Annotated in this window: 112 protein-coding genes and 2 pseudogenes (1 of these 114 running past the window's edge); 55 read left to right on the forward strand and 59 right to left on the reverse strand. The window is 61.5% G+C overall.

Going from position 1 to position 112,418, the window contains the following annotated elements:
* Positions 1-250 precede the first annotated feature (250 nt).
* Complete coding sequence (locus NKJ35_RS03720; RefSeq protein ID WP_352645058.1) at positions 251-853, forward strand: cupin domain-containing protein; 603 nt, start codon at positions 251-253, stop codon at positions 851-853.
* Positions 854-919: 66 nt separating this feature from the next.
* Here NKJ35_RS03720 and NKJ35_RS03725 read toward each other — a convergent pair whose 3' ends face one another.
* Entirely contained in the window at positions 920-1,828 is a 909-nt protein-coding gene (locus NKJ35_RS03725; protein WP_352645060.1) for a hydrogen peroxide-inducible genes activator, read from the reverse strand.
* 148 nt (positions 1,829-1,976) lie between these two features.
* On the opposite strand from NKJ35_RS03725, the gene katG reads away from it, so the two are divergent.
* Positions 1,977-4,175, forward strand: a complete 2,199-nt coding sequence (gene katG / locus NKJ35_RS03730) for a catalase/peroxidase HPI (protein ID WP_352645062.1) — start codon at positions 1,977-1,979, stop codon at positions 4,173-4,175.
* A gap of 80 nt (positions 4,176-4,255) precedes the next feature.
* Here the strand turns inward: katG and NKJ35_RS03735 are convergent, their stop codons facing one another.
* The gene (locus tag NKJ35_RS03735) at positions 4,256-4,933 is read right to left on the reverse strand and encodes an MIP/aquaporin family protein (protein ID WP_254819333.1); all 678 of its coding nucleotides are present in this window, start codon (positions 4,931-4,933) and stop codon (positions 4,256-4,258) included.
* Positions 4,934-5,277: 344 nt separating this feature from the next.
* Here NKJ35_RS03735 and NKJ35_RS03740 point away from each other — a divergent pair, with 344 nt between their 5' ends.
* From NKJ35_RS03740 to NKJ35_RS03770, 7 genes are all read left to right on the forward strand, one after another.
* A complete protein-coding gene (locus NKJ35_RS03740; protein WP_352645064.1) occupies positions 5,278-6,567 on the forward strand; it encodes an RsmB/NOP family class I SAM-dependent RNA methyltransferase in 1,290 nt (429 codons plus the stop codon).
* A 126-nt stretch (positions 6,568-6,693) separates the two neighbouring features.
* Complete coding sequence (locus tag NKJ35_RS03745) at positions 6,694-7,152, forward strand: PaaI family thioesterase (RefSeq protein ID WP_352645066.1); 459 nt, start codon at positions 6,694-6,696, stop codon at positions 7,150-7,152.
* 152 nt (positions 7,153-7,304) lie between these two features.
* A complete protein-coding gene (locus NKJ35_RS03750; protein ID WP_352645068.1) occupies positions 7,305-7,973 on the forward strand; it encodes a 5'-methylthioadenosine/S-adenosylhomocysteine nucleosidase in 669 nt (222 codons plus the stop codon).
* A gap of 55 nt (positions 7,974-8,028) precedes the next feature.
* Entirely contained in the window at positions 8,029-9,591 is a 1,563-nt protein-coding gene (gene guaA, locus NKJ35_RS03755) for a glutamine-hydrolyzing GMP synthase (protein WP_352645070.1), read from the forward strand.
* A gap of 333 nt (positions 9,592-9,924) precedes the next feature.
* Positions 9,925-10,857, forward strand: a complete 933-nt coding sequence (locus NKJ35_RS03760) for an alpha/beta hydrolase (RefSeq protein WP_352645071.1) — start codon at positions 9,925-9,927, stop codon at positions 10,855-10,857.
* 19 nt (positions 10,858-10,876) lie between these two features.
* Positions 10,877-11,824, forward strand: a complete 948-nt coding sequence (locus NKJ35_RS03765; RefSeq protein WP_352645073.1) for a sigma-70 family RNA polymerase sigma factor — start codon at positions 10,877-10,879, stop codon at positions 11,822-11,824.
* 37 nt (positions 11,825-11,861) lie between these two features.
* Positions 11,862-12,599, forward strand: coding sequence for an SGNH/GDSL hydrolase family protein (locus tag NKJ35_RS03770; protein ID WP_352645075.1), 738 nt, complete (start codon positions 11,862-11,864; stop codon positions 12,597-12,599).
* Positions 12,600-13,166: 567 nt separating this feature from the next.
* On the opposite strand, the pseudogene NKJ35_RS03775 reads toward NKJ35_RS03770, so the two are convergent.
* The 3 genes and pseudogenes from NKJ35_RS03775 to NKJ35_RS03785 form a co-directional block, all read right to left on the reverse strand.
* Positions 13,167-13,392: pseudogene (locus tag NKJ35_RS03775) on the reverse strand (hypothetical protein); the annotation flags it as partial.
* On the reverse strand, positions 13,391-14,038 hold the full coding sequence (locus NKJ35_RS03780) for a TetR/AcrR family transcriptional regulator (RefSeq protein ID WP_352645077.1): 648 nt from the start codon (positions 14,036-14,038) through the stop codon (positions 13,391-13,393). The pseudogene NKJ35_RS03775 and the gene NKJ35_RS03780, both read right to left, overlap by 2 nt.
* 101 nt (positions 14,039-14,139) lie before the next feature.
* Positions 14,140-14,328, reverse strand: a complete 189-nt coding sequence (locus NKJ35_RS03785) for a hypothetical protein (RefSeq protein ID WP_352645079.1) — start codon at positions 14,326-14,328, stop codon at positions 14,140-14,142.
* Between NKJ35_RS03785 and NKJ35_RS03790 the strand changes: the two genes are divergently transcribed.
* The gene (locus tag NKJ35_RS03790; protein WP_352645081.1) at positions 14,327-15,220 is read left to right on the forward strand and encodes an NAD(P)/FAD-dependent oxidoreductase; all 894 of its coding nucleotides are present in this window, start codon (positions 14,327-14,329) and stop codon (positions 15,218-15,220) included. The genes NKJ35_RS03785 and NKJ35_RS03790 overlap by 2 nt on opposite strands.
* An 817-nt stretch (positions 15,221-16,037) precedes the next feature.
* Here NKJ35_RS03790 and NKJ35_RS03795 read toward each other — a convergent pair.
* Positions 16,038-17,009, reverse strand: a complete 972-nt coding sequence (locus tag NKJ35_RS03795; protein WP_352645083.1) for a LysR family transcriptional regulator — start codon at positions 17,007-17,009, stop codon at positions 16,038-16,040.
* A gap of 82 nt (positions 17,010-17,091) precedes the next feature.
* Here NKJ35_RS03795 and NKJ35_RS03800 point away from each other — a divergent pair, with 82 nt between their 5' ends.
* The 3 genes from NKJ35_RS03800 to NKJ35_RS03810 all read left to right on the forward strand — a co-directional run bounded on the left by NKJ35_RS03800 (position 17,092) and on the right by NKJ35_RS03810 (position 18,415).
* On the forward strand, positions 17,092-17,472 hold the full coding sequence (locus NKJ35_RS03800; RefSeq protein WP_352645085.1) for a hypothetical protein: 381 nt from the start codon (positions 17,092-17,094) through the stop codon (positions 17,470-17,472).
* 163 nt (positions 17,473-17,635) lie between these two features.
* A complete protein-coding gene (locus NKJ35_RS03805) occupies positions 17,636-17,785 on the forward strand; it encodes a hypothetical protein (protein ID WP_352645087.1) in 150 nt (49 codons plus the stop codon).
* Between the two features lie 33 nt (positions 17,786-17,818).
* On the forward strand, positions 17,819-18,415 hold the full coding sequence (locus NKJ35_RS03810; RefSeq protein ID WP_352645089.1) for a DUF8737 domain-containing protein: 597 nt from the start codon (positions 17,819-17,821) through the stop codon (positions 18,413-18,415).
* 437 nt (positions 18,416-18,852) lie between these two features.
* Here NKJ35_RS03810 and NKJ35_RS03815 read toward each other — a convergent pair whose 3' ends face one another.
* Both NKJ35_RS03815 and NKJ35_RS03820 read right to left on the reverse strand, forming a co-directional pair.
* Positions 18,853-19,332: an SRPBCC family protein gene (locus NKJ35_RS03815; RefSeq protein ID WP_352645091.1), complete on the reverse strand. Its 480-nt coding sequence runs from the start codon at positions 19,330-19,332 to the stop codon at positions 18,853-18,855.
* Positions 19,333-19,348: 16 nt separating this feature from the next.
* On the reverse strand, positions 19,349-19,708 hold the full coding sequence (locus NKJ35_RS03820) for an ArsR/SmtB family transcription factor (protein WP_352645093.1): 360 nt from the start codon (positions 19,706-19,708) through the stop codon (positions 19,349-19,351).
* 571 nt (positions 19,709-20,279) lie between these two features.
* Between NKJ35_RS03820 and NKJ35_RS03825 the strand changes: the two genes are divergently transcribed.
* Positions 20,280-21,491, forward strand: a complete 1,212-nt coding sequence (locus NKJ35_RS03825; protein WP_352645094.1) for a carboxymuconolactone decarboxylase family protein — start codon at positions 20,280-20,282, stop codon at positions 21,489-21,491.
* A gap of 196 nt (positions 21,492-21,687) precedes the next feature.
* On the opposite strand, the gene NKJ35_RS03830 is transcribed toward NKJ35_RS03825, so the two are convergent.
* Positions 21,688-22,284 (reverse strand): NADPH-dependent F420 reductase, encoded by a 597-nt coding sequence (locus NKJ35_RS03830; protein WP_352645096.1) that lies wholly within the window; start codon positions 22,282-22,284, stop codon positions 21,688-21,690.
* Between the two features lie 61 nt (positions 22,285-22,345).
* Complete coding sequence (locus tag NKJ35_RS03835) at positions 22,346-23,080, reverse strand: SDR family NAD(P)-dependent oxidoreductase (protein ID WP_352473458.1); 735 nt, start codon at positions 23,078-23,080, stop codon at positions 22,346-22,348.
* A gap of 269 nt (positions 23,081-23,349) precedes the next feature.
* On the opposite strand from NKJ35_RS03835, the gene NKJ35_RS03840 reads away from it, so the two are divergent.
* Positions 23,350-24,246: a LysR family transcriptional regulator gene (locus tag NKJ35_RS03840; RefSeq protein ID WP_352645098.1), complete on the forward strand. Its 897-nt coding sequence runs from the start codon at positions 23,350-23,352 to the stop codon at positions 24,244-24,246.
* 265 nt (positions 24,247-24,511) lie between these two features.
* Here the strand turns inward: NKJ35_RS03840 and NKJ35_RS03845 are convergent, their stop codons facing one another.
* The 5 genes from NKJ35_RS03845 to NKJ35_RS03865 form a co-directional block, all read right to left on the reverse strand.
* The gene (locus NKJ35_RS03845; RefSeq protein ID WP_352645100.1) at positions 24,512-26,737 is read right to left on the reverse strand and encodes a mechanosensitive ion channel family protein; all 2,226 of its coding nucleotides are present in this window, start codon (positions 26,735-26,737) and stop codon (positions 24,512-24,514) included.
* Positions 26,738-27,173: 436 nt separating this feature from the next.
* On the reverse strand, positions 27,174-28,244 hold the full coding sequence (locus NKJ35_RS03850) for an adenylate/guanylate cyclase domain-containing protein (protein ID WP_352645102.1): 1,071 nt from the start codon (positions 28,242-28,244) through the stop codon (positions 27,174-27,176).
* A 3-nt stretch (positions 28,245-28,247) separates the two neighbouring features.
* Positions 28,248-28,739: a Rab family GTPase gene (locus tag NKJ35_RS03855; protein WP_352645104.1), complete on the reverse strand. Its 492-nt coding sequence runs from the start codon at positions 28,737-28,739 to the stop codon at positions 28,248-28,250.
* A gap of 16 nt (positions 28,740-28,755) precedes the next feature.
* Entirely contained in the window at positions 28,756-31,413 is a 2,658-nt protein-coding gene (locus NKJ35_RS03860) for an OmpA family protein (protein WP_352645106.1), read from the reverse strand.
* Between the two features lie 7 nt (positions 31,414-31,420).
* Positions 31,421-32,086: a DUF3450 domain-containing protein gene (locus NKJ35_RS03865; RefSeq protein WP_352506856.1), complete on the reverse strand. Its 666-nt coding sequence runs from the start codon at positions 32,084-32,086 to the stop codon at positions 31,421-31,423.
* A gap of 536 nt (positions 32,087-32,622) precedes the next feature.
* Here NKJ35_RS03865 and NKJ35_RS03870 point away from each other — a divergent pair.
* Complete coding sequence (locus NKJ35_RS03870; protein ID WP_352645108.1) at positions 32,623-35,478, forward strand: trifunctional glycosyltransferase/class I SAM-dependent methyltransferase/polysaccharide deacetylase; 2,856 nt, start codon at positions 32,623-32,625, stop codon at positions 35,476-35,478.
* An 86-nt stretch (positions 35,479-35,564) separates the two neighbouring features.
* Here the strand turns inward: NKJ35_RS03870 and NKJ35_RS03875 are convergent, their stop codons facing one another.
* From NKJ35_RS03875 to NKJ35_RS03895, 5 genes are all read right to left on the reverse strand, one after another.
* On the reverse strand, positions 35,565-36,245 hold the full coding sequence (locus NKJ35_RS03875) for a redoxin domain-containing protein (RefSeq protein WP_352645110.1): 681 nt from the start codon (positions 36,243-36,245) through the stop codon (positions 35,565-35,567).
* A gap of 19 nt (positions 36,246-36,264) precedes the next feature.
* Positions 36,265-39,564, reverse strand: coding sequence for an ATP-binding protein (locus tag NKJ35_RS03880; RefSeq protein ID WP_352645112.1), 3,300 nt, complete (start codon positions 39,562-39,564; stop codon positions 36,265-36,267).
* A 210-nt stretch (positions 39,565-39,774) separates the two neighbouring features.
* Positions 39,775-41,160, reverse strand: a complete 1,386-nt coding sequence (locus NKJ35_RS03885; RefSeq protein ID WP_352645114.1) for a hypothetical protein — start codon at positions 41,158-41,160, stop codon at positions 39,775-39,777.
* 123 nt (positions 41,161-41,283) lie between these two features.
* Positions 41,284-41,808, reverse strand: coding sequence for a GNAT family N-acetyltransferase (locus tag NKJ35_RS03890; RefSeq protein WP_352645116.1), 525 nt, complete (start codon positions 41,806-41,808; stop codon positions 41,284-41,286).
* A 73-nt stretch (positions 41,809-41,881) separates the two neighbouring features.
* The gene (locus NKJ35_RS03895; protein ID WP_352645118.1) at positions 41,882-42,742 is read right to left on the reverse strand and encodes a hypothetical protein; all 861 of its coding nucleotides are present in this window, start codon (positions 42,740-42,742) and stop codon (positions 41,882-41,884) included.
* 161 nt (positions 42,743-42,903) lie between these two features.
* Between NKJ35_RS03895 and NKJ35_RS03900 the strand changes: the two genes are divergently transcribed.
* A complete protein-coding gene (locus tag NKJ35_RS03900; protein WP_352645120.1) occupies positions 42,904-44,319 on the forward strand; it encodes an adenylate/guanylate cyclase domain-containing protein in 1,416 nt (471 codons plus the stop codon).
* 66 nt (positions 44,320-44,385) lie between these two features.
* On the opposite strand, the gene NKJ35_RS03905 is transcribed toward NKJ35_RS03900, so the two are convergent.
* The 8 genes from NKJ35_RS03905 to NKJ35_RS03940 form a co-directional block, all read right to left on the reverse strand.
* On the reverse strand, positions 44,386-44,865 hold the full coding sequence (locus tag NKJ35_RS03905) for a class I SAM-dependent methyltransferase (RefSeq protein ID WP_352645122.1): 480 nt from the start codon (positions 44,863-44,865) through the stop codon (positions 44,386-44,388).
* Positions 44,866-45,072: 207 nt separating this feature from the next.
* Entirely contained in the window at positions 45,073-46,254 is a 1,182-nt protein-coding gene (locus NKJ35_RS03910) for an ABC transporter permease (RefSeq protein ID WP_352645124.1), read from the reverse strand.
* Entirely contained in the window at positions 46,251-47,249 is a 999-nt protein-coding gene (locus NKJ35_RS03915) for an ABC transporter permease (protein ID WP_254818875.1), read from the reverse strand. The genes NKJ35_RS03910 and NKJ35_RS03915 overlap by 4 nt, the downstream gene beginning before the upstream one ends.
* Positions 47,250-47,251: 2 nt before the next feature.
* Positions 47,252-49,150, reverse strand: a complete 1,899-nt coding sequence (locus NKJ35_RS03920; protein ID WP_352645126.1) for an ABC transporter substrate-binding protein — start codon at positions 49,148-49,150, stop codon at positions 47,252-47,254.
* Positions 49,147-51,042, reverse strand: a complete 1,896-nt coding sequence (locus NKJ35_RS03925) for an ABC transporter ATP-binding protein (RefSeq protein WP_254818873.1) — start codon at positions 51,040-51,042, stop codon at positions 49,147-49,149. The genes NKJ35_RS03920 and NKJ35_RS03925 overlap by 4 nt, the downstream gene beginning before the upstream one ends.
* A gap of 149 nt (positions 51,043-51,191) precedes the next feature.
* Positions 51,192-52,532, reverse strand: a complete 1,341-nt coding sequence (locus tag NKJ35_RS03930) for an adenylate/guanylate cyclase domain-containing protein (protein ID WP_352506847.1) — start codon at positions 52,530-52,532, stop codon at positions 51,192-51,194.
* A gap of 51 nt (positions 52,533-52,583) precedes the next feature.
* Entirely contained in the window at positions 52,584-53,927 is a 1,344-nt protein-coding gene (locus NKJ35_RS03935) for a nucleotide sugar dehydrogenase (protein ID WP_352645129.1), read from the reverse strand.
* A 105-nt stretch (positions 53,928-54,032) separates the two neighbouring features.
* Positions 54,033-55,193: a DUF3095 domain-containing protein gene (locus tag NKJ35_RS03940; RefSeq protein WP_352645490.1), complete on the reverse strand. Its 1,161-nt coding sequence runs from the start codon at positions 55,191-55,193 to the stop codon at positions 54,033-54,035.
* 92 nt (positions 55,194-55,285) lie between these two features.
* Here NKJ35_RS03940 and NKJ35_RS03945 point away from each other — a divergent pair, with 92 nt between their 5' ends.
* The gene (locus NKJ35_RS03945) at positions 55,286-56,374 is read left to right on the forward strand and encodes a glycosyltransferase family 4 protein (RefSeq protein WP_352645131.1); all 1,089 of its coding nucleotides are present in this window, start codon (positions 55,286-55,288) and stop codon (positions 56,372-56,374) included.
* On the forward strand, positions 56,371-57,147 hold the full coding sequence (locus NKJ35_RS03950; protein ID WP_352645133.1) for a polysaccharide deacetylase family protein: 777 nt from the start codon (positions 56,371-56,373) through the stop codon (positions 57,145-57,147). The genes NKJ35_RS03945 and NKJ35_RS03950 overlap by 4 nt, the downstream gene beginning before the upstream one ends.
* Before the next feature lie 51 nt (positions 57,148-57,198).
* Here the strand turns inward: NKJ35_RS03950 and NKJ35_RS03955 are convergent, their stop codons facing one another.
* The 4 genes from NKJ35_RS03955 to NKJ35_RS03970 all read right to left on the reverse strand — a co-directional run bounded on the left by NKJ35_RS03955 (position 57,199) and on the right by NKJ35_RS03970 (position 61,879).
* Positions 57,199-58,053 (reverse strand): MBL fold metallo-hydrolase, encoded by an 855-nt coding sequence (locus tag NKJ35_RS03955; protein WP_352645135.1) that lies wholly within the window; start codon positions 58,051-58,053, stop codon positions 57,199-57,201.
* Between the two features lie 122 nt (positions 58,054-58,175).
* A complete protein-coding gene (locus tag NKJ35_RS03960; RefSeq protein WP_023675957.1) occupies positions 58,176-58,625 on the reverse strand; it encodes a cyclic nucleotide-binding domain-containing protein in 450 nt (149 codons plus the stop codon).
* Between the two features lie 156 nt (positions 58,626-58,781).
* Positions 58,782-61,496: an ABC transporter transmembrane domain-containing protein gene (locus tag NKJ35_RS03965; RefSeq protein WP_352645137.1), complete on the reverse strand. Its 2,715-nt coding sequence runs from the start codon at positions 61,494-61,496 to the stop codon at positions 58,782-58,784.
* 17 nt (positions 61,497-61,513) lie between these two features.
* Positions 61,514-61,879: a hypothetical protein gene (locus NKJ35_RS03970; RefSeq protein WP_352645139.1), complete on the reverse strand. Its 366-nt coding sequence runs from the start codon at positions 61,877-61,879 to the stop codon at positions 61,514-61,516.
* Between the two features lie 85 nt (positions 61,880-61,964).
* Here NKJ35_RS03970 and NKJ35_RS03975 point away from each other — a divergent pair, with 85 nt between their 5' ends.
* A complete protein-coding gene (locus NKJ35_RS03975) occupies positions 61,965-62,633 on the forward strand; it encodes a class I SAM-dependent methyltransferase (RefSeq protein WP_352645492.1) in 669 nt (222 codons plus the stop codon).
* 98 nt (positions 62,634-62,731) lie between these two features.
* Here NKJ35_RS03975 and NKJ35_RS03980 read toward each other — a convergent pair whose 3' ends face one another.
* From NKJ35_RS03980 to NKJ35_RS04000, 5 genes are all read right to left on the reverse strand, one after another.
* Positions 62,732-63,928, reverse strand: a complete 1,197-nt coding sequence (locus NKJ35_RS03980; RefSeq protein ID WP_352645141.1) for a glycosyltransferase family protein — start codon at positions 63,926-63,928, stop codon at positions 62,732-62,734.
* Positions 63,925-65,169, reverse strand: coding sequence for a glycosyltransferase (locus NKJ35_RS03985; protein ID WP_352645143.1), 1,245 nt, complete (start codon positions 65,167-65,169; stop codon positions 63,925-63,927). The genes NKJ35_RS03980 and NKJ35_RS03985 overlap by 4 nt, the downstream gene beginning before the upstream one ends.
* Before the next feature lies 1 nt (position 65,170).
* Positions 65,171-66,385: a glycosyltransferase family protein gene (locus tag NKJ35_RS03990; protein WP_352645145.1), complete on the reverse strand. Its 1,215-nt coding sequence runs from the start codon at positions 66,383-66,385 to the stop codon at positions 65,171-65,173.
* A gap of 780 nt (positions 66,386-67,165) precedes the next feature.
* Positions 67,166-67,387: a hypothetical protein gene (locus NKJ35_RS03995; RefSeq protein WP_352645520.1), complete on the reverse strand. Its 222-nt coding sequence runs from the start codon at positions 67,385-67,387 to the stop codon at positions 67,166-67,168.
* Positions 67,388-67,514: 127 nt separating this feature from the next.
* Positions 67,515-69,575, reverse strand: a complete 2,061-nt coding sequence (locus NKJ35_RS04000; protein ID WP_352645147.1) for a N,N-dimethylformamidase beta subunit family domain-containing protein — start codon at positions 69,573-69,575, stop codon at positions 67,515-67,517.
* A 198-nt stretch (positions 69,576-69,773) separates the two neighbouring features.
* On the opposite strand from NKJ35_RS04000, the gene NKJ35_RS04005 reads away from it, so the two are divergent.
* The 9 genes from NKJ35_RS04005 (at position 69,774) to NKJ35_RS04045 (ending at position 78,672) form a co-directional block, all read left to right on the forward strand.
* Positions 69,774-70,547, forward strand: coding sequence for an SDR family NAD(P)-dependent oxidoreductase (locus NKJ35_RS04005; RefSeq protein WP_352645149.1), 774 nt, complete (start codon positions 69,774-69,776; stop codon positions 70,545-70,547).
* A gap of 80 nt (positions 70,548-70,627) precedes the next feature.
* Positions 70,628-71,950, forward strand: a complete 1,323-nt coding sequence (hisD, locus tag NKJ35_RS04010; RefSeq protein WP_352645151.1) for a histidinol dehydrogenase — start codon at positions 70,628-70,630, stop codon at positions 71,948-71,950.
* Between the two features lie 15 nt (positions 71,951-71,965).
* Positions 71,966-72,988: a zinc-dependent alcohol dehydrogenase gene (locus tag NKJ35_RS04015; protein ID WP_352645153.1), complete on the forward strand. Its 1,023-nt coding sequence runs from the start codon at positions 71,966-71,968 to the stop codon at positions 72,986-72,988.
* Between the two features lie 30 nt (positions 72,989-73,018).
* Entirely contained in the window at positions 73,019-73,750 is a 732-nt protein-coding gene (gene hutC / locus NKJ35_RS04020) for a histidine utilization transcriptional repressor HutC (RefSeq protein WP_352645155.1), read from the forward strand.
* A 224-nt stretch (positions 73,751-73,974) separates the two neighbouring features.
* Complete coding sequence (locus NKJ35_RS04025) at positions 73,975-74,976, forward strand: ABC transporter substrate-binding protein (protein WP_352645494.1); 1,002 nt, start codon at positions 73,975-73,977, stop codon at positions 74,974-74,976.
* Between the two features lie 97 nt (positions 74,977-75,073).
* Positions 75,074-75,871: an ABC transporter permease gene (locus NKJ35_RS04030; RefSeq protein WP_352645496.1), complete on the forward strand. Its 798-nt coding sequence runs from the start codon at positions 75,074-75,076 to the stop codon at positions 75,869-75,871.
* A gap of 10 nt (positions 75,872-75,881) precedes the next feature.
* Positions 75,882-76,664 carry an ABC transporter ATP-binding protein gene (locus NKJ35_RS04035; RefSeq protein WP_352645158.1) on the forward strand — a complete coding sequence of 261 codons (783 nt, stop codon included), beginning with the start codon at positions 75,882-75,884 and terminating at the stop codon, positions 76,662-76,664.
* 264 nt (positions 76,665-76,928) lie between these two features.
* Complete coding sequence (locus NKJ35_RS04040) at positions 76,929-77,330, forward strand: YciI family protein (RefSeq protein WP_352475767.1); 402 nt, start codon at positions 76,929-76,931, stop codon at positions 77,328-77,330.
* 85 nt (positions 77,331-77,415) lie between these two features.
* Positions 77,416-78,672: an RNA polymerase sigma factor gene (locus tag NKJ35_RS04045; protein WP_352645160.1), complete on the forward strand. Its 1,257-nt coding sequence runs from the start codon at positions 77,416-77,418 to the stop codon at positions 78,670-78,672.
* 137 nt (positions 78,673-78,809) lie between these two features.
* Here the strand turns inward: NKJ35_RS04045 and NKJ35_RS04050 are convergent, their stop codons facing one another.
* On the reverse strand, positions 78,810-79,235 hold the full coding sequence (locus NKJ35_RS04050) for a type II toxin-antitoxin system VapC family toxin (RefSeq protein WP_352645162.1): 426 nt from the start codon (positions 79,233-79,235) through the stop codon (positions 78,810-78,812).
* On the reverse strand, positions 79,235-79,477 hold the full coding sequence (locus NKJ35_RS04055) for a type II toxin-antitoxin system Phd/YefM family antitoxin (protein WP_352645164.1): 243 nt from the start codon (positions 79,475-79,477) through the stop codon (positions 79,235-79,237). Before NKJ35_RS04055 ends, NKJ35_RS04050 begins: the two co-directional genes overlap by 1 nt.
* A gap of 193 nt (positions 79,478-79,670) precedes the next feature.
* Between NKJ35_RS04055 and NKJ35_RS04060 the strand changes: the two genes are divergently transcribed.
* The 6 genes from NKJ35_RS04060 to NKJ35_RS04085 all read left to right on the forward strand — a co-directional run bounded on the left by NKJ35_RS04060 (position 79,671) and on the right by NKJ35_RS04085 (position 82,149).
* On the forward strand, positions 79,671-79,994 hold the full coding sequence (locus NKJ35_RS04060) for an ArsR/SmtB family transcription factor (RefSeq protein WP_254818851.1): 324 nt from the start codon (positions 79,671-79,673) through the stop codon (positions 79,992-79,994).
* The gene (locus NKJ35_RS04065; protein WP_352506828.1) at positions 79,991-80,401 is read left to right on the forward strand and encodes an SRPBCC family protein; all 411 of its coding nucleotides are present in this window, start codon (positions 79,991-79,993) and stop codon (positions 80,399-80,401) included. The genes NKJ35_RS04060 and NKJ35_RS04065 overlap by 4 nt, the downstream gene beginning before the upstream one ends.
* A gap of 74 nt (positions 80,402-80,475) precedes the next feature.
* Entirely contained in the window at positions 80,476-80,868 is a 393-nt protein-coding gene (locus tag NKJ35_RS04070; RefSeq protein WP_352645166.1) for a VOC family protein, read from the forward strand.
* Between the two features lie 86 nt (positions 80,869-80,954).
* Positions 80,955-81,185, forward strand: coding sequence for a hypothetical protein (locus NKJ35_RS04075; protein WP_352645168.1), 231 nt, complete (start codon positions 80,955-80,957; stop codon positions 81,183-81,185).
* 4 nt (positions 81,186-81,189) lie between these two features.
* Entirely contained in the window at positions 81,190-81,660 is a 471-nt protein-coding gene (locus NKJ35_RS04080) for a DUF1801 domain-containing protein (protein ID WP_352645170.1), read from the forward strand.
* 108 nt (positions 81,661-81,768) lie between these two features.
* A complete protein-coding gene (locus NKJ35_RS04085; RefSeq protein WP_352645172.1) occupies positions 81,769-82,149 on the forward strand; it encodes a DUF1801 domain-containing protein in 381 nt (126 codons plus the stop codon).
* Here the strand turns inward: NKJ35_RS04085 and NKJ35_RS04090 are convergent, their stop codons facing one another.
* A complete protein-coding gene (locus NKJ35_RS04090; RefSeq protein ID WP_352645174.1) occupies positions 82,150-83,058 on the reverse strand; it encodes a dihydrodipicolinate synthase family protein in 909 nt (302 codons plus the stop codon).
* Between the two features lie 264 nt (positions 83,059-83,322).
* Between NKJ35_RS04090 and NKJ35_RS04095 the strand changes: the two genes are divergently transcribed.
* From NKJ35_RS04095 to NKJ35_RS04120, 6 genes are all read left to right on the forward strand, one after another.
* Complete coding sequence (locus NKJ35_RS04095; RefSeq protein WP_352645176.1) at positions 83,323-84,420, forward strand: Gfo/Idh/MocA family protein; 1,098 nt, start codon at positions 83,323-83,325, stop codon at positions 84,418-84,420.
* A gap of 11 nt (positions 84,421-84,431) precedes the next feature.
* Positions 84,432-85,091, forward strand: coding sequence for a ThuA domain-containing protein (locus NKJ35_RS04100; RefSeq protein ID WP_352645178.1), 660 nt, complete (start codon positions 84,432-84,434; stop codon positions 85,089-85,091).
* Between the two features lie 150 nt (positions 85,092-85,241).
* Positions 85,242-86,438: a mannonate dehydratase gene (uxuA, locus tag NKJ35_RS04105; protein ID WP_352645180.1), complete on the forward strand. Its 1,197-nt coding sequence runs from the start codon at positions 85,242-85,244 to the stop codon at positions 86,436-86,438.
* Entirely contained in the window at positions 86,435-87,349 is a 915-nt protein-coding gene (locus NKJ35_RS04110; protein WP_352645182.1) for a PfkB family carbohydrate kinase, read from the forward strand. The genes uxuA and NKJ35_RS04110 overlap by 4 nt, the downstream gene beginning before the upstream one ends.
* Before the next feature lie 97 nt (positions 87,350-87,446).
* On the forward strand, positions 87,447-88,229 hold the full coding sequence (locus NKJ35_RS04115; RefSeq protein ID WP_352506819.1) for an SDR family NAD(P)-dependent oxidoreductase: 783 nt from the start codon (positions 87,447-87,449) through the stop codon (positions 88,227-88,229).
* A gap of 71 nt (positions 88,230-88,300) precedes the next feature.
* Entirely contained in the window at positions 88,301-89,071 is a 771-nt protein-coding gene (locus NKJ35_RS04120) for a GntR family transcriptional regulator (protein ID WP_352645184.1), read from the forward strand.
* A 59-nt stretch (positions 89,072-89,130) separates the two neighbouring features.
* On the opposite strand, the gene NKJ35_RS04125 is transcribed toward NKJ35_RS04120, so the two are convergent.
* Both NKJ35_RS04125 and NKJ35_RS04130 read right to left on the reverse strand, forming a co-directional pair.
* Positions 89,131-89,319 (reverse strand): hypothetical protein, encoded by a 189-nt coding sequence (locus NKJ35_RS04125; protein WP_352645186.1) that lies wholly within the window; start codon positions 89,317-89,319, stop codon positions 89,131-89,133.
* Between the two features lie 149 nt (positions 89,320-89,468).
* Complete coding sequence (locus NKJ35_RS04130) at positions 89,469-89,681, reverse strand: DUF2934 domain-containing protein (RefSeq protein ID WP_254818839.1); 213 nt, start codon at positions 89,679-89,681, stop codon at positions 89,469-89,471.
* A 148-nt stretch (positions 89,682-89,829) separates the two neighbouring features.
* Between NKJ35_RS04130 and NKJ35_RS04135 the strand changes: the two genes are divergently transcribed.
* The 9 genes from NKJ35_RS04135 (at position 89,830) to NKJ35_RS04175 (ending at position 96,327) form a co-directional block, all read left to right on the forward strand.
* The gene (locus NKJ35_RS04135; RefSeq protein WP_352475751.1) at positions 89,830-90,300 is read left to right on the forward strand and encodes a hypothetical protein; all 471 of its coding nucleotides are present in this window, start codon (positions 89,830-89,832) and stop codon (positions 90,298-90,300) included.
* Complete coding sequence (locus NKJ35_RS04140) at positions 90,297-91,517, forward strand: NRAMP family divalent metal transporter (protein WP_352506815.1); 1,221 nt, start codon at positions 90,297-90,299, stop codon at positions 91,515-91,517. The genes NKJ35_RS04135 and NKJ35_RS04140 overlap by 4 nt, the downstream gene beginning before the upstream one ends.
* A complete protein-coding gene (locus tag NKJ35_RS04145) occupies positions 91,517-91,879 on the forward strand; it encodes a hypothetical protein (RefSeq protein WP_352475750.1) in 363 nt (120 codons plus the stop codon). The genes NKJ35_RS04140 and NKJ35_RS04145 overlap by 1 nt, the downstream gene beginning before the upstream one ends.
* Positions 91,879-92,217: a hypothetical protein gene (locus NKJ35_RS04150; RefSeq protein WP_254818835.1), complete on the forward strand. Its 339-nt coding sequence runs from the start codon at positions 91,879-91,881 to the stop codon at positions 92,215-92,217. Before NKJ35_RS04145 ends, NKJ35_RS04150 begins: the two co-directional genes overlap by 1 nt.
* Positions 92,218-92,251: 34 nt before the next feature.
* Positions 92,252-93,538 (forward strand): SDR family oxidoreductase, encoded by a 1,287-nt coding sequence (locus NKJ35_RS04155; RefSeq protein ID WP_352645189.1) that lies wholly within the window; start codon positions 92,252-92,254, stop codon positions 93,536-93,538.
* Positions 93,538-94,011 (forward strand): DUF2269 family protein, encoded by a 474-nt coding sequence (locus NKJ35_RS04160; RefSeq protein ID WP_352645191.1) that lies wholly within the window; start codon positions 93,538-93,540, stop codon positions 94,009-94,011. Before NKJ35_RS04155 ends, NKJ35_RS04160 begins: the two co-directional genes overlap by 1 nt.
* 269 nt (positions 94,012-94,280) lie before the next feature.
* On the forward strand, positions 94,281-95,009 hold the full coding sequence (locus tag NKJ35_RS04165; RefSeq protein ID WP_352645193.1) for a WXG100 family type VII secretion target: 729 nt from the start codon (positions 94,281-94,283) through the stop codon (positions 95,007-95,009).
* The gene (locus tag NKJ35_RS04170) at positions 95,006-95,401 is read left to right on the forward strand and encodes a phage holin family protein (RefSeq protein ID WP_352645195.1); all 396 of its coding nucleotides are present in this window, start codon (positions 95,006-95,008) and stop codon (positions 95,399-95,401) included. The genes NKJ35_RS04165 and NKJ35_RS04170 overlap by 4 nt, the downstream gene beginning before the upstream one ends.
* Positions 95,398-96,327, forward strand: a complete 930-nt coding sequence (locus NKJ35_RS04175; protein WP_352645197.1) for a hypothetical protein — start codon at positions 95,398-95,400, stop codon at positions 96,325-96,327. Before NKJ35_RS04170 ends, NKJ35_RS04175 begins: the two co-directional genes overlap by 4 nt.
* 537 nt (positions 96,328-96,864) lie before the next feature.
* Here the strand turns inward: NKJ35_RS04175 and NKJ35_RS04180 are convergent.
* The 10 genes from NKJ35_RS04180 to NKJ35_RS04225 all read right to left on the reverse strand — a co-directional run bounded on the left by NKJ35_RS04180 (position 96,865) and on the right by NKJ35_RS04225 (position 106,248).
* Positions 96,865-97,434 (reverse strand): c-type cytochrome, encoded by a 570-nt coding sequence (locus NKJ35_RS04180; RefSeq protein ID WP_352645199.1) that lies wholly within the window; start codon positions 97,432-97,434, stop codon positions 96,865-96,867.
* Complete coding sequence (locus NKJ35_RS04185; protein WP_352645201.1) at positions 97,415-98,299, reverse strand: cytochrome c oxidase assembly protein; 885 nt, start codon at positions 98,297-98,299, stop codon at positions 97,415-97,417. Before NKJ35_RS04185 ends, NKJ35_RS04180 begins: the two co-directional genes overlap by 20 nt.
* A complete protein-coding gene (locus tag NKJ35_RS04190) occupies positions 98,296-98,637 on the reverse strand; it encodes a hypothetical protein (protein ID WP_352612694.1) in 342 nt (113 codons plus the stop codon). Before NKJ35_RS04190 ends, NKJ35_RS04185 begins: the two co-directional genes overlap by 4 nt.
* 1 nt (position 98,638) lies before the next feature.
* Positions 98,639-99,244: a cytochrome c oxidase subunit 3 gene (locus NKJ35_RS04195; RefSeq protein WP_352612087.1), complete on the reverse strand. Its 606-nt coding sequence runs from the start codon at positions 99,242-99,244 to the stop codon at positions 98,639-98,641.
* The gene (gene ctaD / locus NKJ35_RS04200; RefSeq protein WP_352645203.1) at positions 99,241-101,217 is read right to left on the reverse strand and encodes a cytochrome c oxidase subunit I; all 1,977 of its coding nucleotides are present in this window, start codon (positions 101,215-101,217) and stop codon (positions 99,241-99,243) included. The genes NKJ35_RS04195 and ctaD overlap by 4 nt, the downstream gene beginning before the upstream one ends.
* Entirely contained in the window at positions 101,214-102,188 is a 975-nt protein-coding gene (gene coxB, locus NKJ35_RS04205; RefSeq protein ID WP_352645205.1) for a cytochrome c oxidase subunit II, read from the reverse strand. The genes ctaD and coxB overlap by 4 nt, the downstream gene beginning before the upstream one ends.
* A 38-nt stretch (positions 102,189-102,226) precedes the next feature.
* A complete protein-coding gene (locus NKJ35_RS04210; protein WP_352476448.1) occupies positions 102,227-102,760 on the reverse strand; it encodes a c-type cytochrome in 534 nt (177 codons plus the stop codon).
* Positions 102,757-103,626, reverse strand: a complete 870-nt coding sequence (locus NKJ35_RS04215) for a substrate-binding domain-containing protein (RefSeq protein ID WP_352645207.1) — start codon at positions 103,624-103,626, stop codon at positions 102,757-102,759. Before NKJ35_RS04215 ends, NKJ35_RS04210 begins: the two co-directional genes overlap by 4 nt.
* Positions 103,607-105,364 carry a methanol/ethanol family PQQ-dependent dehydrogenase gene (locus NKJ35_RS04220; RefSeq protein WP_502904611.1) on the reverse strand — a complete coding sequence of 586 codons (1,758 nt, stop codon included), beginning with the start codon at positions 105,362-105,364 and terminating at the stop codon, positions 103,607-103,609. Before NKJ35_RS04220 ends, NKJ35_RS04215 begins: the two co-directional genes overlap by 20 nt.
* Positions 105,365-105,468: 104 nt before the next feature.
* Entirely contained in the window at positions 105,469-106,248 is a 780-nt protein-coding gene (locus NKJ35_RS04225; RefSeq protein ID WP_352645211.1) for a heme-binding protein, read from the reverse strand.
* A gap of 214 nt (positions 106,249-106,462) precedes the next feature.
* On the opposite strand from NKJ35_RS04225, the gene NKJ35_RS04230 reads away from it, so the two are divergent.
* From NKJ35_RS04230 to NKJ35_RS04245, 4 genes are all read left to right on the forward strand, one after another.
* On the forward strand, positions 106,463-107,293 hold the full coding sequence (locus tag NKJ35_RS04230; RefSeq protein WP_502894251.1) for an SIR2 family NAD-dependent protein deacylase: 831 nt from the start codon (positions 106,463-106,465) through the stop codon (positions 107,291-107,293).
* A 118-nt stretch (positions 107,294-107,411) separates the two neighbouring features.
* Positions 107,412-107,570 carry a hypothetical protein gene (locus tag NKJ35_RS04235; RefSeq protein ID WP_352645213.1) on the forward strand — a complete coding sequence of 53 codons (159 nt, stop codon included), beginning with the start codon at positions 107,412-107,414 and terminating at the stop codon, positions 107,568-107,570.
* 4 nt (positions 107,571-107,574) lie between these two features.
* Positions 107,575-108,210, forward strand: a complete 636-nt coding sequence (locus NKJ35_RS04240; protein WP_352645215.1) for a LysE family translocator — start codon at positions 107,575-107,577, stop codon at positions 108,208-108,210.
* Between the two features lie 10 nt (positions 108,211-108,220).
* On the forward strand, positions 108,221-108,790 hold the full coding sequence (locus NKJ35_RS04245) for a hypothetical protein (RefSeq protein ID WP_352645217.1): 570 nt from the start codon (positions 108,221-108,223) through the stop codon (positions 108,788-108,790).
* 41 nt (positions 108,791-108,831) lie between these two features.
* Here the strand turns inward: NKJ35_RS04245 and NKJ35_RS04250 are convergent, their stop codons facing one another.
* From NKJ35_RS04250 to NKJ35_RS04260, 3 genes are all read right to left on the reverse strand, one after another.
* Positions 108,832-109,131 carry a DUF982 domain-containing protein gene (locus NKJ35_RS04250; RefSeq protein ID WP_352645219.1) on the reverse strand — a complete coding sequence of 100 codons (300 nt, stop codon included), beginning with the start codon at positions 109,129-109,131 and terminating at the stop codon, positions 108,832-108,834.
* A gap of 32 nt (positions 109,132-109,163) precedes the next feature.
* Positions 109,164-109,511, reverse strand: coding sequence for a DUF982 domain-containing protein (locus NKJ35_RS04255; protein ID WP_352645221.1), 348 nt, complete (start codon positions 109,509-109,511; stop codon positions 109,164-109,166).
* 118 nt (positions 109,512-109,629) lie between these two features.
* Positions 109,630-109,833: a hypothetical protein gene (locus NKJ35_RS04260; RefSeq protein WP_254818814.1), complete on the reverse strand. Its 204-nt coding sequence runs from the start codon at positions 109,831-109,833 to the stop codon at positions 109,630-109,632.
* Positions 109,834-110,129: 296 nt separating this feature from the next.
* Between NKJ35_RS04260 and NKJ35_RS04265 the strand changes: the two genes are divergently transcribed.
* Positions 110,130-110,714, forward strand: coding sequence for a sigma-70 family RNA polymerase sigma factor (locus NKJ35_RS04265; RefSeq protein WP_254818908.1), 585 nt, complete (start codon positions 110,130-110,132; stop codon positions 110,712-110,714).
* Positions 110,715-110,725: 11 nt separating this feature from the next.
* Here NKJ35_RS04265 and NKJ35_RS04270 read toward each other — a convergent pair whose 3' ends face one another.
* The 4 genes and pseudogenes from NKJ35_RS04270 to NKJ35_RS04285 all read right to left on the reverse strand — a co-directional run.
* Complete coding sequence (locus NKJ35_RS04270; protein ID WP_254818813.1) at positions 110,726-110,902, reverse strand: hypothetical protein; 177 nt, start codon at positions 110,900-110,902, stop codon at positions 110,726-110,728.
* A gap of 179 nt (positions 110,903-111,081) precedes the next feature.
* The gene (locus NKJ35_RS04275; protein WP_352645498.1) at positions 111,082-111,300 is read right to left on the reverse strand and encodes a hypothetical protein; all 219 of its coding nucleotides are present in this window, start codon (positions 111,298-111,300) and stop codon (positions 111,082-111,084) included.
* Between the two features lie 222 nt (positions 111,301-111,522).
* A pseudogene (locus tag NKJ35_RS04280) lies at positions 111,523-112,290 on the reverse strand (class I SAM-dependent methyltransferase); the annotation flags it as partial.
* Positions 112,287-112,418, reverse strand: the final stretch of a protein-coding gene (locus tag NKJ35_RS04285; RefSeq protein ID WP_352645223.1) for a GNAT family N-acetyltransferase. 858 nt of this gene lie beyond the right edge of the window; the window shows 132 of its 990 coding nt (coding positions 859-990); its start codon lies beyond the right edge, outside the window; it ends in the stop codon at positions 112,287-112,289. The pseudogene NKJ35_RS04280 and the gene NKJ35_RS04285, both read right to left, overlap by 4 nt.

Consider the following 112,418-nt stretch of genomic DNA (forward strand, 5'->3'; position numbering starts at 1 on the left):
TAACTACGCTCGTAAGGACGACCTTAAGAGCGCAGCCTCGCTACCATGCCATGCTCCCGCAAGGCGGCCTTCGCCGGAGGCGTACGGATGATCTTCGCCGGCTTGATACATTCGTCGTGCGGGACCTTGTCGCGGCACGACGCCCGCCATGACCGCCGCACCGTTCGCAGATCTCTGCCGCCAGCGGAACCGACCTGCCACGCAGCCGGTTAACCCGGCATGAAGCTTCCACCAACCCCAAGGGCGCACCATGAGCATTCTGCAAACCACGAAGAAAGCCGTCGAGCAAGTCACTGGTATCGCTAGACCGGACAGGCGAGAGGTTGCCGACCTGCTGAGGCCGCGCAAACCAAACGCGTTTCGGTTCAGCGATGACGGCCTGGTGCCCAACCATCCGTTCTGGCCGCTTGTCGTCTATCGCGGCGCTGTGAAGCTGCCCGAAGACTTCGATCCGGCGGCCGTCATGGAGGCGCTTTTCGAAGCAAATGGCTGGGGCGATAGCTGGCGCAACGGCATCTACGGTTACGTCCACTACCATTCGCGGATACACGAGGTGCTGGGCGTTGCGCGCGGCACGGCCAAGGTCCGGTTTGGCGGCAGCAAGGGACGAACGCTGTCGCTGAAGGCCGGCGACGTCGCGGTGCTGCCGGCCGGCACCGGGCACCAGCGTCTTTCCGCATCCGACGATTTTCTGGTCGTCGGCGCCTATCCTCCATCCGGCACCTATGACCTGTGTACGACCGCTGCCGATCATGACAGGGCGGTCGTCACGATCCCCAGGGTCGGCTGGCCGCGCAAGGACCCTGTCTACGGAAGCAAAGGCCCGTTGCTCGCAGCCTGGGAAAAAGGTTGAAGTCGTTCCTTTCGAAGGGGACTTGCGGGTCCGCTTCGGAGCTAACCGGACCCAACATGCGCCGCTCTACGCCGCCAGCACCGCCGCATCCAGCCCGCGGATGACCTTGGCCAGTTCGACGCATTCGTCGTGGCGCACCTTATTGCGCCGCCAAGCGAGGCAGATCGTGCGCTGCGGCATCGGCTCCTGGAACGGCACGATCTTCAGGTCGGGGATAGTGCTGGCCGGCCCTGCCGCCATTTCCGGGATGAGCGTGACGCCGAGCCCGTGCGCCACCATCTGCAAGAGCGTCGTCAGGCTGGTCGCGCCGTAGCTTGCCATCGCCACCGGCCGCACGCTGCCGCAGACGGCGAGCGCCTGTTCGCGCAGGCAATGGCCTTCCTCCAGCAGCATCAGCCTTTCCAGCGCGGGGCTTTCCGGCGGCACCGGCGGTGAGGCGAAGGCGGGGTCGCCGGCCGGCACGGCCAGGAAGAACCGGTCCGAGAAAAGTTCTTCGGTGACCAGGCCCGGGTAATCGAGGGGCAGTGCCGCGACGAAGGCGTCGAGCTTTCCCGAGTTGGTGTCGTCGACCAGCGACGCGGTCACCGCCTCGCGCAATTCGAGCTGCAATGCCGGGAAATGCCGTTTCAGCTCCGGCAGCACATGCGGCAGCAGATAGGGCGCCACCGTCGGGATGATGCCGAGGCGGAAGCGGCCTTCCAGCGCCGGGCGGCCGCGCCGGGCCGTCGCCTCGACGTCGCGGACGTCGGCAAGGATGCGCTCGATGCGCGGCAGCAAGCCCTGCGCCTCGTCCGTCATCCGCACCGCCTTGCCGCCGCGCTCGAACAGACGGCAATTGAGCCTCAGCTCCATCTCGGCGATCTGCGCGGACAGCGCCGGCTGGCTGACGCCGGCGAGCTTGGCGGCGCGGCCGAAATGCAGCGTCTGCGCCAGCGCCTCGAAATAATGCATCTGCCGGACGGTCAAACCGATCATAAGGAAAACCTATCAGAATAAACAGCAAAGGCAATTTGTCTTTATCGGCCGAGCAGGCTAGTCTGGAACCGTTCCAGGATGGCGCGGCTCGCTGGCCCTGCCCGGAAAATCAACAAAATCCCGGAAAATCAACAAATCGGAGGCAAAGATGGACGCGAAAACCGACGACAACAGCGCCGGCAAATGCCCGGTCCCACATGGATCGGCTAGGAGGAGCAACCGTGATTGGTGGCCAAACCAGCTCGACCTTGGCGTCCTCCACCAGCAGTCCAGCCTCTCGGATCCGATGGACGAGGACTTCGATTACGCAAAGGAATTCAAGAGCCTCGATCTCGATGCGGTGATCAGGGATCTGCACCAGGTGATGACCGATTCGCAGGATTGGTGGCCGGCCGATTTCGGCCATTACGGCCCGCTCTTCATCCGCATGGCCTGGCACAGCGCCGGCACCTATCGCATCGGCGACGGCCGTGGCGGCGCCGGCGCCGGCCAGCAGCGTTTCGCGCCGCTCAACAGCTGGCCGGACAACGCCAATCTCGACAAGGCGCGCCGGCTGCTGTGGCCGGTCAAGCAGAAATACGGCAGGAAGATCTCCTGGGCCGACCTGTTGATCCTCACCGGCAACGTCGCGCTGGAATCGATGGGCTTCAAGACGTTCGGCTTCGCCGGCGGCCGCGCCGATGTCTGGGAGCCCGAGCAGGACGTGGACTGGGGATCGGAAACCAAGTGGCTCGCCGACGAGCGCTATTCCGGCGACCGCGAACTTCACGGCCATCTCGGCGCCGTGCAGATGGGGCTGATCTACGTCAACCCGGAAGGGCCGAACGGCACGCCCGATCCATTGGCCGCGGCGCGCGACATCCGCGAAACCTTCGCTCGCATGGCCATGAACGACGAGGAAACCGTGGCGCTCATCGCCGGCGGTCACACCTTCGGCAAGACCCACGGCGCCGGTGATGCATCGCTGGTCGGCCCGGAGCCGGAAGGCGCCGGCATCGAGGCGCAGGGCCTCGGCTGGTCGAGCAAGCACGCCACCGGCATTGCCGGCGACGCCATCACCTCGGGCCTCGAGGTGACCTGGACCACGACGCCGACCAAATGGAGCAACAACTTCTTCGACAATCTGTTCAACTACGAATGGGAGCTGACCAAGAGCCCGGCCGGCGCCCATCAGTGGACCCCGAAGGGCGGCGCCGGTGCAGGCACCGTGCCGGACGCGCACGATCCGTCGAAGCGTCGCGCCCCGGCGATGCTGACCACCGACCTCGCTTTGCGCGTCGACCCGGCCTATGAGAAGATCTCGCGGCGCTTCCATCAGAATCCTGATCAGTTCGCCGATGCCTTCGCCCGCGCCTGGTTCAAGCTGACCCATCGCGACATGGGTCCGGCCGTCCGCTATCTCGGCCCGCTCGTGCCGAAGGAAGAGCTGATCTGGCAGGATCCGATACCGGCAGTCGACCACGAACTGGTCACCGAGCAGGATATCGCCTCGCTGAAGGCGAAGATCCTGGCCTCCGGCCTGTCCGTCTCAGAACTGGTCTCGACCGCCTGGGCCTCGGCCTCGACTTTCCGCGGCTCCGACAAGCGTGGCGGCGCCAACGGCGCCCGCATCCGCCTGGCGCCGCAGAAGGATTGGGAGGTCAACCAGCCGGCGCAACTGGCCAAGGTGCTCGAAAAGCTCGAAAGCATCCAGAGCGAGTTCAACGCAGCGCAGTTCGGCGGCAAGAAGATTTCGCTTGCCGACCTCATCGTTCTCGGCGGCGTAGCCGCGGTCGAGAAGGCGGCGAAAGACGGCGGCCATGACGTGGGGGTGCCGTTCACGCCAGGCCGCATGGACGCCTCGCAGGAACAGACGGATGTCCAGTCCTTCGCCGCGCTCGAGCCGAAAGTCGATGGCTTCCGCAATTATGTCAGGGGCAAGCCGCCGATGTCGGTCGAAGCGATGCTGGTCGATCGGGCGCAGCTGCTGACCTTGACGGCGCCGGAGATGACGGTGCTCGTTGGCGGGTTGCGGGTGCTCGGCGCCAACACCGGTCAGTCGAAGCACGGGGTGTTCACCGACAGGCCGGGCACGTTGACCAACGATTTCTTCGTCAACCTGCTCTCCATGAACACTGTCTGGGATCCGGCGGCCGGCTCCGATGAAGTCTACGAAGCGCGCGACCGCAAGACCAGGGCGGTCAAGTGGACCGGCACCCGCGCGGACCTGATCTTCGGCTCGCATGCGCAGCTGCGGGCGCTGGCCGAGGTCTACGGGTCGGCGGACGCCGGGCAGAAGTTCGTCAGGGATTTCGTCGCGGCGTGGACCAAGGTGATGAACGCCGACCGTTTTGACCTCGCGGCCTGATCCGGGCATACGAATTTCTCGACGCAACAAAAAAAGGCGCGGGCCTCGACCCGCGCCTTTTTCGTTGGGCTTCCGAAAAGTCAGTCCTTCTCGAAGATGCCGGCCTTGGCAACCACGCCGGCAATGGCGCCGCCGATCAGCGGCGCTACGATGAACAGCCACAGCTGGCCGATTGCCGCAGTTCCCGAAAACAGCGCCGGTCCGATCGAACGGGCCGGGTTGAGCGATGTGCCGGTCACCGGGATGATGGCGAAGTGCAGGCCGGCCAGCGTCAGGCCGATTACGAGGCCGGCGAAGGCCGTGGTGTGCTTGGCGTTGGTAACGCCGAGGATCACCGTGACAAAGGTGAAGGTGCCGATCAGCTCCCACAGCAAGGCCGAGCTGACGCCCCATTTCGTCACATCCCAGCCATTGGCGCCGAAGCCGCCGGTGTGGCCGCCCACCTGTCCGGAGACGATGATCCACAGTGCCAGCGACGCGATGATGGCGCCGATGACCTGCGCGATCCAATAGGGAATGACATCCCTGGCCGGCATCCGCCCGGCGAGGAACACACCGAGCGTCACCGCCGGATTGAGGTGCGCGCCCGAAATAGGGCCGATCGCATAGGCCGCCGCGATCAGGCCGATGCCGAACGCCAGACCGATACCTTCCTGGCCAAGCGGCAGCGCGCCGCCGAAGCCGCCCGTCACCACCGAAGCCGTGCCGATGAACACCAATAGAAACGTGCCTAGAACTTCCGCCAGATAAGTCTTCATTGCCCTCTCCTCGTATCGACCCGCGGCTCCGCCTTTTCTGCGACGCGAATCACCGCGCAAAGAGTATTCGCAACCGGAAAACTTGGAAAGCAGAGCAGTTTCGCAAGCCGCTATGCTTGCGAGCGCCAGACATGCACATTAGAGACTTGTAATGTATTAATGAATTGTTTGGTTACGCATGCCGGCGCCCGCTTGGTGGCGGCGGCTCGCGATGCACCAACCCACCCTCGTCACCCCTTGCATGGATTGTCTCGCCGTCGGGGAAACAGAACTGTTTCAATCAGGACACGAAAAGCTCTAAGAGCAGGGCCGGATTTTGTTTTGCTGAGTAATGGAAGACGACAATGAGACTGGGCGGGCGGCTGGCGGCAGCCATTGAAGTGCTTGACGACATTGGCCGGCGCCACCGGCCGGTGGCTGATGCGCTGAAGGACTGGGGCCTGTCGCACCGCTTCGCCGGTGGCGGCGACCGCGCCGCGATCGGCAACATCGTCTATGACGCGCTGCGCCGCAAGCGCTCGGCCGGCTGGCTGCTCGGCGAGGACACGCCGCGCGCCATCGGCTTCGGCGCGCTGCTGCTCGAATGGGGCCAGACGGCGCAGTCGCTGAACGAGGTGCTCGAGGGCGACAAGTTCGCGCCGCCGCTGCTTACCGCCGACGAACTGACAACGCTCGGCGGTCGCCGGCTCGCCGATGCGCCGCCGGCTGTCAGAGCAGATATCCCCGACTGGTGCATGCCGCTGTTCGAACGGGCGTTCAGCACGGCCTGGGTGGAAGAGGGTGCCGCGCTGGCGACACGCCCGCCGCTCGACCTCAGGGTCAATACGCTCAAGGCCGATCGCGGCAAGGTGCTGGCCGAGTTGGCGGAGACCGGCGCCAAGCCTGCGCGGATCGCGCCGCACGGCATCCGCATCCCGCCGATAGAAGGCGATGGCAGGCATCCGAACGTGCAGGCCGAACCGGCCTTCCAGAAAGGCTGGTTCGAGGTTCAGGACGAGGGTTCGCAGATTGCGGCCGAACTGGCCGGCGCCGAACCTGGAATGCAGGTGCTCGATTTTTGCGCCGGCGCCGGCGGCAAGACGCTGGCGCTGTCCGCGGCGATGGACAATCGCGGCCAGATCTTCGCCCACGACGCCGAGAAGGCCAGGCTGGCGCCGATCTTCGACCGCATCCGCCGCTCGGAAAACCGCAATGTGCAGATCGTCACCAGGCCGGCCGAACTCGCGCCGCTCGGCAGGCATATGGACATCGTCCTGATCGATGCGCCCTGCACCGGCAGCGGCACGTGGCGGCGCCGGCCGGATGCCAAATGGCGGCTGACACAGAGGCAACTCGACGCGCGCAAGGGCGAGCAGGAGACGATACTCGATGCCGCCAGCGACTTCGTCAAACCCGGCGGCCTGCTGGTCTACATCACCTGTTCGGTGTTCGACGAGGAAAATGGCGACCAGGTTTCGGCGTTCCGGGACCGCCATCCCGGTTTTGTCCCTGTCGATCACCGCCAGCTTTGGGACAGCCGTTTTGCGGGCCGCGAAGCGGCCATGCGGATAGGCGCTGCGGGCGGCATTTCGCTGTCACCGTTGCTGAGCGGCACCGACGGTTTCTATTTCTGTGCGCTGCGCCGCGCCGGCTGAGCCATTGCCATGGACACAGAGCCGGGGCCGAATGCTGCAGTGCAGCATTTGCGATTGCCTGCCGCCCACCCCTCTGCGATAAATGACTTTGCAATAAGATTTGCCGAGAAATGAAGGGCGACGGCCATGGCAGCAAAGATCGTTCCTGCTCCCGATTATGAGGACCGCGTCAGGACGTCCTTTGCGCGCCAGAACGCGATGATGACGATTGGCGCCGAGCTGACGCTGGTGACGCCCGGCATCATCGAGATCGAAATGCCCTATTCGGCGGCTCTGACGCAGCAGCACGGCTTTCTCCATGCTGGCGTCATTTCGACGGCTCTCGACTCGGCCTGCGGCTATGCGGCATTCTCGCTGATGCCGGAAAATTCCGGCGTGCTGACCATCGAGTTCAAGGTCAATCTGCTGGCGCCGGGCCGGGGCGAGCGTTTCCTGTTCCGCGGCTCGGTGACCAAGCCCGGCCGCACCATTATCGTCGCCGATGGCCAGGCCTATGCGTTCGCCGTCGATGGCGAGGCCAAGCTGGTTGCCACAATGACCGGAACGATGATGACAGTGCTCGGCCGCGACGGCATCGAGGGGTGAGGAGCGGTCCGCGCAGCGGACGAAATGCCCCTAAATGGGCTTTTCGAGCGACGAACGCCCGGAGCCATAGCGAAGGGCCGGGGGTCGGTGAGGGCACGTCGCCCTTCTTACCTTCCGGCTCCGATGGTAGGGCCAGAAAGGAGTAGATCGTCGTGACCGGTAAAGTGTCTCGCCTGTCCGGCAAGTCCGTTCTCTTCGTCATGGCGGCCGAGGCCGAATACGGTCCACACCTGCAGCGGCTGTTCACGCCGCTGATGACAGGCGTCGGACCGGTCGAGGCCGGCGTCGGACTTACCGCCGAACTGTCCCGGCTGAAGACCGAAAAGGCGCTGCCCGATCTCGTCGTATCGCTCGGGTCGGCGGGCAGCCGGACGCTGGAGCAGACCGAAATCTACCAGGCCGTTTCAGTCGCCTACCGCGACATGGACGCCTCGCCCCTGGGGTTCGAGAAGGGCGCCACGCCGTTCCTCGATCTGCCTGTCAGCGTGCCGCTGCCGTTCAGAGTTCCTGGCATCAGGCAAGCGACGCTGTCGACCGGTGCGGCAATCGTCACCGGCTCCGCCTACGACGCGATCGCGGCCGACATGGTCGATATGGAGACCTTCGCCTGCCTGCGCGCCTGCCAACTGTTCGACGTGCCGCTTATCGGCCTGCGCGGCATTTCCGACGGGGCAGCCGATCTGAGGCATGTCGGCGACTGGACCGAATATCTGCACGTCATCGACGAGAAGCTGGCCGCGGCGGTGCAACTGCTGGAACAGGCGATCGCTTCCGGGGCGATCGAGTTTGATCTGTCGCGTGAAGATGCGGAATCGGAATGAGAGAGAGGCCTCGCAACCCATTGCGCCGACTCGTTTCTTTCTCTAAACGCTCGCCATGAAAACAGCCAATCATCCCGACACCGTCCTGATTGTCGATTTCGGCAGCCAGTTTACCCAGCTGATCGCCCGCCGCATCCGCGAGGCCGGCGTCTTTTCCGAGATCGTGCCCTTTCAGTCGGCCGAGGCGGCGTTCAAGCGCATCAATCCGAAGGCGGTGATCCTGTCCGGCGGCCCGGCCTCGACCGCCGACATCGGCAGTCCGCGCGCGCCGCAGATCGTCTTCGACGCCGGCGTGCCGGTGCTCGGCATCTGCTATGGCCAGATGGCGATGTGCGTGCAGATGGGCGGCGTCGCCGAAAGCTCCGATCACCGCGAATTCGGCCGCGCCTTCGTCGAGATCGCCAAGGACAGCCCGTTGTTCGAGGGCCTGTGGGCGCCCGGCCAGCGCCACCAGGTGTGGATGAGCCACGGCGACCGCGTCATCTCCCTGCCCAAGGGGTTCGAGGTCCTCGGAAAATCGGAGGGCTCGCCCTTCGCCATCTTCGGCAATGTCGAACGCAAGATGTACGGCCTCATGTTCCACCCCGAAGTGGTGCATACGCCGGACGGCGCCAGGCTGCTCCAAAACTTCGTCCACAACATCGCCGGTATTGAGGGCGACTGGACGATGCGCGCTTACCGCGAGCACGCGGTCGAGACGATCCGCAAGCAGGTCGGCAAGGGCAAGGTGATCTGCGCGCTTTCAGGCGGCGTCGATTCCTCTGTCGCAGCACTCCTGATCCACGAGGCGGTCGGCGACCAGCTTACCTGCATCCTCGTCGACCACGGGCTGATGCGCAAGGACGAGGCATCAGGCGTGGTGGAGATGTTTCGCCAGCATTACAATCTGCCGCTGATCCTGGTCGACGCTGCGGACCGTTTCATCGGCGCGCTCGAGGGCGAGTCGGACCCCGAGAAGAAGCGCAAGACCATCGGGCGGCTGTTCATCGAGGTGTTCGAGGAGGAGGCCGAGAAGCTCGGCGGCGCCGATTTCCTGGCGCAAGGCACCCTCTATCCCGACGTCATCGAAAGCGTCTCGTTCAGCGGCGGCCCGTCGGTGACGATCAAGTCGCACCATAATGTCGGCGGCTTGCCCGAACGCATGAACATGCAGCTGGTCGAGCCGCTGCGCGAATTGTTCAAGGACGAGGTGAGGGCGCTCGGCAAGGAGCTCGGCCTGCCCGACAGCTTCATCGGCCGGCATCCGTTCCCCGGTCCCGGTCTTGCCATCCGCTGCCCGGGCGGCATCACCCGCGAAAAGCTGGAGATCCTGCGCGAGGCCGACGCCATCTATCTCGACGAGATCCGCAAGGCCGGCCTCTACGACGCCATCTGGCAGGCTTTCGCCGTGCTGCTGCCGGTGCAGACCGTCGGCGTGATGGGCGACGGCCGCACCTACGAGTTCGTCTGCGCGCTGCGCGCCGTCACCTCGGTCGACGGCATGACAGCGGATTTCTACCACTACGACATGGCCTTCCTCGGTGCCGCCGCTACGCGCATCATCAACGAAGTGCGCGGCATCAACCGCGTCGTCTACGACGTGACGAGCAAGCCCCCAGGTACAATCGAGTGGGAGTGACGAGGAGTACTGCGGAGTAGAAGAGGATAGAGCAGCATGTTTAAAGCGATGTTGGCTCGGCGATAATAGTCAATAGTCCCAGCCCCCGGCCACCCGGCGACGGCATAGACGAAGCATCTGGCCGATCGGCGAATGTCTGGAACGAACGTCCCACAGAGAAGGGTGGAGCAGCCTAGCCTTGCTGGGTTTGACACCTGGGGTCCGCGGCAACTGCCACCGGCGAGGCGTTGCATCTGGAGGCCACGTATCCTTTCGCTGGGTTCATCCGTCTTAGCTGTTCATGGGCGCGGTCATCCTTGGCATCGCCCTCCTGGACGAATTGGAGCGTGACAAATGAACAGCAAGCAGAGCCTAGCGAACAAGATACACTACGAAACGCTCGCGGAGGCTTTCCGCAGCGGTCGAGAATCGCCACAGGAAGCATCCGAGTGGTCCGTTTTGACGGCAGAACCGGGCGGCGTCGATTACGTCGAGACGAACGTCGGCGACAAGACCGCGCTGTGGGTTCAGCCAAAAACGGCAGCCAAAGACCGGGTCATGCTTTACCTGCACGGCGGTGGCTATGTCGGCGGATCGATCTGGACCCATCGCAAGATGGTCGGACACCTTGCTAAGGCGATCGGCTGTTACGCTCTGCTCGCTACGTACGACTACGTTTTCCAGAGCAAGTTTCCGCGCCAAATCGAGCAGGCCGTGACCGCGTTCGAATGGCTCGCCGAGCAGGGTGTCGCGCCGAAGCACACCATAGCTGCAGGCGATTCCGCTGGTGCTGGCCTGATCGTTGCGGCGGCGATGAAACTCCGTGATGCGGGACGGCCGCTGCCGGCCGCGATCCTCAGCATCTCTGGCTGGTATGATCTGTCGGCGAGCGGGCACTCCTACGAAAGCAACCGCGAGAAGGACGCCTTCTTCCAGAAGGCGGTCGTGGATATGCTGGTATCGCAAGTCCTTGCAGGGACCGATCCCCGGCATCCACTCGCCAGCCCGATCTTTGCCGATCTGAAGGGCCTGCCGCCGATCTATCTGCAAGTGGGCGGAGACGAAACCCTGCTCGACGACAGCCGAGCGCTCGCCGACCGCGCGAAAGCCGCCGGCGTCGAGGTGCGCATAGACGTATTTCCGGGGATGCTGCACTCGTTCCAGATGATGGCCGGCCGCGCTCCCGAAGCCGACGACGCGATCGCGCGGTTGGCACAATGGGTTCGCCCCAAGCTTGGTCTGGCCGCAACCACGGAAACACGCGCGGAAGGTCAGGAGGTCGCATGACTGGCAAATTGAAGCCCAGATGTGGCAGCTGAAGGACATGCCCGAGCGACCGACCGGCCTGTTCGATGCGCGATATCGCGCCTTCCTCGAGACGGTGTCAGGCGTCCGCGCCCAACTGCATCGCTACTGCGCCCGCATGACGGCCTCACGCCTCGACGGTGAGGATCTCGTGCAGGAGACGCTGTTCGAGGCCTATACGAACATTGAGACCCTCGACGATGCCCGCCGGCTGAAGCCCTGGCTGTTTCGCATCGCTCACAATCGCTGCATCGACTTTCTGAGGCGACGCGATGTGCGCGAGCGCGCGGAGCACGCCTATTCGGACGACATCGGCGTTGTCTCTGCAGAGCCGGCAGCGACCGATGCACGCCGCGCCATAGAACGGCTGGTTGGCCGCTTGCCGCCCAAGGAGCGCGCCTGCATCCTCCTGAAGGACGTGTTCGATTATTCGCTGGAAGAGACCGCAGAACTCGTGGACTCGACGGTTGGGGGCGTCAAATCCGCGCTCTCCCGCGGACGGGCGAAGCTCGCCGACTTGCCCCCTGAACCTGCCGGTGAACCGAACCGTCCGCTTGATCCCGACACCGCGCGGCTCTTGCAGCGCTATGTTGACCTCTTCAACCGCCATGACTGGGATGGCGTGCGGAGCCTCACCAGCGCCGATGCTCGGTTGCGGGTCGCCGACTGCTTCGACGGCCTGCTTAGAAGTTCTGCTTATTTCGTCGAATACGAGCGAAACCCGGAGACGTGGACCATGGAGTTGGGGGCGATAGACGGAGAGCCTGTCCTGATCGTGCTCTTCCAGCGAGGCGACCGGTGGCAGGTCGCGTGGCCGGTTCGTGTCCATGTCGCCGGTCGCGTCATCGATCGCATCGAAGATTATTATGCCTGTCCATGGATGTTGGAAAACGCCGCGGAATCCGACCTGAAACTCATGACTGGGCCAGCCATTTTGGGAAGAGCATAAGGCGACGATTTCTCACTTCTGGCCTGGCGGAGTTACGATGGTGCGTCCTCAACGAAAAATCGTGGCGTGCCTCGGATCGAGCAGCACGGCGGGCAAGGGCCAGGCATTCGATTGGATGGCGGAGCTCCGCCGGCGGCCGGGCAACGGGCAATTTGAGTTCCGGAATTTTGGCGTCGGCGGCGACTTGGCCTACAACGCTCTGCAGCGGTTGCCGGATGTGCTCGCCTGTCGTCCCGACAAGGTCATCGTCTGGGTCGGCGGGAATGATGTTCTCACGCTCGTGTCACGCAAAGTGCGGCGGTTCTTTACGTTTTGGAAGCGTCTGCCCCGCACGCCTTCGCCCGATTGGTTCCACGAGGATCTGGCCGAGATAGCACGCAGGCTGAAGCGCGAGACGGCGGCGGACATCGGCCTTTGCTCGCTCCCTCCGATAGGAGAAGCGCCGGATTCGGACGACCCGTTCCAGAGCGAGCTCAACCGGCGGATCAAAGAATATTCTGCGATCGTGGCGGCCATCGCGCACGAGGAACGCTGCGGCTATGTCCCCCTCCATGAGGCACTCACCGAGGCGGTTCGCGCCTCGCCTGGCCGGGCCTACACGGCGTTCAACTTTCTTCCATTCTATCGCGATGCTTTTCGCGTACTGGTGCTGCGGCAGAGCCCGGACGATGTCGCACGCCGAAATGGCTGGCAGTTTCACACCGACGGCGTGCACTTGAACAGCCGCGCAGGGCGGATCGTGGCGGAACGCATGCAGAAGTTCATTGACGCCTGAACCTGTGCGGCCGTGTCCGATTGTGCAGCTGTCTGAATTGTCTTATCGCGCAGGCTGTCGGCATTTTTCACAGGTTCGGCCCAACTGATCTCGCGTAGTGACGGTACTTCTCTCGCTCACGCCAAACTACGCTATGGGCTCGATGAGACGAGAAATCGACCGATTCATGCCGGTAGTCGCTGGAACCGACTAGATTTCGACCATCGAAGTTCCCCTGCAAATTTTTGACGGATCGCGGAGTCGATCTTTTGGCGAAGGGCGAAAAGCTTTGTGCTTCTGAAACAGCACATTACAATACGTCGCGAGGATCGAGTGGGAGGGCCGCTCGGAGCTTTTGGCGGTGCTTTTCGTATCCGACAGAGCATTCTAAAAAGTACCGTCATTCGTTCTTAGGGTTTGACGGTACTTTCTGTGTGTCAACGCTTTGAAATATAACGGAAATTGCCCGTAGCATGACATTTTCCGCGCTGACGGTACTTTAGTTATCAAAATACATAGTTCAGCTGTGGCTGCAGTACCGATCGATGTTCCGGACCCGATCGCATATCGTCGGATGGCACGGTCGCATCACCTATCAAATGTTGTCCCGACTGCTGCCGGATCTGCGATGGAGAGAAGCGTCGACCGCATCCAGCCGGGAGCTTGGACCGCGGTAGATGCGAGCGTCTTTTAATCGTTTGAGAGAAAGATGAGGTGCCGCGATCTGTGCAAGGTCGGCTGCGCGCGCCGGCCCAATATGACGAAGCGCCTGGACGACGGTCCCGGCCAAGCTGCCCGGAGCAATCAAATGCTTATCCGGCCGCGTGGTCGTTGCCACCGTGCGCGGCGATGAACATGGCGACGGCCGACCGGCAATAGGATTCGATTTCGTTGTCGTCCTCTGCTCTCGCCTCATCGAAGCGTGCGACAATCAGGAGATCAGATCCTTTGAAAAGCGCGGCAAACAAGCGGGCGGACCGGAGAGGATCGGGCACGTTCAGAACCGCCTTCGCGTGCAACTGACGCAACAGGGCCTCGATTTGGGCGATGACATGGGCGGGGCCGGCTTCGTAATGGAGCTTGCTTAACGACTTTTGATTCGTCTTGTCGGCCATGATCATGGCTTCGACACTGCGGACGTCCGGGCTCAACAGCGTGCGAAGCAGGGATGATCCCACCGCCATGAGCTGATCTTCGGCCGAACCGTCGACGCCTTCAAAAAGGGCCTGTGGTGCAAACTGATGGCAGCGGGTCGCGATGGCCGCGCTGAACAGCGCCTCCTTGTTCTCGAAGTGCCGATAGATGCTGAGCTTGGATATCTTCGCCCGCTGGGCGACCTTGTCCAATGTCGTCGCTTGAAAACCCAATTCCACAAAGAGTTCGCACGCGGCGTCGGCTATCGTTTGGCCAAGCGCCTCGTTGGCGGGCCGGCCGCGCCGGCCCTGGCTGTTTTCGGTCACGACAATTCCAGTACTTGACAGTATCCTAATTCTTGCATTACGATACCATGTAGTATCTGAAATGTGCAAGCCAATGGGTAGGTTTCAACCTGTCCCCCAAATCAAGTTTCCCCGGGCCGCCCGGCGATATCGAATGCGGCATTGTCCGGCCGGTCAACACAGTGATGGGCGACTTGCTCGTCGATGCCGAAGCCCTGCTCGCTGCCCGTCTCGAGCGCGTATCGCTGGACGATATTTTGCGCCAGGCCCAGCCCAACCCCCTCCATCCACAACACGGAGTTTATCACCATGGATGACGTCATCATCATCGGCGGCAGCTTTGCCGGTCTCGCCGGCGCCCTGCAGCTCGGCCGTGCCCGCCGCAAGGCCACCGTTCTCGATACCGGCCTGCCGCGCAATCGCTTCGCCGGCCACTCGCATGGCCTGCTCGGTCACGATCACAAGCCACCGCTGGACATCCTGGCAGAGGCGCGACAGCAGCTGGCGCGTTATCCCACGATCAGGCTGGTCAGTGCCCGTGCCGACAGCGTCTCCGGCGCCATCGACGATTTCTCCGTCCTCACTGGCGATGGCGAAAGCCTTGCGGCGCGCCGCCTGATCCTGAGCTATGGCGTCGCCGACCAGATGCCTGATGTTCGGGGCTTTGCCGAAGGCTGGGGCACGTCCATCGTGCCCTGTCCCTATTGCGACGGCTTTGAAGTCGCCGGCCAGCATTGGGGCCTTGTCTGGTCCGGCCCGCAGTCGCACAATTATGTCAGGCTGTACCACGATTGGACCGACACGTTGACGCTCTTCGCCGATGGTCACGACATTCCACCCGATATCCGGGCCGATCTGGCGCGCCGCAACATACCTGTCGTCGACGGCCGGATCACCGAGATCGCCCATCACGGGGGCCATATCGCCACCGTCAATCTCGATACTGGCCGCAATGTCGCGGTCGACATCCTGTTCGCCCATCCGCGCAACAAGCCGTCCGCAAGCCTGCATGAATCACTGGGCCTCGCCACGGTCGATACGCCCCTCGGCATCGCCCTCAAGGTCGACGAGCGCCGCGAAACCAGCATTCCCGGCATCTACGCCGCCGGCGACCTCGCCAACCCCCTCATGGCCTCGGTCACCACGGCATCATCGCACGGCGCGATGGCGGGCATCTTCGCCCAGCAGTCGATGCTGGTTTGAGAGCACAGATTCCCTTCTCCGGTTGCCGCGGGCCATCACATTATGAAGGTTGCGGGCCGGTGTCACGGAACGCGGGGCCCCTCTCCCCTGAGGGGCGTCTTTGGCCGGTCAGCCGTCTCGAAGGGGCAGTTGAGCAAAACGATTCCTAGGCCCGGTCCGCAAACGGTCCCAAAAGACCCACAGGCTTTCCCCCAGGTTATTCAACCTCCCCCGGCCCCCTCCGGGAAGAAGTTCAGCAAGCGAGGGCGCGGCATTGAACCTTGAACCGTGCTGTCGCGCCCTCGGAGCGGGTGGGTCTTGAGGTGTCCAGTTTATGCTGCCGGGAGTGTCCAGTTTGCACTGCCAGCGGTATCCAGTTCACCTACAAAACGGAGAGGGGATGGCGCCTGGATGACGCTGCCGCGGCGGGTCGCGTTGTGGCGCGCTGTGCTATGAAAGTTAGTGACGGGTACTTTCTTCGTTCGCTGTGAAACCACCTGAGTTGCCCAAAGTGGGTCCGGAAAGGCGATCGACTTCGATAGATGCCGAAACCGCACAAAAAATTTTCGTGCTATTTTTCCCTCGGAAATCAAGACTGTAACGTTTTGACGGCCCATAGGTCGGCTTCTTGCGCGGCAACGAATAAAAATCTAGCTATATCAATGGCCTAACTAGATTTGGAACAATCGAGTGGGAGTGAGGAGAGAGTAGCGGGATACGATAGGTTAGCGTGTCGAATTCGATGCGACCTTGTCTCTGCCATAGCAGTCGATAGGTCTCGCATCATGGTTTGTAGCACATAGTGACTTCAATTCTATTCCGGTCCGCGCTTCCCACGTCAGCGCACTTTCACGTCGCGTGTTCGCTTGTTATCGATGTGAACTGGATTTTTGTTGGCAGCGTCCGATCCGCTCTTTACGTGATCGATAAAGGCTCGCAGTTTCGGCATCATTTGATGGCGGCTGGGATAGTAGAGAAACACGCCCGGCGCCATCGGCGCGAACCGCTCCAGAACGCGCACGAGTTTTCCGGCTTTCACTGGCCCAACTGAGATCGGCGCAGGCACTTGCGCGAGCCCCATGCCCTCCACTGCCGCGCCAAGTACGGTGGGAAAGTCGTGGGCGACGAGCGGTCCCGAGATGAGCGCCTCGACCGGCTTGTTGCCGTTGACAAAGGACCAAGGCGCGATCGACCCGTTCGAACGGCGCATGCGCAGGCAGGCATGCTCACGCAGATCTTCGATACGCTCCGGCCGCCCCTGCCGGCGTAGATACTCGGGGCTGCCCACGACGACGAGCGGAAACGGCGGCGTGAGCCGCACCGCGATCATGTCCGCTGCGATGAACTGACCGAGCCGGATGCCTGCGTCAAATCCTCCGGCCGCGATATCGACCAGTTCCTCACTCGCGGCGATCTCCACCTCGACCTCAGGATTGGCTTGGCAGAAGGATGCGATCAGCGGCTCCAGCAGGATCGGCACCACCGCGCGCGGTACCGAGAGACGCAATAGTCCAGCCGGCCGCTGCCCGAGGTCACGCGCGGCCTCGCTTGCAGCGACGAGCTCCTCGAAGGCGGGCTTTGCGCGCGACAAGAAACGTTCGCCGGCCTCGGTCAGACCGACGCTGCGTGTTGTGCGGATGAAGAGTGCTGCGCCGACGCGCGCCTCGAGCGCGCGTACCGCCTGGCTGATCGCCGATGGAGTCACCCCGAGTTCCGCGGCTGCTCTGCTAAAGCTGCGGTGCTGAGCAACGCTCAGGAAGGCCTCGACGCCGTCGAGCGCGCCTTGCCTCACGGTGAAGTTCTGCTTCATGGCCCATCAATATTATCGCGGATAGTCGCTTACCGGAAGCGATCCTAGATTTGATGGGCAAATCCTGAATGGAGATTTCCCGATGGCCGAGCCGTCACCCACCCAATCCCAGACCTCCACCGCAACGACCACTGGCGTGTTTGCCCTGTTGACGGCAAAGCCCGGCGTGAAGCGCGAGCAGGTTATGGCCGCTATACCCGCTGAGATACGCGCGACGGTCCAACTCTATCTTGAAGGCAAAATCCGCGAATGGCACTCGCGGGACGACGGCAGAGGCGCCGTCTTCCTTCTGAACGTCAAAGACGTGGCGGAAGCGAGTTCGATCATGGAGGCCCTGCCGCTCGCTCAAGAGAATCTGATGGATCACGAGTACATTCCCGTCGGTCCGCTGATGCCATTGCGCCTGCTATTGGGAGCCAGTCAGCCAAGCAATAACTCGGCAGACGGTGAACCCAGCGTTTAGTGCATGAATCTCGGCGCTGGGGCGAAGTCTCATGGAAGGCCAGCTCGGCATTCTGACTCCGGTGTTCGAGGCCGCGTCAATCAACATCTGATTTGAGAAAGCATATGGAAGGACCGCTGATGCCCGTCGCCGCTGTTCCCGCTGGTATCGTGTTCCGAATGTGGTGAACAGCGCAGGCGCCGGCGCTTATCCCGATGTGCTGACCCCGGCTTTCATGGTGCCATGCTCGATCCTGCTGCACACGCTGTCACTGCGCCAGTTGATCCGGCGCAGCCGGGCGGAAACGGCGCGGCATTCTGATAGCGGTGCTTGAGGCGGCATGAATCAAGGCGCGATAGGAGATTTCATGTCACCGGCAACGATCTTCGACATTCAACTTGTTCTGGGCTACGTGCCGTGGCTCATCTGCTTCGGTGTGTATTTCTGGCCCAGGCTCAAGCCGATGGACCGCGTTGAGGCGCAGCGCGCCATCGCGATCCTGCACGCTTTCCGCTTTTTTGGGCTGGTCTTTATCCTTCCGGGCGTTGTCGGCCCCGATCTGCCCGCTGGCTTTGCAGAGTTCGCCGCATATGGCGACTTCGCAACAGGACTGCTGGCCATCCTGGCGCTTCTCACGATCAGGGCGCGCTTCTTCTTCTGGCCACTCGTGCTTGCTTACAACATTGTGGGGATAGTCGATCTCTTCGTCGATTATTATCACGGCACCGTGTTCAATCTTGCGGCGCTTTCGGGACAGTTGGCCGCCACTTATGTAATCCCGATTGTCTATGTGCCCTTGCTCATGATCACACACTTCGCCGCGCTCTATCTGCTAGTGCGTCCGCAGTCCAATCCGGCTCCGGCCCACGGCAGCGATTCGGCCGTTGTTGACGGTATTCCGGCAGCTGAGCAAACGATGCTTCGCCAAGGCGCAAATCGAAATTCGATCGATCGATGCCGGTAGTCTCTGAAACCGAGCAAGTTTCGACTTGGCGAATTTTTCCTTTATATTCAAGATCGAAAATGTCTGACGAAGGGGCGAATGCATCGAATTTTTCGCCGCCTGCGCGATGCCAGCTTTGCAATCAGCATGGCGGTCAGGCTTCTGGCGCTACCACCGTTCCGACTGAGCGGCCGAACTATCCTCGACGAGGACATTTGATTGCGGCCCACCGCGCACGTCGGCCTCAGAATGCGTTTCCGAATGCGGTAGTGCTCCAGCGTAGAATGGCGCGCAAAAAGGTGGTTGAGGCGGACGCGCACGACGAGACCACCTCGGTTGGTCGTGTTGCCAATGAGGTTGATGATGGTCTCGTAGGTCCGCAGAGGGCGGCGACGACCTCGTCGGGGTTCTCTTCCGCGTAGTGAAGAGCCAAGCGGCCGACCGCGAGATCGACGACTTCATGACCGTCCCACGCGCGCGCCCAGGGTGATAAGAAGCTCGTCCAGTTGCTCGAACGTCTCGACCATTGCATCCGCCGCCCCGGTGCCGGCAGCCTCGAGAACTTCCTTCGAGGGATAGAGCTCGTGCAGGACCAGCAGCGTCTTGCCACCTTTTTCCTCGAAGGTCACCGTGGTCACGGGCCCACCCTCACCATCTTCCTCATTGGTCCAGACGAGGCGCGAGTGCGCTGTCACTTCGAGGTACGTGCCGAAGAACGCCATAGCATCGGGTTCGAACTCGAGACGGTACTTGCCCCCGACACGAACATCCATTTCGCAGGAACGCAGGAGCATGCCCATCGACTTCGGCACCCACCACTGCTGGAACAGCTCGGGCTTGGTCCACGCCTCGAACACGATGCGCGCCGGGGCGTCAAAGGTTCGCGTAACGACTAGCTCACGCTCGGACTTCCGTTCCACCGTCGTGCGGTTCTTCATGGGGGTAGGCTCACTCTCACTTCCTGCGTCCATCGACCTTCTCCTTCTGTTTCAGTTCCTCGATAACCTTATCCAACTCGTCGAAGCGTGCGTCCCAGAGCTGGTTGTACCTCTCGATCCATGCCGCCTCTTCCTCTAGTCGGCGCAGGCCGAGCTTGCAGGTCCGCACGCGTCCGACCTTCTCCGTGGTCACGAGCCCCGCCTGCTCCAAGACGCCGACATGCTTTTTCATGCCCGTGAGGGTCATGTGGAACTTCTCGGCAAGGTCCGTGATCGAAGCGTCTGCACGTCCGAGATGCTCCAGAACGCCGCGTCGGGTGGCGTCCGAGAGCGCGGCGAACGAGGCATCGAAGCGGATCCGAGCATACTGAACCATGTGGTTCAGTATGTAACACACGGATTAGCGGCATTCAAGGGGAGACCGAGCGCGCTCTGCGTTCGTTCTCCATTGAGTGTAGAAAAAATTGCGCCGTTAGATCAGTGCGTTGCCATACTCAAGAAACAATCGAGTGGGAGTGAGGGGCGTGCTGTGGAGTAAAGTAGGATAGGATATCGCGCTGTAGGCGATACCAGCACAGCAAAAGTAGCCGAGAGTTCTCAATTCGCGATGACTGGGATCAGCCGGCATTAGCGTCGGCTCCGATGATACAAACCCTCGACTGCAGAGGTCACGTTCCGAGGGTTTGTATCAAATCCGGCTGTGCCTGGTGTGGGGCGGTCGCGACCAGCATTCCTTGTCGAGCGCCTTCGACTATGGCTAGTTCCGCGATGCCTTCTTTGGTTTCGCGGCCAAGTCCGGGACGCTTCGTGAAAGAGATCGCCGATGTCGTGTCGCCCTAACGCAGCAATAACCGAGCACAGCGCACCGCACCCGGCCAGAGTTCTTTGGAGCTGCCCTTGTCGCCGTGGGCGGGACTCTCGCCACGGTCAATCAGAAGGCATATGCAATGACAACAACATCTCAAGCTAGTCGTTATTCGCGCGGTCTTGAAATCTTACGGCAGATTGGCGGAGAGAATTTCGACGCGCCGATTAATAGTCTTGCCGAGACATCCGTCGACCTTTCTCGTTTCACCGTAGAATACCCATACGGAGACGTTCTATCGCGGCCAGGTCTCGACCTCCCATTGCGTCAGCTGTGCACTATTTCAATGCTGCTTGCCGACGGAAGCGCCCAGCCGCAGTTGAAGTTTCATATGGCGGGCTTCCTCAACGCCGGCGGCGAGCCGAAGGCGCTCATCGAACTCATGTTTATATCTGTAGCGCTCCTCGGCTTCCCGCCAACGGTAAATGCGATCGGCTTTATTCGTGCGGTGTTCGCTGAGCGCAAGCTCGCTTTTGAACCCATCGAGCCCTTCGCGGGCGATGGATCGACACGCCGACAGGCCGGGTTGGAGGCGCTCGACCGGCTCTCTGGAGGCGATGTGCAGGCATATTTCGATGGCTTTGCTGCCGGTTCGTCTGACCTCGCGCAACTCTCCATCGAGTTCGCCTTTGGTGAAATGCTGGCGCGCGACGGCCTCGACCAAAAAGCCAAACTGTTAGCAATCATCTCGATGCTTGCTGCCAGCGGCAATCGTGCGGCGGCGCTCCGTCTTCATCTCGCCGGCGCGCTTGCCCATGGCGTGACGCGAGAGGAAATCATCGAGGTGCTGATCCAGCTCAGCGTCTATCGGGGTTTTCCGGCAGCGCTCAACGCCTTCGCCGTCGCCAAGGATATCTTCGCTGCCGGGTCGCCAACGATTGCGGCAAACGTGCCCCCACCCGCCGTGGTCGCGAGCCGCGCAGACCGGTTGGAACGCGGGCGTGCTACGCTTGCAAAAACGTCCGGTTCATCGGGCGATGCCGTGGTCCGCAGTTTCGATGATGTCGCACCTGATCTCGGTCGAATGATCGTCGAGCATTCTTATGGTGAGGTGTTTTCGCGGAGCGGAATCGACATGAAGTCTCGGGAACTCAGCGCCTGCGCTGCTCTGGCAGCCGTTGGTTCTGCCACGACAGAGATTCCGCTTCGCGTGCACATCAACGCCGCGTTGAACGTTGGCGCGACGCGGGAAGAAATCCTGGAAACGCTCGTAAACCTCACTCCTTACAGCGGCTATCCCGCGACACAGCAGGCGGTTCGTATCGCAGCCGAGGAATTCTCTAAGCGTGGTTAGTCCCAAAAGGGCAGATCACCTCAGGGGTTTTCAAAACGGCAGACGACGGCCGATAACGGTGGAGCGGACGTAGGAGAGGCCGTCGCGAAACGGTCTCTCTCGCCCATGCGCTTTACTGCTGACGGTCTTTTATCAGGCGCTATGCCGAATGTGCGCGTGCCTGCGAAGCGAAAAATCGACTAATTGATGTCGATAGTCACTCCTTCTTGAACAAATCCTGGAAGATAAGCTGGCCCCAAGTACGGCCGCGTGCGTGCACCAGCGCGCCACCCTCGTTGAGCTTTCCCAGCTTGACGGGTGCGAACCCGAGTTGTTTGGCCAAGGCCGCCACGGGAGCGGTCGCGTCCTCGTCGTCGCTCGACAGAAAGACGACCCGGTGGCCGCCCTCGACGATCGGATCGGCAGCCAGGGTGGCCGCAATCAGGTGATTGAACCCTTTCACGAACTTGGCGCCGGTGAACGCCTTCGCGACGAAAGCGGAGGACGGGAGACCGTCCAGCTCTTCAGGGACCGGAAAGAGGTTCATCGCGTCGATGACCGTCTTGCCTTCCCAGCTCGGCAGGGCTTTCGCAACCTCGCGGTGCTCCCCGAACGGGACCGCCAGGATGATCGTGTCGGCCTCGAGTGCATCCCGCAACGACTTGGTGACGATCGTGGGTCCAATCGCCCGAGCCTGCGGCGCCAACGCCTCGGGCGGACGGCGGCTCGCGACGGTCACGTCGATGTTTTTACGGGCAAAGGCGTGGGCGAGGGCCTGGCCTATCTTACCGAATCCTACAATTGCGTAGCTCATAATCTTCTCCGATTTGTGTTGGTATTGATTCCCCGGCCTTCAACGGCGCTGGGTTAGCGCGTCAGAGTTGCGCAAGACCGCCGTCAACGGCGACCTCGCTGGCAGTCATGAAGCTGCTGTCCGACGACGCGAGAAAGGCCGCCGCCGCCCCGATCTCCGCCGGATCGGCCATGCGCTGGAGCGGAGTCATCGAGGCGAAGACCTTCTGGCCCTCCTCGCCCAGCGCTTCCTTCGCTAGCTCGGTCGCAGTGGCCCCGGGCGACAGCACGTTTACCCGGATGCCGGTGCCCTTTAGGTCCTCCGCCCAGGTCCGCGCGAGGTTGCGCACTGCCGCCTTGCTCGCGCTGTAGGCGCTCATCCCCGGGGCGCCAGTGGTGCCAGCGCTCGATCCGGTCAGGATTATCGAACCGCCCTCGCTCATCAGCGGCAGCGCCTTCTGGATCGTGAAGATCGTACCCTTCACATTGGTGTCGAAGGTTTCGTCAATGTGCTCGGCGGTGATCTCGCCGAGCCGAAGTTGGCTTCCCGCCCCGGCATTGGCAAAGACGATGTCGAGGGTTCCACGCTCGGCCTTCACCGCAGCGTAAAGTCGGTCGAGGTCGGTCAGATCGGAGACCGAGCCCTTCACCGCGCGGGCATTGGGCCCGAGGTCGGCCACAGCGGCGTCGAGCGCTTCCTGCCGGCGGCCGAAGATGAAAACGAAGGCGCCCTCCTCGATGAAGCGCTTTGCTGCGGCGCGGCCGATGCCGGTAGCGCCGCCGGTGATGACTGCAACCTTCCCTTCAAGCTTTCCCATGACTTATCCTTCCAGGCCTTCGCCTTTGGTTGTGCGGGGACACCCCCGAGAACCTCGAAATGGGTCCGCCGGCGTCAGTTGTTGAGTGCGGAAGCGCGCACATCGGTGGTGCGAAATCGATCCGGCCGGACGACTGGCGCTATGACCGGTGTCCGCCGTTCGGAATTGGGCCGCGCTCGCCGACATAGGCTATGATCGCCGCCCGTATTGCTGTTCGATGTGTTAGATACGGGCTTTGGAAGGCGCACCCCGCGGTGCGGGATTGCACCATGATCGACTGGGACGACGTTCGCTACTTTCTTGCCGTCGCGCGGGGAGGCTCGGTCCGGGCTGCCGCCGAGCGCCTCGGGGTTAACCACACCACAGTGCTGCGGCGCCTTGCCCAACTGGAGGAGCGGCTGGGGACGCAGATGTTCGAGAAGCTGCCCTCGGGCTACCGCCTGACGGCTGCGGGCGAGGAGGTCCTCGAGTTCGCGGAGCAGATGGAGGCGTCGTCGAACCGGCTGGAGACGCGAATCTTCGGGCGCGACCAGGGCGTACGCGGACTCTTGCGGGTGACGCTGGCACCGCCCCTCGCGACACACCTGCTCATGCCGGACTTCGCCGATTTCGCGCGTCTGCATCCGGACATCGAGATGGAAATCTTGTCGTCCGGCGAGCTGGCAAATCTGACCAACCGAGAGGCCGATGTCGCGATCCGCGTCGTTTACGACCGCAAAACCCTGCCGCTCAATCTTCACGGCCTGAAGGGACCGGAGCTGTTCGGCGGCGTCTACATGTCTCGCGATCGACTAACCGCATGGCGTGCGGGTTCGTCTGATCCCATCCGGTGGATCGTCATAAGCATTCATGGCATCCCGGACTGGGCCCGCGAGGGTGAGGTTCGCACCACGGGGGTTCCGTTCAGGACCACGGACGGCGAGGCGCAGATCGTTGCAGTACGGCAAGGGCTGGGGATGACGACACTGCCGTGCTTCGTCGGGGATGCCGACCCCCTCCTGGTGAGGGTGCCGGGCGCCGACCTGCACATGCATGGAACGCTCTGGCTTCTCACACACGGCGAAACGCGTAAGACCAAGCGCGTGCGGCTCTTCACGGAGTTCGTATCCCGCAGGCTCGCCGCGTACGCGCCGCTTCTCGCGGGGCTGTCCATATCGCGCGACTGACGTCCGGCAGGTAGTCGATGGCGCGGTCTCAAGCGTACCGCAGCCCGATGTAAATCTCGCGACGGTCTTTTTGGGAACTGCCGGTACGGCTCGGTCGGCGGTCGTCAGAAAGAAATGGACCGATTACTACCGATAGTCGCTGAAACCGAGCAATCGTGGACCGTCGAAATTGGTGTTTGAAATCAAGAGCGCAAATTTCTGACGGATCGGCAAGACGTTCTTCGTCGTGAAAGCAGCGCTGTGACCGGCAGGTGTCACAGCTTCCCTATTCCGTTGTGCTAGCTTTTTTTCTGCGCCGATTGGTATGCGACTGCGCGACGGCCATTTTCAACTCGGGTGTGAGCTCCAACGGCGCATTCTCTGCCCCATGTGGGTTCTGTAGTCCCTGGACCTGGACGGTCGGAAATGGGAGTTCGATGCCCTGCTCCTTGAAGACCTGGCGGAGGCGTACATAGAACTTGCGTTTCATACCGAAGGCGCCTCCCGGTCTGGTTGTGGCCTTGACCCTCAACACGATGCCGTATTCGCCGAACTCCTGTACGCCCTGCATCTTGATCGGGTCGAGCACCCAGTTTTTGAACTCTGGATCTTCCGCCAGTTCGAGGCCGATCCGCTTGATCAGCTTGCGAGCGAAGTCGATATCGGTGTCATAACCAACGGTGATGTTGAATTTGTCGATAACCCAGTCACGGCTCTGGTTTTGGACTGCCCCGAGTTCACCGAAAGGTATCGTGAACAGCGGACCACGATGGTGACGCAGCTTCACCGAGCGCAGCGAAAAGCTTTCCACAGTACCCTTGTAATTGCCCGATGAAATGTATTCGCCAACACGAAACGCATCATCGAGCAGAAAAAACACGCCTGAAATGACGTCCTTGACGATGGTTTGTGCCCCAAAGCCCACGGCGACACCGACGACGCCGGCGCCGGCGATCAATGGGCCGATCTGGATTCCCAGCGAGGCGAGCATCATAAGCACCGCCATCACGATGATCGATGCGAGCAGAATGTTCTGGAGGATCGGCAAGAGCGTGTGCAGCCGCGCCTGCTGCGGATCGAGGACCGGAACGTCCTCGTCGCTGATCACAGGGTGCGGTGTTTCGATGCCGAGCTTTCGTTCAATCAAAGCTTTGATGATCGACCAGCCGAAGTCGGCGGCGAGGGCAATCACCACGACATTGATCAAGCCGCGCAATATGAACGTCGTCGTCGTATCGCTGTCCCGCATGGATTGCATGTCCAGACCCCAGACACGTGCGAGAAGGTAAGCCGCCGCCAGAATGAAAATCATTCGGATTCCGCGATCGATGACAGCGATCGTCACCGCCGGGATCGTGGGCCGGCCGACATCTTCCGAACCTGGCCGCAGAACGAAATTAACCCCGCGCTGCGTCACCACGATCGCCAAAGGCAGGAAGAATGCGGCGAAGGTGAACCAGAAGTATGTATTAAGGCCGGCGATACGCTGCAGGAACAGGACGACGAAATAAGCAGTCAATAGCCATGTCGCTTCCGTGTGACCGATGTGGCTCGCACCGTCTCGCTGCGTTCTTGGCCGACGCCAAATGGCAAGCAGCAGGAGCAACAGCAGCACGAAATCGGCGCCCAGTGACAGGACCATCATTCCGTCCTGATCGATGCCGAGACCTGGCAAGAGGATAAACGCGGCGCCGAAGAAGGCGAAGACGCCGACGATCCGGGGTAGCCAATAGGACCAATGGTCAGCCGCCTCGTTGGTGATCGGCAAAGCACGAACCTCGACGGCGTTCTCGACGTTCATGAAGGAAGGGACGAGCATGGCCATGACGTACATGCGCACACCCCATGTAACGACTGCCGCCATCAGAAATGTCAGTACAATCTCGCGGATAAGCATCGGCCAGTCGAACAACATGAATGCGCCGGCGCTGCCCAGTGCGAAAGAGGCTATCAGCATGCTGGAATAAAGCAGGCGGCCACCAATCTTCTTGGCTCGCCCAACGGGCGTATCCTTCGGTTGCGCGATAATCCAAAGACGAAATGGGCGGGTGAACTTGTACGTTGCCCAAGTGAGCGCCAGGCCGGCAGCGATGAACATTGCAATCAGCGCAAATACGCCGGCAGGCCCCTTGCTGGACATATCCTCCATTGTCTCTGCCCGAACGCGCGCGAACTGGCTTGGCAGCAAGGGCAAAGTTCGCACGATTCTTTCGATATGATGCCTGATCCCATCGAGCGTCGAGGATGCCATCGTATTCATCGGGCCTGGTGCGGCCACGGCGCTGGACGATGCGTCGGTCGGCGAAGCCCCTGGCTCGGCAGGCGCTCCCGTTGACCCGGCGTCCTGATTTCGCTGTTCGGCCACCCAGGCCTTCACTGACGGATCGTCGAGAAGCTCGAACAGCTGTTTGACCCTTTCAGGCGGGACCGTCGCCGGCGCCTGCGCCTGTGCCTGACCAGCCAACAAAAGGGCGATCCCAAAGACGAGCGGCCTGGCAATCAAGGCAAACATCGCAGTCAGGTCTCCGAGACGCCGTGCCGGACGCGCCAGATCCCTGGCCCCCAATCGTCGAGTGATGCGTGGCATCGTGCTGTAACCTTCCGGTCAAATCGGCAAGCAACGACATCTATGTCGGTTGTTGCCCTACCTTGAAGAAACCGATGTTGCGGTGCAAGACGTCATCGTTCCGAGCCGGACCTTGCGCCGGGTACTTGGCGGTGTTTATTTGGCCGCGGGGACAGGGCATTCCGACCTCGGCCCAGGTCTCCGGCCGTTCTATGAACTGGGCATCGATGTTAAACCTCAGGAACTGATTTCCTGAGCTGACCAGGACAGACCTTTGGCGGACGTTCGGTGGTCAACTGCTTCGCGCACCGCTGCGGACATTGGAAACCATGTGTTGCTAGAGATGCAATGCGCTTCCGAGTCGGCGCTGCCATGCCGCAAATCAGGCCGGGAGCCGCCACATTCGCACACGACCTGTACCACGCAATTCCGTTTCCTCGAGTGGGTCGCAAGCAAAATTTGGTCCAAGCAGTTGATGAGTTGCATCCGAAATACGGATTTCATCGGGCTCCGCGGACGTTTGGATACGTGCGGCGAGATTAACGGTGTCGCCCCATAGATCATAGGCAAACCGCCTTTTGCCTATGACGCCCGCCACGATTGGTCCTGAGTGAATTCCAATTCTGAGTCTTATCGGTTCTCCTGCGAAGCGTTCGCGCTTGACCTCATTCCGCAGTTCAAGTGCATAGTGCGCAAGGGCTTCCGCATGATCGGATCGCGCGGCGGGCAGGCCAGCGACCACCATTACACAATCGCCGATTGTCTTGATCTTTTCGCAGCCGTATTGCTCCGAGAGCAGATCCGCCGCCTTGAAGAAGTAATTTAAAATAGCGAGCGTCGTTACGGCTCCGACGCTCCGCGCTCTTTCCGTAAAACCGACGATGTCGGCAAAAAGCACACTCACGTCAGCATGGTTGTCTGCAATTTGTTCGTCCGCTTTTAAGCGCTCCGCGATCGACGCCGGAAGAATGTTGAGGAGTAGGGCTTCGGCGCGTTGGTATTCACGCGACAATCCCTCTTGGCTCGCCCTCAACGCCTCGTTCATCGATTGTAATTTCTCGTTGAGTTGACGCTCCCTCTCTTGCAGAAGCGTCATTTCATAAGCCTTCTGTTGAAGCCGCTGCCTATTGTCGCGTTCGGCAGCGGCGTCAAGAAAGAGCAGCCACACGCAGGCATTGTCAGCAAAAAGATGGAGGTCCGCGACACGCCCGCCGGCCAGTTCGACCATGGCCATATCAAATGGAAGCTCCGGGCAGGGCAACAAACCTTCCATGAATTCAAGCTGCTCGGCAACAGGCTTACCTATGCGAACTGACGAGAGTCCGTAATGTTTAACGTTACCGCCCTTCGCAGCTACGCAAAGTTGGGCGTCGATTTTCAGATATGCGACCGAGCGCTCGTTGTAGAAGAAATCGTAAATCCAGCTTCTAATTTCTCTTGGCAAGACACGCATGGTTTATTTGCTGACCATCGAAGCAAGTTGACGAAACGCATCATCAACATGTTCACCCGAAAGCGCACTTGTCAGATAGATTTGCCATCCAAGTTGCCTCAGTTCGTCAATTTCACTATCCGATATTTCCCACCGGTCGGCCAGATCTGATTTATTGAACAGCAATACAAACGGCATAGCGCCGAATTCAGCCTCGGCCCGTTCGCGCAATGTGAGCGCCACGGCAAGAGTAGCAGCGCGTGTTCCATCGACGACAAGCACGAGGCCGCTCGCACCTCGCACATAGCTGACGCGGAATGAGCCGATATCGTCTTCGCCGGCCAAATCCCACAAAATCAGATCCACGGTTTTGTCCGGGAATGCGACACTCTTCTTGTCGATTTTCACTCCCACCGTGGTCAAGTAGGTTTCTGAAAAAATGCTTTGCACAAACCTGCGAACCAGACTCGTCTTTCCGACAGCGAACCCGCCCAACATGCAGATCTTCTTTTGCAATATCCCGGGCTCCGCCCTAGTGGAAGTTTACCGTAACCGAAACTCTGCGGTTCGCGGAGCTCCCGGTTCGGCTATTTTCAGTCTCCGCTGGCTCAAAGGTGCCCGCGCCGCGAACCAAGAGCAATTCCGGATCGACGCCGCGCTTCTTGAGAAGCGCACGAACTGTTTCCGCGCGCGCGGCGCTGATCGACAACTTGGCCGTTTCACGGCCCGTCTCGTCCGAATGGCCGGTCAACATGAACTGTGCTGTTACCCCTGCCTTGCGGGCGTCCGTGGCCAATTCCTTCAACTGATTCGCCAATTTGTCGAGAACCGGCAGTTGCTCTGGTCCCGGTACAGCCTTGCCAGAATCGAAGAAAATGCTGACCGCTTGAATAGCCTCCCTCAAATGAGTCAGTTCCGGAGGGGTCAACTCACGCAGCTCGGAGAGTTCTAGAGAGAGTCCGTCCGCGGACAGCTGTTGGGCGGCGACCCGCGCCCGATCTATCCAGGCGGCAGGAGCCTCGCCCTGGGCAACGATGCGATCCTTGATGATCGAAAGCCGTACTGAATCCGGCGGAGTCAGCGACGCCATCAGCCGCTTCACCACGAACTTCGGATGAAGGCTTTGATAGAATTGCCACTGCGAATGAACGCGGGCAGGATCGACCCCTGTTCCGGACAGCAGAACCTGCGGGTCGGCGGCCTGCGGGTCTCTCAGGCCGGAAATATAGAAATGTCCGCCCTTCGCCGTTTGCTGGGCGACGATGATTCCCGCTTGGGCCTCCAGTCGTGACACATAAGTCTGCCAGTGCTCCGCCGCGCGTGCTTCGGGGCTCACATCACGAACTTTGGAGATGTCGAATTCCGGTCCGCCTGCCGAAAGCCGTCGGGCCGCTGCGCGCGCCCGATCTATCCAGGTGTCGGGAGCCTCACCCTCGGCAACGATGCGATCCTCGACGATCGAAAGCCGAACCGATTTCGGCGGGTTGAGCGACGCTGTCAGCCGCTTCAGCACGAACTCCGGCTCAAGGCTCTGATAGAATTGCCACTGCGAATGAACGCGGGCGGGATCGACCTGCGTTCCGGCCAACAGCGACTGCGGGTCGGCGGCAAGAGGGTCTCTCAGGCCGGCAATATAGAATTGGCCATCGCGCACCTTTTGTTCGGCAACGATAATACCCGGCTGGGCCTCCAGTCGCGACACATAAGTCTGCCAGCGCTCCGCCGCGCGTGCTTCGGGGCTCACATCACGAACCCTGGAGATATCGAATTCCGGTCCGCCTGCCGAAAGTTGCTGGGCTGCTGCGCGCGCCCGATCTATCCAGGTGTCGGGAGCCTCCCCCTCGGCAACGATGCGATCATTGACGATCGAAAGTCGTACTGAATCCGGCGGAACCAGCGACGCCGTCAGCCGCTTCAACACGAACTCCGGCTCAAGACTCAGATAGAATTGCCAGTGTGAATGAACGCGGGCGGGATCGACCTGCGTTCCGGCCAACAGCGACTGCGGGTCGGCGGCAAGAGGGTCTCTCAGGCCGGTAATATAGAATTGGCCATCGCGCACCTTTTGGTCGGCAACGATGATGCCCGGCTGGATCCCCAGTCGCGACACATACGCCTGCCAGCGCTGCCCGGATTGCCAGGAAAGAAAGAACCAACCGCCTGCGGGAATCAAAACCAGCAGGACTGCAGCCAGGACCAGCCACGGAAATCCCTGGTTTGATTCTTCCTGCTTCAGATCAACGCAGGTCTGCAACTGCGTCTCGACGCCGGCCAACTGCGAACTGTCGCCGTCAAACTGCTCCAGGGCCTGTGAGCATTCATCATGGATGCGAAGCAATACATCGCGAATTATTTCATGTAATTCCTCCGGCGGATTTCCCCGGATCACCGCAACCAAGGTTGCAAACGGCCCAACTTCCGACCAGAGACGAAGCTCCCCGAAACGGATAGTGTCCAGGCCGCTCTGTTCTTTCTCGTTAAATGAGTCTTTTACAAAATCCTGAATTGCACTAAGCATCGAGGAAATCAGTTGAGGATCTTCGCTGGTTGCGTTTTCGGCAGTTACATGCTTGATCAAAAGCCCGGAATTGCGGTGAATGAGAAAGGCATGCTCTACACGATAGACAAGAGAATGCCTAAGGACAACTTCTGAGAAGCTTGCCCCCGTTCTCCAAGCTTCAAATCTCCACTTGAGCCCATGCCAAGTAAATATATGTCTTAAGGTTTCATTCAGCGACTGAAAGGTTTGGTCGATCTTTTCGCCGATCGACTTGCGAATAGCCGGCAGAAACACCGGGTATAATATATCCGTCAGCGTGCGCGGGCTTTTCTGGATGGACCGTTGCACAGCCCTCTCGACAACTGGCGCAAGGGCCTCGCCGAGTTGCGCATGAGACGCGCGTGCGGCTGCACCGGGGAGGACGCCCCCCACTGCCGCCGCAAGCTGCTCAGGTTCGTCGAGCAGGTGGGTAACTCGTGAAAGCTCCGAAATTTCGCGGCCGACCAGCAACTGGCGAAGCGTTTCCATGCGAGGATCGGCGGTTGGGATTCCGTCGAGACGCGCACGATAGTCCGGATCAACGTTCCGGGCAATTTCGATCAACAGGCGGGCCAGAGCCTCGCGATCAATCTCTGTATCGTTCGAAGCCGCTCTTTTAGGGAGGCTGATTGGGTCGACAGTCGACGTCAAGTTCCCATCAACTCACTTTCCAGGTACGCTCCGAGTTGTTCTTGCTGCCGACCGGATCCTGATTTAGACATTTTGCAACCTCGACAAACAGGCCAGCCAAAAGATTTCGGTCGGTCTTGACATTGCCGAGATCGGAAAACATTTTCTCCATCAGCATCTGAATGCTTTCATTCTTTTGCTTGATTTCCTCACGCAGCAAATGATCGTTTCGATTTATCCGGTCCGCAACTTCCCGCTCAAGCTCGCTCAACTGATCCGACAACGCGCGCACCTGCTTTTCGAGCGCCTGATTTTGCTCGCGAAGATTCCGATCAATCTCCTTATCGGCGTCGGCTCGCGCGTCTTTTTCGTTCCGCAATTGCGCCGCAAGCGAGTCGACCTGCTTCTTTGCATTTGACTCGTACATTTCAAGATTGCGCTTGGCCTCGGATTCGACATCCTTGAAGCGCTGCAAGACCCGTTCTTCAAGCTTGGAAAAGCGGCGGTCATAGTCCTGCATCTGGTTGCCGAACAGCAGATCACGTATCTTGTCGACACCTACAGCGTCGCCGGGAGGCCCGCTCTCGCGAGCCTGGCCCGCCATGAAGTTCAGCCCGCTTCCGTCTGCATTACTTGTCAGATTTGCGTCCGCTTTATTTGCCGAAGAAGCGGTACTCGAAGATTCCTTGGCCATCCCATGCCCCTTCTTTTGACATTGCCACAGCGCTAATTTAGAAACTGATAAACATGTCAGCAAAATAGCCGACCCGCAAGCCGGAATTTTCTCGGCTCAAGTCGGTTCGTGCGTCCCCATTCGGATAGATTTCGACATGCGGCTCGATCCGGATCAGCTTGCGCTCGTGTCTTCGCCCGCGATCATCTCTTTGCAGATGAAATGCGCGAAAGGAAATGCCCAGGCACATCGACCTCAGCTCCAAGCCGTCGGGCATGCGCGCTTGCTATTCGGCCTGTCTTCAAGTCTTTTGCCTGTCTCTAATTCGCCCCGATCTTGACAGGGCAGTGCTGCCATCCGATGCCGTCATCCGGTTTTGACATTCGCCGACTCTTGCCGAAGAAAACGAAAGCTCGATGATCCAGGACAATGCTACCGCAAGGCGGTATGGTACCGATTTTCAATGCCGAGCAAACCGTCGGCGCAACGCTTGCCGGCACGCCAAGAAAGATCAACGCATCTTGTTGTGCCTTTGGACCGGGCGCGGGTAAGACGGCGTGGCGCATGATCCCTTGGTTTCAATCGTGATTCCTGCGCACAACGCGGAGGTAACGCTCGCGCGCGCACTCGATTGCCTTCTCGATCAGGAAATAGTGGATTGGGAGGCGATCATCGTCGACGACGCCTCCATGGACCGCACCCCCGCGATCATCGCCGGTTATGTAGAGCACGATGCTCGATTTCGGACGTTGAGGTCTTGCGCCTATAGCGCCGCCGGCGCGCGCAATAGCGGGATTTCGACAGCGCGCGGCCGCTGGCTCATGTTTCTGGATGCCGACGATTGGGTGGATGCCAGCTTCCTCGCAAAAATGCTGGCCGCACTGAAATCCGTTCCCGATGCAGTGGCCGCCTATTGCGGTTCCCGGCGCGAGATGCCCGATGGCGAACTCACCCTGTCGAGCATCGCAACGGAGGTTGCGATCCAGCCCTTCGAGACATTCGCCCGCAGACGTGCCATCGCCATTCACGCGCTGCTGGTCGACCGCGAGACAATTGTCGAGTTGGGCGGTTTCGATGTGTCGCTGCGCACCTGCGAGGACTGGGACCTGTGGCAGCGCCTCGCACGTCTGGGCAAAAATTGGGTGATGGTCGATGAGCCGCTCGCTTTCTATCGGACCAGCCCCAACGCGCTCAGCCGCAATTCGACGCAGATGCTGGCAGATGCTGAAATCGTGATCGCCCGCGGCTTTTCCGCCGATCCTAGGGTCAAACACCCGGCGTCGGCTCACGCCAATGGAGCGATCGAGGCGAACGGCGGCACCGCCTCCGAAGCACTCGCGTGGTTCGCGTTGTGGAACGCCGCGTCGGATTGCGGCAGCGGCTCGCGCTCGATCAACCCGCAGTCTCTGCGCCCGCTGCCGCCAGGACGCAAATGGGCGCGAGAGATCGCCAAGGTGATCTTCGATGGCCTAGCGGTCGGAAGCCTGTCGGTGCCAGCGCAATTGGCTGCCAGGTGGGACAGGTTCGGCGGCTCCCTCACCGAGTTGATCATCGAACTCGGCAAGGTCTGGAACAATCCCGACGCGGCTCGCCGCGTCCAGTATCATCTTGAGCAAATGCTGCTCGACGTCGACGATCTCGCCGCGCCGCGCAGGCTGGCGCGGACACTTGGAATTCGTGTCGACGCGCGAAATCCGACCACGGTCGAACTTCCGCAAGGAATCGATCAAATCTATGCCTATCTGATGATGGATGGCCAGATCGAGGCTGTCGTGCAATTCGGCGTACTTGGGACAGTGACAAGGGATTATTGGATCGAATTGATCCTGAATGTCGTGTCCCCCGAGCGGCTTGAAGGCCGGTCCGATCCGGACGGTCACTTCGGCAAACTCGCCCAACTGGCCGAGGAAGCGCGGGAGCTGGTTCGGTCGAGCGCCGAACCTGCGGAGCCTCCCCCGGCGCTGCGCCGCGCACGGGCCGGGCACGACAAGGATCGCACGTCGTTCTGGAATGGCTATTTCGCGACCGAGGATCCCTGGAATTACGGTTCGTCCTATGAGCAGGAGAAATATGAGCGGCAGCTCGAAATTCTGCCTGCCGGTCCCATTGGACGGGCGCTTGAGCTGGCCTGTGCGGAAGGCCACTTCACGCGGCAACTGGCGCCGCGCGTGAGCCATTTGACCGCAACTGACATCTCCGCCATAGCCATCGACCGGGCGCGCGCGCGATGCGGCGATCAGCCGAATGTTGAGTTCGGCGTACTGGATTTCATGGCCGATACGCTGCCGGGCGAGATGGATCTGATCTTCTGTTCGGAAGTGCTCTACTACCTGGATGATCTCGCCGAGTTGCAACGCTTCGCCAAGAAAGTCGTTGAGGCATTGGCGCCTGGCGGCAGCTTCATCAGCGCACACGCATTCGTGCTACGTGACAATCCTGAGAGGACGGGCTTCGACTGGAACACATTCGGTGCACAAGCGATCTCGGAGACGCTGGCAGGGACCGCAGGTCTTGTCCTCGAGCAATCGATCCAGACCGAGCTCTATCGCATAGACCGCTTCCGCCGCCTGTCACCAGGTGACGTGGCGACGGAACCAGTCATTGATCATGTGCCAATCCGCGCGCGCATCGATATGGGGGTCGCGCGAAAAATCGTCTGGGGCGGGGCGCGGGCCTTGCGCCGCGACGTCGCACGTAGCGAGCGGCGGCAGCGTATCCCTGTCCTCATGTATCACAGCGTCTCCGATGAAGGTCCGGCCGCGCTCGCCCGTTTTCGGCTCACGCCCGCCGCATTCGCCAGCCAAATGACATGGCTGCGCGCCAATGGCTTTCACGCGATTAGCTCCGAGCAGCTGGAATGGTTCATCGCCAACCGTCAGCCTTTCGTTGGCCGCCCAGTGCTCATCACCTTCGATGACGGCTTCCAGAACTTTGCCGACCATGCCTGGCCGACCCTGCGCGCGAACGACCTCACCGCGGAAGTGTTCCTGGTGACGGACTTGGTGGGTAAAAGTGCACAGTGGGACGCCTACAGCGGCCCGCCGACGCAGCTTATGAACGCCGGGACGGTGCGACGCCTCGCCGGCGAAGGCGCCTTCTTCGGAAGCCATCTGGCGACGCATCGCGCGATCGATGGTCTGTCGAGCTCTGACTTGGCCGCCGAGCTTCTGCGCTCTCGTATGTTCATCGAACGGTGGACCGGTCGGCCAACCGCGGCGTTCGCGGCACCCTTCTCAGTCACCGACCGACGGCTTGGCAGGCTGGCCAAGGAGTGCGGCTATCGAATCGGCTTCGGCGGCAGACACGGGCCGGCGGACCTCGATTGCGATCCCATCGACCTACCCCGCATCGAGATTCGTGGGGATCGTTCGCTCGATGACTTTGTTGCGGTTGTCGAGGCCGTGCTCGCATGAACCGTGAACTTGTCAGTGTCTAGATTTGTAACAAGTTGGTTCCGCGTTTTGTTCAGCGTCCCGCTCCGCTTACCTCGTTCGCAAGTCTATTGGGCGACTTGGGACACGGCTGACATCAGCTCCTGCGGGCTTGGCGCCCCAAACATGTATCGCCCGCCCTCTGGAACCTCCGTGAAGCTCCAGCGGACGATCCCCTGCCGGTCCAGCAGGAACTGACCGATCAATTGCCCGTGTCCCGTTGCTATCATCTGCTCGTCGGCTTCGGTCAGTTCGTAATGGTCCTTCTTGTTGAGGATTTCGCTGGCCTCAAGAGGATCCATAGGACCGGGCAACTCGCCTGGTATGTCGACCCGCATATCCTTTGCCGCTGCCATCGAGACCTTGTACGGCCAGTTCGTCTCGTTTTGGGTGAATTCGAGATTGGGCAGTCCAAAAGCACGATGTGAAGCGCGTTCAGGGTCGGAGGCCGCAAGCAGATTCGGCATCGGATGGTAGCGGAAATAGAGACGCGCCCGTTCGATCGGCGTGTTGACAACCGTCAGGCTCTCCACGCCCTTTTCGCGCAGCTCCGGATCAAGCCGCGCCTGGGCGGCGATATGGCGCCGGCAAAACGCACAATGCAGACCTCGAAACAGGCCGACCAGCACCGGTTTTTGTCCGCGAAAGTCGGCAAGCGCGATCTTGCCTTCCTGGGTAATGGCGTCGAGTACCACGTTCGGCGCACGGTCGCCCGGTTGAAGCGGCACCAAGTCACTACGCGCGGACATTTCCAACCTCCAACCCCGGCTAGTCGAGAAAAGGCAGCACCACGAGCGCTTCCGGGTCGAGCCCGTGCTGGGCGCAAATACCCTGCGCCAGGGAAAAGTAGCGTTCGGCCTCGGCCAGATTGTCGAGGTCGAGATTAAGCGTTGCAAGACCATCATAGCACGGAAACAGCAGTTGGGGTTCGCCCGTTTCGCGGGCTACGTCCAGTGCTTCGTGGAACAAACCAACGGCCAGGTCCGGACGGCCGTTGCACTGATGGATCTGCCCAAGCACGATCAACGGCACCGGCAGGTGCTCGCGCTGGTCGAGCGCCCGGTCGATCTCGATGGCCTTCTCGGCAGCAGGCACGCCCTCCGTTGGACAGCGATCCGTGAAAGTACAACAAGCGACCGCCAGATTGGCGAGGAGGCGCGCCTGGAAACCCAAATCACCAATACGGCGCGCCACTTCAAGACCGCGCCGACAGACCTCCATCGCCTGTGCCGGATCGATGGTCGTGTATAGCACGCCGAGATTGGTGTAGCCGCGGCAAGCCGCGCCCAGCAGACCGGCGGCTTCGGCCAATTCAATGCTACGCTCAATCTGACGCACGGCCTCACGGTTTCGCCCGAGGCGAGCCAGCGCGACAGCCTTGGTATTGAGTGCCTCGGCGGTCACAAGAGTGGCATCACACCCAACCTCGGAGACATGCTCCGTTGTCAGATTGCGTACGCAATCCAGCGCCGCGTCTGCCCATTTTGCCGCGAGAGCGTGATCTCCGCTACGGAACGCCTGTCGGCCACGTTCTTGCCACAGATGCGCCTGCTCGATCGGGGCATCCGCCCCATCGAGGAGCGCTGCCGCCTCAGCATAGCAGGGTTCTGCCTTGTCCCGCTTGCCGACGTCCCAGAGCAGCCGACCGATCTTACGCAAAACTCGCGCCGAGGCGACGCGATTGGCCGATTCGCGGTATGCCTGCAACACCGTCTCGTAGTGGTGGTGCGCGACCTCGCGGCGGCCTGCCGGGCCGCTCAAATCGGCAATGCGCTCTGCAATTGCCAGTTTGAGCGGTGTTTGCCCGATCGCTTCCAATGCTGTCAGTGCTCGCTCGTAGAAACGAAGGGCGTCGTCGTTGGCGTATATCATGCGAGCGCGATCGCCTGCCGCCTGCAGGTAATGCGCGCCCTTCTCCCGCTCGGCGCTCTGTGCGAAATGATGACCGAGCACGGTCAAATCCTCGAGCCGTTCCGGCTTGTCGCCGCACAGTTGCTCCAAGGCAGCACCGACCCGCCCGTGGATGTCGGTCCGGCGTTGCAGGAGCAGATTCTGGTAGATCACGTCCTGCAGCAATGTTTGCGTAAAGCGGTAGCTTTGCGACGAGACCGAGCCTGATCCGGCAACTTCCTCGATGATTTCCGCATCGCAAAGCAGTTCGCAGCCGGCTTCAAGCCGGCCGGGGTCGGCTGTCACGGATTTCAGAAGTGTGGCGTCGAAGCGCGGGCCGATTACCGCAGCCTCCTGGGCCAACCGGCGCACCTCTGGGGGCAGCCGGTCGACGCGGGCAAGCAACATCGCCTGGATAGTGGCGGGGATGCCGGTTGCGACTTCGCCGGCCACAGTCCGCCATCGCTGGCCCTCTCGCATCAGTACACCGCGATCGATAAGGCCGCGAACGATCTCCTCTACAAAAAGGGGGTTGCCGCCCGCGCGCTCGAGGATCTGATCGAGAAGCCCTCCTGCGGAGTTTACCCAGCTCTCGCCGAAAAGCGCCGCGAGCAGCCTGCGTCCGTCATCACTATTGAGCGGCGGAAGCCTGAGCGCTGTGTGACTGACCCGACTTGAGTCGAGCTGGTCGTTGTCCGGCGCCGGACGATGCGTGACCAGCAACATCAACCGCGTGCGTTCTAACCTGTCCATCACGAAACGTAGTGCCTCGAGCGACACGGCGTCGGCCCAGTGCAGGTCTTCGACGACGATCAACAGCGGCGACAACGCAAGCCGCCGTTCGATGATTGTGCGGACTGCGTAGAGAATTTGCCGCCGCAACTGCTCAGGCTCGACATGCTGCAAGGTGGCGTCGGGGTCGCCAAGGCCGAGCACATGATAGAGCAAAGGCATCAGCCGCTTCGCCTCCTCGCCCTGCAGGCCGAGATCGGCAAGCAAGCCTGCGAGCTTCCCCCGCATTTCGTCCCCATTGTCGTTTTGCATCATCCCGGCAGCGCTGCGCACCACGGCGCCCAAGGCGCCAAAAGATTGTTCACCCAGCGGTGAGCACGTGGCCTGCCGCACGGCGACGTTGCGAAAACGATCCTCGTCGCCGACGCGGGCGACGAACTCCTTCACCAGCCGCGACTTCCCGATGCCGGCTTCTCCGACGAGGCGGACAAGTTGGGCCGAGCCGCCGCACGCCTGGTCAAGGCTCGCCAGCATTCTATTGAGCTCCGCACCACGACCAATTAGCGGCGCACTGAGGCCGAGCGCCTCGAGCCCGCGCGCTGCACGCGGCACCGCTAACGGTGCGTCCAGTCGATGGACGAGCACGCTGCCAGCTTTGCCGCGAAACACGACATCACCGAGCGACTCATAAGAGAAGGCATGCCGGGTCAGCCTGTGAGTGAGCTCGCCTACCAGCACCTCACCCGGTGCGGCCAGCGATTGCAGGCGTTGCGCCGTATTCACTGTGTCGCCGGTCACCGAATAGGATCTGGCGGTGCCGATGCCCAATCCGCCAGTAACGACCGGACCAGTGTTTATGCCGATGTGGAGTAACAGAGGCGAGCCGGAGTGGGGGGTGCTTTCGCCGAGCCGCGCCGTCCGGGCGATCATGTCGAGAGCGGCGCGAAGCGCACGTTCCGGATCGTCCTCATGCGCGACCGGCGCACCGAACAAAGCGAGCAGTGCATCGCCGATGAATTTGTCGACGAAACCACCAAAGTTTCGCACGGCCGCCGTCAGTTCCTTGAACAGTTTATTCTGCAGCGCTTGCATGACCTCGGGGTCGAGCTGCTCGCTGAGTGTCGTGAAGCCGCAAAGGTCGGCGAACAGGACCGTTACCGTCCGGCGATCGGCGTCGGAGACGGGATGCAGCCCTTCTTCGCTTTCGATGTTCGGAAGCAGCGACGGAGTTCGAGAAGGCGGCACAATGGTCCGGCTTGGTGCCGGAGCAGGCCGTTCGACGGCTTTTGCGGGCGCACCGACGCTTGCCCCACATTTCGGACAGAACTCGAAATCAGGTGCGCAGGCGTAGCCGCAACTGGCGCATGGCACGGGCTGGCGCCTGCCACACCTCGGACAGAAGGCGTAACCGCCCTCAATCTCGAAACCGCAGCCCGAGCAGTCCATCGAACAAGACCTCACTAGTGGCCGTGACGGCGTGATCTCGCCCGCACTGCACGGCCAGGCTATTCACAAGGATGCACCGATAGCCGTCGACGAGCAAGCGGCAGCGCAAATGGGCATCGAGCCATCCGTGTGGGTCCGGTGGCAGAGCGCTACGCATGACCTCTTGATGCAACGGCTGCCTCGCTGTCAGCTTGCGGTTGTGACTTAGGCTCAGGTCGGCTTGATCTCTGCCTGGCCGATCTTGCGCCATCTGGCGTTTTCGCGAACCAGTTTTAGGTCGTCGGTCGTCTCGGCAAATGTCCGCAATCGGTATTGCCGGAGCAGGTCCGGGAAGAGCGCTCCTTCCGGCAGGCCGGCAAGCTGCTCGCGGACTGAGATCTTTTCATCGATGACCCGCATGCCCCAGGCATTTTCCCGAACCTGCAGCTCCGCAGCCAGATCGCGCTCTTCCGGCGCGTTTTCGTCTAGCGCGGCCAGAAGGATCGAGTGGAAAAGCGCTACATAGCCAATCTGTCTCAGGCCCCCCACGACCCGCGCGCGCGGCAATATGGCAAGGACGAGGAACGTCAGGAACAAGTTCGGCAGCAGCACGCCGTCCAGCAGCGCCTGCCTGAGATACGGCCGCTCGAACGGGATGGAAAGACCTTGCGGCCTGTCGGGCTCGATCAGGTGCCCGTTCTCGAGAACGAGTTTGCGCACGCGCTCCTCGCGAATGCCCCAGAAATAGTCCGTGGCATTGGGCAGGAATCTGCCAAATGGGCTCGATGCGGCCTCTTGCCAGGCACGTTCGAGACGCTGGCGTCTTGCGGGTTCAATGAGCAGTCTGGAAAGAAGGCCGCCGTCATATTCCAGATGCCGCGCCATGGCAGCCGCGGCGGCCCGATCATCGATGAAAACCGGCAGGGCCATGCCGGCACGATCCCAATTGGCGACCAGATCCTGGTTCAGGGCAGTCAGCGCATCGGCGGCGGTTTCAAACACCTTGTCCTGGCTGGCAAGCAGTGTGCCCAGCCAGCGGCTGGCATCCGTTTCATCGCCCACCGCTTCGAGCGCGCGCTTGTTGAGGGAGACGGGACCGGCCACGCAGGCGCTTTTGCGGCACAGTTTGTGGCGCCCCATCCCAAACAGGTTGACCTTGTCGTCGCCGACATCGAGCCATCCCGGCCCCTCCCGGCCAACTGTCTCCATGGTCATCGTCGCTCCCATGAAGCCGACGAAGGCCGCCAGCCCGTTTTCGACCGCGCCGAGCCAGGCAAGCAGGAGGGCATCGAAGGTGATCCGGTCCATCAGAAGCAGGCAGTGCAGGCCGGACTGAATCACCGGTCTGTGCTCGAACTCGTCGAGGGCTTTGCCGATCTCCTCAGGCCGCATGATCCTATCGAGTCGCTGATGCAGGACTTCGCGCAGGATCGAGCGGGCAGCGATCGCCGGGCCCGATGCAGGCCTTGCCACCGGCCGCCACAGATGGCGGGCGTAATCGGAAACCGGTGCATTCCAGTTCTGCTCGATGTCGCGCACGACCTCCGGGCAGAGCAGCGACAGCACAGCCAGAATTTCCGGCGGAGGGGTAGGGGTTGGATCAAAGACGGCGGTCATTGGTCCCGTCTAGCCGCTTGCGGTGTAAACGCCAAGCGAGAGCAGACTTGGTGGATGCGGCCCTGTTCGCTGACTCGGCACGAATTGTCAGATTGGCTAAACAGCTAAGGCAAACGGCGGATCTTAGAACCGCAGCCGGGCCATGCTCAGGAGGTCGTGGTACTGCCCGTCAGTAAAGCCGGCCTTCACATGCCGGCCTTCGATCTCAAAGCCGTGGCTTTTGTAGAGACGGAGGGCCGGTTCGTTCTCGGCATAGACGGTCAATTCGACTCGCTTCAGGGCGCGCCAGTTGTCGGCCACGTCAAGCAGCGCGCCAAGTATGGCAGAGCCGATACCTTTGCCAACAAAGGCATCGTCAAGGCCGATATTGATCTCGCCGATGTGCGAACGGCGGGGTGAACCCTGCACGACCAGGCTGCCGTGGCCGACGACCTTGCCGTCCAGCTCGGCAACGATCCAGGTGGTTTCCGGGCCGGACTTGGCGATGCGCCGCGCCACCTGCTCCACCATCTCGAAAGGCATCCTGAGCGTGCCTCGGCGGAAGCCCGGCATGTTGAAAATAGCGCAAAGCGCCTCCGCATCGCTTGGCCGGACGGACCGGAGCAGCGGCTGGCTTTTCTCGGAGGGTGGCGACGTCGTGCTGGTCATGGCGTTCCCGGCGAAGGCAATCGGACCGGTACGATGCACCGGACGCCACCTGAAAATCCAGCCGTCTCTCAACCTATGATGCCGATTGCGAGCTGAAATACCGGGAGGCGGCGTAGAGTTTGAAGACGCCGCTGATGCCGATCCAGCCGAAAAGCGTGAGCCAGCACAATGTCCCGATCGCCGTCCAGTCGATCCGGTGCACCGCAGCGTCGGTGATTACGACGCCGAGGATGGCAAGCAGGCCAACCAGAAACTGTCCCAACCCGAGCACCAGCAGTTCCTCGCGCGGCGCGCTTCTCCAGACGAGATATATACCGCCCGCACCGGCGAGGAAGATTGCGCTGTAGACCTGAGCGTGGAAGGCATCGATCGGCCATGGCCAGATGCCACTGAATGTCAGGGGAAACAGCAACAGGCCGACGCCATAGAGCCCAAGGATCGCGGATTCCACCGGCATGTAGCCGCGCCATGCGGGATTTAAGGTCACGCCTTTTGAAGAAGGACGGGCCCTGGCCCGCCACAGGAACAGCCCGGATACCGCGACCGAAGCAAGATAGACCAAAAACCACAGCCAGGGCGCTTTGCGCTCGAAGTTGAAATAGTCGAGATTGATGAACGAAGCCACCGACACGATGACGGTGAAGATGAAGGCCATGAAGAGCACGAGCCTGCCGGGCGACCAGCGATTCCAGACCAGCAGCGCCGCCATCACGACCATTTCGGCGGTGTAGAAGCCGCCGAGAAAGCGCGCATTGAACGGCGTGACGGCCAAGGCCAGCCCGGTTTGACCAGAACAGGCACGAAAAACAGGCCGGCGCCTACGATCAGGACGATGATGACGACCGCAGAGAAAAGGCGCAGGGTCGCGGGAAATGGCGGATTGTCCGATGTCGGCATGGGAGAAAATCCCAAAGATGAAGGCTCCGTGGACCATCATAATGCTGCTTGCGGCCGGTTAAAATCGGCCTAAGTGAACGGTCACCAGGCTTATCCATTCGAATGGCCGCACGGTTCGTTTCGAAGTAAGATGGAGCATTCGGACCAAAGACCGGTCCGGTCAAAACGCCACGGGGTGCATTTTCCGGAGCCTGCACGATGAACGAAGCTCAGGATCTGTTCTCACTTCTGCGACAATCGGCCGATGTCGATCCACAGGCGATCGACGCGATCAAGCGAACCATCGCGGAGGGCGAGGACCGCGAACTTTGCCGCATCAATGCGCCAGCCTTCGCCAGCAAGCATGGCCTCGACGAGGAGCGCGCAATAGGCGCCTTTCTCCATGCCGCGCGGGTGGGCATCTTCGACATTTCCTGGAATGTTCTGTGCCCCGGCTGTGGCGGCGTGCTCGACACCAACGCCACGCTGAAAACCCTGCAAAAGGACGAATACACCTGCGCGCTGTGCTCCGAGGGCTATTCACCGACCCTCGACGAGATGGTCGAGGTGACATTCACCGTCAGTCCCCGCGTGCGCAGGATTGCCGCCCACAATCCACACGAACTGCCGGTGGCGGAATATTTCCGCCAGATCTACTGGGCGTCCGGCGTCGATCTGCCGGAAGAGCATTTCGCGGAAAAGATGGAAACGTTCTCGCTGGAGGATATCGAGCTTGCGCCCGGTGAAAAGGCGGTTCTGCCCATACAGCTTCCGTCCGAATTCATCATCGTCTTCGAGCCGGTCACCCACTCGGCGCAGTTCATCGACGGGAAGGGCGAACCAACAAAGGAGCGCCGGAGCCTCTCTTTGGTTTTCGACCGCGACCATGTCCAGAACCAGACGCTGGAGATGCAACCCGGCCCGTTGCGCATTTCGCTGGAAAACCGGACCGACACCCGCGTGCTGCCGACGGTCTTCATCGCCAGCCAGGCATTGCATGATTTCCTGGGAAAACGCCGGCCCTTCCTGACCGCCAAGCGCCTGCTCACCAACCAGACGTTCCGCGATCTCTATCGCACGGATACACTCGACATCAACCAGCGCCTGAAGATCACCAGCCTGACGTTCCTGTTCACCGACCTGCGCGGATCGACCGAGCTTTACGAGCGGGTGGGCGACCTTTCAGCCTTCGATCTCGTGCGCGAGCATTTCCAGGTTCTGCACGAGATCGTCACGGCGGAGGCAGGCGCGGTGGTGAAGACGATCGGTGATGCGGTGATGGCGACCTTCGCGACGCCCGATCGTGCGATCGCTGCAGCCCTCAGGATGCGCGATGCCATGCGTACGCTCAACGACAAGAGCGGGCGCGAGGATCTGCTGCTCAAGATCGGAGTCCATGCCGGCCCCTGCATCGCCGTGTCTATGAATGAGCGACAGGACTATTTCGGCCAGACGGTCAACATTGCTTCGCGGGTCCAGAACCTTGCCAACGCACAGGCGATCTTCGCCACTCGAGCGGTGGTCGACGACAATCTCACCGCTGATCTCTTGCACAGGAATGCGCTCACGCCCGTGCCCCACGAGGTCTCACTGCGCGGCATTGACCGGGAGATAGCAGTATACACGATCCCCTGAAGGTTTGGCTCCTGAAGGTTTGGCCCCTAAAGGCTTGACCCTGAAGATTTGGCTCGTCCCGGCCCCTCACACACGCCTACAGATAAAATAACGATCGGCGGGAACCGAAGGTGGCGGCGGGAGGCGTTGCAACTGCGGGTGATCGAGCGGCGTGCCGCTGACCGCGATGCCGCCGACGCGAAGTAGGCGCGCGGTCAGATCGGGAAGCCAGGTAGAGATCACTGCATCGCGATCTTCATAGCCGGTGCCGATGTCGGCATGAACAAGAGCGGCGTCGATGCCAATGAACCTGCTCGCCGTCTCGCGTATTTCGCCGAGCACGAGGTTTTCAGCTTCGGGAATTGAGCTGGCGTGTGCGGCAAGTGCGCGGTCGAACGCTATGATCCGGCGTCCGGGCAGGCGCTCGCGCAGATGGTGGAACGTCCGGCCATTACCGAGGCCGAGCTCGAGCACGGGCCCCTCCATCTTCGCCACCTCGGCGCAGACATAATCGAGTATGTCGCGCTGTGCGGTCATCCTCCGGATGAAACTGTCGAGGCGACTCATGCGCGATTGTATCTCCTGAACAAGTCCACGAAATCAACTGCCCCGACCAGAGCGTTTCGCGGCTGAAACCAGAGGCGACGTGTTAACCCCCGATCGAGTCTTGCCGCGTGTAGAGGCGAACGATGAACACTGCAACAAGCGAACAGGCTGCCGACAAGGATCATACCGGGTGGAGTCGGCGGCGCGGCGCGCGGCGGAATAGCGATGTCACTTGTAGGGGTCCGCGGCGTCCCGCAACCCGTCGCCGAGGAAGTTGAACGCCAAGATGACGAGAACGACGGGGAGCATCGGCAAAAGCAGCCATGGATAGAACGCGATCACGCTGACGCTGCGCGCCTCGGTGAGCAGGATGCCCCAGCTGGTTATCGGCGCCCTCAGGCCGAGCCCGAGGAAGCTCAGCGCCGTCTCGCCCAGGATCATGCCGGGTATGGAGATCGTTGCCGTCGCGATCAGATGCGACATAAAGCCGGGAATGAGGTGTCGGCGGATAATGCGGCTGCTTCTGGCGCCCATCAATTGCGCGGCCAGAACGTAATCCTCCTCGCGCAAGGCTAGAAGCTTCGAACGCACGGCCCGCGCCAGTCCGGTCCAGTCGAGCAGTCCGAGGATGACGGTGATGCCGAAATAGATAAGGATCGGACTCCAGGTTATCGGCATGATTGCCGCCAGAGCCAGCCATAGCGGAATGCTGGGGATCGATTGCAGAACTTCGATTATCCGTTGAACGATCAGATCGAAGATACCGCCGTGATAGCCGGCCAGTCCGCCGATGACAATGCCGAGCAGGAAGCTGAAACTGATGCCGACGAGGCCTATTGTCAGTGAAATGCGTGCGCCATAGATGATGCGCGAGAGCACATCGCGCCCCAGCCTGTCAGTGCCGGCCAGAAAGAGCTGGCCGTTTTCGGCGGGGCAGACAAAATGCCTGTCACCTTCGATCAGGCCCCAGAACCGGTACTTGTCGCCCTTGCAGAAGAAACGGATCCGCTGAACATCATCCTGTTGCTCGATGTAGTTCCGCTTGAGCGTGTCCATATCCAGCGTCATCTGGCGGCCATAGACGAACGGCCCGACGAACTGGCCGTTGTGGAACAGGTGCACCCGTTGCGGCGGCGAATAGATGTAGTCCATGTTGCGCGTGTGCAGATCGTAGGGCGCCAGGAACTCGCAGATCAGTATCCCGAAATAAAGCGCTGCCAGGAATATGCCGGATACAAGGGCAAGCCGGTGCCGACGGAATTTCCACCACATCAGCCGCAACTGCGACGCCTGAAAGACCTTCTCCTGCTCCGGCGTCATCGCCTCGACCGACTGCAGGTCAAAGGGCTCGATGGAAACATAGTGTTGCAGTGGGGTACCCGGAGCGGGCAGCGGCGATTGCGTGTTCATTTGGTGCTGCCGCCTTGCAAACGAATTCGCGGATCAAGTAGCGCCAGCGCCAGGTCGGAAATCAGGACGCCGATGACCGTCAGGAAGGCCAGGAACATCAGGAACGACCCTGCCAGATACATGTCCTGGCTTTGCAGCGCTTTGATCAGCATCGGCCCGGTCGTCTCCAAAGACAGCACGATTGCCGTGATTTCGGCGCCGGAGATGATGGCTGGCAAGATAGAGCCGATATCTGAAATGAAGAAATTGAGCGCCATGCGCAGCGGATATTTGACCAGCGCCCTGAAGGGATGAAGGCCTTTGGCGCGCGCGGTCACGACATATTGCTTATGTAGCTCATCGAGCAGATTGGCTCGCAGCCGCCGGATCATGCTTGCCGTGCCCCCGGTGCCGATGATCAAGACCGGAATCCAGAGATGGGCGAGGATCGACTTCGCCTTGGCCCAGCTCATCGGCTCGCCGAGATATTGCTGGTCCATGAGGTGGCCGATGGACGTGCCGAACCAGATGTTGGCGAAATACATCAGGATCAGCGCCAGCATGAAGTTCGGAATCGCAAGGCCGAGAAGGCCGAAGAAAGTCAGGCCGTAGTCGCCCCAGCTGTATTGATGTGTGGCGGAGTACATGCCGATCGGAAAGGCGATGAGCCAGGTGAAGATGATCGTGACGAAGGAAACCAGCACCGTCAGCCACATTCGGTCCCCCACGACGTCGCGAACCGGCAGCTCATATTCGAAGGAATAGCCGAAATCGCCGTGCAGCATCCCGCCGACCCAGTAGAAGTAGCGAATGACCGGTGGCTTATCGAAACCATATTCCTTGCGCATCATCTCGATGCGATCGGAATCCACCGCTTCGCCCTGAGCCCGAAGCTCGGCAACATAGCTGTCGAAATAGTCGCCTGGGGGAAGTTCGATGATCGTGAACACCAGTGCCGATATGACCAGCAGCGTTGGAACCATCACGGCGATGCGCCAGACCAAATATCGAAGCACGCTCAGGACTCTCCAAGCCAGAATGTATCCGGCATATAGACACCGAAATAGGCGGTCGGGTCGTAGCCGTAAAGCGCCTTGTCGGGCAGATTGCGCAGCCGCGAGGATGCCAGAACCGGCTGATGCGTTCCGTTCACCGTGCCGATCGAAAACACCTGATCGGTATAGATCGACAGCATCGAATTCCAGATCTCGGCGCGCTCCGTGGCTTCGGTCGATGCGTTCCAGCGCTTGAGTAAATCCATCAACTCGACCACGGGCGGAAGATCGGGCGCTTCGCCGACCTTGCCACGGGACAAGTAGTGAGCACCCCAGAGCGGCCATTGCAGCTGGTCGTCGACGGTGGGGGCCAGTTGGTAGGGGTTCATGTCGGCGGTCGGCACGCCATTGTCGATGCCCGACCACATCGACATCATGATCTGGCCACCAAGCGCGCGGCTGCGGAAGATGTCGCGCTGCGAAGTCCGGATGAACAGAGCGATGCCGATCTTGCGCCAGTGATCGGTGATGAGCTCGAGCGCGTCGGTTTCCAGCGTGCTTTCGCCGGCCGTTTCCACTACGAGCTGCGCCGAGCGTCCGTCGGGAAGTATCCGCAGGCCGTCATCGTCACGCGCCTGAAGCCCGACCTCGTCGAGCAGGGCATTGGCCTGGTCGGGATCATGGGCGACCCAGGCTTTCGCGAATTCCGGCCGGTAGAGCGGGCTCTCCGGCAGGACCGTATCGGCACTTTCCTGCGCCAACCCGTAGAACACGGCCAAATTGATCTCGCGCCTGTCCACAGCGAGCGAAAGTGCGCGGCGCACGCGCACGTCACGAAAAAGGCCGCGCCACACCTGGTCGGCACAATTCAGATTGGGCAGCAGCGCCAGCCGCGAACCTTGTGTGCGTTTCCAGAGATGCATCTTCACCGGGTAGCGCTTCTCCGCATCCTTCAGGAAGGCGTAATCGGTGAAGTCAATTCCCATGCCTTGCAGGTCGCTCTCGCCCGCACCGGTCTTAGCGGAAATGATCGCCGACGAGCTGACGTTCATGACTATCCGGTCGACATAGGGCAGTTGCCGGCCATTCTCGTCTATTCGATGAAAGAACGGGTTCCGCTCGAAGACGAACTGCTCAGCCGGCGGCTTGGTCCGGTTCTGCCAGGGATCGAGCGTCGGCAGTTCCGGGTTCTCCGGGCGATATTGCCGCGACATGCGGATATGTAAGAGCGTCCATTTCTTGGCCCGGTTCTCCTTCATTAGGCCGGCGAGCCGGAATGGATCCTGGTATTTCTTGTGGAACTGCTTGAGATAGGCGGCCGGCAGAACAAGCGATAGGGGCGAAGCAGCGGCGAGCTTGGGCAGGAAGTCGGGATTGGGCGCATCCCAACTGTAGCGGACCGTCAACGGATCGACGATCTCGAAGCGTGGCGCCTTGCCGTCCGCCAGCAGGGCCGGGGCGAGCCCGCCTTGCGAAAGCTCATCGTTCAGCCAGACATCTTCCCAGCAATAGCGAAAATCCTCCGACGTCAGCAGGCTACCGTCAGACCATTTATGTCCTTCTCGTATCTTGAAAGTGAAGACACGATCATCCGCTACATCGAAACTTTCGAGAATGTCGGCTTGCAGGTTAAGCTTTTCGTCATAGCCGACCAGGCGAGCGTACCCGTAGATCGTCATCATCCGGATATCTTTCTGGCTGCCAATGATCGTGCGCAGCGTGCCGCCATATTGGCCGGGCTGCCGGCCCATCGCAGCGAGATTCAACGCGCGCGGGCGCTTGGGCAGGCGTTCGGCGAGTGCCGGCAGCGCCCTGGCCTTCAACTGCGGCTGAAGAAATTCCGGCTCCAGATCGCCGGCGCGCAACGTGCCCGGCAGAAATGCCGAAGCCATGAGTCCAAGGACGGTGCGCCGGCTGATCAATGGCGTAGCTCGCTGACATCGGCCGAACGTCGCGCCAGCACGAGGTGGCCGCCGCCAAGATCGAGCGGCGACAGCATGTCCTCGTCGCCCTGGTCGCGGAATTGCGGTCCCCATGCGCTGGTGTCGGAAGCGCCGCTGAGCTTCAGAGTCTTGAAATCCATCGGCCTGTCGAGATCGGGGAAAGGGACTGCGGCGACCAGTGAGCGCGTGTAGGGGTGGACCGGTTTCCTAAGCAGAATTTCGCGCGGCGCTAGCTCGACGATACGCCCGCCGCACATCACCGCGATGCGGTCTGCCATGTAGTCCACCACCGCCAAGTTGTGGGATATGAACAGGTAGGTCAGGCCCAGTTCCTTCTGCAGGTCCTTCAGAAGATTCAGGATCTGCGCCTGGACAGAGACATCGAGTGCCGAAACTGGCTCGTCGCAGATCAGGAGTTCAGGCCCCAGCGCCAACGCGCGCGCGATGCCGATACGCTGACGCTGTCCGCCGGAGAAACTGTGCGGATAACGCTTTATGAAGCGCGGGTCGAGTCCGATTGCCTGCATCAGGTTCTTGACCGTGGCGAGTCGGGACGCGGCATTGCCACGTTGATGGATTTCCAGCGGCTCGCTCAAAATGTTCTCCACCGTCATGCGAGGTGAAAGCGACGAAACCGGATCCTGGAAGACCATCTGGATTTTCGCGCGCAGCATGCGCAGAGCGTCTCCCTCGGCTTTCAAGACGTCGATCGGACCATCGCGGCCGTTGAAGATCACAGAGCCGCCGCTAGGGGTGACAGCCCGCATGAGGACCTTGCTGACGGTGGTTTTGCCGGAGCCGCTTTCGCCGACAAGACCCAGGCACTCGCCCCGCCTGATATCAAAGCTCACGCCGTCCACGGCGCGAACAGAGGTTTGATGACCTCCGCCGAACCATCCGGACTTGCGGATCGTGAAGGTCTTTGTCATATCCCTGACCGACAGCAGGAGGTCGTCCGGCCCCTTCGATGCCGGCGCCGTCTGCTTGCCGAGCAGGTTCCCGACATTCACCGGCACCTCGCGGAGCGCCTTTAGCCTTTCGCCGGGCTTCAGGTCGAAATGCGGAACGGCTGCCATCAGGCCCTTCAGGTAAGGGTGGCCCGGCCGGCGGAATATCGCCTCCACAGGTCCCGCTTCCATGATCTCGCCATGGTACATGACCACCACCTCGTCGGCGACATTGGCGACTACGCCAAGGTCGTGCGTGATCAGCAGCATCGCCATGTTCAGCTTCGTCTGAAGCTCGCGCAGCAATTGCAGGATTTGCGCCTGGATGGTGACGTCCAACGCCGTTGTCGGCTCGTCGGCGATCAACAGGGCGGGCCGGCAGATAAGCGCCATGGCGATCATGGCGCGTTGACGCAATCCTCCCGAAAGTTCAAAGGGATACATGTCATAGGCGCGCTTGGGGTTGGGAAAGCCGACAAGTCCGAGCATTTCCTCGGTCCGCGCCTTGCGCTCCACCCGAGCCGTGGGCGTATGAATCTGCAGGGATTCGCTGACCTGATTGCCGATCGTATGCAGCGGCGACAGTGATGTCATCGGCTCCTGAAATATTTTGCCGATTCGGCTGCCTCTCAACGCCCGGATTTCGGGTCCGTCACGCGGCATCTGCAGGATATCCTGCGTCGTGCCGGGCTTTTCAGGATCGGAAAACAGGATACGGCCGCGAACATGGGCTGTGTTCGGCAAAATGCCCATCACAGCCTGGCTGAGAACCGATTTTCCGGAACCGGACTCGCCCACAAGCGCGGTAACCTTGCCGGGCAAGACGCGAAGATTCGCACGCCTGACGGCATGCAACGGTCCCCCTATAATGGCAAAAGAGATGCCAACATCCTCGATCCGCAGCAGATCAACGCCCAAATTCATTCTCACACCAGCCCCCACTCTGGCCGCTCCAGAAGGCGAGACTAGCGCATTGCCAGCCTAGAGCAACTTGGATTCGAACAGTCGCCAGTTCCCTGGCGGAACCGGCGATCGGACTGCATACCACACGCGTTCGGATCAGATCGTGGCGGTTACTGGAGCTTCCTCGGGTCACCCGCGGACGGCCGCGCGGCATTGCGATGAAGCAGCATGACCTGCTCGGCGTCCGATATTCGGTCGTAAATCGGCTCCAGCGCACCGTCTTCGTCGAGCGAGAGAGCACCCGACAAATCGGGTGAAAGCACCGTTAGCTTCTGCCTGATGCCCGCCAGTTCCTCCATACCGAGCGCCAGCCAGTTGTTGGCGCCGCAATAGCTGGCGAAGTCTTTGCTGGCGAGAACGCTGTGCGGATATTTCTTGGTCAGAGTCTGGAGGCGCTGGACCTCGTTTACAGCCGAGCCGAAGACGGAGAATGTGAGCCGGTCGGTAAGCCCGACATTGCCGAACATCACATTGCCCACATGCAGGCCGATACCATAGTTTATGTCGCTCAATCCTTGCTGCTTTCTGCGCAGATTGAGATCCATCATGCGCGCGGTGGCCTTGTGCGCTGCTGCAAGAGCGGCCTGGCAGGCGATCTCGGACTGTGAACGGTGCCTTGCGCAAGGGTAAACTGCAATGAAGCCATCCCCTATGAAACTCATGATCTGCCCGCCCTTGCGGTTGAAAGGCGCAGCAGCGGCGTCGAAAAACTGGTTCAGCGTATCGATATAGACTTCGCGGCCGGAGGTTTCGGCAAGTCTTGACGACCCGCGCATGTCGCCCATGACCAGTGCCGCCCGGATTGTATCGCCCTCGCCGCGCTTGATCTGGCCGTCGAGCACGCGCCTGCCGGCGTCGCCGCCGAGATAAGTGGTCATCATGTTGTCGGCAAGCTTGGTGAGCACCGCCATCTTGGTTGCGATAGCGAGATGGTTCTGGATGCGCAGCAGCGCCGCAATCATGCTGTCGCTGAAGCCTGCGGCACTGTCGGTGGACCAAGACCCGATCATGCCCTGACTGGTGTTGCCGCTGAAGGGATGGACGAAAGCCATGTAATCTGTGACGCCCATCAGCTTGAGGTCGTCGAAAACAGGAAATTCCGACGGCACCGACGGGTCGAGCCGGCGCCGCAGATGGTCGAGCTTGTGGCTGAGCAGATGGTAGTATGGGCTGGTTAGGAATCTGTCGGAGTGAACGCCGTTCTCCTTGCGGAAGCCTTCCACTTCCAGGCCCTGGCCGCGGAGCCAGGTGAAGCCGAGCGCGTCATAAAGCGGATGAAGCATCGAAAAGCTCAAATGCACCCGCTTCAACGGCAGGCCGGCAGCAGCCAGCCGTTCACAAAAGCCCCTTACCAATGTTTCCAGGTCGTCGCCCGCCAACGCCGATTGCGTCAGCCAATCGGCAACCTTATCCATGAGAATGGCAGAAATTTCTGCTTGCGCTGTGCTCATGCTATCTCGAAATCTCCTTGATCCGCCACAAATTCGCCGGCTCGGACGCCGTCAGGCCTTCACCACCGTCTCTCGGGTTAGCCCGAGGCGGCCAAAAATATTGCGTGTGTCGACTATCAGTAGAGCGTGATCCGCGATCGCCTGATAGTCGATCGCGTCGTGGTCGGTTGCAACGACGACAGCGTCGAAATCCTTCAGGGCCACCTCGGTCAATTCGACCGAGCGACGCCCCTTGATCGCCATATGCTCCCGTGTGGTCGGGATTTCGGTAACATGCGGATCGTGGAATTCCGCCTTGCCGCCCCATTCCTCGATGAGTTCAATGAGCCGCAATGAGGGGCTTTCGCGGATGTCGGGCACATTCTTCTTATAGGCAAGCCCGATGATGAGAATGCGCGAGCGGCTGAGCGCCTTGCCGCAGCGCCGGTCCAGCGCCTTCGCCAGTTCATCGACCACATGACGCGGCATGGCCGTGTTGATCTCTGCCGCCAGCTCGATGAAGCGGGTCGGCAGTTCGTATTCGCGCGCCTTCCACGTCAGGTAGAAAGGATCGATCGGAACGCAGTGCCCGCCAAGTCCAGGGCCAGGATAGAAAGGCATGTAGCCGAACGGCTTGGTCTTTGCCGCCTCGATCACCTCCCAGATGTCGATTCCCATCGCACCGAGCACGACCTTCAACTCGTTGACGAGGGCTATGTTGACCGAGCGGAAGATGTTTTCCGTCAGCTTGACCGCCTCGGCGGTCGCCGTGGTGGAAACCGGAACGACGGTCTTGACCACGCCATGGTAGAAAGCCTGCACGAGCGTCGCCGCTTCAGTGCCGTCACCCGCCACGACCTTGGGGATCGTCGCGACTTCAAAGCTGCGGTTGCCGGGATCCTCGCGTTCGGGCGAGAAGCCGAGGAAGAAATCTCTCCTCGACTGCAAGCCGGTTTTTTCCAGGATGGGCTTGATCACGTCGTCGGTGGTGCCGGGATAGGTGGTCGATTCCAGCACGATCAGCTGGCCGAGACGCAGATGCTTCGCGATGATGCCTGCCGTGTTCCTGACAAAGGAGAGATCCGGCTCGCGGTGTTTCGTCAGTGGTGTCGGAACGCAGATGATGATGACATCGCAGACGGCCAGTTCGGCAAAATCCGCAGTGGCGCGGAACCGTCCGCTCGCCACCTGGCCGGCAAGGGCTGTCGACGTCACCGCCTCGATGTAGGATTGGCCGTTGTTCAGGCTCTCGACCTTTTGGGCTTCGATGTCGAAGCCGGAAACCGGGAAGCCGGCGCGTGCGATCGCAACCGCCAGCGGCAACCCGACATAGCCCAGTCCGATCACGCCGACTTGCGCGGCACGCGTCGAAATCCGGTTCAGAAGACGGTCATATGTCGATCGTGAGGCGTCCAAAAATGTGCTTCCCGTCAATTCGGACAGGCCGTCCGCTTCCATGGTGAGGCTCACCGCTCACAAGAGCCCCGAGGCATATTGCGGAAAATCGATGTCCGCAAGCCGTCAGACCGGCACCTTCGCCTTAAGGCTTGCGGCAGCCATCGCATAGCCGCCGGCGGCGCCATCGATGAAATGAACGTGATCGCGCTGCAGCGGCGATGCGACGAGGCATGTCATCAAGGCCGATTTCTGGCGGTGCAGGCCATAGTTGCAGATGCCCGCCTCTTCCGCCTGTTTCAGCCGGTTCTCGATCCGTTGCAACACATCCGCGTCAACGTCGATGGTCATCTTCAAGCCATCGTCGAACTTCCGGAAATCCGAATTGCTGGCCACTTCGCGTTTGTAGATCTTCGGATCGAATCTGCCGATCGTCCAGCCATATCTATCCGTAACAGCCGTAAGCGTCATCAGGAACACTATCCACAGCTTCGACAGCCACCGCCGTCCTGCCGGCGCCATGGCCCGCGCCTCGATATCGAGGCCGGCGGGCAGCACACTGTAGTCCGGCCCGTTCACTGGCACCGGGTGGCCATCGCGTTCCTGCCTGCCGGCAAGGGCGATGATGTCGGAAACCAGAAACTGAAAACCGCGCAAGTCGCGCGACGCCCCCGGTATGGCTATGATCGAGACAATTTCGCCATGCCGGGCTTCGATTGGGTTCCAGCGGCAGGAGAGGCCGGTCAGATCCGGCCGCGCGCCGGCCGGCGCAGGATCGATGCGGTAGCGCCCCGCTTTCATCTCGGCTTCCGCCCAACTGCCGCCACCTCCGGCGAACATGGCATAGAAGACTGCATCGGAGGCCTGGAACCTCGCCACGCGAACGTCGAGGCCTTGCGCTCTTATATCCTTTATCGGCACGATTGCGGCACGCAAGCTCAGATCCAGCTCGTCCGCCACCCATCTCTGGACAGCCGCCAGCGCGTTGCGGGTGATCTCCAGCGCCGAGCCGGGAAACGCCACGAGCGCGCCGTCGCCGCCGAAGACAAAGGGAAGATCTTGCCTACCCAGCGCATTGAGCAGCGCCGAAATGACGCTGGCACCGGCCATATTGACGGTTTTATAGCGCCCCGCCGCGATCGCCTTGGTCGAGCCGACGGTGTCTGCGGTAGCAAGCGCCCAGCCATCGGGGAGAGGCCGATAGTTATCGATATCGGCAACGCTTTCGAATTTTGCGAAGACCGGCAGAGAAGCAACAAACGGATCGGCAGCGGCAGCTGTTTCCATGAGCATCAGATAGCACATTCCAGTGCTTGAGGGTGAAGTCGATCATGCTTCGAAATTGACTTGCGCAGGCTTTCCGATGATAGGGTCCGGCGATGCGAATTGCCTTCTACGCGCCGCTGAAGTCGCCCAATCATCCCGTTGCCTCCGGCGACCGTCAAATGGCACGGATGCTGGTCAAGGCGCTGGAGCATGGAGGGCACAGCGTCGAACTGGCATCCGAATTGCGCTTCTATCTACGCGAACCGGATTCGAAAAGTTTCGATGCGCTCAAGATCGAGGCCCGGGAGGAAGCCGCGCGGCTGGCAGGGCTTTGGGATCGTGACGGCAAGCCCAATCTGTGGTTCACCTATCATCCCTATTACAAGGCGCCCGACCTGATCGGGCCCGAACTGGCGTTGGCCTTTGGCGTTCCCTATGTGACAGCGGAAGCCTCCTATTCGAGGCGGCGCAACACCGGTTTGTGGGCCGATACGCAAGCGTTGGTGGCGCGAGCCGTCGAACAGGCGGCGCTGAACATCTGCTTCACGCAAAGGGATCGTCAGGGACTGGCAGATGCGATACCCGAAGCCGCTTTCGGCATGCTTTCGCCCTTCATCGACACATCGCTATTCCGGGAAACACCGGCACGGGCTTGTCCGACGCGCCTCGTTACCGTCGCCATGATGCGCCCGGGCGACAAAGTCGAAAGCTATCGCATGCTGGCGCAGGCGCTCGGTTTGATCGGTCATCTGCCCTGGACCATGTCGGTCGTCGGGGACGGACCTGCCCGCGAGGAGATTAAAGCGCAATTCGCCGGCTTGCCCGCCGAGCGTATCGAATGGCTTGGCGCGCTTGAGCCAGCCGCAGTGCCGGATGTCCTCTACAGTGGGGGAATTTACGTCTGGCCGGGTTTCGGCGAGGCCTATGGCGTTGCCTATCTTGAAGCACAGGCCGCCGGCCTTCCGGTTGTGGCTCAGGACGTCGCCGGCGTGCCGGAGGTCGTGCGGGATGGCCAGGCCGGGTTTCTCACCCCGCCGGGCGATGTGGCGGCGTTCGCTTCTGCCATCGAAAGGCTTCTGGCCCGTAACGACGAAAGATCCATCATGGCCGCAGAAGCCAGACGTTTCATCCTCGAAGAACGTTCTCTCGGTGCTGCGGCGGCGCGTCTGGCCGAACTTCTTGCGAAGATCCCGGTCTCATGACATCCGATCAAATCTGGCAACCCTTGATGGAGGAACTGGCGAGCCGGCAATGGGCGGACCGTAAGGCAGAGTTCTGGCTGCGCGACGATGACGCCGTGGATCCGACGCCTGCGCTTGATCGGTTGCTCGAGCTCACCGGTGAATTCGCGGTTCCGGTGACTCTGGCCGTCATTCCCGCCCTGACTGACGAAAAGCTCGTCGTTTGGCTTGACGAGGCGCCGCATGCCACGGTCGCCATCCATGGCTGGGCGCACCGAAATCATGCTCCCGAGGGCCAGAAGAAGCAGGAGCTCGGCGCGCATCGGCCACGCGAGGTGGTGCTCGATGATCTGGCTCGCGGGCTGTCGCACATAACCGGCCTGCACGGCGCACGTGCCGTTCCGATGCTGGTGCCACCCTGGAACAGGATCGACGCCGGCTTGGTATCCGACCTTGGATCGATAGGATTTTCGGCATTGTCGGTCTATGGGCCGCCAAGACCGGCTTCACTTGCGGTCATCAACAGCAATGTCGACATCATGGATTGGCATGGCACGGGCGGCTGCCGCGATCATGGCCTATTGGTTCGGGCCATCATCGCGCAGTTGCAGCATGCATTCGATGGAGGCGAACCGGTCGGCCTGCTCACCCACCATCTCGTACATGATGAATCGGCCTGGCTCTTCCTCGAACGGCTGTTCACAGTCACCGCACAGACTGAAGCCTGCGTATGGCTTCCGATCAGGACATTGATCGGGCGCAGCGCCGGTAGAGCAATTCCAGGAAAGGTGTGAACGGTTTTCCGTCCGGAATTGCGTCAAAACAAAGAGATAGAGGAAAACAGCTCAGCGCTTTTTGCGCAATGAGACTGGAAATTTGAGCGTCTGGCCATCCCGCGCGGCAAAAGCGCCGGTAAACCTGTCTTTGGCCAGTTTCTCGATCTCGTCCAGTTCCTCGTCGATCCGTGTCGGATCGTGGTGAAACAGCGCAAGCCTCCGCGCACCGGCCGCCTCACAGAGCTTGACACCCTGTTGCCATGTCGAGTGCCCGTAACCGCGGCGGCGTTCCATTTCCTCCTCGGTGTAGGTGCAATCGTAAATGACGAGGTCGGCATCTTCGATCAGGCCGAGCACCGCCTGATCGAGTTTGTCCGGCTCGTGCTCAGTGTCTGTGATCATCGCCACGACGCGGCCGCCCCATTCGACCCGGTAACCTATGCAGCCGCCCGGATGGATAAGACTGCCGGTTCGGACCACCACCCCTTCGCGCGGGCGAAGCACGTCTCCGGATACGAAATCGCGATAGTCGAGGCTTGCCTTGCAGGCTTCCAGTTTCACCGGAAACCACGGCGGCTGCATGAACTCATCGACCATCTGCCGGGTCGTCATGTGTCCTGCAAGATGCCCGGACCAAAGCGTAACCTTGGCGCCCCGATCATAGATCGGCGCAAAAGACGGCAACCCGATGATGTGATCGTAATGGCAATGGGTGAAAAGCAGGTCGAAATCGGTCACGCCCAACGCCTGAAGTGCCGCGCCGGCAGGCCGTAGGCCAGAGCCTGCGTCGAACAGAAGCGTATGCTTACCGCATCGCATTTCGACGCAGATTGAGTTGCCGCCATAGCGAGAGAATTCTGGCCCTGATACCGAAATGCTGCCGCGGACACCCCAAAACCTGACCAGGAAAACGTTGTCGTCCATGCTACCCCTTCGCCCATCATATCCAAACAACTGCTGCTAGGCGAGACAGGCTTTCTCCGGGTGATCTTCTCAGCGAGAGGACAGTGCCGTCACGACGGCGAGGATCGGGCGCCCGTCCTTCGTTATTTGGCGCTTCGTGCGTCGATCAGATCCGCGGTCGTATGGCTTAGGCGATCGGCAAGAACCCGCAATATCTCGATGGTCATTTCCGGGAACTCCCTCATAAGCCTCAGGAAATGATCCTTGCGGATTCTCAAGGCTTCCAGCGGACTTGCCGCTCTGACGGTGGCAGTGCGGGAGCTGTTGCACAATATGGCGATCTCGCCAACGATCGAATTTGGCTCCAGTTCGGCAACTTTTATCGGTCCGCTATCGGAATCGACAAGAATATCCGCTCTGCCTGAAAGGATGACATAGGCGGCGTCTCCCTCGTCGCCCTGCCTGAAAAGGATCTGGCCCGCGCTGTAGCTCACACGATCGGATGTGAACGCAAGCAGCTTGAGCTTTGTCGGCTCGATGGCAGAGAACAAGGGAACGCGTTGCAGCATTCCAACTTCATCCTTGAGCAGCATTGTCGCAAACCTTCCAAAATTCGCGTTTGCCAGACTAGAGCAAGGGACGCCCAGATGGAATCAATTCTCTTTCCGGGATGGCGAGGCAAACCACGCGAAAGGTGGCGAGCCCGATGTCGTGCACCGGCAGAATGATCCATCTGAATGTCCGTTGCTCTATGACAACAGTTCCTTGAAGATACCGTTCCCCGCCAAGAGTGTCTCGTGTGTTCCGTCTTCCGCCAATTGACCCGAGTCGAAGACGACAACGCGATCGAACATCATCGCCATTGCCGGATTCGTCACGACCCACACAATTGCCGGCGAATGGCCGTCGCGCCTGGCTTCCTCGAGCACGTTTCGCAGCACCTTATCCTGCATGCGCTGGTCGAGCGCCGACAGCGGCCGGTTGAGAATGAGAAAATCGGGACGCTTGAGCAAGGCCCGGGCAACATCGAGCTTCTGTCGCTGTCCACCGGTCAGCCGCCTCCCGCCGGAGCCGACGTTGAAGTCCAGGCCGACATCCAGAAGTTCGCCATAAAGCCCGAGTTCGTCAAGAATGTCATAGACGATGGAGCGTATGCGGTCGGGCGCGTCGGGATGATTGTTGCCCACACGCCCGAACAGGACATTATCCATGACCGTGGCCGCGGCAATGTATTTGGCAGGATCATACCGTTCGATCGCATTGTGCAACTCGGGCGGCAGGTCTTCATAGAACCGGTTGCGTGCAGCGACGATCTTGCTCATCAGCTCGTCGCTCAGCAGGCCGAAGCGGTGCCGGGGCTCGATGTAGGCAAAGCTCAAGGTGACGATCATGGCGCGATCGTTCTCCGAAACCGCCTCGTAGGGACGGTTCTTGAGCCGTTGCAGCAAGGTTTCGTAGGCGGGTATCTCCTCCGCGCTCATGAAGGCGAGCTGCTGGAAGAACTGGTGATCGGGCGGCAGGTCGGCAAACAACTCTATCGCCTGTTTGGCGATCTCCAAGCCCATTTCGTAGAGCGTGCGGTCGAGGCCGGCTTGCCTCAGCACGGAAGCAAAATAGGGATTGGCCGCCAGGGCCCTGTCGGCCAGTTCGGGGCCGGCGGCAGCGCCGAAGAGCAGGTTTTGGCCGATCGTTGCTTCCTTGTTGTAGGCGCCCGGTTCGAAAGGAACCACCAGTCCGCTCAGCCCCTCTTGTTCCAGCCGGGTCCGCAGCGCCGCACGCAGTTCAACGATCCGCCTGGCAAGCTCCGTGTGACGCTTGAGGTCAGCTGAAGAGCGCAAGCCAAGATCCAGAATGTCACGCGACAGAACAACCGCGTCGAGCACCCGGCGCACGGCTTCAAAGAGGTCGTGCGGGCCGGTAGCGCCAGCGGAAGCATAGTTGATCCAGTCGCCGTGGATATCAAGATCCGGATTGCCCGACCGGCGCGCCTCGTGAATGTTCCAGCGGTGCTGATCTGCCGCAGCACCGTCATAAGGCACCGATGTCAGCGGCGCATGCTTCAACCCGTAGAGCAGGTTGTCGCGGAGGCTTGCCTGGAACAGGAAAACATCCGACGAGGCGTACGATATGCGCCGGCCGGTTACTGCTTCCGGGAGTTCAAGCAGGTCGTCGGTGCCCGAAGCGACCTTTCCGCTGTCCGGCCAGATCAGCCGCGCGAAGGCTTCTGCAAGCGCCTCCGCTCCACCTGTTGCGGTACTGACCAGTGCCACCGTCTCACCCGGCTTGACCTGGAGGGAGATACGGTTGAGGAGCATCGCACCGCCATCGTCTGCTATGGACAGATTGATCGCCGACAGCGGTTTGGTCATCGGATCGGGATCGTCGATCGTCAATGCCATGATACTCGGCGCGATGAGACCTTCGACGGTGAACTGTTCAACGACCTGTTGATATTTGACCTGGACATCCTGCCGATCCTGATCCCAGTCGATCAGTTCCTTCATCGGTCCGGGCAGGTCCTTGTAGGCGCCGATCACGGCCACGAGCTGGCCGACGTCCAGCCGCCCCTGGAGGACCAGATACCCGCCGATCATGTAGAACAGAAAGGGCGTGAGCTGCGCGAGAAAATTGTTGAGGAACTTCACCATGAATTTCCATTGGTAAAGATCGAAGCGGATCTTGAAGATGAGCCCGAGCCGGGCAGCTATGTCGGCGCGCTCGTAGTTTGATGTATCGTGGACGTGAACCGCGCCGATGCCGTCGACGATTTCGCCAACCCGGCCCGAAAGCGCGCGCGCCGTCAACTGCCGTTGGCGCCCGAGCACGATCAGCCGCCGCCGCATTCGCGGGATCAGCACGATCTGGATCGCCACGATCACGACCGCTATCATTCCGAGCCAGACGTTCTGGATCATGATGAACAGCATGGCCGTGAGCGCTTGGCCGCCGAGCAGTACCGGCTGCAGGAAGGCGTCGCCGATGAAGCCGCCCAGCGGCTCCACCTCGTCCTTCACCATGGTCGCCACTTCGGCGGATTTCACTCGCTTGAAGTAAACCGGCGGAAACCGCAGCACCCGGTCGACCAGATCGAAGCGGATACGCCGAAGCATGCGTTCGCCGAGGCGGCCCTTGTAGGTGTTGATGTAGAATTTGAACAGGCCGTTGATGACGACTAGCAAGAGGAACACAAGGCTCAGGGCAAACAGGGTCTCCTCGCGGTCGAGCTGAAAACCGGAGAAGAACTGGACCTCTCCAATGAACGGCAGGTTATAGTGTAGCCTCATGAATGGCTGGGTCGCGCCCGGTTGCTCGAAGCCGCGACCTTGGATCGGTCCGTTGACGATCAGCTTCGGCAGGTCGAAAGACATGAAATATGGGATCATCGAAAGCACGACGATCATCAATATCCAGAGCTGCTGCTTCTTGGTGTGCGTCCAGATATAGCGGGCTAGGCTGGCTTCCATATGCGACTGTGGACCCTTCAGTTGGAAGCATGCAGGATGTAAAAGCACCTGCTGGCGAATGGCGTATCGGCAATTTCTTCATCGCCAACGACAAGCTCGAAGCTGCTGTGCACGGACATTGCCCTGCGCTCAACTATGCAAGGAACCTGCGAGGCGGCGCGATCCAGTTCCGGCGCATGGTCGATGGCAACGACATGGGCATTGTCGATCGGCGAAGAAAGCAGCTGGCCAAACGATCCGCGGCTTTCGTAGGGCTTTGGCGAACAGCTGAGCAGCACGAGGCCGCAGCTGCGCGGCTGGTGCTGGCGGATGGACGCCGATGATCCGGACAGATGCAATAGGCTCTCTCCGGCACCGGGCAATAGCCAAGCGGCTTGCAGCATGATCACGTCCGCGGAATCAAACAGTCTTGCGGGAGGCAAGATTGCGTTGTGTCGCCCAGAATCCCAACATACAAGACGAATTATGATGGATGTCACGCAACCACGCAATGCCATGGACTGGCATGAGCAAGCCTTGGACCTCACACGGGGAATTGCTGCTTATGTCAACTGCCCTCTCGTGGCGGGGCTGGCGCGCGTCGTCGCCAAGCATCCGAAGGCCGATATTGCTAACGCCTTCAACCACAAGCAGGTCGCCTGCAAGATGTGGGCGCTCGACAGGCTGTTCGAAAGCGGCGGTGGCCGCTTCGGGCGCATATGGGTTCTGGGTGGATGGTACGGCGTATTGCCGGCAATGCTTTTCAACGATGCCCGCTTCGACATCGCGGCGATCGATAGCATCGACATCGATCCTGAAGTCGCGCCGGTCGCCCGGACCCTCAACCGGGAAGCCGGCGACCGGTTCCGGGCGCTGACGGCAGATATGTACGCACTCGACTATGCGGCCGGGCGGCCCGACCTGATGGTCAATACGAGCTGCGAACACATAGCCGATCTGCGCGCCTGGCTTGCTCTGCTTCCGCCGGGCACGAATGTACTGCTGCAATCGAACGATTATTTCAGCGAGCCGACGCACATCAACTGCGTGGCTTCGCTTGCAGCCTTCGAGGAAATGGCGGCGCTACGGGAGGTGCGGTTCGCCGGCGAACTGCCGACAAAAAATTATACGCGCTTCATGCTGATTGGAACTGTTTAATGCATTTCGCCCAAAAGTGCGTAGCGGTTTTGGGACAACGATACGCATAAGAACAGGACTTGAAGCGCGTCGCACGAATCTCACAGACGCTACGCGCGTTAGGATCTATCGTCTGTTTGATCATGAACTTTTCCGAAACCGGGCCCCACATTTAGGGACCATGTTCGATACCGCTCGCGCAGGATTTGCGCGGAGCGGCGCGCGCCTTCCAGATCGAGACGATGCGCGGATGGCGTCCGTTCCACAAGCGCCTGTTCGATAGCTTGCGCCAAACCTTCGGGCGTCAGGTCCTTTTCCGTCAGCACCGTTGCAAGACCGAGTTCTTCGAGCATCAGGGCGCGAACCGTCTGTTCGGTTTCCCCGCCGGCTGCAAATGGGACGAGCAGGGAGCGACAACCCGCGCGCAGTACATCGCAGACCGTGTTGTAACCCGCCTGCGAGACTGACAGGCGGGCGCCGGTCAGCAGGCTGGCGAAATCCTCGCGGAACCGGAAGATGGACAGGCCCGGCGTGGCATCGCCTGCGATCGCGTCAAACTCGTCTTTCGGCAGGTTCGGGCCGGTGATCAAACACCATTTCCAAGCGTTGTTGCCATCCCGCGCCGCTGCGATCGTGGAGCTGACAAGGCTCTTTCCGGCAGCCCCGCCGCCAACCGACACCAGAACGTCGAAGCGCTCGGAGGCCGCGGGCGATGGCGGCGCGGCAACGAGCCCTGTGTAGGTGACCTCGGCCCTGATCGACCCAGCCAATGGAAATGTCTTGTCGATGGTTGCGAAAGCCGGATCGCCGTGGACCATAACAAGGTCGAAATGCCTGTTGATGAGATCGACCGTTTCCTCGTTTCGGCCCGGCTTGACGCGCTCCTGGAGGATATCGCGGACGGACGTCACCAGCAGCGGTCTGGGCGACGTCGCGTCGATGGCCTCGATCAGCGGCAAGAGTTCGAAACGCATCTGCCGGCGTCCAAATGGAAACGCTTCGACAATGACGATATCAGGCCTGCAATCCCGGAATGCCTGCAGCAGCATCTCTGAACGCCATTTCTTGAAATCATCGTCGATCGGGTTGCCTTGCAGGTCGACAAGTCCCGAAAATCCTTCATCACCGGAGGTGACAGGTGGCAGGGTTACAGATTTTACCCCCAGTCCCGGAAACCCGGCGATCGGCGCTCCACCGGTCACGACGGTTACGTCAAACCCGTCATCGACCAGAGCCGCCGCAATGCGGCTGGCGCGCGCGAGATGGCCGATGCCGAGCAGGTGCTGGACATAGAAGAAAGCGCGCAGCCGCTTCATTCGGCGGCCCGCCACTCCCGCTCGAACAGTTCCTTGAGCTGTCCAATGCTTGCCATATGATCGAAATTGCCGCGCACGCGCCGCTCTGCCGCGTCGCCGAGGCGGTCGCGCAGCACGGGATCACGGATCAGGCGCTCCAGCGCCTGTGCCAGGGCAATCGAGTTTTCCGTCGGAACCAGCAACCCGGTTTCATCCGGCGATAAAAGCTCTGGCACGCCGGAAACATCGGTCGACACGCAGGCAAGGCGCTGGCTAGCCGCCTCCACCAGAACATTCGGCAGGCCGTCGCGGTCGCCATTTGCGGTGATCCTGCAGGCCAGGGCGAAGATGTCGGCACGGCGGTAGTGCTCAAGCACCTCCTCCTGCGCAAGCGCGCCTTTCCAAGAGACGCGACCATCCACGCCGAGTGTTTGCGCCAGCGCCTTGAACCGTTCCAGTTCTTCGCCGCCGCCGATATGCTCGAAACGCCACGCCAAATCGCCGGGCAACAGGGCAAGGGCCTCCAGCAACGTGTCGTAACCTTTCTTTTCAACGGCGCGCCCGACACTCAGAACGACGACCGGTTCGTCCGGAGCCGAGCCGTCATGCTGCTTTCGCGCCTCGCCGAAACTGCCGAAGCGATCAAGGTCGAGCCCATGATAGCTCAGATGCACAGACGAGTTGCCGTTAGCGAGTTTTTTCAGACGGTCGAAGCCGGTTTTCGTGCAAGTGACCGTCCAGCGCGCCGAGGAAAGCTTGCCGGCCAGATCCCAGTCCGCCGAAGTCCAGATGTCCTTGGCATGGGCCGAGCAGGTCCAGGGCAGGCCACGAAGCTGGCTGGCATAGCGCGTCACCGATGCAGGCGTGTGCGCGAAATGGGCATGCAGCCAGCCCGCGTTTTCCGGCCATTCGGCCGCCAGCACGAGCGCTTGCCCGAAGCGGCGCGCGCGATTGCGCGTAAAGTCGCGGGGCATATCGGCAGCCAGCGATCCGAGCGCGCGCCAGAAGCCCGGACGCAGCAGACAGGCAAACAGCGAGCGAAGCACGCGCAGCGGCGCTTCATGCAGATATTCCGGCAGATAATGGACGGGCGCTTTGATCTCGTCATGCACGGGATGGCGTTTTTCGTCGGTCGGCCGCCTGAGCGCGACAAGTATCAGGTCGAACCCCGCACGCTCAAGACCGAGCAGTTCCTGCGCGATGAAGGTTTCGGACAGCCGCGGATAACCCTTCAGAACCACGACGATCTTGCGATGTTGCAACTCAGGTCATTCCTTCAATGACTGAAAGGTGATGGCCGGCCCGCCGGTCGAGCAGTTCCGCGACGATTTCGGAAATATGAGGCAGCCCTTCCAGCGTCAGATGCGGATTGCTCTGCGATGGGCGGGGCCGGTCCGGCAGCGCCTTCAGTGCATCGGCAAACCGCCGGGAATCCTCGGCTTCTTCCGGCAAAAGCATCTCGATGAGGCCGAGTTCGGCCGCGCGCCGTGCGCGGATCAGTTGTTCCTTGCGGGGCTCGACGCGCGGCACGATCAGCGCCGGCTTGTCGAAAGACAGTATCTCGCAATAGGTGTTGTAGCCGCCCATCGCTACTACCGCCTTGGCGCCGGCAATCAGGTCTTCCATGCGGTTGTCGAACTCGATGATCCTGATATAGGGGATCTTGGACCCCTTCTTGAGCAGCTTGTTGCGCTTGCGCGCCGGCATGTAAGGCCCAAGCACGATCAGGGCCCTATGCTGCAATTGCGGATCCTGCTGATAGGCATCGATGACGTCGTGAATCAGATCGGCGCCGTCACCGCCGCCACCGGTGGTAACGAGGATATAGTCGCCCTCAGGCCGATGGCCGGGCAACTCGTTCCGCTGCAGGCTCCGTTGCAGGAAACCGACGAACCTCATCTTTGCCCTGACAGCCGGCGGCACATCCAAGCCGGTCAACGGATCGTAGAAATCCGGCGGGCCATAGGCCCAGACCTTGTCGTAGAACAGGCCTATCTTGCGCATCACGTCCCGGCGTGCCCACTCTGCTTCGAGCAGATGCGGCGCATCCATCACCTCGCGCAGGCCAAGCACCAGCGTGGTGCCCCGCGTCTTGAGGTAGGACAGCGTGTCCTCAATCTCACCGCGCAGGCCGAGCGGTTCCTTGTCGACGATGAAGATATCCGGCCGGAAGGTCTCGGCCGTGTGGCGGATGATCGACTGGCGCATCCTTAGCGTCTCATGCAGATCGATGTCCTTTTCCAGCGAGGTGTATTCGCCGTTGCGCAGCTTGATGACGCTGGGGATCTTCACGAAGTCGACACGGGCACGGTAGTCGAAGGCGCCAGCGATAGTCGCACCCGAAATGATAAGCACCTGAAGTCCGCGGAAATCCTCGACCAGCGAATGCGCGATAGTTCGGCAGCGCTGCAAGTGGCCCAGCCCGAACGTGTCGTGGCTGTACATGAGAATTCGAGCGTTTTCTGCGTGCTGGGTCATTGTTGAACGTCTCTTAGAATTCTCGCTTTGAGGACCGTGAGCGACCCGCCGGCTTCGAAACCATCCTGGTTCTGAAACATGAGGCCGCGATTTTGAATTTGCATTACTTCTGTGGAATAGGGCTTTCTGATTGCCTGAGTCCGAAACTAGATGGAGTGGCGAATATCGCCTCGGCGGGAGCGGGCCGAGGCTCCCCGTTGTTGTTTTGGGATGAATCGAAGGGGAAAGCGGTGTCCAAAAGATCGGCAGAAGTCATCCCTCTTGATTCCAATAAGCTCCAGTCTCTCCGAACTCGATGGTTTCGGAGCGATGAAAGCGAATTCCGCGATCCTGCCCATATAGTCAATTGCTTGATCGGTATACGAAAGGACAGGGTCGGCGGGCGTCGCACGGCACATGTTGTTGCAGAACTCGTTTCGCGCGCCATCGCTCTCGGTCTTGGGAGACCAAAGGTGCTGCCCATCAATATCTTGACGAGCGGTCTGATTATGATTCACCGACCAGAACTGAGCCATCTATCGCCCAAGCTAGCCTGAATTTCGCCAGGAATCGAGTGGATGCCAGCGCTCACAACACACCGCCCGCAGCGGGGTGTGTGCAACACCGGTTGCTTGTCGATCGCTATGGCCTCTGGCTAATGCCTTAGCTGGGGCGGTGACGGTACTTTTTGAGACGACCTGAGCGGGCCATCGAAACGTCGCGAGGTGCAAAAACCGCTCGATTGGTCCCGACAGTTGGCGAAACCTCAAAATATTGTTGCGGCGACTTTAGCCTTTAGAATCAGGAGCATAATTTTTTGACGGCGTTGAAGTCGCCGCGATCGGGGAAAAATGCGGCATTTCTCTCCCCGCAGTCCGCCCACTGCTGCAAGCCGACGGCATCAATCGCATCCTGCTCGGGCTTAGGCAGGCTGCGAAAGCGAGCGAGGTCTTCGGGCTTCATGGTGTAGACGGCAAGAAAGCGGGGTATGCAGCGGTTTTTCCTTCGTGCTGTCAGAAGCATGCTGGCTGCTTAGACTCTTGGAGGGCCCAAGTCACTGCGCAGTACCACTCTCTAATGCCCGCCCGCTATCGGGGACGCCGCGCTCCTCAAGGTCCCGCGGTCCGCTGGTCAGTACCTTCGCCGAAGGTTATTGATTTTCTCGGCCGGGTTCTCCTTTCGTGGTGCCGAGGCGGTTAAGCAGATTGAGCGTGATCCTGCCGACATCGTTCATGGCGCCTGCGGCTGGCAGCGCGCCGCACCAGGCAACCGAGCTTGCCGAAAAGATCAAGCCGCCTGCTGCGAGCTTTCGCAGGGTCATTTCGGCGCAGCGGCGGGCGGTGCGTTGCGTATCCCCGCCTTCATACCAGCGCGTCGGATCCTGGAAGAAGCTGTCCGGAAATCCCGTCGCCCGCGCGATCACGACGGTGTCAGCGGAAGTGCCGAGGGCTGGATCTGTCGCATCCACTTCGTAGCCCGCGGCACCGCCCAGCACGATGCCGTCCGTGCCGAAGGTCGCATTTTCAACGCCTTCGAACAGCCATGCGCATCCTGCTTCACGGCTTTCCTCAGTGCGCGTGAAGGGGCGCGCGCCTTCGAATCCCATCAGTGAGATCGCGCCACCGATCAGCGAGAATTCGCCTCGGCCGCGGGAGCGGAGATAGCCGCCTGGTTCGTTGGTGATCGACAGCGCCTGTTCGGCGACCGGGCCATCCCAGGTGCGGCCTGCCTCCAGCGGCGAGCGCCGCAGCTCCATCAGGTCGTCCTTGAAGGCCACAGTGGCAGCGAAGCCGTTTCCGCCGAGATAGGCGATGCTGCCGCCTTCGGCCACAAACTGCCGCAGCGCCTGCTCCATCTCGATCGACATATATTCGGGGTGACTGCCGGTGACGACGGCTTGATGTCGACGCAGACCGTCTATGCCGCATTCGTGCAAGTCGTGATCGGTCAGGACGTCAAACATGATTCCATTTCCGTGGCAGAATCGGAGGAAGTGCAGATCGACCGGCAAATTGTGTGGGCAGCCGCAGAGCGGATAATCGTAGTCGTCCCTAAGCGTCACTTTCGGCTTTTTGTAGGAACAGATGGAAACACCGCTGAGGTCGGAATGGTAGTCGTAAAGAGATTTCAGATTGTTGGCGATCGCGAAGCGATGTCCCCGGTCGTCGCCTTTCCATTCATAAAGATGATCCGGGAGATATTCGTCGGCATAAGCGAGATAGGTGGCCGTCGGCACGAGATACAACAGCGGCGACGAGACCTGTGACGAGGTGACGAAGAACACCACGCGTTCGTAGCCACCCTCCCATTCGACCTGGAACGCGTAGACGCCTGGGTGTGCGTTTTCAGGGATCGTCACGCGGTGCGATGCCGGCCACTCAAGCGGGCCGATGTCGTCGTCGTGGCAATGGATAGCGTCGTAGTGCGACGGCACCAAGCGAGGCTCGAAGCTCGATCCGTCCCAGCGTGCCGAAGTCACGCAGAAGGCTGGCTGATTGATCACATCCAGGAGCAGCGGATCTGCTCCGCCAGACGACAGGATCGGTTGCGTTGGTAACAGCGTCGGGAAATCCCAGGCAACAGTCCCCTGTGGCGTGTCGAACCGGATCGCAGCAAATTTCGCGTTGAGGGTAGGTTCGTGGTTGGTAGCACTTGCGCCGAAATGGATGCCGTGCCCTTGGAGATTCCGCGCAGGGCTGCCAAAACCTTCACAGAGTTCGTAAGGCGCGAGAAGATCATGGGATTTGATGCGCAGACGCGATTGTTCCTGCCGCAGATCCAACTCGACAGTGAGCCACACACCGGTTGGCGCCTTCTTCTCGACAAGGGTTTCGTCACCGATTTCCACGACGAATGCGCCGTCGCGGAGGCGCAGCCCGAGGGCGCCTGCCTCCAGGATCGTGCGCGCACCTTCGTTGCGCGTGAGGAACAGCTCAAAACGTATGCCGTGGAGGGCTTGTACTTTGGCCAGTTCGCCGGGCCGCACGAACAGGAACGACCCCTGGTCGAAATGCCGACGCCGTGCTTCACCTATTGTTTCGATGGCCCAGGTGAGAAATTCCGGAGCCGGCTTGTCGAGCCGGCAAATTCGTGTGGCCTTTATCGGCCGATCGCATGACAGGCTGAGCTTGATCCGCTGGCCTGCTTTGGCACTCCAGGGGGTGGTATAGCCAACCACGCTCATCGCGTCGTGGTCTACTGCGCGCTTCATATATCCCTCCCGATGAACTCCAGATGGGCTGGGGCGAACCGCGTAGACCGGTCCGATGTCGGCCAATGCGCTGCCGCTCTGACAAGCAGAGTTTCGCATGGCGCACTACAGCCATGATGTACATGCTTGTATAGATAAGCTGCATTCGGATAGTCTCGACGCGATCGGTCCAAGCGCGACATTACCAAGGAGGATGACATGCGCAACGCATCTCTCTTCGATCTGTCAGGCAGGAAGGCGCTTGTAACCGGCGCAAGCCGTGGCATCGGGCGCAGCATCGCCGAGGCGCTCAGCGCGGCCGGCGCCGACGTCGCCGTCACGGCGCGCAGTGTGGCCTCGCTCGAGAAGACGATAGCCGCCATCCGCACCGCCGGCGGGGTCGCGCACGCCGTCGCCCTGGACGTCACTGACGTCGACCGGTGCCGGACGGCGACAGCCGAGGCCGGCAGCCTGCTCGGAGGTCTCGATATTCTCGTCAACAATGCAGGTACGGAAGAGATCCGGCCTTCACTCGATGTCGACGAGGCCTTGTGGGACAGGATTGTCGATACGAATCTCAAAGGCGCCTTCTTCTGCGCCCAGGCCGCTGCGCGGCAGATGAGAGACGCCGGACGGCCCGGCGTCATTATCAATCTCTGTTCGTTGACCTCCGAGGTTGGGGTTCCCACGGCGGTGCCGTACGGCTCGTCGAAATCAGGCCTCCTCGGCATGACGCGGGCGCTTGCGGCGGAGTGGGCCGATCTTGGGATCCGGGTCAACGCCATTGCGCCTGGCTATTTCAGGACAGCGATGACAGACGTGTTCTACAGCAACCAGGCATGGCGGCAATCGATGCTCGCCAAGATTCCGCAGCGCCGTTTTGGTGATCTCTCGGACCTGCACGGAATCGCGGTGTTCCTCGCTTCGGATGCGGCAGCCTACATAACCGGCCAGTCCATTCCCGTAGATGGAGGCTTTCTCGCATCGATTTGAAGGCTTCAGGGGCTGGAGATGTGTCCCAGAAGTGATCGACAAGCGCTAACCGTAATTGCGTCCTAAGAAAAGGAGCCGCCATGTCTGACGTCAGCTTCCACCGCCTGTCATCCCTCAGTGTCGATCAGCGGTCCAGTTTACTGAAACGCGCAGAAGGAGATCTGTCTTCCTTCATCGAAAAGGTCCGTCCAATCATCCAGGCCGTCAAGGATGAAGGTGACGCGGCCTTGCTCCGGTTTGCGCGCGAACTCGACAAAGCCGATGTTGCCGACGGTGGGCTGAAAGTTTCGGAAGCGGAGTTCGACGCGGCATTCGACAAGGTCGACAAGGATGTCGTGGAGAGTATCCGGTTCGGAATTGAGAACATAAGGCATTTCCACGAGGAGCAGCGCCCGGAAACGATGTGGCTCAAGGAAGTTCGGCCGGGCGCCTATGCGGGTGACCGATACACACCGATTGCTTCCGTTGCGCTTTATGTTCCGCGCGGCAAAGGCGCCTTCCCCTCGGTGACGATGATGACCTCGGTTCCGGCGGTGATTGCCGGGGTTCCCCATATCGCGATCGTGACGCCTGCGACTTCGGATGGTTCCGTCGACGCCGCGACGCTGGTTGCTGCCCGCATTGCCGGCGTGGAGACCGTGTACAAGTGCGGCGGCGCCCATGCGGTCGCCGCCGTCGCCTATGGAACCGAGACCGTGAAGCCTGCCGTCAAGATCGTCGGGCCGGGGAGCCCGTGGGTGGTGGCGGCAAAGAGCGTGTTGTCCCCGATCATCAACACAGGCCTGCCTGCCGGCCCGTCCGAAGCGATCATCTTTGCTGATGACAGCGTCGACGGCGGCCTGGCCGCTCTTGACCTGTTGATAGAGGCCGAGCACGGCCCGGATTCGTCGGCCTATCTGGTGACGCATAGCCGCAAGGTCGCCGAAGCCGCGTTGATTGCGATACCGGAACACTGGTCCCGAATGAGCGAACAGCGTGTGGAGTTCTCGCGCGCGGTGCTGACTGGAAAGCGCGGCGGCATCGTGCTGACCGAGTCGCTGGAGGACAGCTACCGTTTCATCAACGATTATGCCCCGGAGCACCTCGAGATTCTGTCAACGGAGCCATTTGCGCATCTTGGACGTATCACAGAAGCCGCCGAGATCCTCATGGGACCGCACACGCCGGTGACCCTCGCTAACTTCGTCCTGGGACCCAATGCGGTGCTGCCGACCAGCCGGTGGGCGCGAACCTTTGGACCGCTTTCGGTGACGGATTTCGTCAAGAGATCGTCGGTCGGCTATGTGACCTCGGCGGCCTATCCGGAACTCGCGTTGCATGCCCGCAGGCTCGCCCGCTACGAAGGGTTTAGCTCGCATGAGAACGCGGTTTCGGAGATCCGCGATCGCTATCTCGCCGGCTGAGCGGAAACGATGACGATGAGGGCGGCGCGACTCCATGGACCCGGCGACCTGCGCGTCGAGGATATCGCCGCGCCAGGCGCTCCCGAGCCAGGCTGGGTGAAGCTGAGGGTCGATGCCGCAGGCATTTGCGGTTCCGATCTTCACAACTTTCGCACGGGCCAATGGATAAGCCGGGCGCCCTCGACGGCTGGCCATGAGCTCACAGGCACGGTGATCGCCATCGGCGAGGGCGTGGACATCATCGCTGTTGGCGACCGCGTGGTCGCCGATTCCCGTTTATGGTGTGGAGAATGCGCGCAATGCCATGCAGGCAGGCGGCATCTTTGCACGTCGCTGGGCTTTGTCGGCGAGATATGCGACGGCGGATTTGCCGAACAGGCGGTCCTGCCCGCACGCCTGCTGCACGTCGTCGATGCCGCGCTTGACGAACGGGTCGCTGCGATGGCCGAGCCGCTGGCTGTAGCGTTGCACGCAGTGCGGCGTCTGCCGAAAACGGCCGGCTCCGTTCTTGTGGTCGGCTGCGGGACTATTGGCGGGCTTGCCGCACTGCTGCTTTCCCGGACATTCGCAGGTACCGTGCTCGTCGCCGATCGCAACCCTGGCCGATGCGCCCGGGTGGCGCGGGTGACCGGCGCCAGCATCGTCGACTTGAACCGGGACGCCATTGCCGCCGCCACCGCGGATGCCCCCCTGCTTGCTGCCGTCGAAGCGACCGGCAGCATCGCAGCACTCAGCCAGTTGCTCGGCGTTCTCGATGCCGGTGGCACCGTTGCGATGGTCGGCATATTCCATGGGCGCCTCGACATCGATCCCAACATCCTGGTTGAACGCGAAATCGCATTGCTGGGATGCCACGCCTTTGCCGATGAGCTTCCCGACGCCATTCGGATGCTCGGCGAATTGACCGAGCCCATGGTCGAACTGATCGACCGCGAGATCGGCCTGGATGATGTTCCCGCAGCCTATGAGCGGCTGTTGGCGGGGCAGGGCGATGGTTTGAAAACAATCATCCGGATGCGGTCTTCCGGGCGCGTGTGATTTCCGAACGTTGCCGGAAAGGATTTTGAAATGATCACTTTGCCCGACACCGCCAGCCCTCTTTACGAGAAGGTCAAGGACTACATCCTGACGAACATCGGAATGGGCCAATGGAGCAGGGACCGGAAGCTGCCGTCCGAAAATGAATTCGTGGCGACACTCGGCGTGTCCCGGATGACGGTCCATCGTGCCTTGCGGGAGTTGACCTCTGCGGGTTTTCTGATCCGGCTCCAGGGCGTCGGCACATTCATCGCGCCACCTCGACCGCAATCAGCACTGATCGAGATCAACAACATCGCGGCGGAAATTGTCGCGCGGGGAAACAGGCATCGCTCCGAGGTTATCGTGCTCGAAAAGATCACGCCGACAAAGGAGCTCGCGCTTTCCTTCGAGTTCGCAAAACGCGCGCCGGTCTATCATTCCATCGTCGTCAACTTCGAGAACGACCTGCCTGTGCAACTGGAAGAGCGCTTCGTGAACCCGGGCCTGATACCCGACTACGACAAGCAGGACTTTTCCAAGACAGCAACCTACGACTACCTCATGCAGAAAACCCCGGTGACGGAGGTCGAGCACATCATCTCGGCGACCCCTGCCGATGCGGAGACGGCGCGGTATCTGGGCATCGATGTCGGCAGCTGCTGCCTGTTTCTGCATCGCCGGACATGGACGGGCGCCATCGTTGCCACGATCAGCAAGCTGACTTACGTTGGCAGCCGCTATTCGCTTGGCAGCCGGTATTCTCCGTCCAAAAAAACTTGATCGCAGTGAAGCGAATCAGACTCGGTAGGAGGGGTCTAACTTGTATATGCATGTATGTATTTAGCCTTGACATCCGCTATTGCTAACGTTGAAGTGTCGTCGCACTTTCGTTGAACGGGCAGCTAAGATGCCGAGGCACGGTGCCGCAAGAGCAGACGCCGGCATTCTCACCAGGCCGGAGTTTGGTTCAAAAAAGCGGCCTGATCATCAAGGGGAACAAGATGATGCGTAATCTAGCAGGACAATTTCGGGCACTCGCTATGGCTGCTGCTGTCGGGTTTGCCCCGGCGGCCTACGCGGCCGACACGACAATTCCGGCGGCGCCTGAGGCAGGAACGTTCAAGATCGGCATCGAGCCATGGCTGGGCTACGGCCAGTGGCATGTCGCCGAGGCCAAGGGCCTGTTCAAGGCAAGCGGGCTGTCCGACGTGCAGATCGTGAATTTCGCAGAGGACAAGGATATCAACGCCGCCCTGGCGAGCGGCCAGCTCGATGCCGCCAACATCGCGACGCACACGGCTATGGGCATGGTTGCGGCCGGCCTGCCGGTGAAGATCGTGCTTCTGCTCGACGTCAGCATGACGGCAGACGCCATGATCGCCGGCAAGGACATCGCCACCGTCGCCGACCTCAAGGGCAAACAGGTTGCTTTTGAGGAAGGCACGACGAGCGACATCCTGCTCAAATACGCGCTCGCCAAGAACGGCATGTCGATCGCCGATGTCCAGCCGGTTCCAATGCCGGCGGCGGATGCCGGCAGCGCCTTGATCGCCGGCCAGGTTCCAGTCGCAGTCACCTATGAGCCTTATCTCACCGCGGCAAGAATGCAGAACAAGGACCTCAAGCTGCTCTTCACCGCGGGCGAAGATCCCGGCCTGATCAGTGACGTATTCGTGGTGCGCGACGAGGTGATCAAGTCGCGTCCCGGCCAGGTGCTTGCCATGATCAAGACCTGGGATGCTGCCCTGAAGGCCTACAACGCCGACACGCCCGACGGCCGGGCGATCATCTCCAAGGCGGTCGGGTCGAGCGTCGAAGACCTCAACACCGCCTTTGATGGCGTGCGTTACTATACTCTCGCCGAAAACAAGGATGCCCTGACCGGGGAGTTCTCCACCAAGACATTTGCGGATGTAGAGGCGGCCGCCAAGAACGCCGGGCTGCTGCAGGCGGACGTGACGCCGGAACAGATGATCGACCCGTCATTCGTCAAGGCCGCGAAATGACGAGGGCCGGCTCGCGGTGGTGACGCAAATGTCCGAGCAGCGTGCGACCAAGCCAAGCCCGTCTCACGCAGCGCCGGGGCCGGTGATCAAACAGCCGATGCGCCGTCGCCTTTCCGCCGGGTTCGGCGCGCCCATCGCACGCTCGCGCTTCCTGATGATAGCAGTGGCCGTCTTTGCCGGCCTCGGCCTCGCCTGGTGGGCGGCAACGGGGCTGGGACTGGTAAAGCCAATTTTCCTGCCGTCGCCGGGAAGCGTGGTGACCCAGCTCGGCAAGCTCTCGGGTGACGGCACGCTATGGCTGGATCTCAGGGCCTCGATATACCGTATTTCTGTTGGCTTCCTCATCGCCTCGGCCTTGGCGATTCCGATTGGCGTGCTGATCGGCAGCTTCAGGACCTGGGAAGCGGCGATCGAGCCGCTTGTGGATTTCATCCGCTACATGCCGGTGGTCGCTTTCGTGCCTCTCTCCATCCTGTGGTCGGGGACGGGCGATGCCCAGAAATTCCTGATCATCTTCATAGGCACCTTCTTCCAGCAGGTGCTGATGATCATGGACAATGTGAAGCGGGTTCCCGCTGATTTCATCGGCCTTGGCAGGACGCTCGGCCTGCCGGATCGCAAGATCCTGACGCGCATCGTCGTTCCCAGCGCCTTGCCAGGCATTTGGGATACGCTGCGCATCAGTCTCGGCTGGGCATGGACCTGGCTGGTGTTGGCAGAACTTGTCGCGGCGACATCAGGCCTCGGCTACCGCATCACCGTGTCCCAGCGCTATTTCCAGACAAACACCATCATTGGCTACATCCTGCTGCTGGGCGTGCTTGGCCTCATTACCGACCAGGTCATGAAGGCACTGGGAAAAGTGCTGTTCCGGCAGGAGGGCCACGTGCAATGAGGCCGGGCCGATGAGTTTGCCCAAACTGCGGATCGAAGGCCTCCACAAAAGCTTCGGCACGGGCGCACGGCGCACGGAAGCACTGCGCGATATCAATCTCGATCTTGCCGACAACGAGTTCGTCTCGCTGGTGGGCACGTCGGGTTGCGGCAAGAGCACGCTGCTGTCGATCGTTGCCGGACTGCAGGATTTCGACGCGGGAGATCTTGCTATCGATGGTGCGCCGATCCTGCAGCCGGGCCTCGACCGCGGCGTCGTCTTTCAGTCCTACACCCTGCTTCCCTGGCTGACGGCGCAGCAGAACATCGAGTTCGCGCTCAAGGCCGCGGGTCATGACCGCGCGACCTGCCGCAGGATAGCGCGCGAGCATCTCGATCTGGTCAAGCTCCCTCATAGCGCCAATCGCTATCCATCTGAGCTTTCTGGCGGCATGAAGCAACGCGTGGCCATAGCGCGTGCCCTTTCCTATCGACCCAAAATGCTTCTGATGGACGAGCCCTTTGGCGCGCTCGATGCCTTGACCAGGCATCAGATGCAGGAACTCCTGACGCAGATCTGGGAGGAGCACAGGCTCACCGTGCTCTTCGTCACCCATGATGTGGAAGAAGCCGTCTACCTGTCGGACCGCATCGTCGTGATGGGGATCGGGCCGGGACGCATCATGCAGACCTTCAATGTCGATATCGAGCGCCCGCGCCGGGAAGAGATCATGGAAACTCCGGCCTTCATGGATTTGCAGCGCCGCGTGCACAAGGCGATCCGCGAGGCTTCTAAACGTCCCGAAATGGTTTAGGCAGGCCACTCATGCGTGTCGGGTCCAAGAGCGGAACCAACGCGGCTGGACGCGGAGGACTCCAGCGTAGAATTACTTACAATCGGCGACCAGCGTAGCGCCCAATCTCGATATCGCGCCATCGCGACCCCTGACCAGGGGAGCAGCCATCGGCATCTTTCTCTTCAAGCTCGAAAAAAATCTGCAGGACAATGTCGATTTCCTAAACTCCGTTCGTCGTTTCGCTGCCGGCCGGTGAGGCCGGCTCAAACAAGGAGACAAACGATGCGTGTGATGGTGCTCGTAAAGGCTACCGAGGACAGCGAAAAGGGCTTTCTCCCGACGCCCGAGGCGAAGGAGGCGATGGAGGCGATGGGCAGATTTAACGACGAGCTGCGCAATGCCGGCATCTTGCTCGACGCCGACGGACTCAAGCCCTCCTCGCAGGGCAAGCGCGTTGCGTTCGATGGTCCGCGCCGGACGGTCATCGACGGGCCTTTCGCCGAGACCCGCGAACTGGTCGCCGGCTTTTGGCTCTGGGAAGTCAAGGACATGGACGAGGCGGTCGCCTGGGTGAAGCGCTGCCCCAATCCCATGCCAGGACCGAGCGAGATCGAAATCCGGCCGCTGTACGAGATGGCTGATTGGCAATGGGAATCTGACGCCGGAGGTCACGGAAATCCGTGACCGGACGCGCGAGAAGCGCACCGGCAACTGAACCTGTCGGCCGCAACCTGCTTGCCTCCATTGTGGCTTTGGCCGACAAGGCGGCATGACCGCAGGCGAGACGCACCAGGCGATCGAGGCGATTTTTCGCATTGAACGGGCCCGGCTCATTGCGGGCCTGGCCCGCCTCGTGCGCAATGTCGACCTTGCAGAGGAACTGGTGCAGGACGCCCTGGTCATAGCCCTCTCCGAATGGTCCAGGACCGGCGTTCCGGCCAATCCCGGCGCTTGGCTGATGACGGTCGCCAAACGCCGCGCCATCGACGCGATCCGTCGCGACAAGATGCGCGAGCGCAAGCATGAGGAGATCGCCCGGGAGCTGGACGGCGAGTGCGACCGTACGGCCGAGGGAAACGAAATGGCCATGAACGACGATCTTGGCGACGAGCTGCTGGGCCTCATCTTCACAGCCTGCCACCCGATACTTTCGGCCGACGCTCGCGCAGCGCTCACGCTGCGTGTCATCGGCGGCCTGACGACGGACGAGATCGCCCGTGCTTTCCTGTCGAGCGAGGTGACGATCGCCCAGCGCATCGTCCGCGCGAAGAGGACGATCGGAAAGGCGGGGCTTAGCTTCGAGGTGCCGCGCGGTGCCGAGCGTGCAGTGCGTCTTTCCTCGGTGCTGGAGGTCATCTACCTCATCTTCAATGAAGGCTATGCTGCCACGGCCGGCGACGACCTTGTCCGGCCGGGCCTGTGCCTGGAGGCACAACGGCTGGGCCGCATGCTGGCGGGTCTGATGGCCGAGGATGCCGAGGTGTTCGGTCTGCTGGCTCTGATGGAAATCCAGGCATCGCGCCTGCCCGCACGCATCGGGCCGGACGGCGCCCTCTTGACCCTGACCGAGCAAAACCGCGCACGCTGGGACCAACTGCTGATCCGCCGGGGCCTTGACGCGCTGGCCCGTGCCGAAGCTCTCGGGGGCGATGGCCCCTATGTGTTGCAGGCCGCGCTTGCAGCCTGTCACGCGCGGGCGCGCAGTCCGGCCGATACCGACTGGCCCCGCATCGCAGCGCTCTACGACCGGCTGCGAGCAGTGATGCCCTCGCCGGTGGTCGATCTCAATCGAGCGGTCGCCCACAGCATGGCCTTCGGGCCTGAAGCGGGCCTGCGGCTGGTGGACGAGATTGCCGACGCCGCCGCCTTGCGCAATTATGCGCCATTGCCGGCGGCGAGGGGCGATTTTCTGTTTCGGGCCGGCCGGCTGGCCGAGGCCCGCGCCGAATTCGAGGCTGCGGCCAAGCTCACCCGCAACGCGCGCGAAGCGGCCTTTCTCCTCGCCCGTGCAGACGCTTGTGGTTGACAGCATCGCTCTGCGTGCCCGACGCGCCGCCAGGGCAACATCGAAAGCCGCCAGTTCGCTCCCGGCCGGCTCCCTTCAATGAGCGTGATCAACTCGCAACGCAGCTTGGGTATATTCATTTGGAGGAGAGCCCTTGATCATGCCAGCAACTGCGTCGGTATGCCGAGAATCGGTCCTGCCTCGGCGAGCCGCTGGTCGAGGGTCCACACTGTGGCGCCATGCTCCGATGCCGTCGCGAGGTGCAGGGCGTCGCCAGCACGAAGCCCGAGCATATGCTGATCGGCGAATTTCGCGGCGACCTGAAAATGCCCGCCCGCCACCGGCAGCACGGTGAAGCTCTCAGCGACCAGCTTATTGAACATCGCGAGCGCAGCCGCGCGCTGCTCCAAGTCGATCTGTCCGGTCCGAAGCTTGATCGCCATGGCGGAGGACATCTCGGTGATGGTCCAGTCGCTGATCACAAGTTGCGCTGGGTCCTGCTCCGCCAGCCAGCCCTGAACGCGCGCGGTCATGGCTTCGTTGGATAGCGCCGCGACGATCAGCGAAGTATCGAGATAGGACATCAATAGCGATCGCCATCTCGCATCGATCGCACCAGATCGGCGGCAGCCTGAGCCTGCAGAGGCATGGTTGCGGTCAGGGATTGGAGCAGGACGGCGTCGATCCGTTTGCGAGGACGGGCCACGGCCGTGAGCCTGGCGACCGGCTTGCCACGCCGGGTTATGTCGATCGAGTCTCCAGCCTCGACCCGGTCGATGAGCTCACTCAGATGTGCCTTGGCGTCCGCCAGATTGACCGCGTCCATCTCAGCTCCTGACCATGTAGATGGTCATATAGCGCATCACGTGTGACAATTCCAGTGCACGGCGAATAAGCAACTGGCTGCGTGAGCGAAGCAGGTGACCGCTCCTGCAACGAGAATTATGCCGCTTCCCGCTTGACTCACACATATCCCGGTGGTTATGCATCGATCAATAGCCGAAGGGTTATCTATCCCAATGCCAAACGCTCACGATGTGCTTTTTAGAACGCTTGCCGATCCGACTCGGCGCGCTATTTTTGAGCGACTGTGTCGCGAGGGAGAGCAGACAGTCGGCGCTCTGACGGCTCAGGCCGGGATCTCGCAACCGGCCGTGTCGAAACATCTCGGGATTTTGCGGCAGGCGGGGCTGGTGCGCGACCGCCATGCGGGACGGCAGACCCATTATAGCGCGCAGCTCGCCGCGCTTGCTCCCCTGATCGACTGGACAAGCCAGATGACCGGATTCTGGCAGAGCCGGTTCGACGACCTCGAGGACCTGCTCAAAAGGATGGACCAGTGAACGAAATAGCGACCGAAACGCTCTCCGTCATTGTCGAACGGGAAATCGCTTATCCGCCCGAGAAGATCTGGCGCGCGCTCACGCAACCACACTTGATCGAGGAGTGGCTTATGAAAAACGACTTCAAACCTGTCGCGGACCACCGTTTCAACCTTCACGCGGCCTGGGGCTCTGTCGAATGTCAGGTCCAGACGGTCGAGCCTAACAGAACGCTGACTTACACGTGGGATACCAAGGATCTCAAGAGTGTCGTCTCCTGGACGATTACCCCCACGAGCATCGGCGCCCGCTTGCGTATGGAACAGTCGGGCTTCCGGCCGGATCAGCAGCCTTACTTCCGGGGTGCCAAAGTCGGCTGGCCGAGGTTCTTTGACGATCTGGAGCAGGTTCTTGCGCGAACGGACTGAGATCCGCCTGCGCTATTCAAGCAAGGGCTCTGTTACAGGGCGGCAGATGGCGGAACGATAATGGAGGCAAGCCAATGAAGATCAAGTTGACCAAAGTATACGTGGATGACCAGGAAAAGGCTCTGGGTTTCTACACCGAAACGCTCGGCTTTACCAAGAAGGCCGATTTCAGCAATGGGCCGTTTCGCTGGCTGACCGTCGCATCACCCGACGAGCCGGACGGTGCCGAGCTGCAACTCGCGCTCAATGACAACCCCGCTGCAAAGACCTACCAGCAAGCTATTTTCCAGCAGGGCCAGCCCGCGGTCATGTTCTTCACCGATAACGTCAAGGGGGACTACGAGCGCATCAAAGCGCGCGGCGCCAAGTTCACCATGCTGCCGACCGAAGTAACCGGCTCGATCATAGCCCAGCTGAACGACAACTGCGGCAATCTCATTCAAATAACACAGCTGGCGCGCTGGTAAGGCACGCATTCAGTGGCGTGGCTGCCCGGCGGGAGCCGCCAAACGGGCCGCCCGATCCGCTCGGTTCGTCTTCAGAGGAGGTCTCAATGGATTGGAACAAATGGGTTCGGCAGATCCACCGCTGGCTGTCGATCATCTTTGCGGCGGTCGTCGCCGCCATCTTCATCAGCCTGGGAGTAGGCAAGGAACCCTCCTACTGGGTATACCTGTTGCCGCTGTTTCCACTCGGCTTGCTCCTGCTTACCGGACTGTACATGTTCGTTCTGCCTTACGCGCCCAAGCGGCGCAGCGCGGGGGGCACCGGCGCATTGGAGTGAATGCATGGCCAACAAGACGTCCATCAAGTCATCGGCGGTCGCGAAGAAGTCCGCCGCCAAGCCTGCAGCCGCCAAGCCGGTCCTCCTCGCAGGCGGCAACCCGCAGATCACGAAGGGTGATGGTGACGCTCCTGTGCAGGCCTACATCGCGGCCATGCCGGGCTGGAAACGCGACGTCGGGCGTCGCCTCGACGCGCTCATCGTGCGCAACGTCCCTGACGTGCGCAAGGCCGTCAAATGGAACTCGCCCTTCTATGGCGTAGAGGGTCAGGGGTGGTTCCTCAACTTCCATTGCTTCACAAAGTACATCAAGCTGGCTTTCTTCCGCGGCGCGTCGCTGCGTCCCGTCCCACCCGGTGAGTCCAAGCACAAGGACGTGCGCTACCTCGATATCTACGAGGACGACCTGCTCGACGAAGCTCAACTCGCCGACTGGATAAAGCAAGCCAGCCAATTGCCAGGCGAGCGAATGTGAGTGGAATGCCAGTCATCCCGGCAAATCCGGTGCCGACTAGCGGTATTCATGTGACGGGCGAGCGGCAACAACCAAGGGAAAGCGACAATGATGATGAAGAGTGACTCGATGGAAAGAAATGCAGGCAACTCTCCCGCTCAGCTGATCGATGCGAGGATCAGCGAGCTGGGCGATTGGCGAGGCAAGACGCTTTCCCATGTCCGCGCCCTCATCAAGCAGGCCGACCCGGAAGTGGTCGAGGAGTGGAAGTGGCGAGGCGTTCCGGTGTGGTCGCACGCCGGAATAATCTGCACTGGCGAGACCTACAAGAACGTCGTGAAAGTGACCTTCGCAAAGGGCGCCTCGCTGCAGGATCCTTCCGGCCTGTTCAACTCCAGCCTCGACGGCAACACCAGGCGCGCCATCGATATCCGTGAGGGCGAAGACATAGATGAGAATGCGTTCAAGGCGCTGATACGCGCTGCTGCCGCCCTGAACACGGCCCGATAGTCAGCTCCGGCCGATATGGTCGGCTAGCGGGCCGAGAGCGGCGAGCAAGGCTTCGCCGGTGGCTTGCGTCGCGTTCTCATGCGGTGCGCGCAGGTTCAGCCAGCGTCTGTCGCCGGACCGTACCGCCAGCACTGCCTTCATCGCAGTGATGAGGCCAGCGTCCTGGATGATTTTGCGGAACGCCCTGATGGCGGCATCCGCGTCGGTAGTGTCCTCTCCCGCCAGCACTGCGTCGTAGAGGGCCCGGATCGCTGCGGCATTCAGATTGACTGTCGCCGAGATGCAGCCGGCAGCACCGTTGGCGAGGCCTTTCGTCAGCTGTGCTTCCGAACTCGGGAACACCGCGACCCTTGGGGCTGCCGCAATGACCGCCGCGGTGTTGTTCCAGTCGCCGGCGCTGTCCTTGTAAGCCACCACGACATCGGGAAACGCTTCGCTCAATCGGGCGGTCAGCGCCGGGCTCACCGCTACGCCGGAATTTTGCGGGATGTGGTAGAGGATCATCCTCATCGCCGGGTTCGCCACCCGTTCGATCAGCTCGCCATAGTAGCGGGCCTGTCCGTTGTCACCGGCGGCCGTATAGAAGAACGACGGCAGCACCATCACCCCGGCACAGCCGAGCCCGACGGCATGCGCGGTCAGCTCGACAGTCTCGGCAAGTGCTGTGACACCGGTGCCGGGCATAAGCCGGCTTGGCGAAATGCCGGCCTCGACCAGCCACTCCAGCGCCTGCATGCGCTCGCGCAACGAGACGGACAACGCCTCGCCCGTGGTGCCGAACGGCGACAGGAAATGCGCTCCCTGATCCAGCACCCACTTGGCGTGTGATATCCAGAGGTCGCGGGCAATGCAGCCGTCGTTTTCGAACGGCGTCAGGATCGGTGCGATGGTTCCTTGTGGGCGGATCATGTGCGTCCTTCTACGGGTGAAAATCTGTGCTGTGCTCAAAGCCGGCATCAAAATGTCGAGCAAGCTACAGGAAGCAGTGTTGCTGAGTACCGGCCGTTCGACCTCGAAAGCAAGCGGCTCGCGCATAAGCGCGCGATTGTGATCGGGCGGCGGTTCTGAGGCTCTCGAGGTAAGCACTTGTCACGGGACAACCGCGTCCGGCCGAAAGGGGGGTGACAAACGAGTTCTGCTGTTTCATCAATGCCGCCTTTTGAGGAGAAGCCCATGCGGAGGATCGGTGTCGGCATTATCGGCTGCGGCAACATTTCGGATGCCTATCTGAAGGCATCGCCGCAATTCCCGGTGCTCGACATTATCGGCGTCGCCGACATCAACCGGGCGGCAGCCGAAGCCAAGGCAGCGGCCTACGGCCTGGCTGCGATGCCGGTCGACGCGCTGTTGGCCGATCCGCGCGTCGAGATCGTGCTCAATCTGACGACGCCGCAGCATCATGTGCCGGTCGGCCTGCAGGCTGTCGGGCAAGGCAAGCACGTCTATTCCGAGAAGCCGCTGGCAACGACGCTCAGCGACGCCGAGCGGCTCGTCGCGGCCGCGCGCGAAAAGGGCGTGCGTGTCGGCTGCGCACCCGACACCTTTCTTGGCGGCTCCCACCAGACGGCGCGGCGGCTGGTCGATGAGGATACGGTTGGGACCATTGTCTCCGGCTCTGCCTTCATGCAGGTGCCCGGCCACGAGCTCTGGCATCCCAATCCGGATTTCTACTATCAGCCCGGCGGTGGGCCAATGCTCGACATGGGACCGTACTATCTGACCTGCCTGGTCAATCTCCTGGGTCCGGTAAAATCCGTGACCGGACAGGCGAAGTCATCCTATCCCACCCGCACCATCGGTTCCGGAACGCGCCAGGGCGAAACCATCCGGGTCGAGGTGCCGACCCATATTTCCGGCCTGCTCGCATTCGAGAACGGCGCGGCGGTTTCGATCACCACCAGCTTCGACGTCTGGAAGCATGAACACAATCACATCGAACTTTACGGGACCACCGGCTCGATGATCGTCTCCGATCCCAATCAGTTCCAGGGCGACATCAGGACCAGCCAGCGCAAGGGCGACTGGACGGTGGCCGATCAGATCCATTCCTATGGCGACGGCAATTACCGGGGCCTCGGCCTCGCCGACATGGCGCAGGCGATCGTCTCAGGCAGGCAACACCGCGCCAGCCTCGATCTTTCCCTCCATGTCCTGGAAATCATGGAATCGATCATCTCTTCAGCAGAGACAGGGCGGCGTATCGACCTGAGATATGGCTGCGCGCGGCCGGCGCCAATGCACGCCGATCTGCCTTTCGGAATTCTGGAATAGGGGATGACACGATGAGCAAGACGGCACTGATTTTCTGGGGCGGCTGGGAAGGCCACACGCCGGCCCGTAGCGCCCACATCGTCAAGGAGATGCTGGCCGGCAACGGCTTCGACGTGCAGCTGGAGCAGGGGACTTCGGCGCTTGCCGATCCGCAACTGGGCAAGCTCGATCTCATTGTCCCGGTGATCACCATGTCGACGATCGAAAAGCCGGAACTGCAAAACCTGACCAACGCCGTCGGGGCCGGCACCGGCCTTGCGGGCTTTCACGGCACGATGTGCGACAGCTTCCGCAACGAGCCGGAATACCAGTTCATGACCGGCGGCCAGTGGGTCGCCCATCCCGGCAACATCATCGACTATCACGTCGATATCACCATGCCAGACGATCCGGTCATGCAGGGCATCGACGGCTTCGCGTACCGTTCAGAGCAGTATTACATGCATGTCGATCCGAGCAACGAGGTGCTGGCGACGACTACTTTCACCGGCGAGCATCTCGATTTCATCGCCGGCGTCGTCATGCCGGTTGTCTGGAAGCGCCGCTACGGCAAGGGCCGCGTCTTCTACAGCGCACTCGGCCACACCGCCGACGAGTTCGCAGTGCCGCAAATGCGTACGATGTTCGAGCGCGGCATGCTTTGGGCCAGCCGAAACCCGGATCTTGCGTAGCCGTTCAATCTGAACGCCACGTATCGTTGTAATCTCTCATAGGGCGGCCGCCCGAACGCGGACACAGCACTGGGCTGCGGCAAGCAATTGACTGCCATGGTAGCATCCAATAGACAGCAGTCTCGTCGGGGAGCCGTAGCTGGAGGTCGAATGGAGCAGACGTGGCGATGGTTTGGCCCGAGCGACGCGGCAACGCTTGCCCATGCCAGGCAGGCCGGCGCGACCGGCATCGTGACGGCATTGCACGACATTCCTTACGGCGAAGTCTGGCCGATCCACGCCATCAGGCAGCGCCAGGCGCTTATCGAGGCGGATCAGGCGATGGGCCTCAAATGGAGCGTCGTCGAGAGCGTGCCCGTGCACGAGGACATCAAGCTCGGCCGCGGCGATCTCGACCGGCTCTACGACAATTTCAGGCAGACCTTACGCAATCTCGGCGCCTGCGGTGTGCGCACGGTCTGCTACAACTTCATGCTGATCCTCGACTGGACCCGGACCGACCTGGCTGCGCCGCTGCCGGGCGGCGGACGGGCGCTCCGCATGAACATGCACGAGCTTGCCGCGTTCGATTGTTACATGCTGCAGCGCAAGGGATCTGAGCGCGACTATGCGTCCGATGTTCTCCAGCGGGCAAGCGAATGGTTCGAGGCGACGCCGGATGCGTCAAAAGAGCGTCTGCTTGCCAACATCATGGCCGGCCTGCCGGGCGCCTTCAAGCGCTATGACATAGCGGAATTGCGCGAAGTTGTGGCCGAGCAGTCGAGCCTGTCTCACGACCGGCTGCGCGAGAATCTCGTCCGTTTTCTCGAACACGTGCTGCCGGCGGCCGAAGAGGCGGGCGTCACGTTGGCGATCCACCCGGACGATCCGCCGCGCGATCTCGTCGGCCTGTGCCGGATCGTCAAGAACGCCGACGACATCGCGTTTATCCTGGACGCGGTGCCGTCGGCCCATAGCGGCCTTACCTTGTGCACGGGGTCGCTGGGCGCCAATCCGGCCAATGACGTGCCCGCCATCGCCAGGCGCTTTGCGCATAAGATCAACTTCGTGCACCTGCGCAACGTCAGCAAGGATCCGGACGGGTCATTCATGGAGTCCGAGCATCTGAACGGGGATGTCGACATGGTTTCGGTGGTCTCGGTCTTGCTCGACGAGCAGCAACGCCGCCGCGATGCCGGGGAACCGGCGCTGCTGCCGTTTCGCCCGGATCACGGCCACGAGCTGATCGATGACGCCACGCGGCACACCCATCCCGGCTACCCCGTGATCGGCCGTCTTCGCGGCCTTGCCGAACTGAGAGGCGTAATGACGGCGATTGCCCATCAGCGCGGTTATGGGCTGCAATGAGGGCGCCCCGCCTGCTCTGCGTCGGCGCGCTCACCTACGACACGATCTTGCGCCTCGATGTCCTGCCGTCCGGCGCCGGCAAGTTCCTGCCGAGCGAGGCCGTGCAGATCGCCGCCGGCATGGCGGCAAGTGCCGCCGCGTCGGCAAGCCGCCAGGGCGGGCAGGTCTGGCTATGGGCAAGCGTCGGCAACGATACCGTCGGCCGCGATGTCATCGCGCAGATGGAGGCGGAGCGGGTCGACTGTTCGTTGGTGCGCAGGGTTGAAGGTGGCCGCTCGGCCATTGCCACGATCCTGGTCGATGCCGCCGGCGAGCGCATGATCGTGCCCTTCTACGATGCCGTCACGCAAGCCGATCCGGACCGTCTTCCGCCCGTGGATTTTTCCCGCTTCGACGCCGTCCTGGTCGACGTTCGTTGGCCCGGAGCCGCCGCGATGCCGCTGGCGAAGGCCCGCGAATGCGGCATTCCGGCGATCCTCGACGCCGATATTGCGTCGCGACCGGTGCTCGACCGATTGCTGCCGCTCGCCTCGCATGTCATTGCTTCGCTGCCCGCGGCGCGTATCCTTTGCGGTCCAGAGGTTTCCGCCGGTTCCGCCGTCGCTATTCTGGGCGAACGGACCGGCGCCTTCGTCGCGATCACCGATGGGGCGAACGGCACCGCGTTCCAGCACCCGAGCAGCAATGATGTCCGTCATCTGCCGTCGCCGCGAGTCGAAGCCGTCGACACGCTGGCGGCGGGCGACGTGTTTCACGGCACCTTCGCTGTCGGCCTGGCCGAAGGTTGGGACGAAGAGCGGGCGATAGCAGTGGCCAGCGCCGCTGCCGCGCTGAAGTGCCTGCGTTTTGGCGGACGGCTCGGCGCGCCGACGCGCGCGGAAACACTGGCCTTCATGCAAGGATCGACATGACGCCGAAATACGCTCGGGCCCGCTCGGCGAAAAGGGTACGCCATGCGTCGCTGACCGACTACCATGGCAGCCGCTGCAACTGTTCGTGGGAGGAGAAATGGCTGAGTTCAAAAAACGCGCACTGGTCACGGGGGCGGCCATGGGCATCGGCCGTGCTGTCGCCGAAAGGCTGGCCCAGCAAGGTGTCGACCTGATCCTCTTCGACCGTGTGGGCGATCAGCTGGACGAGGTCGCGGCGCAGCTTGCGGCGCGCGGCGTGACCGTGCACACCGTGCTCGGCTCGACCGCCGACACTGAAGCCTGCGGCCGCGCCGTCGAGCTTGCCCGGTCCGCGTTCGGCGGGCTCGACATGCTTTCCCACAATGCCGGCATCCAGCGTTACGGAACGGTGGAGACCACGGACGAGGCGCTTTGGGACGAGGTGATGAACGTCAACCTCAAGGCTGCCTATCTGCTCTCCCGCGCGGCGATGCCGCTGCTGCGGCAAAGCCGCGGCGCCATCGTCCATATGAGCTCGGTGCAAGGCCTGGCCAGCCAGGAAGGGGTTCTGGCCTACAGCACGGCCAAGCACGGCTTGATCGGGCTGGTCAAATCCATGGCCGTCGACTATGCGCCGCTCGGTGTGCGCGTCAATGCCGTGGCTCCGGGCGCGGTCGACACGCCGATGCTGCGGGATGCGGTCAAGCTGAACGATAAGCCCGACGAGATCATGCGCATCCTTGACAACATGCATCCGCTCGGCCGCACCGCCCAGCCGCAAGAGATTGCGGCCGTCGTTGCCTTCCTGCTGTCCGACGATGCCTCCTTCGTCACCGGCGAAGTCGTGCGCGTCGATGGCGGCCTGCTGGCGCGCATCGGCGGTTCTCCGCGTAAGGAATAACATCGGCGCTGCTGCTTGCGCAGCCATTTCATGAACGGCTTGAAGCTGCCGAGCCTTTAAGGGAATTGCCGATGGCAGGGCTTTTGGGAATGCGGACCATCACCGAGGGGCGGCTTGGCGAAACCGGCCCCGGCGCTTCAGTCGCGGCGAGGACGTTCGAGGTCCTGCTCGACCAGATCCTGACCTTCCGCCTGAAGCCGCACGAGCTGATTTCCGAAAAGGCGATGTCGGAAGCCCTCGGCGTGAGCCGCACGCCGGTCAGGGAGGCGCTCGCCCGGCTGGCCGGACTTGGCCTGATCGACATCTATCCGCAGCGCGGCAGCATGGTGGCGCCGCTGCGGATCGCCGATCTCGAGAAATCGCAGTTCCTGCGCGAATCGCTCGAAGTCGGCCTGGTCAAACGTGCGGTCGAGAGCCCGCGCCGCGCCGAACTGCTCGCCATGCTCAAAGGCGAACTGGCGGTCCAGGAGACGTTCGCCTCCATTTCGGACGACAGGCGCTTCTTCAAGTCGGACGAGCTGTTCCACCAGCACATCGCCAGCCATGCCGGCTTCCCCGGAATCTGGGCCGACATCAGCGCGGCGAAGCTGCACATGGACCGCTTCCGCTTCTTGTCTTTCCCGCGCCTCGACAGCATGTCGGTGGTTCTCGGCCAACATCGGCGGATCGTCGATGCGCTCGAGCAGGCCGACGCATTTGCGGCGGAAGAGGCGATGCGAACGCATCTTCGCCGCATCTTCGAGGTGCTCGCAATCGTCCGGGAACGCTATCCCCATTATTTCAAGGCACCGGGCTCGACTGGAAAGAGGACAGAACCGGCTGCCGGCGATCTGCCCGAATGACAACCACTCGCGCGACGGAGCGAGGAGGAATGACGACGTGGAAACGTGAAACCAGCCGCTCAGGCCAGGCCTGAGCCTTTCTTCGGCGCTTCCGGAGGCAACTTGGCCTTGCTGCCGGATTTGTCGGAAGTTGGCTTGGCTTCACGATTTTGCGCCTCGCCGCCTTGCTCCTTGCGGAGCTGCTTTTCTATCGTCGATCGCGATCCTTCCGCAGGGTCCTGTTCGGGATGGCTTTCCCTAGCCGTCATGTCAGCTCCTATCCATTCTGGTCTATTGCATGTGGCGAGGGCTGAGTTTCGCCACCAGTGCTGGTCCTGTCGCGCCCAAGCATCAGCCATGCGGCGAAGAGCACGACCAGTACGACCACGATCCAGGCGACGAGACGAGGCATTGGGGCTCACTTCCCCCGCCGCTTGCTGCCGCGCACCTCGGGATCGGAGCCGGTCTCAACTGTTGGATCGGGCACGACCGGACCGCGTTCGGCTTCGGAGCCCTCAGCTTCGATCTCCTGCACGGCCTGGTCCCAATGCTCGCGCTCGCGTCCTTGCGGACGGCCTTCGCGCTCCCATATCTCATGGGCCCGCTGCCTGATACGCTCTTCCTTGTCCATGACCTTTGCCTCCTGATATCCCTAATCCGGCGATCGAAGGTTTGTTCCGCGTTGCCAGGCAGTTCCCGACGGTTCAGTTGACGTGACCACCGGGCGCCCTAGATGAAATTGCACGCCGAAGTCGCCTGGTGCCGGGGAGAACAATCGTGTGGCAGCAACGCTACAAGCACGTATTGTAGATGCCATTGCAGCTATCGGTCTTCGACCAGACCGGCTGTGCCTGCTGCTGACAACGTTTGTGCTGACGGCATGCTCGCCTTCCGACCAGATCGAGCAGCAGTCGAAAACCGCGGCTTCGGCCGCACAGACCGCATCGCTGGTCCTGGGTGCCTGGGCCGCCGGGGCAGCCCCTTCGACATATACGTCGCGCACGTTGCAATCGGTCGGCAAGGCGCTCGTCGATGCCGGTGCGCAAATCCAGTCCGCCAAGTCGCCTGAGCCCAGCGAGCAAGCCGGTCTGACGGCGGTAATCGGACAGCTGTCGGCGGCGGTGACACGCGCCGCGACGGCGGTGCAGGACGGCAACCGATCGGAGGCGGAACAGGCGCAGCAGGATATCCAGGCTGCCACCGCCGCCCTGAATGCATCCTACGCCAAACATTTCGCGCCGAAACCATGAAGAAGCTGCTCGAAATATCGCTGGGCATCGTCACCAGCGTCGGTGGCTTTCTCGAGGTCGGATCGATGGCAACCGCCGCACAGGCGGGTGCAGCGTTCAGGTTCCAGCTAATCTGGGCCGTCCTCCTGGGCACGATCTGCATCATCTTCCTGGTCGAGATGGCCGGCCGCTTCGCCGCTGTCAGCCATCACACCATCGCCGACGGGATCCGGGAACGGTTTGGCTTCACCGCCTTTCTGTGGCCGTTGCTTGCGACTTTGCTGGTCAACTTCATGGTCATGGCAGCTGAGATCGGCGGTGTCGCCATTGCGCTCGAGCTCGCCACCGGCATCGGCTTTCAGTGGTGGGCCCTGCCGGTCGCTTTTCTGGCATGGCTGTTCCTCTGGAAAGGCACGTTCGGCTTCATTGAAAAGGGCGTCTCGATCCTCGGCCTGGTCACGTTGTGCTTCGTGGTTGGCGCCGTCATGCTGAAGCCCGATTGGGGGCAGGTCGCGGCCGGTGCCGTCCCCACTCTGCCCGAGCACGACGCGGCCAATTACTGGTTCATGGCGGTCAGTATTCTTGGTGCGTCGGTCTCGCCCTACCTGTTCATGTTCTATTCGTCGGGAGCCATCGAGGACCAGTGGGACAAGAGCTATCTCGGGACCAATCGGGCCATTGCCGGATTGGGAATGAGTTTCGGCGGCACAATCTCGATCGGCGTGCTGATCGTGGCGGCGCTCGTGCTGGCAGCGCACGGCATAGAGCAGGTCGACGACTACCATCAATTGCCGCTGATGCTGATCCAGATCTTCGGTTTCTGGGGATTCGTCCTGTTCGTTGCTTCACTAGGCATAGCCTGCTTCGGCGCTGCGCTCGAAATCGGGCTGCAGCAAGCGTACTTAGTGGCGCAGGGTTTCGGCTGGACCTGGGGCGAGGACCTGAAACCGCGCGACGATCCCGGCTTCAGCACCGTCTACACGGTCTCGCTGTTTCTCGCCGCCATTCCGATCGCCCTGGGTCTCGATCCGCTGAAGCTAACCATCTTTTCCATGGCGCTGACGGCCGCCAGCCTGCCGCTGACCGTGGTGCCGTTCCTTTTCCTGCTGAATGACGAGCGTTATGTCGGCGAGCACCGCAATGGCATGATCGCGAATGCCGCGGTCATCTTCATCATTGCGCTCGGTTTCGTGCTCGCGATCGTGACCATTCCTTTGCAGATATTCGGAGGCACGTGATGGATTTGCTGCGCGATATCCTGGACAAGCAAGTGGTTGACCGTGAGCAGGTCAAGATCGGCAAGGTGGACGGGCTGGTAGCCGAGGTCAGGCCGGGCAAGCCACCCAAAATCGTTGCGGTTGAGCTCGGCTCGATCACGCTGGCGCGTCGGCTTGGCGAGCGATCCGGGCGCTGGATGGCGCGCCTTGCGGCAAGGCTCGGCGGCAAGCGCCATGCCGAACCGCACCGCATCGCCTGGAACAAGGTGCGCGACATCGGCGTCGACATCGAATTCGACATCGACGTGCGTGAAACCGCGATTTTCGACTGGCAGGATTGGCTGCGCGACCATGTCATAAGGCGTATCCCGGGAGCCGGATGATGGCCACCGTCAACCTTGAGCAATTGGCAGGCAGAAATGTGCTTTCGCAGCGCGGCAAAAGCATCGGCCATATCGAGGAGATACGCGCCGAACCGGATGGCGACGACCTCGTGGTTACCGAGTATCATGTCGGCATCTACGCGGCGTTCGAGCGTCTTTCCGCTTCGGCTATCGGCACGGCGGTCCTCGAAGTCTTTCGACTGCGCAGTCGCGACAGCATGTACCGCATTCCCTGGGACAAGCTCGACATCTCCGACCCGACGCAGCCGCGACTGTTGTGCACGATGGAAGAACTTTCCGCTATGAAGGGCAGTATCGAGGGCGATAAACCGGAATGAACGACACTTTCCCGCCGTCGGAGAATGGGGTTCAGTGAAAGTCCTGGTTACCGGCGCCACCGGCCTGATCGGTGCCTCCGTCGTTGCACGCCTTCTTTCCGAAGGGCATGAAGTAATCGGATTGGTCCGCAGCCCCGGTGCAAACCGGGCCGGCAATTGCCAATTGCTGGTGCTGGACATGGCAGTGGCGCTGCAGCCCGAAGACTGGCTACCGCATCTCAGGGGTGTCGACGCCGTCGTGAATTGTGCCGGCGTTCTGCAGGACAGCCCCCGTGAAAAGACGCGCGAAGTCCATCGCGATGCGGTGGTCGCACTCTTTCTCGCCTGTGCGCGGGCAGGGGTTGCCCGGGTGATCCACTTCTCGGCGATCGGCGTCGATCGGGCGCAGCCTTCGGCGTTCTCGGCGACGAAACTGGCCGGGGACCAGGCGCTTATGGCGCTTGATCTGGATTGGGTGGTCCTGCGCCCGTCCGTCGTGCTCGGCCGGCCGGTGTTTGGGGCCAGCGCATTGTTTCGGGGTCTCGCTTCGCTGCCAGTGCTGCCGTCCATGCCCGGCACCGGCCGGCTCCAGGTGGTACTACTCGACGATGTGGTCTCAACGGTCGTTTTCCTTCTCGATCCCGCCAGTCCGTCTCGCGTCGTGCTGGAACTTGTCGGTCCCGAACAACTGAGCATGGACGAGGTCGTCGGCAGTTATCGCCGATGGCTCGGTTGGGCTCCGGCAGCCAGGTTTGTCTTGCCGGCGCCTGTTGCAAGGCTTCTCTACGGCCTAGGCGACCTTGCCGCGATGTTCGGCTGGCGTCCACCGATGCGCACCAACGCGGCCAGGGAGATCGCCCGAGGAGCGGTTGGAGATCCCTCGGACTGGACCGCCGCGACCGGCATACGCCCGCAAACCCTGGCGGGCTTCCTCGCGCTCAATCCGGCAACGGTGCAGGAGAAATGGTTTGCCCGGCTGTATTTCATCAAGCCGGCGATCTTCGTCGTCCTGCCCGTCTTCTGGATCATGACGGGAATTGTGTCGCTGACAACCGGCTACGGCAGCGGCGTCGATCTGATGCAAGGCACGGGGGCCGGCATCTTATCGGCACCGATCGTGATCGCCGGCGCTCTTGCCGACATCGCCATCGGCGTGCTCATAGCCTGGCGGCCGGCGGCGCGAAAAGGCCTCTATGGCGGCATCGCGCTCTCGCTTTTCTATCTGGTCGTCGGAAGCTTCCTGAGCCCCGATCTGTGGAACGACCCGCTTGGGCCGTTCCTCAAAGTGCTGCCGATCCTGGTGCTGCACTTTGTGGCCTTGGCAGTGCTGGAGGAGCGCTGATGCTCTATTTCCTGCTGAAATTTCTGCATGTCACCGGCGCATCTGTGCTGCTTGGCACCGGCGCCGGCATCGCTTTCTTCATGCTGCTCGCCCACAGGACCGGCAATGCCGCGACGGTTGCGGCGGTGGCCCGTATCGTCGTCGTCGCCGACTTCGTTTTCACAGCGACGGCCGTGGTCGCGCAACCTTTGACTGGAGCCGCGCTCGCCTGGCAGGCAGGCTACTCGCTGTCGGAGGGCTGGATCGTACTTTCGGTCGCGCTCTATATCTTCACCGGAATGTTCTGGCTCCCGGTCGTCTGGATGCAAATGGAGATGCGCAAGCTGGCATCGCAAGCCGCCGCTGCAGGCGCGCCGTTGCCGCCGCGCTACCATCGGCTGTTCTGGTTGTGGTTCGCCTTCGGCTTCCCCGCCTTCGCTGCCGTGCTCGGGATTTTCTGGCTGATGATCGCGCGGCCAGCGATCGAGTGGTAGGTCGCAGGCAGGTCCCACTGCGATAATGCCCAGTCAAAGCACTGCGGAAAATTCCGGCCCCTGCACCGCGAATATCTGCCGGAGCGGACGTGCGTCTCGACCTGTAAGTCGCACCGGAGTCCGGTCTCGTATCATTTCCAACCGCGCGCTCACGCCCATCGGCACAGGACAAGATCCCGTCTTGAGGCTGGTTAGGCTTCGCTTACAAAAAGATGACGCCTGAGGGGAACACGGGAAGCACATGCAAGTTCGGTGCGCAGTGGAGGAGATTGCGCCATGAACAGCGTTATTTATCTCATCGGCCTTGTCGTCGTCGTGCTTGCGATCCTCTCCTTCCTCGGATTCCACTAGGAGACACCATGCAGGACAAAGACGATCAAGGCCGTCAGACGGCCGATTTCGAGACAGCCAGAAGCGAGCTTTCGGAAAGACTACAACGGGAAAAGCAGACCGCGACGGAAGCGCTCCACGATGCGCGTGACGAGATCACCAGGAAAGCCGGAGATTACGCATCGGAAGCAAAGCAAGCATTGTTCACCAAGGCGGAGGGAACGCAGCGCGACATGAGCGCCAGTCTCAAGGCCTTCAGCGGCGCTTTGCGCGCGGCAAGCGAGCATCTTGCCAACAATGATCAACGGACCGCTTCGAAATTCGCCCTTGACGCCGCAGGCGGGCTCGAGCGGCTTTCCTCGTCCCTGAAGGATAAACCGTTCGACGAGGTGCTTGGCGAAATTCAGTCGTTCGGCCGCGAAAACTCGGGGGCGCTGATCGCCGGCTCGGTATTGGCAGGCCTGGCTTTGGGGCGGTTCATCAAGAGCTCGCCACCCTCTGCCCAAACCGGAGCACCGGGCCAGTCGGGAACAGGCCGGGCGCCCGAGACGGGTCCTAGCTCGAATGAGTCGGGATGGCGATCGGCAGAGCCAGTTGAACCAGCCCCGTTAGGATCCGATCAGTCCGGCGATGACTGGGCCAATGCAAGCCTGGAGCGAAACCCATGACTGACAACCAGGACACTCGCAGCCTGACAACCCTTGTCAGCGATCTGGCACAGCAGGTCACAACACTGCTTCAAACCGAAAGCAGGCTGTTGCGGGCTGAAATGTCAGAAAAGTTAAGCAAGGCCGGCGCCGGCACCGTGGAGGTAATGGGAGGCGTCATTTGCCTGCTTGCCGCCCTGATGGTGCTTTTGCAGGCGCTGGTGATTGCCTTGGCGAGCGCCGGCCTGGGAGCCGGATGGTCCTCGCTGCTCGTCGGCGTCGTGGTGGCAGTACTGGGCGTCATACTCCTGCGCTCCGGCAAGGCAAGCATGGCTCCCTCAGAGTTGACCCCCGACCGGACACAAGACCAACTTAAACGCGACGCACGCGTGATCAAGGACCAGATAAGATGACCGACAAATCCGCAGCCGAACTCGAACGCGATGCCGACATTGCCCGTGCCAAGATAACGGACACGGCAGACTCGATCCGGAGCAAGATGACACCAGGTCAGCTGATCGACGAATTCACCGGGATGTTCAGCGGCGAGGGATCCGCCATGCTCAGCAATCTTAAGACTCAGGTCAGGGACAATCCGTTGCCGCTTACATTGGTCGGCGCGGGCCTGGCCTGGCTGATGCTAGGCAAGGGCACGTCGGTAGACAGTTCAGCACTTGGTGCCTATTCGACCGGCAGGGAACCTGACGGCACCCGAAACTTCTCTGACCAGAGGGGCTTGGGCGGGGCCTGGCAGGACTCACGCGGCGATGAGTACGGTGCCGAGGGCGAAGGTTCCGCCGGCTCCATGCTCTCCGATGCCGCCCGTTCGGTTGCGTCCGTGGCAGGCGGTGCGACTGAGGCTGTGGCAGACGTTGCGAGCGGCGCCAAAGAAAGGTTAGGAAGCACGGTCGGGCAGTTCGGCTCGGCGGCCACCGATATATCGGGGCGGGTACGGCAGTCGGCGCAGGACCTGTTCCAGCGCGAACCTCTGGCAATGGCCGCGGTGGGCCTTGCCGTGGGCACCGCCATCGGCGTGATGCTGCCTCACACAGCCGCGGAAGACGCGCAACTCGGCCCATACCGCGACAAGCTTCGTGACAGTGCCGAGGAAGTCTTTGAGGAAGGCGTCGAGCAAGCCAAGCAGGTCGCCGCCGAAGCATATGAGACTGTAAAGGAAGAGGCTGACCGACAGGGTTCCAGCGGCGACGCCGAGACGTTGGTCGACCGCGTCGAGAAAGTCGTGAAAAGGACGGCAAGCAAAACCGAGGAAGCCATTCGCGATCGTTTGCCGGAGACCGACGGGGCTCCCAAATCGAACGAGTCTCCCGAAACGACGTGATTGCGCTGCGGTCGTTCGTGGCGACTCCGACCGCGGTCGCCTCGCGGTTGGAACATCGAAGTCGGCTAGGAGCCCGCAACCTTCCGCTGACAAATGTGATCGCGGCGCTCAAGTCATTAGCCGAGGCGCTCCGGTCCGTTCCGATTCTTCGCTCTGAACGTTCGGTTCTTCGGCTCCATGAGGCGTGTCTGACCACGGCGTGGCACGCAATTCTCAGCAGCACTGTCCAATTCTGAAAAAACAACCACCCCCCTCAATTCGACTGGGACGACGACGTCGAGATTGCACTCGGCCCACTCGCCAAAGAAGCTCATATCCGAGATGCCCGCGAAACAATCCGCACAGCAGATTACCGGGCATAGCGGCGCTCGGCGATGTCCGACGTGATCGCGGGCAGCCTCACCGATGCGGGCCGGTGCCGAAAGGTTCGTCGGCAACTAAGGCATCGAGCCGAAGGCGGTGACGATTGCCGGTCCCGGCAAACCGGCATCGGTAGACCGCTGGCATGGTTTGATCTCTACTAGGCGAGCAACGATGTCATTTCAGCGAGTAGAGGTAGGCAGCGACGTCCCGCGCCTCCTGCTCGGAAATTCTGGTCGAAGGCATTGCTGTGTGCGGATTGATCTCCCTTGCGGCCCGTATCCAACGGACCATGTTGCGCGGGTTGTTGGACAATACGCCGCCGATATAGACCCGGGTGGCCAAGCTGGCGTCGAGGCGTGGACCGACCATTCCCTGCGCGCCGGGAACGCCGGCGATCGTGTGGCATCCAGCACAGCCATTGGCCATCATGATAGGTATGGCGCGGGCGCCAACACCGCCGGTTGCATTGTCGGCCTTCTGCTCCACTCGACGGCTTTGCTCGAAGTACAACGCGATCCCGGCCAGGGCTGCAACGAGCACGACAATTGCCGCGGCGCCGAGGATGGGTCCGGACGGAGTGAAGCGCGATGTGGCGCGCACGCCGATGCTGCTGGTGGCATTGTCCGTTTTATGCGCGACCCTGATGAGCCGCTCCGGCCACAACGTCAGCGCCGCCCAAGCTGCGGCCAGCACGGCAATTGCCGTCCCGGCACCAATGACCAGCTTAGACAGCTTGGAGCGCATGCGACGTCTCCCATCTTCTCTGTCCACTTGAGCGGATCCACAGGCCGGCCAGCAGCAAAGCCGCGCCGCCATAGATCAGGCTGGCCGGAACCCACATCACCAGCCCGGCGAGCTGCTGGTCCTCGAGCGGACTAAGGTTCCACAATTTCGCACCGGCTGCGTTTACCGGATACCACAGCCTTGGCGAGACCAGCAGCAGTACCCCGAGCAGGCCGGTATGCAGCGAGGTGAAGAAGAGGTGCATGACTGCGCTGCCATAGGCTTGTTCGCGGCCTGAACGCGGCAGCAGCACCCACCAGAACAGCAGCCCAGTACCGAAGAAGCAGGCATGTTGCGCATAATGCAGGACACCCCGTGCAAGCGCCGCCTCGAACAGCGCCGGAACGTGCCACGCCCATATCGCGACGCCGTGAAGGAAGGTCGCGGCAACGGGGCGGCTGATGGCGGCCCAAACGGTTCGAAGCACCTTCGCCTGCCCGGCTGCGCCAAATGCCAGCCGCAGCTTGATCGGCAATGCCCACATCATCGCCGCCGCCGGACGGGAGGCGACCAGCAGCGGTGCCGCCACCGCCATCAACAGCTCATGCTCGATCATGTGGGCGGTGAAGACGCGCTCACCCAATGCATGGAGCGGACTGACCAGTGCTGCCGCCAAAATGGCCCAGCCGGTCGCGAACAGCAGGGCTTGCCGCATCCGCAACGGGCGGCTGCGGGCGCTCCGCCGCCACAGCCGAAAGGCGCCTGCCGCGTAAAGCAGTGCGACCACGCCTAGTGGCAGCGTGATCGGCAACGCCAGCGTCCAGCCGGCCTGCGGGGCACCGGCACCGTAGCAGATCGAGGTCGAGAAAAGCGCGTCGAAGTTCATCGCAGACAGCCGTCGAGAATGAGCGAGGCGGCGCCTTGCATGACGATTACCAGCGCAAACAGCAACGCGCTGAGAATGCCGATATTGGCGACGAAATCTTCAGTGCCGCGCGCACGGTCCGGTTTAAAGGCGGCGCCACCTTGCTGGCGCGCCCGCCACGACAGCGCCCCGCCGAGCAAGGCCAGCACTGTCAGCATCAGCGCAACGACCGGTATGACAGGAATGCCGTGGGCGCACTGCCACTCCACGACCGCGTAATTCAGCTGCGTCGACACCGCCCAGGCCAGAGGCCCGGACAACAGCCCGCCCCATGATGTGCCCAAGCGAAGCGCACGCATCTCAGTCAAGCCTCGGCATCCAATAGATCAACAGATAGATCGGGATCCAGGTCGCGACCACGAAATCCCAGTAGAAGACGTTGTCGCCAACATCCCCGAAACGCCGCCCGCTATAGCCATGTCGCGTGAACATCAGGACCGTCAGCACCAGCGTGTCGCCGACGTCGGTGATCAGGTGTGTGGTGTGGAGGCCGAGCAGGACCCACAGCATTGAGCCGTACGCATTGGTATCCCAATAGATGTTGAGGGCCGGAAATTCGAACCACCGCACGACAAGCGGTGCGATACCGAGCAGCGTCATGACGATCAGGCCGATGCGCACGGGCACCATGGCACAGGCTTCGGCGTAGCGGTTCAGTATGTGATTGGGCACCACGCTGGCGAGCAGCAACAGTGTGACGATGGTGCCTGGCCAATGGTTGGGCGGCGGCACGCCCAATGGCCAGTCGGGCGACAGATAGGCGAGGTAAAGATAGGCGCCTGCGGCGAGCGCGAAGCCGGTGCCCTCCAGCGCCATGAAAGCGAGAGTGCCCCACCAGGTCGGGCTGCGCGGTCCGATCCCGAAGGTCGGGAGTTTGGAAAGATCGGCGGCAGGACGCTGTTTCATTCCTCATCCTCCGGATCGCCTTTCGGCCAGAACCAACCGATCAAAGTGATGGCGATTGGCCCGGCTCCCCAGACCACCGCCCACGGGCTGAAGATCGAATAGAGAAAGGTGGCGCCGACGGCGAGCGCGGCGAACAATGGCCAGATCGACGGCGTCGCCGACTTCTCGCGCACATCTGGATGCGCCTCTGCCACCGTCGAAATGACAAGTTCGCGCGCGTCGACGCGAAGCCCGGTCGCGACAGGCAGCGTGTCACGTTCGGCCCAGAGCGGCTCGGAGTGGGTAACCACCGGAATCCGAGCGAAATTATAGCTCGGCGGCGGGGAGCTTGTCGCCCATTCAAGCGTGCCCGCATTCCAGGGATTGTCCCCGGCCGGGGCGCCCCTCGAGGCGCTGTACACCAGGTTTATGGTGAACAGAACGAAGCTTAGGAACAGGACGACCGCGCCGGCTGTGATGAACAGGTTGATGTTGCCCCAGCCGAGCTCCACCGGATAGGTGTAGACCCGGCGCGGCATGCCCCACAGGCCGACAATGTGCATCGGAAAGAACGCCGCATTGAAGCCTATGAAGGCAAGCCAGAAGTGCCAGCGTCCAAGACGCTCGCTCATCATCCGGCCGGTGATCTTGGGGAACCAGAAATAGGTCGCGCCAAGCAGCGGGAACACCGACCCGCCGATCAGCACGTAGTGGAAATGCGCGGTAACGAAATAGGTGTCGTGTACTTGCAGGTCCAATGGCACCGACGCCAGCATCACGCCGGTCAGGCCGCCCGCGACGAACGTGAAGAAGAAGCCGAACACGAACAGCAGCGGCGTCCTCATTATCGGGCGTTCGTCCCACAATGTCGCCAGCCAGCAGAAGATCTGCAGCCCGTTCGGGATGGCGATCAGCATGCTCGAGGCGGTGAAGAAGCTCGCGCCGAGCTTGGGCAGGCCAGTTGCGAACATGTGGTGAACCCACAGGCCGAACGACAGGAAGCCGACCGAAATCAGCGACAGAACCATGCCCAGATAGCCGAATACCGGACGCCGGGCGAAAGCGGCGATGATCGAGGACACCATGCCGGTGGCCGGCAGGAAAATGATGTAGACTTCGGGGTGGCCGAAGAACCAGAACAGGTGCTGGAACAGCAGTACGTCGCCACCCTCGGCGGGATTGAAGATATGGGTGCCGACCAGACGGTCGAGGATCAGGAAGGTCGACGTGATCATGACCGCCGGCATGGCGAACACGATGACGAAGGAGGTGACCAGCATCGCCCAGACATAGAGCGGAATCTTGTCCAGCGACATGCCCGGCGCGCGTTGCTTCAGCACGGTGACGATGGTGGCAACCGCGACCGCCAACGACGACACTTCGGTATAGGTGATCATCTGCGCCCACACGTCGGAACGTTTGCCTGGCCCGAATTCAGGACCGGACAGCGGCACGTAAGAAAACCAGCCGACGTCGGGCGCCATGTCGAGTGCAAACGACACCCAGGCGAAGAGGCCACCGGAGAGATAAATCCAGAAGCTGAATGCATTGAGGCGCGGAAAGGCGATGTTGCGGGTGCCGACCATCAGCGGCACGAGATAGATGCCGGTCGCCTGAACGATTGGCACTGCAAACAGGAACATCATGGTCACGCCATGCATGGTAAATAGCTGGTTGTAGCGGTCCGGCCCGATCAGCCCGCGCTCCGGCCCCGACAGTTGGATGCGCATGGCAACGGCGCTGAGGCCACCGAGGCACAGGAAGACGAAAGCGGTGATCAGGTACCGCCGCGCGACAATTTTGTGGTCGACGCTCGAGAGCGCACCGATGATGCCCGGCACGGTCTGCCATGTCCGCGCCAGCCAGCGCTCGAGGCTGGCGTCGTCGAGGCCGGTATCGCGAGGGCCGTCGCGCTCGGGAGCCAGGTCACCCTTTTGTGCTGCGGCGCGTTGCTGGGCGAGGTCTCGCCCATGGGCTAGGTCGGCGCTGATCATTTCAAGCCCTCGAGATAGGCTACTATCGCATTCAGCTCGTCCCCGTTCAGTCCCACCACGGGCATGTGGGCACCTGGCTTGATCCCTTGCGGATCGGCTATCCAGGCTGCGAGATTGCCGCGGCTCATCGCCAGCGTTCCGGCAGCGAGCGTCCGCCGGCTTGCGATATGTGTAAGGTCGGGAGCGACCGTACCGCCGGCGATGGTGCCGCCGATCTTGTGGCACATCACGCATGGCCGTTTAAGGAACAGGTCGTGGCCGGTTTTGGCCTCGGTCGACAAGGGGGCAGCTGCCGGCCGCAGCTGATCGTTCAGCCACGCGTCGAAGACGGGCCGAGGTTCGGCGATGATGAAGGTGCTCATATTGGCGTGCTGCGCGCCGCAGAACTCGGCGCACTGGCCGCGATAGACGCCGGGCTTGTCAGCCTTCAGATCGAGAACGTTCTCGTGGCCTGGAATGAGGTCCAGCTTGCCCGAGAGGTTCGGCACCCAGAAGGAATGGATGACGTCGGTCGAGGTTACTACAAGCCGCACCGGCTCGCCCGCCGGGATGTGGATTTCATTGGCGGTCGTCAGGATGCGGTTCGGCTGATCGTTTTCGTAGCGCACCTCCCACCACCATTGATGCCCGGTCACCCGGATCGTCAGCGCCGCATCCGAGCCGATGGCGGCGAGCGTCCGGTTAGCGAAGTAGCTCAGCAGCGTCAGGCCGACCAGGATCAGGGCGGTAGCGGCGAGTGCGGCGACGACAATTCGCATCTTGCCGCGCTCGGCGGCAGCGTCGAGGACAAGCGGATCGCCGACCGGCGCGGGGCGTCGGGCCAATGGCAGGATCAGCACGGCCATCACCAAAAGCCAGACCACCGTGCACAGTGCTGTGAAGAACCAGATCAGCCATGCAAGCTCGCCCGCGGCCGGGCCTTTTGGGTCAAGCGCGGATTGCCAGCCGCTGCATCCTGCAAGGAGCAGCATGCAGGCTGCGCCGCAGCACACGCTGCAGACAAGGCGGTTCACGGCGACTTCCCCAGAGTCGCGGCATCCGGCAGGCGATTTTCGGACGGATGGGGCATCATGTCGTCGTCGCGGCTCGGCGCAGCCGATTTTGGCGCGTTGCCGCTCAACGCGCGGACGAAGGCGGCAAGCTCCCAGATCTGGTCGTCCGGGATCTTGTCCCGAAAGCTCGGCATGCCGTTTGGCCGACCGTCCCTGATCGTGGCGTGGATGCTTTCGATCGAGCTGCCATAGAGCCACTTCTGGTCCATGAGCGCCGGGCCCATGCCGCCACCGCCATTGGCATGGCAGCCGGAACAGTTGAACCAGTTGAACAGACGCTTGCCCTCGCTGAGGTGGAAGGCGTTGGCCTCGAACACTCCGGCCTTGTTGTTGGACGAGGCTGGCCGCTGGCCGCCCGGCTCGAGGGCTGTGACGGCTGCCGGTTGGTCGCCCGAGCCGAGCGCCGACTGTGGACGCGTGTCGCGTTCCTCACGCTGGCAACCGGCAAGAACGAGCATCGCCGACAGCACGCATGGAAGGCCGCGGTTCATCGCGCTGCCGCCCCGGCGACGTCGAGGCGAGGCACGTCATATGCCGCCAGGATTGCATCGATCTCGGCGCGGTGTTTGGCGAGCGCTGCGTCTACCTCGCTGCGCAGCGCATCGTCGTCGTGGCGCACGCCCATCGAGATGTCGTAGATCATCGGCAGCAGCGGACCGTCGATGCGCGGTGCAACCGGCGTAATCCGCAGCGGTACTTTTTGCCTGGCACCGAAGTAGCCGGCCAACGGTCCCCAGACGACGGCCATGTCGATGTCGCCATTCGCGACCGCCTCAATGATGCGCGCTGGCGGGTTCGGCGCCGAATAGTCGCCATAGACGGGGAAACCGACGAGATGACCGACGATGCCGCGACTGCCGAGCGCCTGGACGGGTGGCGAGTTGGCGCCGTCGTCGCCGATCAGCTGGACGCCGATGTGCAGATCGCGCAGGCGAGGATCGTTGAAGGACGCGATTTCCGGCGCATCCCTGCGTGTCACGAAGACGTAGGAAGACCGGTAGTAGGGCGCCGTGGTGCGCAGCATCTCGAGATTGGCGGGCGTGCCGGGCACCAGATCGCACAGGCCGGCTTTCAGCGTGTTGCGGACGAAGCCGCGCCGCTGTGCCCACCACGTGTAGGAAACAGTCGCACCCAGCTCCCGGGCGACGAGTTCGGCAATCTTGTTTTCAAAGCCTTCCCGGGCGGCATTGGAGAACGGCATGTTGTTGGGATCTGCGCAGATCCTCAACTCGCGCGCATCGGCAACGGCGGCCACAAGCGAGAGCGCCAGTGCGCCAACCGCGGCGGCAAGCCGCCGCGAACGCGTTTTCCGTGAGCACATAACGCGGCCGATCGTCTCAAGGCAGCCGGAACACATACAGCGTACCTCCCGGCGTGGTTACATCCTTCAGATCCTTCATGACGTTGACGAAGCCGAGCGCGGCGGTGGCGTCGCGCGGGTCGAGATCGCCGGATACGATCGCACCGGCCCAGCCACCGACGCCCGAAAGAACCGCAACATATTGGTGCCCGTCCGGGCCGCGATAGGTGATCGGCTGGCCGATGATGCCGGACGACGTCTTGAACTGCCAAAGCAGTTCGCCGGTCCTGGCGCTGACCGCCTTGAACCAGCCTTCCATCGTGCCATAGAATACGACGTTGCCGGCGGTGGCGACGGCGCCGCTCCACACCGGAAAGTTCTCCTTCAGGCTCCACGCCGGTTTGGCGGCGGCGACATCCCAGGCAGTAAATGCACCGCGATTGCCGCCCGGCCCGGGAATCATGCGCACGTTCATGCCGACATAGGGCGTGCCGGCGATGTAATTCACCTCGACGCCTTCTTCGTCCATGCACATGTTATTATGCGGGATGTAGAGCAGGCCGGTCTTGGGCGAGAACGCCGAAGGTTGCCAGTCCTTGAGGCCCGATGCGGTGGGACAGATGTCGCGGACGACCTTGCCGGTGCCGGTCTTCTTGTCCGGATTTACAATCAGCCGGCCGGTGTTCAGGTCGACGCCCTTGCTGGAATTGACAGGCCCGAACGGCACTGCCGACAGTACTTCGCCCGTAGTGCGGTCCAACAGATAGACGTAGCCGTTGCGTTCCGGTCGGACCAGCACCTTGCGAGGCTTGCCCTGCCAGGTCATGTCGAGCAGCACCTGTTCGTTGATGCCGTCGTAGTCGTGCAAATCGTGCGGGGTCCATTGGTAAAACCATTTGGCTGCGCCGGTGTCGGGATCGCGGGCAAAGATGCCGGCCGTCCATTTATTGTCGCCGGGCCGCAGATCCGGATTCCACGGACCGGGATTTCCTGTGCCGTGGAAGATCAGGTTGAGGTCCGGGTCATAGGAGATCCAGCCCCACACATTGCCGCCGCCGATCTTCCAGGCGTCGGGCGGCCACGATGTCACCCCGAGATCCTTGCCCTTATCCATGTCGTAATGCGGCTTGAAATCGGGGCCGATCAGCACCTCGGCGTCCGGGCCGGTATTGTAGGCCGTCCAGACGACGTGCCCGTCGCCGGCGTCGAGCGCCTTGATCCAGCCGCGTACGCCCATTTCGCCGCCGGAATTGCCGACCAGTACCTTCCCCTTCACCACCAGCGGCGCCATGGTGATGGTCTCGCCGATATTGATGTTGCCGATATGGGTGTTCCAGACCGGTTTGCCGGTGGCCGCATCGACGGCGATGGCATGACCATCGAGCGTGTTGAAATAGATGTGCCCGTCGAAGAAGGCCGCACCACGGTTGACCACGTCGCAACAGGCAACTCCCTGCGCGGCGGGCTCGGGGTTGGGCTCGAATTTCCACTTCATCGGCGCGCCGGGCTTGGTAAGGTCAAGCGCATAGAGGATGTTGGGAAACGGCGTCACGATGTACATCGTGTTGCCGACGACCAGGGGCGCAGCCTCCTGGCCCTTGTTGACGCCGGTCGAGAAGGTGAAGGCCACCTGCAGGTTTTTGACGGTGTCTTCGGTGATCTCCGCAAGTTCGCTGTAGCGGGTCGAGGCGTAGTTCTTTGCCGGCATCGCCCACTGGCCGTCGTCGGGCGGAGCAGCTGCGGCCGGCGGATTTATCGCAGGGCTTGATATTGACTGCGCAACCGCCGCCGTCATCAGTCCAAACCCCGCCAGCAGCGTCCATCCCAGCATCGCAGCCATTGGTCTGTTTCCGCCTTTGGCTGACACACGAGTTTTCGCCGCCACCTGTCGCCCTTTCCTCATTTGCGTATCGAGCCGCCGACCCCGGCGCCAAGCTCCGCCGCCACGTCCGCCTCGCTTCCGGCACACAATGGATGGCCCCAGCCGGAGGCGCTCTTGCCGCCGGGATCGAGGTCGTAAATGATAGCGTCCTTGCGGTTTGGGTTGACGCCTGCCGGTACCTTGTCCAGCCCGAGCGCGGCGCGCACACGCCAGGCGACATTGTGGTCGGCACAGGAGGAATCGCCGCTTATCCCCAGGGCCCCGACGATCCCCTTGCCGTCGTAGAGAGCCAGGCCGCCGCCAAACACGACGACACCGCCGATAGGCTTTCCCAGCAATGGATCGCTGGGGCTTCCAAACGTCGAAGGATCGCCGGCATAGGCCACCGCTGGATTGACCGGATTGGTGGCCTGCAGGCCGAATAGAGGACCGCCGGGCTGCACCGGCGCATAGAGGTTCGCGGTGGACAACGCCATGTGGGCGAGGCTGAGCCCGTTGGCGGTATTGGCTTTTTCGGCGGCGATCAGCCGGCTGCCAGGCCACTGGGCGTCGGCGGTAGGCCCACTGAAGGCGACGGCGCAGACAGTTCCGTCGCGAGCCACGACTGCCGCCCATTCATTAGTGTCGAAGCCGCCATTGCCGGGACCGCCGCTGGATTTGACGCTGGCCTTGAGGGCGGCCAGCAACTTGTCATGGTCGGCCGGGCAAGGTGCTTGAGCCCAAGCCTTTTGCTGGACGGCGCCGATCGTAAGCAGGAACAGACATAATGCTACCGAGACAATCCGATGGCGATCCATTAGCTGCGCTGTCTTTGTTGAACACTCTCCAACGCGTAGGAGGCGCAGAAGTGCCAAAGGGAACGAAATAAATATCGGATTCGGTCGGACAAACTCGGGGACCGGAACTCGGGACAGCCGATCTGGGTGTTGGCACTCAACCGGAAATCGGAGTTATTCTTGGGATGGTCCATGCGCCGTCGGAACAGAGCAGCACTTCTGGCAGTTGTGTCGAATGCTGTCCGCAGTCGAGCAACTGGCTCAATCGGTGAAAGAGCGACGAGCTATCTTGTTCGTTGGAGCCGGGGTGTCGATGAGCGTCGGCTTGCCGTCTTGGCAAAAGCTCATCGAGCACATGCAAAACGAGCTCGGCCTTGACGAGGACATGATCGGCGCACCGGAGGCTAGCTATCAGGCGCTTGCCGAATATTACCGGCTGAAGCAGGGGAGCCTCGGCCCTTTGCGCAGTTGGATGGATCGTGAATGGAGCGTCTCGCGGGAAGAAGTACAGCGGTCGGCAATCCACAAGCTCATCGTATCGCTCGATTTTCCGATCATCTACACCACCAATTATGATCGCAACCTCGAGGTTGCCTTCGAGATTCATGGCCGGCCCTTTGTGAAGGTGGCCAACGCAAAGGACTTGCCCAAGACGACCGGCGAGGTGACGCAGATCATCAAATTCCACGGCGATTTCGACGACGACAAATCGCTGGTCCTGGCGGAGACCGACTATTTTGACCGGCTTTCGTTCGATTCGCCGCTCGACGTGAAGTTTCGCGCCGACGCACTGGGGCGCACCATCCTGTTCATCGGCTACAGCATGTCTGATATGAACATCCGTCTGCTGTTGCACAGGCTTTGGCAGACCTGGCGACGGTCTGGCTACGAGAAGAGCCGCCCGAAATCCTTCATCTTCATGTCGCAGCCGAGCATCGTCCAGGAGGCTGTTCTCGGCCACTGGGGCATCGATATGCTGACCGAAGAGGCCGACGATCCTGAGGACGCGCTGCTCGCGTTCCTGAACGAACTCAAGGATAGGGTGGGCCGGCCAGACAGCGCGTGAGAAAACCTGCGGAAAGCGGATTGGTCCGGCAGTGGAACCGACTGATCCGATGTGAGTTCGGGAGGACTAACGTATCCGGGACCGAGCCTGAATGGGCGCACGCAAACACAAGCGAAGAATGCATACCAAACACGACCTGTCGGCCGAGTTGGCCTATGAGATCGATTTTTTTGCCCGCAGGTGCGGCCTGACGAGGGACGAAGCACTCAAGACGATGCGAGATGCCGGCCGGTTGAAGGACAGCGCGAAGGCATCTTACGAAACCGGGGCGAAGTAGCGGCGTGGATCCCGCTTCGTGGACGGCTTTTGTCGGAACGGTCATCCTGATGCAGATGCCGCCGGGGCCCGACAGTCTGCTGGTGATTGCGCGCGGCATCGGGCAGGGCCGTGATATTGCCCTGTTCACCGTCCTCGGAATGACCCTCGGCGCCGGTATGGTCCAGCTGCCGCTCCTTGCCCTCGGCATATCGTCGCTGCTCCAGGCATCGCCGCTTGCCTTTGCCATGCTTCGCTGGGCGGGTGCAGCTTATCTCGTTTGGCTTGGATCGCGTCTGGTGCTGTTGCCGTCAGCCAGCGTCGCCGTCGAGGAGGCGCGCAATGTCAGACCGCTTGTGGCCGCACGCGAAGGAATGATCGCCAATCTGATAAATCCTTGGCCGATAACCTTTATGGTGGCATTCCTTCCGCAGTTCGTCGATCCTGCTCGCGGATCGGTCACGCTGCAATTGCTGCTGCTCGGTGGCACCCAGAAAATGACCGGTGTGCTGGTGCTGGGCACATATGCACTCGCATCCGGCACGCTCGGGGCCTGGATTATGAAACGACCGAAGGTAAGGCTCTGGCAGCAGCGGGTGGCAGGCTGCGTCGTCGTCGGTCTCGGTATCCGCATGGCAGTCGGTGGTGGCGCGCACCGCTGAGGATCGAGCGATGCAGCGGCCGCCGATGGAACATCCGCCGACAATTTTCGTTGACATGCTCCACAAGGCGAAGAGGTCGAGCATGTCGAAGTTCCAAGCCGCTACCCCGGAGCGTTTGCAGCAGCTCAGGCTTGAGGCAACGGCGCACTTTGCGCCACTCATACTGCGCGAGGCGCTGGTGCGTCTCTGCCGGGCTTGCGGAAGCGATAGCCTCGAACGTTTCGAGAAGACCATGGTCGACCAAATCGAGGCATTGCGTGACGAAAACGCCGATTTCGACACGATGAAGGAATTTGCCATCGAACAGCTCTATGGCTGGATTCGAGAAGTCAGGTCTTCACCGGACATGACACAGCCGCTGGAGAGCGTAGATACCCGAAGGACCCCCGGCCGCTCTGAAGAGCCGCAAACGCTGGAAGACCAGTTGCAGGCAGGCCTGGAAGATTCCTTCCCGGCAAGCGACCCACCGGCTGTTGTGTCCACCGCGATTCCCGGCGGATCGAAGAAGCTGGTCGGAACCGACGAGGTCCTCAGGCAACAGCGCGAGAAAAAGGCCGAGAACGCCAATCATTCGCGATAAACCAAGCTTTGGGCGGAACTGCAGGGAGGCAGCCTGCCGCTTCACCCGCAGTCCGATATGAGGGCTGTCGTGGCATGCCCGTCATGCGGCTCGCCTTCGACGAGAATGTTTGCCTCCCACGCGGCGTCGACAAACGCTTGCCGCGCTTTGCCGGCCGTAATTTCACCGGTTCGGGCGCGATTCAATACATCAGCGGCCGCCAGCGCCAGTGGGGCATTGCGCGCCGGCCATTTCTCGCTTTTCAGGCAATGCACTGCTTCGAAAACGGAACTGACCAATCGCGATCGCCCAGGCTTGCCGAAATAGATGCAAACAGGTGTATCGAACTCTATTCTCTGCACCGTATTCCTCCCGGTTCAAGCAAGGTGTCGCTTCAAGCAAGCTGCGTGTCTTCAGGGTCTACACGACTGTCCGATGGGCGTTTCAGCCAAACGTCGTAGGCCTTCGCAGCTGTTTTGGCGCGTGCTGGTGTTTCGGCTGCGATATCGTAGGCTAGAATGCCCGCCTTGCGGGCGAATTTATCGAACGCCGCGCGCACCGTCTCGACGTCGAGCTCGTCAGCCAGCCCGGCGCGACAGGCGTCGAACGCCGCCTTGTGCGCCGGACCGCGGCTCGGCCATTCATTTAAGACGTCATAGGCCTGCCAGATATTTTCGACATAGCGAGGGAAACCAAGGCCGACGAGAATTGGAACGGGGCGGCCAAACAGTTTTTTTGTCATCTGTGTCTCCGCGAAAGAGCCTGTCGCATCAACGCCCGGGGCGGACCCGAGGCTCATGCTCTTTAACGCGGGATTGCTGCACGGGTTGCAGCAGGTTTGTTCGATCGTGCGCGGCCGGTCACTTGTTGGTCCGCATCTTTTGCCGAGGATTGATACCGCCTTGCGGCGTGGTGTCGTTTTCGACATCGCCTTCGAACGTATTGGTGCCCTGATCGAGCCGGTCGCCCTCCTTGATCGTGCCCCTGGAACTGCCGATGCCGGGATCGTTGGCAAGATCGCTATCGGCCGGCGTTTTGCCTTTGGCGTGCTTGTTTCCTGTCATGGACTCCTCCTGTTTCTTGAGGTGGCAGGCCGCCCTTGAGGTCGCGGCCAAGGCTCGCTGCGAATCGCATTTCGACGCGCCAAATGGCGGCGCCCGAATTGTCGGACGACCTTGATTTTGAACTCCGCGATCCCGATGGTTGTTCCGTCAAAAATATCGCCGTCGGCCGGGATTGCTCAGCCAAGCCCTCTCCGGTTTTCTGGAGTCGGGTGATTTTCGCCAACCGGAACGATCTTTCGCCCAATGCATTTAACTGGTCTGCGCTCGCGAACTCATTCTGGACGGGAGCTGGACCATTGCCACCCACAGCCTACGCCTTAGCGACCCGCGAAACCGAAGACGTTTCCATCGTCGACCTCATACCCGCTTTGAGGGCTTTCGCCCGCACCTTCTGCCGCACTCCCGATGATGCCGACGACCTGGTCCAGGAGACGCTGACCAAGGGCCTGGCCAACATTGACAAGTTCGAAGCTGGAACGCGTATGAAGTCATGGCTCTTCACGATCATGCGCAACACCTACTACACGCGTGTCAGGGCCGCCGTGAGGGAAGCGCCCGGCCTGCTCGACTGTGCTTCGCTGCGGCCGATCTCGGAAGCGACGCAGGAATGGTCCGTACAGGGCAAGGAAGTCCACCAGGCCATCCAGAGCCTTCCTGAGCATCAGCGCGAGGTTCTGATGCTGATAGGCGTGCTGGGCGTCAGCTATGAGGAAACCGCCGAAATATGCGGTTGCGCGGTGGGAACCGTGAAGAGCCGGCTCAACAGGGCCCGCGCCGGCGTGCTTGAATACCTAGGCGAAAGTTCCTCGCAAACCCTGATGGAAAGGCGCAGCTATCTGTCCGAAGGACAACTGGACTTCGAAGCCGAGAGGCGCCGCTAATATATGTCACGTTAGTTACTGGTTCCGCGCAAGCGTCTTTCGACAAGCGCATGCTGCAATTCGATCGCAAGTTTGGTCAGCCGGTCAGGAACCCTTTCCTGCTCGATTGCCGCAAGCAAGGAAGCGATTTCCCGGTCTATCGTCAGGTCGGCGCGCGTGCCGACGGAATCTTCCCTTGCGCGAGACATCGCGTTCTCTTGGCAAATGTTGGTCCCTTCATCTCACTCTGGTGGCAACAGTGCGAGTTTGCAAGAATTTGCAGGCCATCCATGCGACCGGCTTCGGTCCTTGCACAGCTTCGTCAGCGGTTGGGCTCTCGCTGCATTTCAATTGCTCACCGGCTGCAAGCCATATGCTGCCGCAACGATCAGTCTCCAGGCCGCCGATCCGCTGAATGATCCTGGTACTGCTCGGATTTGACCCGATTGCCGTCGAGCCCACGCTCCTTGGTGTGCTGCTTCTTGTCTCTGTTGGACAGAACGGCGTTCTCTCCGATCTTGTCCTTGGGAAGATCGGTCATCGCGCCAGCGCCGGCGCCTTTGCCGTGACTGCCGCGACCGATGTGCTTCTTGCTGCCGGACGCCATCTCGTCCTCCTTCCTGCTGTCGAATAGCGGCTTTTCCCGTTCGGCATCCGAACCTGCGTTGGGCCGCAATGTTCCGCCGGAAATCGTAAGCAGGAAGGCATCGCCATCCCAGTGCCGGAACGGCTTTTCGCCGTCGACGACAACTTGCATGCCATTTGCGTTGGCGAAGTTATGGACATCGGCGCGATCCAGCGCCGGCGATCCGCGATATGAATAATTCAAAAGCACGGCCATGCCTGGCCTCTTCAGCACGCGTGCGATTTCCACGAAATGTCGTTCCGCGAGGCCGGCCAGCACCAGATAGGGAAAGCTGTCGACGGCCAGCACGCGGTCGAAGCTGGCATCGCGAAAATCGGCAAGATCGAAACCGCGGGTAGGGCGGAATTCTACATTGCCGAGCCCCGCGCATCGCCGGCGGGCGATCGAGATCATCGCCGGGGATATATCGCTGCCGACGATCCGGTGCGACAGAGCAGAGAGCACCTGTTCGAACCGACCGATGCCACAGCCGATATCCAGTATGTCGCGGTCGGTACCGGTAAAGCCTCGCCTCTCCAGCCATGTAACGATCTCAGCCGTAGCGGCCGCGAGCTTTCCCTCATTGCCCAGCGACGACAGCTGGACGCTCGCCGCCGGGGAGATAGCCGCCGCTGCGTCAAACCCGGCCGCCAGCCGCTTGACGACCGCATCGTCGGTCTCGCCACCGCCACGCTCGTGCCGAACGGCAGCACCTATTTTGCGCAGCGTGGCGAAGATCTCGGGCCTGCGCTGAAGCAGGTCCGCGATCCGTTGTAATTTTGCCGTCTTTCGCGGATCGGCCGAATGCGTGTTTTGTGCAATCTTCGCCAGTTCTGCGGGTTCGATTCCTGTCTCGAAACGGAGAGCCAGCCTGGCGATGACGGCTTCGACGCTGGCACCGTCTGCCATGCAGTCCTCCAGCACCCGTCTTGCTGACGTCGACCGCCGAGGTCCTGGCTGGGTCGCGCTCATTGACCTTTGCTCCGCGTCCAGATCTTGCGCATCGTCCACCGGTCGACGGCGCCCCAGCTGTATTTGTAGGCCTCTTGTCCGCGCAGAAAATCGAACTCTTCTGCGCCTTCGCAGATCGCCTGCCTTAT

It is taken from the genome of Mesorhizobium sp. M0136 (assembly GCF_040322515.1).
Classification (GTDB): domain Bacteria; phylum Pseudomonadota; class Alphaproteobacteria; order Rhizobiales; family Rhizobiaceae; genus Mesorhizobium.

Coding starts and splice junctions, on each gene's coding strand:
- NKJ35_RS03800 (WP_352645085.1), top strand. CDS start 17,092: ATGGCCGAGCCGTCACCCACCCAATCCCAGACCTCCACCGCAACGACC.
- NKJ35_RS04190 (WP_352612694.1), bottom strand. CDS start 98,637: ATGCGTGCGCTTCGCTTGGGCACATCATGGGGCGGGCTGTTGTCCGGG.
- hisD (WP_352645151.1), top strand. CDS start 70,628: ATGTCTGACGTCAGCTTCCACCGCCTGTCATCCCTCAGTGTCGATCAG.
- ctaD (WP_352645203.1), bottom strand. CDS start 101,217: ATGATCAGCGCCGACCTAGCCCATGGGCGAGACCTCGCCCAGCAACGC.
- NKJ35_RS04060 (WP_254818851.1), top strand. CDS start 79,671: ATGCCAAACGCTCACGATGTGCTTTTTAGAACGCTTGCCGATCCGACT.
- NKJ35_RS04225 (WP_352645211.1), bottom strand. CDS start 106,248: ATGGATCGCCATCGGATTGTCTCGGTAGCATTATGTCTGTTCCTGCTT.
- NKJ35_RS04150 (WP_254818835.1), top strand. CDS start 91,879: ATGGCCACCGTCAACCTTGAGCAATTGGCAGGCAGAAATGTGCTTTCG.
- NKJ35_RS03720 (WP_352645058.1), top strand. CDS start 251: ATGAGCATTCTGCAAACCACGAAGAAAGCCGTCGAGCAAGTCACTGGT.
- NKJ35_RS03845 (WP_352645100.1), bottom strand. CDS start 26,737: ATGTTTGCCTTGATTGCCAGGCCGCTCGTCTTTGGGATCGCCCTTTTG.
- NKJ35_RS04235 (WP_352645213.1), top strand. CDS start 107,412: ATGCATACCAAACACGACCTGTCGGCCGAGTTGGCCTATGAGATCGAT.
- NKJ35_RS03930 (WP_352506847.1), bottom strand. CDS start 52,532: ATGAGCACAGCGCAAGCAGAAATTTCTGCCATTCTCATGGATAAGGTT.
- NKJ35_RS03865 (WP_352506856.1), bottom strand. CDS start 32,086: ATGGCCAAGGAATCTTCGAGTACCGCTTCTTCGGCAAATAAAGCGGAC.
- NKJ35_RS04120 (WP_352645184.1), top strand. CDS start 88,301: ATGGCAGGGCTTTTGGGAATGCGGACCATCACCGAGGGGCGGCTTGGC.
- NKJ35_RS04260 (WP_254818814.1), bottom strand. CDS start 109,833: ATGACAGGAAACAAGCACGCCAAAGGCAAAACGCCGGCCGATAGCGAT.
- NKJ35_RS03770 (WP_352645075.1), top strand. CDS start 11,862: ATGGTGCGTCCTCAACGAAAAATCGTGGCGTGCCTCGGATCGAGCAGC.
- NKJ35_RS04025 (WP_352645494.1), top strand. CDS start 73,975: ATGCGTAATCTAGCAGGACAATTTCGGGCACTCGCTATGGCTGCTGCT.
- uxuA (WP_352645180.1), top strand. CDS start 85,242: ATGGAGCAGACGTGGCGATGGTTTGGCCCGAGCGACGCGGCAACGCTT.
- NKJ35_RS03945 (WP_352645131.1), top strand. CDS start 55,286: ATGCGAATTGCCTTCTACGCGCCGCTGAAGTCGCCCAATCATCCCGTT.
- NKJ35_RS04170 (WP_352645195.1), top strand. CDS start 95,006: ATGACTGACAACCAGGACACTCGCAGCCTGACAACCCTTGTCAGCGAT.
- hutC (WP_352645155.1), top strand. CDS start 73,019: ATGATCACTTTGCCCGACACCGCCAGCCCTCTTTACGAGAAGGTCAAG.
- NKJ35_RS04005 (WP_352645149.1), top strand. CDS start 69,774: ATGCGCAACGCATCTCTCTTCGATCTGTCAGGCAGGAAGGCGCTTGTA.
- NKJ35_RS03995 (WP_352645520.1), bottom strand. CDS start 67,387: ATGCTTCTGACAGCACGAAGGAAAAACCGCTGCATACCCCGCTTTCTT.
- NKJ35_RS04090 (WP_352645174.1), bottom strand. CDS start 83,058: ATGATCCGCCCACAAGGAACCATCGCACCGATCCTGACGCCGTTCGAA.
- NKJ35_RS04275 (WP_352645498.1), bottom strand. CDS start 111,300: ATGGCGTCCGGCAGCAAGAAGCACATCGGTCGCGGCAGTCACGGCAAA.
- NKJ35_RS03910 (WP_352645124.1), bottom strand. CDS start 46,254: ATGAACACGCAATCGCCGCTGCCCGCTCCGGGTACCCCACTGCAACAC.
- NKJ35_RS03905 (WP_352645122.1), bottom strand. CDS start 44,865: ATGAGTCGCCTCGACAGTTTCATCCGGAGGATGACCGCACAGCGCGAC.
- NKJ35_RS04145 (WP_352475750.1), top strand. CDS start 91,517: ATGGATTTGCTGCGCGATATCCTGGACAAGCAAGTGGTTGACCGTGAG.
- NKJ35_RS04085 (WP_352645172.1), top strand. CDS start 81,769: ATGGAAAGAAATGCAGGCAACTCTCCCGCTCAGCTGATCGATGCGAGG.
- NKJ35_RS03760 (WP_352645071.1), top strand. CDS start 9,925: ATGAACAGCAAGCAGAGCCTAGCGAACAAGATACACTACGAAACGCTC.
- coxB (WP_352645205.1), bottom strand. CDS start 102,188: ATGCTGCTCCTTGCAGGATGCAGCGGCTGGCAATCCGCGCTTGACCCA.
- NKJ35_RS04015 (WP_352645153.1), top strand. CDS start 71,966: ATGAGGGCGGCGCGACTCCATGGACCCGGCGACCTGCGCGTCGAGGAT.
- NKJ35_RS03740 (WP_352645064.1), top strand. CDS start 5,278: ATGAGACTGGGCGGGCGGCTGGCGGCAGCCATTGAAGTGCTTGACGAC.
- NKJ35_RS03785 (WP_352645079.1), bottom strand. CDS start 14,328: ATGGTGATAAACTCCGTGTTGTGGATGGAGGGGGTTGGGCTGGGCCTG.
- NKJ35_RS03840 (WP_352645098.1), top strand. CDS start 23,350: ATGATCGACTGGGACGACGTTCGCTACTTTCTTGCCGTCGCGCGGGGA.
- NKJ35_RS04160 (WP_352645191.1), top strand. CDS start 93,538: ATGCTCTATTTCCTGCTGAAATTTCTGCATGTCACCGGCGCATCTGTG.
- NKJ35_RS03970 (WP_352645139.1), bottom strand. CDS start 61,879: ATGCTGCAAGCCGCTTGGCTATTGCCCGGTGCCGGAGAGAGCCTATTG.
- NKJ35_RS03980 (WP_352645141.1), bottom strand. CDS start 63,928: ATGAAGCGGCTGCGCGCTTTCTTCTATGTCCAGCACCTGCTCGGCATC.
- NKJ35_RS04270 (WP_254818813.1), bottom strand. CDS start 110,902: ATGTCTCGCGCAAGGGAAGATTCCGTCGGCACGCGCGCCGACCTGACG.
- NKJ35_RS04185 (WP_352645201.1), bottom strand. CDS start 98,299: ATGAACTTCGACGCGCTTTTCTCGACCTCGATCTGCTACGGTGCCGGT.
- NKJ35_RS04000 (WP_352645147.1), bottom strand. CDS start 69,575: ATGAAGCGCGCAGTAGACCACGACGCGATGAGCGTGGTTGGCTATACC.
- NKJ35_RS03940 (WP_352645490.1), bottom strand. CDS start 55,193: ATGGAAACAGCTGCCGCTGCCGATCCGTTTGTTGCTTCTCTGCCGGTC.
- NKJ35_RS03885 (WP_352645114.1), bottom strand. CDS start 41,160: ATGACCGCCGTCTTTGATCCAACCCCTACCCCTCCGCCGGAAATTCTG.
- NKJ35_RS03965 (WP_352645137.1), bottom strand. CDS start 61,496: ATGGAAGCCAGCCTAGCCCGCTATATCTGGACGCACACCAAGAAGCAG.
- NKJ35_RS03880 (WP_352645112.1), bottom strand. CDS start 39,564: ATGGACTGCTCGGGCTGCGGTTTCGAGATTGAGGGCGGTTACGCCTTC.
- guaA (WP_352645070.1), top strand. CDS start 8,029: ATGAAAACAGCCAATCATCCCGACACCGTCCTGATTGTCGATTTCGGC.
- NKJ35_RS03815 (WP_352645091.1), bottom strand. CDS start 19,332: ATGAAGAACCGCACGACGGTGGAACGGAAGTCCGAGCGTGAGCTAGTC.
- NKJ35_RS04045 (WP_352645160.1), top strand. CDS start 77,416: ATGACCGCAGGCGAGACGCACCAGGCGATCGAGGCGATTTTTCGCATT.
- NKJ35_RS03975 (WP_352645492.1), top strand. CDS start 61,965: ATGGATGTCACGCAACCACGCAATGCCATGGACTGGCATGAGCAAGCC.
- NKJ35_RS04130 (WP_254818839.1), bottom strand. CDS start 89,681: ATGGACAAGGAAGAGCGTATCAGGCAGCGGGCCCATGAGATATGGGAG.
- NKJ35_RS04070 (WP_352645166.1), top strand. CDS start 80,476: ATGAAGATCAAGTTGACCAAAGTATACGTGGATGACCAGGAAAAGGCT.
- NKJ35_RS04140 (WP_352506815.1), top strand. CDS start 90,297: ATGAAGAAGCTGCTCGAAATATCGCTGGGCATCGTCACCAGCGTCGGT.
- NKJ35_RS04110 (WP_352645182.1), top strand. CDS start 86,435: ATGAGGGCGCCCCGCCTGCTCTGCGTCGGCGCGCTCACCTACGACACG.
- NKJ35_RS03835 (WP_352473458.1), bottom strand. CDS start 23,080: ATGGGAAAGCTTGAAGGGAAGGTTGCAGTCATCACCGGCGGCGCTACC.
- NKJ35_RS03925 (WP_254818873.1), bottom strand. CDS start 51,042: ATGAATTTGGGCGTTGATCTGCTGCGGATCGAGGATGTTGGCATCTCT.
- NKJ35_RS04075 (WP_352645168.1), top strand. CDS start 80,955: ATGGATTGGAACAAATGGGTTCGGCAGATCCACCGCTGGCTGTCGATC.
- NKJ35_RS04195 (WP_352612087.1), bottom strand. CDS start 99,244: ATGAAACAGCGTCCTGCCGCCGATCTTTCCAAACTCCCGACCTTCGGG.
- NKJ35_RS03830 (WP_352645096.1), bottom strand. CDS start 22,284: ATGAGCTACGCAATTGTAGGATTCGGTAAGATAGGCCAGGCCCTCGCC.
- NKJ35_RS04215 (WP_352645207.1), bottom strand. CDS start 103,626: ATGTGTTCCGGCTGCCTTGAGACGATCGGCCGCGTTATGTGCTCACGG.
- NKJ35_RS03790 (WP_352645081.1), top strand. CDS start 14,327: ATGGATGACGTCATCATCATCGGCGGCAGCTTTGCCGGTCTCGCCGGC.
- NKJ35_RS04100 (WP_352645178.1), top strand. CDS start 84,432: ATGAGCAAGACGGCACTGATTTTCTGGGGCGGCTGGGAAGGCCACACG.
- NKJ35_RS03875 (WP_352645110.1), bottom strand. CDS start 36,245: ATGTCCGCGCGTAGTGACTTGGTGCCGCTTCAACCGGGCGACCGTGCG.
- NKJ35_RS03955 (WP_352645135.1), bottom strand. CDS start 58,053: ATGGACGACAACGTTTTCCTGGTCAGGTTTTGGGGTGTCCGCGGCAGC.
- NKJ35_RS04055 (WP_352645164.1), bottom strand. CDS start 79,477: ATGGACGCGGTCAATCTGGCGGACGCCAAGGCACATCTGAGTGAGCTC.
- NKJ35_RS03990 (WP_352645145.1), bottom strand. CDS start 66,385: ATGACCCAGCACGCAGAAAACGCTCGAATTCTCATGTACAGCCACGAC.
- NKJ35_RS04220 (WP_502904611.1), bottom strand. CDS start 105,364: ATGACGGCGGCGGTTGCGCAGTCAATATCAAGCCCTGCGATAAATCCG.
- NKJ35_RS03900 (WP_352645120.1), top strand. CDS start 42,904: ATGAACGAAGCTCAGGATCTGTTCTCACTTCTGCGACAATCGGCCGAT.
- NKJ35_RS03735 (WP_254819333.1), bottom strand. CDS start 4,933: ATGAAGACTTATCTGGCGGAAGTTCTAGGCACGTTTCTATTGGTGTTC.
- NKJ35_RS04230 (WP_502894251.1), top strand. CDS start 106,463: ATGCTGTCCGCAGTCGAGCAACTGGCTCAATCGGTGAAAGAGCGACGA.
- NKJ35_RS03810 (WP_352645089.1), top strand. CDS start 17,819: ATGTCACCGGCAACGATCTTCGACATTCAACTTGTTCTGGGCTACGTG.
- NKJ35_RS04080 (WP_352645170.1), top strand. CDS start 81,190: ATGGCCAACAAGACGTCCATCAAGTCATCGGCGGTCGCGAAGAAGTCC.
- NKJ35_RS04040 (WP_352475767.1), top strand. CDS start 76,929: ATGCGTGTGATGGTGCTCGTAAAGGCTACCGAGGACAGCGAAAAGGGC.
- NKJ35_RS03950 (WP_352645133.1), top strand. CDS start 56,371: ATGACATCCGATCAAATCTGGCAACCCTTGATGGAGGAACTGGCGAGC.
- NKJ35_RS04255 (WP_352645221.1), bottom strand. CDS start 109,511: ATGACAAAAAAACTGTTTGGCCGCCCCGTTCCAATTCTCGTCGGCCTT.
- NKJ35_RS04210 (WP_352476448.1), bottom strand. CDS start 102,760: ATGAACCGCGGCCTTCCATGCGTGCTGTCGGCGATGCTCGTTCTTGCC.
- NKJ35_RS04125 (WP_352645186.1), bottom strand. CDS start 89,319: ATGACGGCTAGGGAAAGCCATCCCGAACAGGACCCTGCGGAAGGATCG.
- NKJ35_RS03745 (WP_352645066.1), top strand. CDS start 6,694: ATGGCAGCAAAGATCGTTCCTGCTCCCGATTATGAGGACCGCGTCAGG.
- NKJ35_RS04175 (WP_352645197.1), top strand. CDS start 95,398: ATGACCGACAAATCCGCAGCCGAACTCGAACGCGATGCCGACATTGCC.
- NKJ35_RS04115 (WP_352506819.1), top strand. CDS start 87,447: ATGGCTGAGTTCAAAAAACGCGCACTGGTCACGGGGGCGGCCATGGGC.
- katG (WP_352645062.1), top strand. CDS start 1,977: ATGGACGCGAAAACCGACGACAACAGCGCCGGCAAATGCCCGGTCCCA.
- NKJ35_RS04245 (WP_352645217.1), top strand. CDS start 108,221: ATGCAGCGGCCGCCGATGGAACATCCGCCGACAATTTTCGTTGACATG.
- NKJ35_RS03890 (WP_352645116.1), bottom strand. CDS start 41,808: ATGACCAGCACGACGTCGCCACCCTCCGAGAAAAGCCAGCCGCTGCTC.
- NKJ35_RS03825 (WP_352645094.1), top strand. CDS start 20,280: ATGACAACAACATCTCAAGCTAGTCGTTATTCGCGCGGTCTTGAAATC.
- NKJ35_RS03725 (WP_352645060.1), bottom strand. CDS start 1,828: ATGATCGGTTTGACCGTCCGGCAGATGCATTATTTCGAGGCGCTGGCG.
- NKJ35_RS03895 (WP_352645118.1), bottom strand. CDS start 42,742: ATGGTCCACGGAGCCTTCATCTTTGGGATTTTCTCCCATGCCGACATC.
- NKJ35_RS03960 (WP_023675957.1), bottom strand. CDS start 58,625: ATGCTGCTCAAGGATGAAGTTGGAATGCTGCAACGCGTTCCCTTGTTC.
- NKJ35_RS03795 (WP_352645083.1), bottom strand. CDS start 17,009: ATGAAGCAGAACTTCACCGTGAGGCAAGGCGCGCTCGACGGCGTCGAG.
- NKJ35_RS03820 (WP_352645093.1), bottom strand. CDS start 19,708: ATGGTTCAGTATGCTCGGATCCGCTTCGATGCCTCGTTCGCCGCGCTC.
- NKJ35_RS04030 (WP_352645496.1), top strand. CDS start 75,074: ATGCGCCGTCGCCTTTCCGCCGGGTTCGGCGCGCCCATCGCACGCTCG.
- NKJ35_RS03765 (WP_352645073.1), top strand. CDS start 10,877: ATGTGGCAGCTGAAGGACATGCCCGAGCGACCGACCGGCCTGTTCGAT.
- NKJ35_RS04050 (WP_352645162.1), bottom strand. CDS start 79,235: ATGTCCTATCTCGATACTTCGCTGATCGTCGCGGCGCTATCCAACGAA.
- NKJ35_RS04035 (WP_352645158.1), top strand. CDS start 75,882: ATGAGTTTGCCCAAACTGCGGATCGAAGGCCTCCACAAAAGCTTCGGC.
- NKJ35_RS03850 (WP_352645102.1), bottom strand. CDS start 28,244: ATGCGTGTCTTGCCAAGAGAAATTAGAAGCTGGATTTACGATTTCTTC.
- NKJ35_RS04180 (WP_352645199.1), bottom strand. CDS start 97,434: ATGCGCTCCAAGCTGTCTAAGCTGGTCATTGGTGCCGGGACGGCAATT.
- NKJ35_RS04095 (WP_352645176.1), top strand. CDS start 83,323: ATGCGGAGGATCGGTGTCGGCATTATCGGCTGCGGCAACATTTCGGAT.